The 115,343-nt window shown below is 42.8% G+C and carries 92 protein-coding genes and 1 riboswitch (1 of these 93 running past the window's edge); of the genes, 12 read left to right on the top strand and 80 right to left on the bottom strand.

Annotated features, from left to right (window positions below; genetic code table 11):
- From MHH60_RS21190 to MHH60_RS21170, 5 genes are all read right to left on the bottom strand, one after another.
- On the bottom strand, window positions 1–1,586 hold the 5' portion of the coding sequence (locus tag MHH60_RS21190; RefSeq protein WP_179088932.1) for a glucosyltransferase domain-containing protein. 412 nt of this gene lie to the left of the window's left edge; 1,586 of the gene's 1,998 nt are visible here — the first part of the coding sequence; its start codon is at window positions 1,584–1,586; the stop codon falls past the left edge of the window.
- Between the two features lie 131 nt (window positions 1,587–1,717).
- Entirely contained in the window at window positions 1,718–3,988 is a 2,271-nt protein-coding gene (locus MHH60_RS21185; RefSeq protein WP_143766751.1) for a glycosyltransferase family 2 protein, read from the bottom strand.
- 32 nt (window positions 3,989–4,020) lie between these two features.
- Complete coding sequence (locus MHH60_RS21180; protein ID WP_076137325.1) at window positions 4,021–5,598, bottom strand: methyltransferase domain-containing protein; 1,578 nt, start codon at window positions 5,596–5,598, stop codon at window positions 4,021–4,023.
- Window positions 5,595–6,818: an ABC transporter ATP-binding protein gene (locus tag MHH60_RS21175; RefSeq protein ID WP_076137323.1), complete on the bottom strand. Its 1,224-nt coding sequence runs from the start codon at window positions 6,816–6,818 to the stop codon at window positions 5,595–5,597. The genes MHH60_RS21180 and MHH60_RS21175 overlap by 4 nt, the downstream gene beginning before the upstream one ends.
- A gap of 23 nt (window positions 6,819–6,841) precedes the next feature.
- Window positions 6,842–8,206 carry an ABC transporter permease gene (locus tag MHH60_RS21170; protein ID WP_076137321.1) on the bottom strand — a complete coding sequence of 455 codons (1,365 nt, stop codon included), beginning with the start codon at window positions 8,204–8,206 and terminating at the stop codon, window positions 6,842–6,844.
- Window positions 8,207–8,443: 237 nt separating this feature from the next.
- On the opposite strand from MHH60_RS21170, the gene MHH60_RS21165 reads away from it, so the two are divergent.
- Window positions 8,444–11,197: an O-antigen ligase family protein gene (locus tag MHH60_RS21165; protein WP_076137319.1), complete on the top strand. Its 2,754-nt coding sequence runs from the start codon at window positions 8,444–8,446 to the stop codon at window positions 11,195–11,197.
- A 75-nt stretch (window positions 11,198–11,272) separates the two neighbouring features.
- Here the strand turns inward: MHH60_RS21165 and galU are convergent, their stop codons facing one another.
- The 8 genes from galU to uvrB all read right to left on the bottom strand — a co-directional run bounded on the left by galU (window position 11,273) and on the right by uvrB (window position 25,867).
- Window positions 11,273–12,160 carry a UTP--glucose-1-phosphate uridylyltransferase GalU gene (gene galU / locus MHH60_RS21160; protein WP_076099650.1) on the bottom strand — a complete coding sequence of 296 codons (888 nt, stop codon included), beginning with the start codon at window positions 12,158–12,160 and terminating at the stop codon, window positions 11,273–11,275.
- Between the two features lie 329 nt (window positions 12,161–12,489).
- The gene (locus tag MHH60_RS21155; RefSeq protein WP_076137317.1) at window positions 12,490–15,012 is read right to left on the bottom strand and encodes a U32 family peptidase; all 2,523 of its coding nucleotides are present in this window, start codon (window positions 15,010–15,012) and stop codon (window positions 12,490–12,492) included.
- Window positions 15,013–15,411: 399 nt separating this feature from the next.
- Window positions 15,412–16,086 (bottom strand): hypothetical protein, encoded by a 675-nt coding sequence (locus tag MHH60_RS21150; RefSeq protein WP_076137315.1) that lies wholly within the window; start codon window positions 16,084–16,086, stop codon window positions 15,412–15,414.
- A 122-nt stretch (window positions 16,087–16,208) separates the two neighbouring features.
- On the bottom strand, window positions 16,209–18,122 hold the full coding sequence (locus MHH60_RS21145) for a stalk domain-containing protein (RefSeq protein WP_076137313.1): 1,914 nt from the start codon (window positions 18,120–18,122) through the stop codon (window positions 16,209–16,211).
- 27 nt (window positions 18,123–18,149) lie between these two features.
- Window positions 18,150–19,247 carry a S1C family serine protease gene (locus MHH60_RS21140; protein ID WP_081389098.1) on the bottom strand — a complete coding sequence of 366 codons (1,098 nt, stop codon included), beginning with the start codon at window positions 19,245–19,247 and terminating at the stop codon, window positions 18,150–18,152.
- A 128-nt stretch (window positions 19,248–19,375) separates the two neighbouring features.
- On the bottom strand, window positions 19,376–19,585 hold the full coding sequence (locus tag MHH60_RS21135) for a DUF2759 family protein (protein ID WP_036678627.1): 210 nt from the start codon (window positions 19,583–19,585) through the stop codon (window positions 19,376–19,378).
- Between the two features lie 970 nt (window positions 19,586–20,555).
- Entirely contained in the window at window positions 20,556–23,429 is a 2,874-nt protein-coding gene (gene uvrA / locus MHH60_RS21130; protein WP_076137311.1) for an excinuclease ABC subunit UvrA, read from the bottom strand.
- 446 nt (window positions 23,430–23,875) lie between these two features.
- Window positions 23,876–25,867: an excinuclease ABC subunit UvrB gene (gene uvrB, locus MHH60_RS21125; RefSeq protein WP_036678623.1), complete on the bottom strand. Its 1,992-nt coding sequence runs from the start codon at window positions 25,865–25,867 to the stop codon at window positions 23,876–23,878.
- A 179-nt stretch (window positions 25,868–26,046) separates the two neighbouring features.
- Here uvrB and MHH60_RS21120 point away from each other — a divergent pair, with 179 nt between their 5' ends.
- Together MHH60_RS21120 and MHH60_RS21115 are read left to right on the top strand one after the other, a co-directional pair.
- On the top strand, window positions 26,047–26,829 hold the full coding sequence (locus MHH60_RS21120; protein ID WP_036678620.1) for a flagellar motor protein: 783 nt from the start codon (window positions 26,047–26,049) through the stop codon (window positions 26,827–26,829).
- A complete protein-coding gene (locus MHH60_RS21115) occupies window positions 26,826–27,656 on the top strand; it encodes a flagellar motor protein MotB (RefSeq protein WP_076137309.1) in 831 nt (276 codons plus the stop codon). Before MHH60_RS21120 ends, MHH60_RS21115 begins: the two co-directional genes overlap by 4 nt.
- 426 nt (window positions 27,657–28,082) lie before the next feature.
- On the opposite strand, the gene gcvH is transcribed toward MHH60_RS21115, so the two are convergent.
- Window positions 28,083–28,475, bottom strand: coding sequence for a glycine cleavage system protein GcvH (gene gcvH, locus MHH60_RS21110; protein WP_036678614.1), 393 nt, complete (start codon window positions 28,473–28,475; stop codon window positions 28,083–28,085).
- 278 nt (window positions 28,476–28,753) lie between these two features.
- Window positions 28,754–28,852, top strand: a riboswitch (glycine riboswitch).
- Between the two features lie 186 nt (window positions 28,853–29,038).
- On the opposite strand from gcvH, the gene gcvT reads away from it, so the two are divergent.
- From gcvT to gcvPB, 3 genes are all read left to right on the top strand, one after another.
- On the top strand, window positions 29,039–30,151 hold the full coding sequence (gcvT, locus tag MHH60_RS21105; RefSeq protein WP_076137307.1) for a glycine cleavage system aminomethyltransferase GcvT: 1,113 nt from the start codon (window positions 29,039–29,041) through the stop codon (window positions 30,149–30,151).
- A 106-nt stretch (window positions 30,152–30,257) separates the two neighbouring features.
- Window positions 30,258–31,610, top strand: a complete 1,353-nt coding sequence (gcvPA, locus tag MHH60_RS21100; protein ID WP_076137305.1) for an aminomethyl-transferring glycine dehydrogenase subunit GcvPA — start codon at window positions 30,258–30,260, stop codon at window positions 31,608–31,610.
- Window positions 31,607–33,067 (top strand): aminomethyl-transferring glycine dehydrogenase subunit GcvPB, encoded by a 1,461-nt coding sequence (gcvPB, locus tag MHH60_RS21095; RefSeq protein WP_076137303.1) that lies wholly within the window; start codon window positions 31,607–31,609, stop codon window positions 33,065–33,067. The genes gcvPA and gcvPB overlap by 4 nt, the downstream gene beginning before the upstream one ends.
- Before the next feature lie 116 nt (window positions 33,068–33,183).
- Here the strand turns inward: gcvPB and MHH60_RS33335 are convergent, their stop codons facing one another.
- The 8 genes from MHH60_RS33335 to MHH60_RS21060 all read right to left on the bottom strand — a co-directional run bounded on the left by MHH60_RS33335 (window position 33,184) and on the right by MHH60_RS21060 (window position 43,098).
- Window positions 33,184–33,360 carry a helix-turn-helix transcriptional regulator gene (locus MHH60_RS33335; protein ID WP_081389097.1) on the bottom strand — a complete coding sequence of 59 codons (177 nt, stop codon included), beginning with the start codon at window positions 33,358–33,360 and terminating at the stop codon, window positions 33,184–33,186.
- Window positions 33,281–33,973, bottom strand: a complete 693-nt coding sequence (locus MHH60_RS21090; protein ID WP_147614473.1) for a hypothetical protein — start codon at window positions 33,971–33,973, stop codon at window positions 33,281–33,283. The genes MHH60_RS33335 and MHH60_RS21090 overlap by 80 nt, the downstream gene beginning before the upstream one ends.
- A 736-nt stretch (window positions 33,974–34,709) precedes the next feature.
- Complete coding sequence (locus MHH60_RS21085) at window positions 34,710–37,718, bottom strand: efflux RND transporter permease subunit (protein WP_076137301.1); 3,009 nt, start codon at window positions 37,716–37,718, stop codon at window positions 34,710–34,712.
- 278 nt (window positions 37,719–37,996) lie between these two features.
- Window positions 37,997–39,151, bottom strand: a complete 1,155-nt coding sequence (locus tag MHH60_RS21080; protein ID WP_076137364.1) for a cation:proton antiporter — start codon at window positions 39,149–39,151, stop codon at window positions 37,997–37,999.
- 222 nt (window positions 39,152–39,373) lie between these two features.
- Window positions 39,374–39,697 carry an L-rhamnose mutarotase gene (locus MHH60_RS21075; RefSeq protein ID WP_038573529.1) on the bottom strand — a complete coding sequence of 108 codons (324 nt, stop codon included), beginning with the start codon at window positions 39,695–39,697 and terminating at the stop codon, window positions 39,374–39,376.
- Window positions 39,698–39,819: 122 nt separating this feature from the next.
- Entirely contained in the window at window positions 39,820–40,980 is a 1,161-nt protein-coding gene (locus tag MHH60_RS21070; protein WP_076137299.1) for an ABC transporter permease, read from the bottom strand.
- Window positions 40,973–42,145, bottom strand: coding sequence for an ABC transporter permease (locus MHH60_RS21065; protein ID WP_081389096.1), 1,173 nt, complete (start codon window positions 42,143–42,145; stop codon window positions 40,973–40,975). Before MHH60_RS21065 ends, MHH60_RS21070 begins: the two co-directional genes overlap by 8 nt.
- 17 nt (window positions 42,146–42,162) lie before the next feature.
- Window positions 42,163–43,098, bottom strand: coding sequence for an ABC transporter ATP-binding protein (locus MHH60_RS21060; RefSeq protein WP_076137297.1), 936 nt, complete (start codon window positions 43,096–43,098; stop codon window positions 42,163–42,165).
- Window positions 43,099–43,261: 163 nt separating this feature from the next.
- Between MHH60_RS21060 and MHH60_RS21055 the strand changes: the two genes are divergently transcribed.
- Together MHH60_RS21055 and MHH60_RS21050 are read left to right on the top strand one after the other, a co-directional pair.
- Window positions 43,262–44,419: a sensor histidine kinase gene (locus MHH60_RS21055; protein WP_076137295.1), complete on the top strand. Its 1,158-nt coding sequence runs from the start codon at window positions 43,262–43,264 to the stop codon at window positions 44,417–44,419.
- Window positions 44,420–44,436: 17 nt separating this feature from the next.
- Window positions 44,437–45,090 (top strand): response regulator transcription factor, encoded by a 654-nt coding sequence (locus MHH60_RS21050; protein WP_076137293.1) that lies wholly within the window; start codon window positions 44,437–44,439, stop codon window positions 45,088–45,090.
- Window positions 45,091–45,581: 491 nt separating this feature from the next.
- Here the strand turns inward: MHH60_RS21050 and MHH60_RS21045 are convergent, their stop codons facing one another.
- The 5 genes from MHH60_RS21045 to ftsE form a co-directional block, all read right to left on the bottom strand.
- Window positions 45,582–46,892 (bottom strand): PDZ domain-containing protein, encoded by a 1,311-nt coding sequence (locus tag MHH60_RS21045; RefSeq protein WP_076137291.1) that lies wholly within the window; start codon window positions 46,890–46,892, stop codon window positions 45,582–45,584.
- Between the two features lie 114 nt (window positions 46,893–47,006).
- On the bottom strand, window positions 47,007–48,473 hold the full coding sequence (locus MHH60_RS21040) for a S41 family peptidase (RefSeq protein WP_076137289.1): 1,467 nt from the start codon (window positions 48,471–48,473) through the stop codon (window positions 47,007–47,009).
- A gap of 124 nt (window positions 48,474–48,597) precedes the next feature.
- Window positions 48,598–49,896, bottom strand: coding sequence for a murein hydrolase activator EnvC family protein (locus tag MHH60_RS21035; RefSeq protein WP_076123826.1), 1,299 nt, complete (start codon window positions 49,894–49,896; stop codon window positions 48,598–48,600).
- 28 nt (window positions 49,897–49,924) lie between these two features.
- Window positions 49,925–50,839, bottom strand: a complete 915-nt coding sequence (gene ftsX / locus MHH60_RS21030) for a permease-like cell division protein FtsX (protein WP_036678558.1) — start codon at window positions 50,837–50,839, stop codon at window positions 49,925–49,927.
- A complete protein-coding gene (gene ftsE / locus MHH60_RS21025) occupies window positions 50,829–51,515 on the bottom strand; it encodes a cell division ATP-binding protein FtsE (protein WP_036678556.1) in 687 nt (228 codons plus the stop codon). The genes ftsX and ftsE overlap by 11 nt, the downstream gene beginning before the upstream one ends.
- A 342-nt stretch (window positions 51,516–51,857) precedes the next feature.
- Between ftsE and MHH60_RS21020 the strand changes: the two genes are divergently transcribed.
- Together MHH60_RS21020 and MHH60_RS21015 are read left to right on the top strand one after the other, a co-directional pair.
- A complete protein-coding gene (locus tag MHH60_RS21020; RefSeq protein ID WP_076137288.1) occupies window positions 51,858–53,285 on the top strand; it encodes a VanW family protein in 1,428 nt (475 codons plus the stop codon).
- A gap of 153 nt (window positions 53,286–53,438) precedes the next feature.
- Entirely contained in the window at window positions 53,439–53,846 is a 408-nt protein-coding gene (locus MHH60_RS21015) for a CBS domain-containing protein (RefSeq protein WP_076137287.1), read from the top strand.
- A gap of 37 nt (window positions 53,847–53,883) precedes the next feature.
- Here the strand turns inward: MHH60_RS21015 and MHH60_RS21010 are convergent, their stop codons facing one another.
- The 8 genes from MHH60_RS21010 to MHH60_RS20975 all read right to left on the bottom strand — a co-directional run bounded on the left by MHH60_RS21010 (window position 53,884) and on the right by MHH60_RS20975 (window position 62,377).
- Window positions 53,884–54,486, bottom strand: a complete 603-nt coding sequence (locus MHH60_RS21010) for a DL-endopeptidase inhibitor IseA family protein (protein ID WP_051491029.1) — start codon at window positions 54,484–54,486, stop codon at window positions 53,884–53,886.
- A 196-nt stretch (window positions 54,487–54,682) separates the two neighbouring features.
- Window positions 54,683–55,288: a type 4a pilus biogenesis protein PilO gene (gene pilO / locus MHH60_RS21005; RefSeq protein ID WP_076137285.1), complete on the bottom strand. Its 606-nt coding sequence runs from the start codon at window positions 55,286–55,288 to the stop codon at window positions 54,683–54,685.
- Window positions 55,272–56,873: a pilus assembly protein PilM gene (pilM, locus tag MHH60_RS21000; protein ID WP_076137284.1), complete on the bottom strand. Its 1,602-nt coding sequence runs from the start codon at window positions 56,871–56,873 to the stop codon at window positions 55,272–55,274. The genes pilO and pilM overlap by 17 nt, the downstream gene beginning before the upstream one ends.
- Before the next feature lie 15 nt (window positions 56,874–56,888).
- On the bottom strand, window positions 56,889–57,638 hold the full coding sequence (locus tag MHH60_RS20995) for a prepilin peptidase (RefSeq protein WP_076137282.1): 750 nt from the start codon (window positions 57,636–57,638) through the stop codon (window positions 56,889–56,891).
- A 118-nt stretch (window positions 57,639–57,756) separates the two neighbouring features.
- Window positions 57,757–58,275 (bottom strand): type II secretion system protein, encoded by a 519-nt coding sequence (locus MHH60_RS20990; RefSeq protein ID WP_269473520.1) that lies wholly within the window; start codon window positions 58,273–58,275, stop codon window positions 57,757–57,759.
- Window positions 58,276–58,414: 139 nt separating this feature from the next.
- Window positions 58,415–59,620: a type II secretion system F family protein gene (locus MHH60_RS20985; protein WP_076137279.1), complete on the bottom strand. Its 1,206-nt coding sequence runs from the start codon at window positions 59,618–59,620 to the stop codon at window positions 58,415–58,417.
- A complete protein-coding gene (locus MHH60_RS20980) occupies window positions 59,620–60,669 on the bottom strand; it encodes a type IV pilus twitching motility protein PilT (protein ID WP_076137278.1) in 1,050 nt (349 codons plus the stop codon). Before MHH60_RS20980 ends, MHH60_RS20985 begins: the two co-directional genes overlap by 1 nt.
- A 43-nt stretch (window positions 60,670–60,712) precedes the next feature.
- Window positions 60,713–62,377 carry a GspE/PulE family protein gene (locus MHH60_RS20975; protein ID WP_076137276.1) on the bottom strand — a complete coding sequence of 555 codons (1,665 nt, stop codon included), beginning with the start codon at window positions 62,375–62,377 and terminating at the stop codon, window positions 60,713–60,715.
- Between the two features lie 364 nt (window positions 62,378–62,741).
- Between MHH60_RS20975 and MHH60_RS20970 the strand changes: the two genes are divergently transcribed.
- A complete protein-coding gene (locus tag MHH60_RS20970) occupies window positions 62,742–67,346 on the top strand; it encodes a DUF5057 domain-containing protein (RefSeq protein ID WP_076137274.1) in 4,605 nt (1,534 codons plus the stop codon).
- A gap of 84 nt (window positions 67,347–67,430) precedes the next feature.
- Here the strand turns inward: MHH60_RS20970 and MHH60_RS20965 are convergent, their stop codons facing one another.
- The 3 genes from MHH60_RS20965 to MHH60_RS20955 are packed head-to-tail and all read right to left on the bottom strand — an operon-like array spanning window position 67,431 to window position 70,322.
- Window positions 67,431–69,230, bottom strand: coding sequence for a hypothetical protein (locus MHH60_RS20965; RefSeq protein ID WP_076137272.1), 1,800 nt, complete (start codon window positions 69,228–69,230; stop codon window positions 67,431–67,433).
- A gap of 14 nt (window positions 69,231–69,244) precedes the next feature.
- On the bottom strand, window positions 69,245–69,787 hold the full coding sequence (locus MHH60_RS20960) for a type II secretion system protein (protein WP_076137271.1): 543 nt from the start codon (window positions 69,785–69,787) through the stop codon (window positions 69,245–69,247).
- Window positions 69,771–70,322 carry a type IV pilus modification PilV family protein gene (locus tag MHH60_RS20955; RefSeq protein ID WP_076137269.1) on the bottom strand — a complete coding sequence of 184 codons (552 nt, stop codon included), beginning with the start codon at window positions 70,320–70,322 and terminating at the stop codon, window positions 69,771–69,773. Before MHH60_RS20955 ends, MHH60_RS20960 begins: the two co-directional genes overlap by 17 nt.
- A gap of 188 nt (window positions 70,323–70,510) precedes the next feature.
- Between MHH60_RS20955 and MHH60_RS20950 the strand changes: the two genes are divergently transcribed.
- Entirely contained in the window at window positions 70,511–71,299 is a 789-nt protein-coding gene (locus tag MHH60_RS20950) for an alpha/beta hydrolase (RefSeq protein WP_076123851.1), read from the top strand.
- A gap of 114 nt (window positions 71,300–71,413) precedes the next feature.
- On the opposite strand, the gene MHH60_RS20945 is transcribed toward MHH60_RS20950, so the two are convergent.
- The 42 genes from MHH60_RS20945 to MHH60_RS20740 all read right to left on the bottom strand — a co-directional run.
- On the bottom strand, window positions 71,414–72,250 hold the full coding sequence (locus tag MHH60_RS20945; RefSeq protein ID WP_038573568.1) for a phosphoenolpyruvate hydrolase family protein: 837 nt from the start codon (window positions 72,248–72,250) through the stop codon (window positions 71,414–71,416).
- Window positions 72,251–72,293: 43 nt separating this feature from the next.
- Window positions 72,294–73,502: a Tm-1-like ATP-binding domain-containing protein gene (locus MHH60_RS20940; RefSeq protein ID WP_076137268.1), complete on the bottom strand. Its 1,209-nt coding sequence runs from the start codon at window positions 73,500–73,502 to the stop codon at window positions 72,294–72,296.
- Between the two features lie 152 nt (window positions 73,503–73,654).
- Window positions 73,655–74,854, bottom strand: coding sequence for a phosphoenolpyruvate hydrolase family protein (locus MHH60_RS20935; RefSeq protein ID WP_076137266.1), 1,200 nt, complete (start codon window positions 74,852–74,854; stop codon window positions 73,655–73,657).
- 136 nt (window positions 74,855–74,990) lie between these two features.
- Window positions 74,991–76,406, bottom strand: coding sequence for an argininosuccinate lyase (gene argH / locus MHH60_RS20930; protein WP_036678523.1), 1,416 nt, complete (start codon window positions 76,404–76,406; stop codon window positions 74,991–74,993).
- A 94-nt stretch (window positions 76,407–76,500) separates the two neighbouring features.
- Window positions 76,501–77,736: an argininosuccinate synthase gene (locus MHH60_RS20925; RefSeq protein ID WP_076137265.1), complete on the bottom strand. Its 1,236-nt coding sequence runs from the start codon at window positions 77,734–77,736 to the stop codon at window positions 76,501–76,503.
- Window positions 77,737–78,047: 311 nt separating this feature from the next.
- On the bottom strand, window positions 78,048–79,016 hold the full coding sequence (gene argF, locus MHH60_RS20920) for an ornithine carbamoyltransferase (RefSeq protein WP_036678521.1): 969 nt from the start codon (window positions 79,014–79,016) through the stop codon (window positions 78,048–78,050).
- Complete coding sequence (locus tag MHH60_RS20915) at window positions 79,013–80,299, bottom strand: acetylornithine transaminase (RefSeq protein ID WP_076137263.1); 1,287 nt, start codon at window positions 80,297–80,299, stop codon at window positions 79,013–79,015. The genes argF and MHH60_RS20915 overlap by 4 nt, the downstream gene beginning before the upstream one ends.
- Window positions 80,300–80,368: 69 nt before the next feature.
- A complete protein-coding gene (gene argB / locus MHH60_RS20910; RefSeq protein ID WP_076137261.1) occupies window positions 80,369–81,199 on the bottom strand; it encodes an acetylglutamate kinase in 831 nt (276 codons plus the stop codon).
- A 41-nt stretch (window positions 81,200–81,240) separates the two neighbouring features.
- On the bottom strand, window positions 81,241–82,473 hold the full coding sequence (argJ, locus tag MHH60_RS20905) for a bifunctional ornithine acetyltransferase/N-acetylglutamate synthase (protein WP_076137260.1): 1,233 nt from the start codon (window positions 82,471–82,473) through the stop codon (window positions 81,241–81,243).
- Window positions 82,474–82,493: 20 nt separating this feature from the next.
- The gene (gene argC / locus MHH60_RS20900; protein WP_076137258.1) at window positions 82,494–83,549 is read right to left on the bottom strand and encodes an N-acetyl-gamma-glutamyl-phosphate reductase; all 1,056 of its coding nucleotides are present in this window, start codon (window positions 83,547–83,549) and stop codon (window positions 82,494–82,496) included.
- A 177-nt stretch (window positions 83,550–83,726) separates the two neighbouring features.
- Window positions 83,727–84,611 (bottom strand): YitT family protein, encoded by an 885-nt coding sequence (locus tag MHH60_RS20895; protein WP_076137257.1) that lies wholly within the window; start codon window positions 84,609–84,611, stop codon window positions 83,727–83,729.
- Window positions 84,612–84,710: 99 nt separating this feature from the next.
- Window positions 84,711–85,824 (bottom strand): peptide chain release factor 2 gene (gene prfB, locus MHH60_RS20890; RefSeq protein WP_111505793.1). Its coding sequence is split into 2 segments (ribosomal slippage): window positions 84,711–85,751 and window positions 85,753–85,824, totalling 1,113 coding nucleotides; the frame shifts between segments, so codons are not numbered across the junction.
- 365 nt (window positions 85,825–86,189) lie between these two features.
- Window positions 86,190–88,697 carry a preprotein translocase subunit SecA gene (gene secA / locus MHH60_RS20885; protein WP_036678509.1) on the bottom strand — a complete coding sequence of 836 codons (2,508 nt, stop codon included), beginning with the start codon at window positions 88,695–88,697 and terminating at the stop codon, window positions 86,190–86,192.
- Between the two features lie 269 nt (window positions 88,698–88,966).
- On the bottom strand, window positions 88,967–89,515 hold the full coding sequence (hpf, locus tag MHH60_RS20880; RefSeq protein WP_036678506.1) for a ribosome hibernation-promoting factor, HPF/YfiA family: 549 nt from the start codon (window positions 89,513–89,515) through the stop codon (window positions 88,967–88,969).
- A gap of 229 nt (window positions 89,516–89,744) precedes the next feature.
- On the bottom strand, window positions 89,745–91,178 hold the full coding sequence (locus tag MHH60_RS20875) for an S-layer homology domain-containing protein (protein ID WP_076137254.1): 1,434 nt from the start codon (window positions 91,176–91,178) through the stop codon (window positions 89,745–89,747).
- A gap of 317 nt (window positions 91,179–91,495) precedes the next feature.
- Window positions 91,496–91,693 carry a cold shock domain-containing protein gene (locus tag MHH60_RS20870; protein WP_019915069.1) on the bottom strand — a complete coding sequence of 66 codons (198 nt, stop codon included), beginning with the start codon at window positions 91,691–91,693 and terminating at the stop codon, window positions 91,496–91,498.
- Between the two features lie 234 nt (window positions 91,694–91,927).
- On the bottom strand, window positions 91,928–92,263 hold the full coding sequence (locus tag MHH60_RS20865) for a hypothetical protein (RefSeq protein ID WP_076137252.1): 336 nt from the start codon (window positions 92,261–92,263) through the stop codon (window positions 91,928–91,930).
- Window positions 92,256–92,645, bottom strand: coding sequence for a flagellar export chaperone FliS (gene fliS, locus MHH60_RS20860; RefSeq protein ID WP_076107027.1), 390 nt, complete (start codon window positions 92,643–92,645; stop codon window positions 92,256–92,258). The genes MHH60_RS20865 and fliS overlap by 8 nt, the downstream gene beginning before the upstream one ends.
- 22 nt (window positions 92,646–92,667) lie before the next feature.
- Window positions 92,668–94,161 carry a flagellar filament capping protein FliD gene (fliD, locus tag MHH60_RS20855; protein ID WP_076137250.1) on the bottom strand — a complete coding sequence of 498 codons (1,494 nt, stop codon included), beginning with the start codon at window positions 94,159–94,161 and terminating at the stop codon, window positions 92,668–92,670.
- A 21-nt stretch (window positions 94,162–94,182) separates the two neighbouring features.
- On the bottom strand, window positions 94,183–94,566 hold the full coding sequence (locus tag MHH60_RS20850) for a flagellar protein FlaG (RefSeq protein WP_076137249.1): 384 nt from the start codon (window positions 94,564–94,566) through the stop codon (window positions 94,183–94,185).
- Window positions 94,567–94,701: 135 nt separating this feature from the next.
- Entirely contained in the window at window positions 94,702–95,136 is a 435-nt protein-coding gene (locus MHH60_RS20845) for a serine O-acetyltransferase (protein WP_139330095.1), read from the bottom strand.
- Window positions 95,137–95,417: 281 nt separating this feature from the next.
- Complete coding sequence (locus tag MHH60_RS20840) at window positions 95,418–96,602, bottom strand: class I SAM-dependent methyltransferase (RefSeq protein WP_076137246.1); 1,185 nt, start codon at window positions 96,600–96,602, stop codon at window positions 95,418–95,420.
- Complete coding sequence (locus MHH60_RS20835) at window positions 96,586–97,521, bottom strand: NAD-dependent epimerase/dehydratase family protein (RefSeq protein ID WP_076137244.1); 936 nt, start codon at window positions 97,519–97,521, stop codon at window positions 96,586–96,588. Before MHH60_RS20835 ends, MHH60_RS20840 begins: the two co-directional genes overlap by 17 nt.
- Entirely contained in the window at window positions 97,518–98,054 is a 537-nt protein-coding gene (gene rfbC, locus MHH60_RS20830) for a dTDP-4-dehydrorhamnose 3,5-epimerase (protein ID WP_076107021.1), read from the bottom strand. Before rfbC ends, MHH60_RS20835 begins: the two co-directional genes overlap by 4 nt.
- Before the next feature lie 123 nt (window positions 98,055–98,177).
- Window positions 98,178–99,407, bottom strand: coding sequence for a class I SAM-dependent methyltransferase (locus tag MHH60_RS20825; RefSeq protein ID WP_076137242.1), 1,230 nt, complete (start codon window positions 99,405–99,407; stop codon window positions 98,178–98,180).
- A gap of 19 nt (window positions 99,408–99,426) precedes the next feature.
- A complete protein-coding gene (gene rfbG / locus MHH60_RS20820) occupies window positions 99,427–100,503 on the bottom strand; it encodes a CDP-glucose 4,6-dehydratase (RefSeq protein ID WP_370511507.1) in 1,077 nt (358 codons plus the stop codon).
- A complete protein-coding gene (gene rfbF / locus MHH60_RS20815) occupies window positions 100,504–101,271 on the bottom strand; it encodes a glucose-1-phosphate cytidylyltransferase (RefSeq protein ID WP_076107018.1) in 768 nt (255 codons plus the stop codon).
- Window positions 101,272–101,274: 3 nt separating this feature from the next.
- Complete coding sequence (locus MHH60_RS20810) at window positions 101,275–102,891, bottom strand: glycosyltransferase (RefSeq protein WP_076137240.1); 1,617 nt, start codon at window positions 102,889–102,891, stop codon at window positions 101,275–101,277.
- 31 nt (window positions 102,892–102,922) lie between these two features.
- On the bottom strand, window positions 102,923–104,809 hold the full coding sequence (locus tag MHH60_RS20805; protein ID WP_076137238.1) for a glycosyltransferase family 2 protein: 1,887 nt from the start codon (window positions 104,807–104,809) through the stop codon (window positions 102,923–102,925).
- Between the two features lie 91 nt (window positions 104,810–104,900).
- Window positions 104,901–105,962: a tetratricopeptide repeat-containing glycosyltransferase family 2 protein gene (locus tag MHH60_RS20800; protein ID WP_256715190.1), complete on the bottom strand. Its 1,062-nt coding sequence runs from the start codon at window positions 105,960–105,962 to the stop codon at window positions 104,901–104,903.
- Window positions 105,963–106,050: 88 nt separating this feature from the next.
- Window positions 106,051–106,863 (bottom strand): flagellin N-terminal helical domain-containing protein, encoded by an 813-nt coding sequence (locus MHH60_RS20795; protein ID WP_076137237.1) that lies wholly within the window; start codon window positions 106,861–106,863, stop codon window positions 106,051–106,053.
- 86 nt (window positions 106,864–106,949) lie between these two features.
- Entirely contained in the window at window positions 106,950–107,762 is an 813-nt protein-coding gene (locus tag MHH60_RS20790) for a flagellin N-terminal helical domain-containing protein (RefSeq protein ID WP_076279137.1), read from the bottom strand.
- 219 nt (window positions 107,763–107,981) lie between these two features.
- Complete coding sequence (csrA, locus tag MHH60_RS20785) at window positions 107,982–108,224, bottom strand: carbon storage regulator CsrA (RefSeq protein WP_076137854.1); 243 nt, start codon at window positions 108,222–108,224, stop codon at window positions 107,982–107,984.
- Between the two features lies 1 nt (window position 108,225).
- The gene (gene fliW, locus MHH60_RS20780) at window positions 108,226–108,681 is read right to left on the bottom strand and encodes a flagellar assembly protein FliW (protein WP_341161158.1); all 456 of its coding nucleotides are present in this window, start codon (window positions 108,679–108,681) and stop codon (window positions 108,226–108,228) included.
- Between the two features lie 104 nt (window positions 108,682–108,785).
- A complete protein-coding gene (locus MHH60_RS20775; protein WP_081389128.1) occupies window positions 108,786–109,352 on the bottom strand; it encodes a DUF6470 family protein in 567 nt (188 codons plus the stop codon).
- Window positions 109,353–109,366: 14 nt separating this feature from the next.
- On the bottom strand, window positions 109,367–110,284 hold the full coding sequence (gene flgL / locus MHH60_RS20770; RefSeq protein WP_076137859.1) for a flagellar hook-associated protein FlgL: 918 nt from the start codon (window positions 110,282–110,284) through the stop codon (window positions 109,367–109,369).
- A 15-nt stretch (window positions 110,285–110,299) separates the two neighbouring features.
- The gene (gene flgK, locus MHH60_RS20765; RefSeq protein WP_076106998.1) at window positions 110,300–111,883 is read right to left on the bottom strand and encodes a flagellar hook-associated protein FlgK; all 1,584 of its coding nucleotides are present in this window, start codon (window positions 111,881–111,883) and stop codon (window positions 110,300–110,302) included.
- 54 nt (window positions 111,884–111,937) lie between these two features.
- Complete coding sequence (locus MHH60_RS20760; RefSeq protein ID WP_036678457.1) at window positions 111,938–112,438, bottom strand: flagellar protein FlgN; 501 nt, start codon at window positions 112,436–112,438, stop codon at window positions 111,938–111,940.
- 12 nt (window positions 112,439–112,450) lie between these two features.
- Window positions 112,451–112,738, bottom strand: coding sequence for a flagellar biosynthesis anti-sigma factor FlgM (flgM, locus tag MHH60_RS20755; protein ID WP_036678454.1), 288 nt, complete (start codon window positions 112,736–112,738; stop codon window positions 112,451–112,453).
- Window positions 112,739–112,841: 103 nt separating this feature from the next.
- Complete coding sequence (locus tag MHH60_RS20750) at window positions 112,842–113,252, bottom strand: TIGR03826 family flagellar region protein (protein ID WP_038574933.1); 411 nt, start codon at window positions 113,250–113,252, stop codon at window positions 112,842–112,844.
- Between the two features lie 169 nt (window positions 113,253–113,421).
- Window positions 113,422–114,276 (bottom strand): ComF family protein, encoded by an 855-nt coding sequence (locus MHH60_RS20745; RefSeq protein WP_232061472.1) that lies wholly within the window; start codon window positions 114,274–114,276, stop codon window positions 113,422–113,424.
- A partial coding sequence (locus tag MHH60_RS20740; RefSeq protein WP_341161157.1) for a helicase-related protein occupies window positions 114,273–115,343 on the bottom strand: 1,071 nt, incomplete at its 5' end. The genes MHH60_RS20740 and MHH60_RS20745, both read right to left, overlap by 4 nt.

Raw genomic sequence — 115,343 nt, 5'->3', positions numbered from 1 at the left:
TCATCATTTATTAAATTTAATCCGTATTTTTCAGGATTATCTGATAGATTAACGATTATTAAGTCATCGACTAATGCCACAGAACCTTTATATGGCCACGCAGGCATTAATTCAGCTAACTTAATCGCCTTCTCTCTTTCAATATCAGTTGGAATCTTATATTTGTACCCTAAAGAACTCATAAAATTACCTATTCTATCTTTATCCCCTCCATACCACTCAAAAAAGGAAAACCCTAAAATCTCTTGTTTGATAATATTTTCTCTTGGTAACTGTGCATGACTTCCCAAAAAAACAACAGGTTTAGAAGGCGTCTCTCCTAAATCAAGTTCTAGTATTCTAGTTCCGATTTGGTTAGCAATTTTTATATCATCTTGATATCTATTATAATCACTATAATATAGTTGGCTCATTGATTGAGACTGATAGATAGTTGTAGTAACAAAAACCAAAATAATCAGGTTACGTATAAGCCTCTTCTTAGTAAGCATGTAAAGTAAATACCAAATCGATGATACAAACAGAGCCAAAACAAAGCTAGTTCTTATTGGCATGGGTGATCCTAAGATTATAGACATTAAGAAAGGTGACGTTATGAATGCCACCAATAGAGCGGCTATTATCCATGCAGTAGTTGTTGTATTGTTATTCTTAAGAGCCCTGAATATAAAGAAAAGCAGAATCAAGACACTCAGAATGATGCTAGGCAGTATAATATTACTGCCAAAAATAACGTCACCAAGAATGAGTTTTTTAAAATTCTCTATTAGAGTTTCAACTACAATCACAGAGTTTGCTTTTCCCCAGAGGAAAAACCCATCCACATAATCTGACTTTGGTATAAACAAAGAAATGATAATATCTATTATTTTGTAGATAACCAAACTTAGAAATGCTACTAATATATATTTCAAAACCACTACTACAGTATCTTTTAGATTTACATTAATACTCGAGTTCTGTAAGTTAATCAAATGCATAATTGTAATTAAGATCACTGCACAAATAAACACTGGCATAAAAGCTTGATATATCGAAATCGCAAAGATAAGTAATAAAAGAGCAATTAACATATAGCTAATATTTTTCTTCATAATTGCCCATTTAGCAACTATTAATGAGGCCGCAGAAACCATTATCCATCCTATACCAAGCTCAAAACTCATTATAGAAAATCCTACGTTTTCGGAATGTGCAGGGAAGGTAAGAAACACCAACGCCAGCCCTAATCCTGGCCAATCCAATTTAGTAGATTTGTCCTTAGTGATGATGCAACTACTTAAAGCATAAGCCCATATTATACTGGTAAAGACTAGTCCAGTAACAGCCAATAAACTAGCTGTAATGGAATTACTTTGCCAATTATGAAATACAAGCTTTAATATTGATATTCCAAAACGCCCCTGAGAGCTCCAAATAGATACAGAAGCACCAAAATCTCTAAATAATGCGTTTTCCTCATCTAATGAAAGCGTAAATTGAGTTAAGGGAAAACCGTAAGCCCAAATCGCTACAAAAAATAAAAAAACATATAGAACTTTATTTACTTTTATATATGAATAAAACAAAGATAATTCTTCTTTCATTGTATTTACTGTATCCTTATAAAGCCTCATCCCTCTAACCCCTTTAAATTACCAAATAAAAAGAGCAATTCTCTTCTTTACCCATCCCGATCATCTTATAGCTTATAGAGCTACTTAGACCTATATTCTAACTAGATCTTCAACGAATAAGCCTTATCACTCTCTAATGAGAGATTTATATTATAGTAGGGATCAGCTTTAATATATCCAGGCCATTTTTCTAACATATACTCGATTTCTTGCATAAATCTTGCCTTTTTCTCAGCTGTATCTTCAGCGCCTCTAGTTTTTGATTCATGATGATATAAACTCACATTATTTAGGCAAACATTATAATACCCTTTATCAATTAATTTGAGGCAAAAGTCCACATCGTTAAATGCTACAGAAAGATCCTCTTCAAGCCCACCAACTTCATTAAACACTTCTTTTCTTACCATTAAACACGCCGCTGTTACCACTGAACTATTACGATTTGTTAATAACATACCAAAATACCCAGGGTCGAATTCATTACAAGTTCTAAAAGCGTGCCCAGCGACTCCACCTAACCCCATAATTACACCTGAATGCTGTATAGTTCGATCTGGGTAATATAGCTTGGCTCCAACTGCTCCAGTATTAGGTCGAAGGGTGTACCCCACCATTTCTTCTAACCAATTTGGACTTATAATTTCAATATCATTATTAAGCAGCAATATTAAAGAACCATTTGATGCTTGAACAGCGACATTATTAATCTTTGAGTAATTAAATGGAATGTCTAAAGGAATTATTTTAAGATTATCGTTTAAACGTTGTTCCCACTTTTCGAATACAGAAAATGTCTCTTCATCTTTACTCCCATTATCTACAATTATTATTTCGTAGTTGCTATAATTCGTTTTATTAACAATAGACTCTAAACAAAGATCTAGTATTCCACTTCCATCCTTTGTAGGGATAATTATCGAAACAAGAGGTTCTTCGCTTAAATTGTAATGAATTCGGTACATATTAGGATAACCATCAATTTCTTGTACTTTACCATCTATACCTCTTCTTTTAATTGTATCTTCTAAAGCCCTTACTCCTGCGTAGTGTGTATAATTCTTGGCACCTGATCCAGAAGCTGTAGATTCAGGAATCGATCTCCAATGATAGAGGATTTTCGGCAAGTGATGTATACGCTCAGTTAATTCAGTAAACCTTAATACAAGGTCGTAATCTTGACTGCCCTCATAACCTTTTCTAAATCCACCTATTTGATCTACGATTTCTTTCCGATATATACCTAAATGACATGTATACATATGAGAAAGAATCAGGTCAGGCGACCAGTCTGGTTTAAAATATGGGGAATGTCTCTCCCCATTAACTCCTATTTTATCTTCATCTGTATAAATCATATCAGCGTCAGGATATGTATTTAATAATTTCACTACCTCAAATAATGCCGTTGAAGCTAATTCATCATCATGATCTAATAATGCGATAAATTCTCCTGATGCTATTTGAAGAGCTGAGTTCGAGTTTTCCGAGATATGACCATTCGTCTTCCTAAACACCACTTTTATCCTTGCATCTTGCTCTTCATATTCTTTTAACACATTTTTAATATGCATTTTAGGTGAGGCATCATCTGAAATACACAATTCCCAATTTGTATAAATTTGACCTACTACTGAGTCAATACATTTTCTTAGCCATACTTCATCCACATTATAGACTGGAAGAATAACTGATATTAAAGGATTATAATTAAAATTCTTCATGCTTTCATTAGCTTCTTGATAAGCACTTGGTGTAACAGCATTTCGAGTAAGCCACACTTGATAACTATTATTAGTATCTAATTTATTTTCTTGTACAATCTTAATTTTTTGTTTTAAACCCGCTAACCCTTGGGCTTTATAAACAGTTAAAGCTTTGTGCAATAATATTTTGATTGTTTTTATATTAAGTCCACGTTGTTTTAAAATATTCAGAATTGATTTTAAAATCAGATAGTGTTTAATTGTTTTTTTAATCAATACCTTTTCCATTTTAAACTCAAATTCCCTATCACCTGGATCTAGTCTCAATTTTTTAACGCCAATGGGGATGTGAAAAATACTCTTATACTTACTTTCACCTGCAGAAATGGAGGCCAAATTCATACTTTTTTCTTCCGAAAACCCCGCACCATCATCCCAATATAGTTTAACTGGAATACTATCGCTGCACACTGAATTCCAAGATATGATGTTCCAGCCGCAATAAAACTTTCCTTCCAAAATAAATGCTGGATCTGTACCCAATGAAATCCATGTTCCATTTACTTTTTTTAAATCAGATACGGGAAGGGGGTGCAAGGTTGATCTAAAACCAAACACACCCGCTATTACTGTCAAAATTCGAATAACTATGTCTGTAATCTTCAATACAATCCTCCTAAGTGCGCTTCTTTTGTTAGTTATTTCCCCAATATTCTTCTCGTTTTAACCACTAACTTCCATGCTTTAGAGTTATAAATACTACTTAACTCTTGCTCCTTTTCTACTAATTGTTGGATCAACTCTTGTTTCTCGGTTTCTTTTACAATACTCCCTGCTCTTAAGTGCTCAATTTCAGCATTCAAATTTTCAATTACCCTGCCATTATCTGATAAATTACTTATAAAAATTTCCTTCGTCTTTAAATGATTTTCATTTTCTTCTTCCAAGATATATTTGTCATTAGTTAAATTATTTATATGCGCTTCTTTCATCTCTATTTGCTGCTTATATTCATTATTTATAGACATAATTTCATTTTCTTTACTAACTGACATACTCACATATTGATTGACAATCTCTGTTGTAGATAATTTCGATATATAGAATTCAATGCGCGCTATGTCCACTTCAGATTCAAAATTTAATATTATATTTGGATCATCTTTTTCAAACAAATAAACATTAGAAGTTTTAAAATCAAAACTACCTGACATTTGATATTTTATCTCAGTATCATTATTAGCCCCAATAAGTCTGAGATTATCGATTTTGTAAAAACCACAGTAGTCTGAAGGATCAATTCTAATACCTTTGATAACATCAAAATCACGAAGATCAACTTTAACAAACTTCATTAATTCTACATCATTTAATTGAAAACACTCACTATTTGACTCTGTAAACCCATCACCACAATCTATAAAGATCTGAACTTTATCCACAAAGGAATTTTCTTCCTCATTTTCACCTGTCATTGAGCATAGGTTATAAAATGTGCGTTCCATCATTTCTAATGTTTTCAATGTTTCTGCAGGAATTTCTGAAGATGTCTCAAATGATAAGTTTAGATTTCTTGCTTTTTCTAAAATAACAATTTTCCTATAGGAATCTTCCGTATAATCATGGTCAAATATATAAGAATTATAAAATCTATCAATTTCTTGGCGATAGACAGCCAATTCCGGATTCTTTGCGGCAAAAAAGTGAATCCCCATTAACTTTTCCCAAATACTTATTCTTCCATGTCCAATCATCATATATCTTATATTTTTTAATTCGAGATACTCTTTAAGAGAATCCTTATTAGGGAGTCCATTGTCCATATGTTCTTCTAACCATATGAAATTTTTTTTAAATAAACTCTTATAGACCGAGTTCACTCTAGATTCTGCATCTATCGATTGTTGTGAATGAAATGGTGCAGTTATAATACACACTTGCGAACTAACGCGGTATAACTCATCAATAAATTTATTTCTCTTTTCCACTGGAATATGTTCAAATACATCCAATGCAACAATTACATCATACTCATCATCTGGGAAATCCATATTTGTAGCATCGCCGAGAATATAACTCGGATCATGTTGTAGTTCTTCCGGTAGTTGAATATCTAAATAGGTTATCTTGTCTAAAGGCAAGAAATTTTCTAAATTACGATGTTCATTAGCCCCAACTTCAAGAATACGGAAACTTTCATCACCACATCGCATTTCATTAATAATTTTCCGAATATTATTATATCTTTGATATTGATCAAAGAGTGTGTTTTTCATTTTGACACTTCCCATCTATGGTTCATATATATTAGCCCTTCAGAAATATATTTATTTGTTATAATAAAGTCCACAATATTCTCTTTATAGTGTAGACATACTATTCCTTCATTATTGAATATTCCTACATCTATACAGAAAGTCCCACCAAGTAACGGCAAACTAGATATAATATATTTCACTCTATGTCTTCCTAATTTATTCGGAATATCAATTTTCTCTAAGTGTGTATTCGGTCCAAATATATACTCTCGATCTGGAGTATATATCGCTACACCCAATAATAAATCTTCTATGACATCTTCATAAACTTCATATTCAACTTCCACTACTAGCTCATCAAAAGTTTTAAAGTTATTCTTGTTTAGTTCCACTTTTGTAATTGAAGCTAATACATCGGGATTCGTCGGTCTAATAAAATCATCTTGTTGCACGACTGGAATTGGCTCATTATCATTGGTAATTGCAGTTTCCATAATATGCTCAGTATTGTATTTCATGAAATCTTCATATAGATCAGCAATTTCAGATGATTCTCCTGATGCTTGCACTATACCATCCTTAAGCCAAACTGCTTTATTGCAGAACCTCTTCACTTGCTCAGTTGCATGGGATACAAATAATATTGTTGTCCCCTTACTCTTCAACTCTTTCATTTTATCAATACACTTCGTTTGAAAACGTACATCCCCAACAGCAAGAGCCTCATCAACAATAAGTATATCTGGCTCTACATTAATAGAAACAGCAAAAGCCAACCTCGCAAACATACCGCTAGAGTAAATTTTTACAGGTTGCTCAATAAATTCTCCAATATCTGCAAATTCAATTATATCATTCATTTTGATGTCAATTTCTTCACGGCTAAAGCCCATCATCAGACCATTTAAGTACACATTCTCTTTGCCACTGTACTCTGGATTAAATCCAGCTCCTAACTCCAAAATTGCAGATATCTTACCCTTTACTTGTATAGACCCACTTGAAGGTGATAAGACTCCTGTTATCAACTTCAACAGCGTTGATTTACCCGATCCATTTTTACCTAGAATCCCGAGAGCATCTCCCTTCTCAACTTTAAATGAGATACCATTAAGAGCTTTGAATTCTTTGTGATACGTTCTATGAGATATGGAAAGAGCCTCTTTCAGGCGGTCTATGGGTTTATCGTATAATTTATAAGATTTTACAACATCTTGAATTTCGATTATCTCATTCAAAACTTTACTCCACCTTTACAACTTTATATTACATCTGCAAAATGAGGCTTCAACTTTTTCAAGCTCTTTATTCCAACTACTAGTGCTGTTAAACAGAACATCCAGAAATAAAGAGTATAGTAGGGATGTTGGATAAATGAAACACTATAAATGAAAGTATCTCTATAGCCTTCTACAATATAGAACATTGGATTTAATTTAAAAACATTACTCCAAAAATCCGGTAACATAGTGTATGACCATCCAATAGGAGTGAACCAAAATCCTATTTGCAAAATTATTATTATGATTTGATTTAAATCTTTAAAAAACAACACAATTGCAGATGTGACTAGAGACACCGAAAAAACAAGCATAATTGTACAAATTAAATAATATAACATCTGAAAACTGTATAAATCAGGGTAATATCCATATCCAGTATACATCACGAATATAAATAAAATGAAAAACAAATGTACGAATAAAGCCGAAATAATCTTTACTATAGGAAGAAGTTCAATCTTAAATACAACCTTCTTGACAAGATAACTATACTCTGAGTACACATTTGTAGCACTAGACAAAGCTTCTGAGAAGAAAAACCATGGAATTATGGCAACTATAAACCACAAAATAAATGGAACATCCGATACACTACCACTTCGTAACCCTACCTGAAATACAAACCAGTAGGTCACAATGGTTAGTAGTGGTTGAATGAACCCCCAGACTATTCCCAAGTAGGAAGACGCATATTTAGTTTTAAAATCATTTTTAGCTAGGCTTAAAATCAGCCTTCTACCCTTAAATATCTCTCTCAAGAATCTATAAACTTCTTTAATGGAGTTTATAATGTAAAGACTAATTAACGTTGCAACGACACTACTTAATGAGATTATCGAAATATTCAGAAGACTAGTTCCTTCTATTGCCGTATCACGATGGGCTTTAATATCTAAAATTACATACGGATCAGAATCTAATACTTGAAGTTCTATTTGTTTATCTTTCTGACTTGTTATTTTCACTTCATGCTCTTGAGTTATTATTTCATTAAGTGGAATGGTTACACTTGAGTTGCCGTTCAACTTAACCTCTTTAATCTTAACTATAGCCTTTTGATTCCCCACATCTAATCTAAGGGAGTATACATTCTTAGGTAAATCATACTTTAGATTTACCCAGTCTCCCTTTTGCTCATAGTTTTGATGAAGTGATTGTTCTTCTGTCCATTCCTGATCCTTATTCATAATATAAAATAGTTGGTAATCATCGGACTGGTTAGAATTTAATTGAACCTCAAGAGTTAATTTGGTTCCATTTTTTTGATATGTAGCAAACATATTAAAGAATAAGACCACTAAGATAAGTCCCATTACAGCAAGTATCAATTTTTTAAATTTCATTCGTATACCCCTTCAATTATGACGAAAATTTAGAAATAATCTCTGATTCGAAAAAAATATATTTAAAATCACGCCATTCTGTCTAACTAAATCATGATCGCTAGTAGAACGGTCCAGAGATGATACAATAAGTGGTACTAGTTTACTTGGTCTTTATTGTGCAATTCATAGTAGTAGTAATAGAAGTTAGCAATATGCTAAAATATTGTCGTACCTACAGGAAAAGGAGATTATAACGTGTCGAAACCAGTATACGGTAAAAACGCCGCTCAGTCGAGAAATGTTGAAAAGATAGCAAGTCCGATATGGGCATTAGTTGTTGGTTTTATTCTATTTTTGTGTTGGACCCCATTTCAAGTGGGATTGTTTAATGGATCGCTAGTTGATTACGAGAAGCCAATATATGTATCAGCACTATTAAGCGCACTGATGCTGCTGGCCTGTGTTGGCTTGTATTACAAAAAGTTCAAGCTTGAAGGGCAGAGTGATTTAGTAGCTTGGGCAGCATTATTGCTCCCTGTGACCTATGCTCTGTCACTGTTTGTCGCAGTTTCGCATTACACGGCGATGAATATGCTATTTATTCAGTGTACATATGCCGCAGTTTTCATTATAGCCTTTTATCTCATGAAGCAAAAGCAAGTAAATGTTGTCATTCAAAATGCTATATTAGCGATTTCATATTTCATAGTGGGTTTTGGACTTTTAAATTGGTTAGGCAGCAGTAAATTAGCAGGAGCTCTTGTGGGCTGGTTCTCAAACACCGTCCGAAATGATGTCTACTTAGATGCAGTTATGACTGACTCTAACGGACTTCGTCTGACTTCGATCTTTCAGTACGCAAATACGTACGCAGCCTTCTTGATGGCCTTTCTATTTGTAGCAATATTTGCGCTTATTCGCTCTAAAAAATGGTATGGAACGTTGACTCATGGCTTTATGTTAGTTCCCATCATTGTGTCGATCTTGTTAACCTTATCTCGTGGCGGCTTAGTCCTGCTACCTGTAGTATTCATACTCCTACTTCTATTCCTAAAACCTGCACAGCAAATCCTTTGGATTGTGCATCTAGGAATTGCTGGTATTGTAGCTTTGCTGATTACGACACCCGTTACTAACCTAGGAATAGAGTTAAATGCTAATTTCACTTCTTCTTCAGCTTTAAAAGGTTGGACGTATCTATTAGGAGCCTCAATAGTTGTGGCTGGCCTTTCTTGGGTCATTCAGCGTTTTGTCGCACCATGGTTGTATGCAAAACTAGAGAATTGGTCGTCACGTAAACGGACAGGTCTTTGGATTCCGCTCGGATCTGTCGCTCTAGTTGCTATTGTAGCTTTCTTGCTTATCGGTACGAGTGCAAAAAGCATCTTACCTGACAATATGGAGACTCGCCTCGAGAACATCAATTTCCAGCAACATAGCGTACTCGAGCGGATTACTTTTTATAAGGATGCCGTGAAGGTGGTTAAGGATTATCCGATCCTCGGTGCTGGTGGAGGGGGCTGGGCCTCACTGTATGAGCATTATCAGAACAACCCTTATACAAGCCGGCAGGTGCATAACTTCTTCTTACAATTTCTCATTGAAGTAGGTATTGTTGGATTTATCATATTTATGAGTTTCATTCTGTATATCTTCTATAAATATATTCGTGGATATGTAAAACGGGATAAAAATGAATTAGAGAATGGTTTCTTCTATTTAATTATTGCGCTATCTATTCTTGTGCACAGTCTACTTGATTTCAACATGAGTTATGCCTTTATGGGAATACTAGTTTTTATTGGCCTTGCCGGAATGGCCTCCGTTATGGATAGCAAGCCACTGCGGAAAAATTGGAATAAAGCGGGCATCCGTTTTGGATACCTCGCTGTGCTTTCTTTAGGAACCTTGTTCCTAGTGTTCTTGTCAATCAGCTATATTGGCTCCAGTAACTCTGCTTTGAAAGCTAAACAATTGAGAAGTTATAGCACTTCCTACGAAGAGCTTAGAGCTCCTTTGATTGAGACCTTGAACAAACGTCCAAGCCATCCAGAATCGACAATTTATCTTTCAGCCTTGGATCAGCAGGTATTTAGTCAAACACAACAGGAACAGTTCCTTGACGAGGCATACAGTGTATTAACTCGCGCACTCAAAGATGAGCCATACAACAAAAATCTTCTGCTCCAATTAGTGAGCTACTACGATCTGAAAGGTCAAAGTGACGTCGCCTTGGGTATTTACCGTGACAACGCAGATAAGTTCAACTGGGATATCGATTGGTATGATGCAATAATCAGCCGTTCCTTTGCCTTAGGTCAGCAGGCACTTAATCAAAAGGATGAGACAAAGAAACAAGAGTATTTTAATGAAGCGCAAGAAGCATATAACCACGTTCTAGCTGGGATTGAACATCTGAAGACTCTTCCACCAGAACAACTGCAAGGGCGTCCTTTCTCAGTAACGCCAACTATCGCTTTAAACGTTGGCAAAATGCATCTTTTATCCGGACAAGAGGATGCGGCGAAGACCACTCTCAAGCTTAATTCAGATGCTAATTACACGGATATTATGAACAGTGAAACTCCATGGGATATAAATTGGTACAGTTCACTCATCAGCCGTTCATTTGATTTGGGGCAGGCAGCTTATGCACAACAAGATAATCCAGATAGAATAGACAACATGAAAGCTGGCTTTGTTATTGGGCTTTTGGCCTACGATCATGTACTTGCGGATAATGATCCTTCGAAGACATTTACTCCGGATGTGACACTGAAGGTAGGGAAAATGCAATATATGTCTGGAAAGATACAAATTGCAGCCTCCATCTTAAAAACAGCCTTAAGCCAAGATTTCGCTGATGCAACCAATCGTGAGATTGCTCGTTGGTACCTTGCTGCACTGGCGAAAACTGGTGGCGAGGATCAGGCACTATACGATTCGCTGATCGCAGCTGATCCTGCGGAAGCAGCACAAGTTGAGGCAATTACAAATTCACAATTTTAATAAAAGAAAGAAACCATAAAGGCGCGCCACTGTAATAACAGCGGCGCGCCTTTTTTTAGATTATATGAGATTTACTTATAGCCCGACCTTAGCTGCTTCGCTCTCGACAAGCTCTTTCATATAACGAAGCAAGTCATCTTTAAGCTCCTCGTGTTGAAGTGCATAATGAATGGTAGTCTGGATAAAGCCCATTTTCTCACCCACATCATGACGTTTACCTTCAAAGTCATAGGCAATAATTCGTTCAACCTCGCTTAGACGTGCTATCGCATCTGTAAGTTGGATCTCTCCACCTACACCCACCTGCTGTTCTCCAAGCATATCGAAGATACGTGGGGTTAAGATGTATCGTCCTAAAATCGCTAAATTAGAAGGAGCTTCTTCTCTCTTCGGCTTCTCTACTAGACGATTCGCCTTGTAGACACGTTCCGCCAAAGGAGAACCATCTACAACACCATACCGTGATACTTCCTCCCACGGAACAGGCTGAACACCCACGATAGAAGATTTATACTCGTCATATATGTCAATCATCTGTTTGAGGCACGGTTTGTCCGCTTCAACAATATCATCGCCGAGTAGTACAGCAAACGGTTCGTTTCCTATGAATTTACGTGCACACCAAATCGCATGTCCGAGACCTCTTGGTTCTTTTTGGCGAATGTAATGAATATCGGCCATTTCGGAAGATTTACGAACGGATTCAAGCAGCTCCCACTTCTGCTTCTCAGCCAAGTTAAATTCCAGTTCAAATGAGTTATCAAAGTGGTCTTCAATCGCACGTTTGCCTTTCCCCGTTACAATAATAATATCCTCGATCCCGGAAGCGACTGCTTCTTCAACAATATATTGGATCGTTGGTTTATCTACAATCGGTAGCATTTCTTTAGGCATTGCTTTAGTTGCAGGTAAAAAACGAGTGCCGAGACCTGCGGCGGGAATAATCGCTTTACGGATCTTCATCACATTAACTCCTTCTATCGTATACTCTTTTCAATTACATATCTGTAAGTACCCTAAAATGGCATATTTCTTTCAATTATAGCAGTTACAGCACATTTATGTCAGAGTGTTTGTTATATTTGTATATCTATTCCAATGAAATAAGAGGGCAGGAATTATAATCATTTATTGCTATTTTAAATACTTTGCTGACCCCATAATATACTACTATTTAGTATATGCAAATTAGGATGAGGACGAGATCAATTCTAAAAAAAGGGCTAAGCAATACCAGCATCTACCTGGTAGTTACTTAGCCCTTATCTTTAACTCTTAACTCTTAACTCTTATTACTTCGCGTTCACCAATTGCCCACGCGTTACGCCAAGTTGGTTAGTGGCCTTTAGGCTCTTCCATACCTGCGTACCAGAGATTTCACCGCGCAGAGCGCGGCTGTAGAGGCTGATTACCTCTACCACTTGCTCTGGCGTCTCTTCCAAGAACTCCACACGGTATGAAGATACTCCTAGGTCACGGAAATTATTCAGATACTCCGCACCAGACTGCTCAACAGCGTTATAGACGGTATTACGGCAGCCTTCATCCACACGAACTGGATGTGACATTCCAATACGGTCTTGCAAAGAAGCACGGTGTTCTTCACAAGGACGACCACAGTTCGTAAAGTCCGTGCCTTCACTCATAAAGGTACAGTACACACAGTGTTCAGTATGGAACATCGGCAAATGCTGATGGATAACGACCTCCATCCGGGACGTATCACTGTGTTCAAGCAGATCGACCATCTGTTGAATGTTCAAGTCATAGGATGGCGTTACTATGTCACAGCCAGCCTCAAGGAACAAATCCACTGCTTTATGATTGGCGATATTCAGTGAGAAATCACCGATCAGGCGTGGATGCACAGCATCCGGCTGCTCCTGGCGGCGGCGCAGATAATAATATAACGCGCCTGTATTACGCACGAGCACAGCATCCGGCTGCAAGCGAAGAATATTCGCGTGGTAGCCGTTTTCGCCCGGCATATGAATGCGCGGCGTGGCCAGCGCTATACTGGCCCCTGCAGCCCGTACCGCATCTACCGCTGCCGGGAACTGCTTGATAAACTCGAAGTCGGCGTAGATGTTTCTCACGCCGGCCTCGAGCGCAGCCTGCACCTGCGGCAGGCTGCGGCACAGCGCGGTGAGCTCCGCTTCACCAGCGCGCTGCGGAGCGACCCCCCTGCGGGTGGCGTCGCCGTAAACCTCGATCGCCCGTTTCACGTAGACGGGCGGTTTCGGGCGCTCGCCCGCAAGCAGCTCCACCGCTTGGCGGCGGATGCTGTTCAGCTCGCGCATAGGGACGATGACGTCGCCTTGCAGATGCGACTCCAACGCGTCAAGCTGGAACACGGTCCCGCCCAGGCGGCCGAATTGTTCTTCCAGCAGCGCGGTATCCATCGGACGCTTTTGCGCGGCTTCCAGCGCGAGCTCCGAATCCACACGGACGGTAACGTTCTTTTGAACGTCCGTCCACCAAGTCGTCAGCTTCTCGCCGACGCAGCCTTGCACTCTAACATGTACCGGAAATACCCGGTACGGCTTTTCAGTTTCATAAGTCTGACGCAGCGCCTTATCTAACGCAGGGTCATTTGTCTTCCAAATGCGGTCACCGACATTTAGACGACGAAGATCCACATCATTACGACCGGCTACGATGTCGATGATCCATCCTTCTCCGGCTTCGCCTTCCAGCTTCACACCTTTACGACGAAGGTCGTAGACACGACCGCCTTCTTCTTTTTTCGTCGGATCCCCAGCGTCAAAAACAATTCCGTCCCCACGCTTAAGCGGTGCATGAATACGGCAGACCACTCCGTCACGCAGAATTTGCTCAACAGTCCCCAAATATACACCACGGCTTTTTGGAAAAGTCCCGTCTACCAGTTTCTTATTGTTCGTTCCATCCAGGAAACCATGTGTAAACCCGCGGGAGAAGCTTTGTTGCAGCTCGCGCACCTCCTCCTTCGAAGGTTTGGACAGATCACCTTCAAAATACCGATCAATCGCTTTACGATACTTACTAACTACATTCGCTACATACTCCGGGCTTTTGAGGCGACCTTCGATTTTAAAAGAAGTCACACCCGCCTCGATCAGCTCAGGCATTAGATCAATTGCTGCCAGGTCCTTAGGAGAGAGCAAATAAGTTACGTCTCCCATAGGTTTTACCTCACCATCCACCATCAGATCATAAGGCAGGCGGCAAGCCTGCGCACATTCACCGCGGTTGGCAGAACGTCCGCCCCACATTTCAGAAGTCAGACATTGACCTGAGTAGGAAACACACAAAGCACCGTGTACGAATACTTCCATCGGTAAGCGGGCTTGCTCTCCGATCGTACGAATTTGTTTCAGATTGTTCTCACGACCTAATACCACACGTTCCAAACTGAAAGGTTTAGTAAACTCGACCGCTTCCGGCGAAGTAATGGTCATTTGTGTCGATCCGTGAATCGGGAAATCCGGTGAGATTTCGCGGATCATTTTGACCAAACCTAAATCTTGTACAATTACTGCGTCCACGCCAGCATCCACGCACGCATCAATCAGTTCTTTTGCATCAGACAATTCATTTTCAAAAACCAGTATATTAAAGGTCAAAAAGCCCTTCACACCATAGCTATGCAAAAACGCCATAATTTCCGACAGCTCGTCCATGCGAAAGTTGTTCGCTCTGGCCCGTGCATTAAACTTCTCTACGCCAAAAAAGATAGCATCCGCTCCGTTTGCTACCGCTGCACGCATGCAGTCCCAATCACCTGCGGGTGCCAATAGCTCCACGTCTTCTCTGCGTATTTGTTGCTCTTTCATTTATATCCTCCCAAACCGCCATTTGACGGGTCATTTCTAGTTGATTAACTTGATAATTGTATCAAATATCACACTTGAGCGCTATGCGTTTACCAACATTTATATAGAATAAAAGTCATAATGCTGTCAGGAAGCTGACTTCTTGCTTATTGCTCTTTACCCCATGAATGTTGTAGAACATGCAACTTTATTGCCTAATCCAGCGCTTCGACAACTAAATGTTGTACATAAAGCATCATTCTCACACTCTAGTATCGACAACCGGCACAAAAAGTTGCAACATTTACAACAATTCACTAGGAATTCCGTGACATACAATAAAATGTTGTATCAAATACACTAATCCACCCTTTATCTATTCACATTATGCCCAACTTGGATAACATTGGATCGAACCCCCTAAAACAACCCTTCCGACAACCCTTCTATCGGTTCATAGTAACAAATATATGTATTTTTAATAATAGGCCGCAGGTATCCCTTATCCACTAAACTCTGCAACCATTTACGAGCAGTACGAAAATTAACATCATAATGGTTCATAACATCCTTGGGTCGAATCCCTTTTCCTAAATTCCACGCTAAACGTATAATCTCTCTTTCTAAGGGAGAGGTATAATTTGCCGGACTTTTCTGGATTAAGGAAGGTCCAATAACAGTTTGAAGTAGCATTCGGCAAATCTCAGGGCGGTTCTGAACATCATCAAAAGAAAAATGGATGATTTTCCACCCTATACCTGTTAAAAAAGTTTCTCTGTTTAAAGAGTAGCTGAACCTCTCCCGATCCATATCTTTAACATGGCTCTGAAATCCGTCGCATTCCAATCCAAACCGGCCAAAAGGTGGGAGGAAAGCTACATCAAGAAATTGTGACTTGCGATTCCAATCGTACACCTCATATTCCGGATGCAAATGCTTCAAGTTGCCGAATAGTGGCCACCAGACATTTTTAAGTAATAGTTTCTCAGCGTATTGATGCCCCCTAAGTAATCTTCCTTTCCGTTCGCCCGTTCTGAGACTCAAATGTCGCTCTAGTAACAACCGATGTTCATTTTCAAAATCCGAATTAATCATTACTTTTCCCCCTTTATACAAAAAAGAACGCCCCAAGCCAAATCGGCAACTGGGACGTTCTTCGTCTGATTAAATTATACGCCTCTATTCGTGTGTCAGCTACGATATTCGTACTCTTTTAACTACTTGCTGCCTGTAAACCGAAACGATTGTAACGTCTTGTCTAATAGAGCCTGCTGTTCTGCAGTGGCATTGGCATCATTCAGCGTAACGGTAATCGTGTAGACCACATCATTTTTACCAAACACAACCTGCTTACTGCGATGAGGGATGCCATTTTTGATTTGATGTGCAGTTATGATCGTAGCAGGGACATCCGCAAAGGTAGACTCCACTACACTTTCTATACGAGAGCCTTTGGGATCATTATTTTTATTTTGATAAGAATCCTTGAGTGCATTCACCGTATAATCCACTGAACCCTCGGATTTTGAGTTGATCTGTAGACGTCCTCCGCTGAACCGATATTCAATCGACTGCGTCTCAAAAATATCCTGATAAGGTGTCCATAAACTTGGAATATCAATGGCATAACCGTAGGTTTTGGATACTTTGGTTAATGTCTTATTTTTGAGCGTCTTATAATCATCACTAGCGAGTCGCCCGAAGTTCTCCTTCAGCAGAGCAAAATCAATATCAATAGAGGATATGATGGCTTTGAATTTTGCCTTATCGTCATCTTGCCCAGCAGCTGTTACATATTCAAAATAATAACGATACCCATTTTTGAGTATGAGAGCTTGATACTCTGTAGTAACACCGTTGCCGTAATTTAGCTGTAGCTCATTAATTTGTGCGGATACGCCCGAGATCTCCGACTTGTTGCTGTCTTTCAAAACATAAGCATCCGCTACAAAGTTTTCTTTAGTTTTCGTTTTCAGATCTTCAGCCCAGCTCTCTAGTGTAGAACCAGCAGGTGCCGAGGTAACCGCCACACTCAGATGACTTCCCTGCTTACTCTCGTAATAGAGATGCTGGTCGTCCTTACTCCAATCTGCGGGAACCTGTAGTGAAATTCCATAGTCCTCATTGTACGCGTCACGCAATCCACTTTTCACCGTAGAAAGATCACGGATTTTTTTACTTTTAGTATCAAAAGAAGGCTGGAAAGAGTTAAGTAATCCTGTATATTTAGCAAAATCCTTATAATTAACTGCTTTGTTATCCGTCAAATAAATCTCGTAGAGTCGACCTTCAGCATATAACAGTCTGCTTTCCCAGAGCGCTCCACTGGAATCTTTACTGATCAATCTAGCATAAGGTACCGCGGCTTTTGGGAACGACTCCCGATCCAATATCAACTCCCCACCTGCCTCGACCTCCCGAACCAGCTGTTCCAGCAGCCCATCCGCATCTACCGCAACCGCCTGGTCACTTACATGAATCTCCACATAATATAGATTGTCCGCACTTGAAAAGGTAGCCACACTTTCATCTCCACCGCTATTTCCAGCAATCAGCCCAGAGGGATAATTCAGTGTCCATTGAAAATAGCTGTTTCCAATTTGAGTCTTACCAACATCGCTGTCAATCCCTGTCTCCTCTGGCGTATCTTCTTCGTTGTCTATAGGAACTAGGGTAACCAATAGCTCCCCCCCACTCCCTTGAGAGAGAGTCGCACCTAACACATCAGCTACAAAACGTAGCGGTACCATCAGCACGTCTGAAACCATCCGGGGCGCTGAACCCAGTTTAACTTTGATTCCATCCTTCCAAGCGATATCGCTCCCAATCGTCATCGCCCCTGAATGAGCACCATAGGTTACTTTTACCACATTGTTCTGCTCTAAGGAAACAGTGCTGCCAAACGTCTTTTTAAAAACCCCAAGCGGGACCATAACCGTTCCGTTCTCCGTATAAGGCCTCTCGATAACCACCTTCTTACCATTCACCGTAGCTGAAGTACTGCCAACTTTTAGACTCAGCTGTAGCTTATCTCCTTGTGAAGCTAATGCTGTTTGTATGGGTAATATAGAAAATAGCAGTAATAAGGCCAGCATCGCACAAAATCCTTGTTTTAAAATTTTCAAGACCATTTACCGTCCCCCTCTCCAGTTTGCTAATCACTCTTCCGCGTGCTCGTCCCCATCCGTTACATAATCATCTCCGGTTAACAACGGATCACCTTGAGTGAGCACGAGTTTACGGACGACGATATCCCCATCGCTTTGCATAACCAGCCGCACAGTTGCTCCCGGCAGGTAGCTTTTGAACAATTCATTAATATCAACTAGTGAGACCACACGATACCCATCGATGCTATACAAGACGTCACCTTCAGCAACCCCTGACTTGAGCGCTTCTGAAGACACCACCTTAGTGACGGACAGCGGGTCCAGCGTTGGCAATCCCACAATCGTAGACCAGCTTGCCTCCAGCTCTAGCCCCAGACTCGGATGCTGCACCTCACCATATTTTAAAAGCTGGTTCATAATATACTGCACAGTATTCGCAGGAATCGAAAACCCCATATTTTCCACGCCCACTGCTGAGTATTTCAGGCTGTTGATTCCCAGCACCTCACCTTTCATATTTACAAGCGGCCCTCCGCTATTTCCGGGATTAATCGCAGTGTCACTCTGGATAAGACGATAAGCCGCATCTACCTCACGGTTAAGACCACTTATAACGCCTACTGTCGCTGAGTTTCGTAGAGAAAAGCTAATCGGTGTTCCGATAGCAATAACCTTCTCCCCAACCACTGTTTTGCCACTTGCTGGAATAAACTTGGCGGGCTTTAAATGGGTGGCATTGATTTTGATCAGCGCAAGATCACTAACTTCATCCAGATATGTTTCTTTAACACTGTAGGTTTTGGAGTCCGAGGTGACTACTATGGCATTTTGCAGATCCTTGATTACATGAGCATTGGTTACAATCCATCCGTTCGATTTCACAATGATGCCGGAGCCATGCGTCAGATTATACCGATCATCCGGGCCACTATTCCCGCCACTCTCGTCTTTGCCGATAATGCCCACAACAGAGGGAGTGATACTTTTAATAATTCCAGGTATCGGATCTTCTGCCGCCGCTTTACTGACCACCTTACTAGTACTATCAAAAGCAAACACCGACTGACTCCATACTCCTGACAGCATTACGCCGCATAGTAATAGACCTAGTCCTTTCCTCGCCAGCTTCTCCCCAATACTCCTCATTCCTCACCAGACCCTCTCTTTGCTCATGGATAAATTTTACATTATATTATTTGAAAAAAGACGCCTTCAATGCGCCCATGGCGTTAAAGGAGTCTTTTGGTGCAAAGCTGTTCAATTTAGTTCTTTCATTAACTTAACCAATGCATCACCATGGCATAGTCAGAGATCACAAAAACCAGCAAGCTAACGGCTCCAAAACCAATGGCAAATTTGTTCTTCTGGGGAGCTTTCAATAGTCGAACAACCCCGACCAAAATCAAGATGGTAAATAAAATCATAAACACATCAAAGGTATGAAATTTAGACGGTCCTTGCGCGGCAACTTCTGCAAGCAGCATAACCTTACCTCCTCAAAAATGTTGTCAAGCAAAATCCAGTAATCCCCATATCACCTTCTATGTTATCGCTACCATTTGGGCGATGCAATAGGTTTTGTAGAAAAATTATGTATTTGTCGTAAAAAATATATTTTATCCCTGCAAAATCCGTAATAACGATGAGATTAATCACTGACAATTAGGCGCAGCTTAGTGAAAAGTGCTGTGAGCCCAATCAACTCTATCGTCATGAAGGTTACAATAGAAACTCCGTTAACTGCTTTAGAGATGAAATAAATTGAGCAGTGAATTGGAATTAAAATTGAAATACAGAACTTAGAACTTAGAATTCTGGGCTCGAATTTAGGTTTTTAATGAATTAGGGAAATTCTCCCTAAAATTGTCCGATTAACAGTTCATTTTGTGGTTATCAGGGAATTCCTCCCTAAAAATCATTAGAAAACCGGCTATATGAATGAATCCACCTAATAATTAGAGACATTTTCCCGGATTTCACCTTTTATGATCTAAAAACTCGGATTTTCAGGGAGGTTTTCCTTAATCTAATAAAAAGTTATTTGATAGAGTGATATGAATGATTAATTATTCGGTTTTCAAGGAACTTTTGACCCTAACGTTAATCAATTTACCCGCTAACCCTATCAACAGAATACTCCTCATTGAATCTTACTACGAACATGTCCTACATATGCCTACCTTGCCTATTATTAAATCCATTTTTTCTATAGAATTCGTATAACTTTTGCTAGAAATATCACATCATATATCTATGATCCATCTTTCGTATAATTACCGGATAATCCTATAATGCCTTAAATGGCCTTGACTCCATTCTAGAGGACGAGGTTAGCTGTTCGTTGTTATTTGTTTTATATTTCCCCTGTGAAAATTATTGCTTACAACCTACAATAAAAGCCCCGGCAAGATACCGAGGCCTTATTATACATAGGTTATATTACTTACTGTTTATTTAGAGGGTTTCCGCCGTCTCAAGCATAAGCGCTTCGGTCCGCTCTGTATCACGAATCAGAACCGGCTTCAGATACTTACCTGTGTAAGACTCTGTGACTGTAATGATCTTCTCCGGTGTCCCTGTTGCCAGGACGGTACCACCACCGCTACCACCTTCTGGTCCCATATCGATGATATAATCCGCTGTCTTGATTACATCCAGATTATGTTCAATAACAAGAACCGATTCTCCGGAATCCACCAAGCGATGCAATACCTCAAGCAGACGACCAATATCATCTACATGCAGGCCTGTCGTAGGCTCATCCAAAATATAAAGTGTTTTACCCGTGCTGCGACGATAGAGCTCAGAAGCCAATTTTACCCGCTGTGCTTCACCACCGGATAAAGTGGTTCCTGGTTGACCAATCTTAATATAACCAAGGCCTACATCCATCAGTGTTTGCATTTTACGATGGATACGCGGGATATTTACAAAAAACTCTGTTGCGTCCTCTACCGTCATCTCTAACACATCTGAAATGTTTTTGCCTTTATATTTCACTTCTAGTGTTTCCCGGTTATACCGTTTGCCTTTACATACTTCGCAAGGGACGTATACGTCCGGCAAGAAGTGCATCTCAATCTTAATGATCCCGTCTCCACGGCAAGCTTCACAACGTCCGCCTTTTACGTTAAAGCTGAAGCGTCCCTTTTGGAAACCACGTACCTTAGCCTCATTTGTCTTGGAGAACAGATCACGGATGTCATCGAATACACCTGTATAGGTTGCTGGGTTGGAGCGCGGCGTCCGCCCGATTGGCGACTGATCGATTTCAATAACTTTATCGAGATTTTCTAGTCCTCGAATTTCTTTATGCTGACCAGGACGCACCTTCACAGCCTTATTCAGCTGCCGTGCTAAACTCTTGTAAAGAATCTCGTTGATAAGCGAGGATTTACCGGAACCCGATACACCTGTCACCGCTGTAAATACACCTAATGGAATCTTCACATTCACATTTTTCAGGTTATTCTCTTTAGCACCACGTATTTCTACCCAGCGATCATCGGTAGGACGGCGTTTAGCAGTAACCGGAATAAATTTACGTCCGCTTAAATATTCACCCGTTAATGAATTCGGATCTTTCATAATCTCTTCTGGCGTCCCTTGAGCCATAACTTGTCCACCATGAATACCTGCGCCCGGACCAATATCAATAATATAATCTGCTGCCATCATCGTATCTTCATCATGCTCTACAACAATTAGCGTGTTGCCTAGATCGCGCATATGCGCAAGCGTAGAGATCAGGCGATCATTGTCCCGTTGATGCAAGCCAATACTTGGCTCATCCAGAATGTACAATACACCCATGAGACTTGAACCAATCTGAGTAGCCAACCGAATACGCTGCGCCTCACCACCGGAAAGAGAACCCGCCGCACGGCTAAGCGTCAAATAATCCAAGCCCACATTCACAAGGAATCCAAGCCGATTGCAGATCTCTTTTAGAATGAGATTGGCGATGGCTGTTTCTTTTTCGCTCAATTTTATCTCTTCAAACCAATGCTGGCAGTCTCCTATTGAAAGGTCCGTAACATCAGAAATATTATGATCATTGATAGTCACAGCTAATATTTCTTTTTTCAGACGTTTACCTTTACATACATGACATGGCTTAGCACTCATAAATCCTTCGATAAATTCACGAATACCATCCGAAGCAGTTTCACGGTAACGCCGCTCGAGGTTAGGGATAATCCCTTCAAAAGCAACCATCGCATCTTTCTTTTGACCGAAATCATTTTCATAACGGAAGCGGACTTTCTCACTGCCTGTACCGTTCAGTAACTTATTCATATGATCAGGTGTCAGACTGCTTACCGGAACGTTCTGAGGAATTTTAAAGTGTTCACAAACCGACTTCAGAAATTGCGGATAGTAATTAGAAGTACTTCCAGTCCAAGCTAAAAAAGCACCTTCTTCAATGGATTTCTCAGCATCAGGAATAAGCAGATCTGGATCGACCACCATCTTCATGCCAAGTCCATCGCACTCTGTACAAGCTCCAAACGGACTGTTGAAAGAGAACATCCGTGGTGCCAACTCTTCAATACTAAAACCACAAATTGGACAAGCAAAGTTAGAACTGAAAAGCAGCTCTTCCTGGCCGATGATATCCACAAGGATTTTACCGCCCGAAAGCTTAAGCGCCGTCTCCAGTGAATCCGTCAGCCGGGTCTCCACATCGTCTTTAACAACGATCCGGTCTACCACAACTTCTATTGTATGTTTTTTATTCTTTTCTAGTTCAATATCCTCAGACAGATCTCTTAGCTCCCCGTCCACACGCACACGTACGAAGCCTTGCTTGGAGATATCTGTGAAGAGCCCTTTATGCTCACCTTTACGTCCTGAAATGATTGGCGCCAGGATCTGCAACCGGGTTTTCTCCGGATACTGCATAATCCGGTCTACCATCTGTTCAACGGTCTGGGAGGTAATCTCAATACCATGCTCTGGGCAATGGGGATGACCAATACGTGCAAAGAGCAACCGCAAATAGTCATAAATCTCCGTCACTGTACCTACCGTGGAGCGTGGGTTCCGGCTTGTTGTCTTCTGATCTATAGATATCGCCGGGGACAAACCATCAATTGAATCCACATCTGGTTTCTCCATTTGTCCCAAAAACTGACGTGCATAAGCCGACAAAGATTCAACATAACGCCGTTGTCCTTCAGCATAAATCGTATCAAATGCAAGCGATGATTTACCTGAGCCGCTAAGTCCCGTCAGCACGACGAAACGGTCACGTGGAATCGTCACATCGATGTTTTTGAGATTGTGCGCCCTCGCGCCTTTAATTACAATATTTTCGTTCGCCAACGGAACCTCTCCTTTAAAAAACTATTTCAACTTTATTTCAAAATATTCTCAAAGCCTTTTCAAAGCCTTTCGATCCCTCCCAAACCCTCCCTTCCAAGGGAGGGCCCCAAGGGTTGCACCCTCTGGACACCCGCATTTTCTGGAGAAGGAGTATGGTGGGACGTAACTTAGTGACTATAATGCTCAGAGCGCTTATCCCTACGGGACCACTTGGACGTTACCGCACTAACTAAAGCTAGGTACATGCAACTGTCATAGACGTTGCATGGTGCTGTCCCTGCGGGATACGCATAAGTGCCAAGTGCATTTCGGGCGCTGTCCCTGCGGATACGCTTAAGTGCGATAAACATCGCGGGATACGCGACCCTCTATTGATTCAAAAAGAACGGTCTAGGACAGCACCGTTCAATACCTATTTTAAATATCGGTGATGCATTGATGGTTTATTACTCAGCCCGAAGCTCCAGCAATGCGTCGCGTAGCTCTGCCGCGCGTTCAAATTGCAGGTTCTTGGCAGCGTCCTTCATTTCAGCTTCCAGACGCTGGATCAGACTTTGTTTTTCTTTCTTATTCATCTTGCCACCAACACCTGTGAGATAATCAGCTTTAGACTCAGCAACCTTCGTTGCCTCGATGATGTCACGCACTTTTTTATTAATAGTGGTTGGGGTGATGCCATGTTTCTCATTATGGGCAATCTGAATGGCGCGACGGCGCGATGTTTCGCTCATTGCTTTCTCCATCGAATCAGTGATCCGATCACCATACATGATTACACGACCCTCAGAGTTACGAGCCGCACGGCCAATCGTCTGAATTAGTGAACGTTCGGAACGAAGGAACCCTTCTTTATCGGCATCGAGAATTGCAACTAAAGATACCTCCGGTAGGTCGAGACCTTCTCTCAGAAGGTTAATCCCTACCAGTACATGGAACGTACCGAGACGAAGATCCCGCAAGATCGCCATCCGTTCCAGTGTTTTGATGTCAGAGTGCATATAACGAACCTTAATACCGATTTCCTTAAAGTAGTCTGTCAGATCCTCCGACATCTTCTTCGTCAAAGTGGTAACGAGTACACGTTCATCGCGTTCAACCCGGTCACGGATTTCGCTAATCAGATCATCGATCTGGCCTTCTGTAGGACGGACCTCGATGATTGGATCCAATAGACCAGTCGGACGGATAATCTGCTGCACCATAGTCTCGCAGTGTTCCATTTCATAAGGTCCAGGTGTCGCGGAGACATATATGATTTGATTCACTTTATCTTCGAACTCTTCGAACTGAAGCGGACGGTTATCCAGTGCAGACGGCAAACGGAAACCATGCTCTACCAACACTGTCTTACGCGCCCGGTCACCGTTATACATCGCCCGAATTTGCGGAAGGGTAACATGGGATTCATCTACGACGATTAACATATCATCAGGAAAATAATCCATTAACGTATATGGAGTTGCTCCTGGCTCCCTGAAGGTTAGCGGCCCGGAATAGTTCTCGATCCCCGAACAGAAACCCACTTCCTTCATCATCTCAATGTCGTAACGTGTCCGTTGTTCCAGACGTTGCGCTTCCAGAAGCTTGCCTGCGTCACGAAGCACGGTCAGCCGCTCTTCCAGCTCCCGTTCAATATTGACTATTGCTACACGCATCGTTTCTTCCTTGGTAACAAAGTGAGAAGCCGGAAAAATGGCAACATGGTCGCGTTCACCGATCAATTCACCCGTTAAAACATCAATTTCAGTGATCCGCTCAATTTCATCGCCAAACAATTCAACGCGAATCGCATGTTCACCCTGAGAGGCCGGGAAAATCTCAACCACATCACCACGTACACGGAATGTTCCGCGTACAAAATTGATATCATTGCGCTGGTATTGAATATCCACCAGTCTGCTCAGAATCTCATTGCGCGGCTTCTCCATCCCAACCCGCAAGGACAATAGCAAGCTTCCGTATTCCATTGGTGAACCGAGACCGTAAATACAAGACACACTCGCTACAATAATAACGTCACGCCGTTCGAACAAGGAGCTTGTCGCGGAGTGGCGAAGTTTATCAATCTCTTCGTTAATGCTGGAATCTTTCTCAATATAAGTATCGGAGGAGGGAATGTACGCCTCTGGTTGGTAATAGTCGTAGTAGCTGACGAAATAGTCTACCGAATTATTCGGGAAAAACTCCTTAAACTCACTTGCCAGCTGGGCAGCCAGTGTCTTGTTATGCGCAATAACCAGCGTGGGGCGATTTAATTTGGAAATAACTTGCGCGACAGTAAAGGTCTTCCCTGTACCTGTCGCTCCCAGCAGCGTCTGGTGCTTCTTACCCTGCCGGATGCCTTGTAGTAATTCATCTATGGCATGAGGCTGATCGCCCTGGGGTGTATACTCGGACTCCAATTCAAAAGTCTTCGTACTGACGACAATATCACTCATTTGCCCGACTCCCCTCTATCGTCTAAACTAGATTAATATATTATAATTGTTGTCTGAATCTTCTCTCTCCATACGACAGTAAAAAATATGGAAGATAAGAATATGTGTTCCCGTTCATTATACAGTGTTGCTTAGATCGATGCAAACCATAATACACAGAAATGTTAGGAGCTTGAAGCATGGATATTACCGCAATAATCGGCCTAGTGGCCGGACTGGCTGCGCTAATCGGCGGCTACCTCTGGGAAGGCGGAAGCCTTTCCGGACTGCTGCAGCTTAACGCAGCTTTGATTGTATTTGGAGGTACGATTGCCGCCGTAATGATCAGCTTCCCGGCAGCTAAGCTACGCTCCATCCCCACCGCTCTGCGCATGGCTTTTGGCCGCAATCCTGAACGTGATGAAGAGAAAGCCGAAGAGCTTATCGCAATGGCCACAGTGGCCCGCCGCGGCGGCGTTTTAATGCTCGAAAAACAAGCGGAAGCACATCCCGATTCTTTTACGCGCGAAGGACTGTTGCTTATCGTCGATGGCACTGACCCTGAGCAGGTAAGACAGATTTTGGAATTGGAAATGGATGCGAAAGAATTGAAGCATGAAAGCTACGCCAAGATTTTTGAAGCCGCTGGCGGATATGCTCCAACGATGGGGATCATCGGTACAGTTATGGGACTCATTAGGGTACTGGGCAACCTTACAGACCCCTCAAATCTAGGTACCTCTATCGCAGTAGCGTTCACTGCAACACTATACGGAGTAGCCATCGCTAATCTAATATTTTTACCCATTGCTTCCAAAATCAAATCCCGCAGCCAAAGTGAGCTGCATAGCATGGAGATGCTGCTAGTAGGCATTCTTTCTCTACAGAACGGGGATCATCCGCTGCTGGTGCGTAAAAAACTGAACTCCTTCATTTCAGACACCACCACAGATGACCGTGCAGAAGCAAGAGGTTTTATATGAGACAAAGAGACCGGCGCAAACGGCGGGTAGAGAATCGAGAAAGCCGTGATCGTTGGATGATTACTTACGCAGATCTAATTACGCTTTTACTTATATTTTTCGTTATATTGTATGCGATGAGCAGCCTGGACACTGACAAATACAATATCGTAACCGGCTCTTTATCCCAGACTTTCAAGTCGAGCAGCACTGTTCTTGAAGGCGGAGATGGTATTTTAGATGCTGGACAGACCCCTGACAACAAACCAGAGAGTACAGATGGGAATGCGAACGCAACTGCAAAACCAAATGACGGTTCTGATGAACAAACGGAGAATGAAACACCTTCAGCACGGGAGTTGGCTTTTCGAGAACAAGAGGCGAAGCTTGCTGAGTTAATGGGTGTGATCACCCACTATGTGGAGGAGAATAATCTCGGTGAACAAATATTTGTAGCCGACAAACCGCAGGGCATAGAAATCACGCTCAGCGACCGTTTTCTTTTTGATGTGGGTAAAGCAGATGTGAAGTCACCAGCCCTTCCTGCTCTTCAGCAATTGTCTGGCTTATTCAAAGATATCGGGGCAACGATCAGCATTGAAGGACATACGGATAATACACCAGTGTCATCAGCTTCCCGTTATAACGACAATTGGGAGCTATCGGGTGCTCGTGCGCTTTCTGTGCTGCGCTTTTTCTTAGATAATGAAGGACTGAACCCGGACACTTTTCAATATGCAGGTTATGCCGATACCCGACCAACAGCAGATAATACTACAGTAGCAGGCAAACAGAAAAATCGACGTGTAGAGATCATTGTCCTTCGACAGCTTCAAGAGGTGGAATAAAATATAGTTGTTTGTGCTCAGAGCTAAGTTCGGCGGCTAAGGCCATTTCAATTGCCACATTGACCAATAATGGGGTTTCACCTAATAATTTGGGAAAACCTCCCTGATTATTCACCTATTATCGTATCCAATCGCGGAATGAGGGAATTTCTCCCTGATTATTACTCTTTTTAGTCTGAAATAGTGGTTTTACCGAGATGATTAGGGAGGAATTCCCTAAAACCCTAACTCTCACGCTATAATCGTCTAAAATGAGGGAGGTTTTCCCTAATTTCATACTCCACTAGACCCTCAAACCATTCGATTGAGTTTACGAATACTCGCACAATCTACATAAGAAACACAAACAGCAAGTCCCCAAATCACAGAAACTTGCTGCTAAAAACATCACACTTGATCAGACTATTTCCCGTCCCCAATTTCCAATTATTCAGCAACTAACGCGCTATAACCGGCTGCATCTAACAGACCTTTTACAGCATCAGCATATTCTCCATCAACTTCAATCTCAAAAATCCAACCCCCGCCATATGGCTGATCATTGATAAGCTCCGGACTAGCTTCTAATCCATCATTCACCTTGGTAACCGTCCCAGAGACGGGCGAATACAATTCCGATACCGTCTTAACGGATTCGATACTGCCTACGCTGTCACCGGCCGAAATGGTCGATCCCACCTCAGGAAACTCAACAAATACGATGTCGCCTAATAAATGCTGAGCATGGTCCGTAATCCCAACACGTACTACTCGCCCTTCTACTTGCTGTGCCCATTCATGCTCTTCGCTGTAAAGAAGGTTGTCTAATACTTCACTCATTTCAAGCCGCCTCATTTCCAATTTGGAGTTCTAAATTTAGTTATAGCCTAAGTTATCCCGGCTCACAATGTCAATATTACTAACAGGAAATTTAAATTTGTCATTTTTTCGACGTTTTCTTGTTGACAGCGCCCGACTATACCCGTTTAATGGAGACATACAAGAAGAAACGACGTTGTCGTCTTTTTATAGACAATCACCGTTTCTCGGAGAAATATAAGGATAATGTATAATGTGAACCATATACTTTCTTATATTTGAAATAAATATAGTTGCGGATGATGGCATAGGGAGAGACTGTCTCACTTGAAGACGGCGCCGAAGGAGTAAGCCCTAACAGGGGTGAATCTCTCAGGCAAAAGGACCTTTGTCGGACGTATCTCTGGAGAGCATCAGACGCAAGGCTAGATGCGTCAGATCACCAACGGGGAAACCTGCAAGCTAGTTACAGCAGGGTAACTCTCAGGTACAAAGGACAGAGCAGAAAGCAATTTGTGCATTTATGCATGATTGCTTCTGCCTGTCCTTTTTTCGTATGTAATCAGATCAAAGGGAGTGACGACATGGATGCTTTGAGAAGAACACCTTTTTATGATCTCTATTCCGCTTATGCGGAGTCCAGATGCATTGAATTCGGTGGCTGGGAGCTGCCAGTACAGTTTACAGGTATCGTAAAAGAGCATGAAGCCGTTCGCCAGCAGGCTGGGCTGTTCGATGTCTCGCATATGGGTGAATTCATGGTGATTGGGAGCGGTGCAGAAGCCTTTTTGCAAAAAATGACAACCAATGATGTCAGCCGCCTCACAGATGGTGCTGCGCAATATACGCTGCTGTGTTATCCAAATGGCGGAGTTGTCGACGATCTACTCGTGTATCGCCTAAGCGAAGAGCATTATATGCTCGTCGTTAATGCCTCCAACATCGACAAAGACTTCCAGTGGCTGCAAGAGCATTTGACCTCTGAATTCGGCGAAGTCACGCTTACTAATGTCTCTGACGAGACGCTTTTGCTCGCCTTGCAGGGTCCTCTGGCAGAAACCATTCTCGCGGAAGTTACTGATGCTCCTATTTCAACACTCAAGCCTTTCCATTTCATCGAACGCGCCACCGTTTGCGGTGTAGAGGTACTTATCTCCCGTACGGGTTATACCGGTGAAGATGGCTTCGAGATTTACGCTCCGCTGGAAGGTGCAGAAACGTTATGGAACGGACTGCTTGCAGCAGGCGCGCCCCACGGATTAACACCTGCTGGACTGGGTGCACGGGATACCCTGCGTTTTGAGGCAAAATTACCACTGTACGGTCAGGAGCTATCCGCTGACATCACCCCGCTTGAAGCAGGAGTACAGTTCTTCGTGAAGCTGGACAAAATAGACTTTATCGGACGCGATGCACTAATACAGCAAAAAGAAGCTGGCATTCCCCGACGCCTTGTCGGCCTAGAAATGATTGATCGAGGCATTCCACGCTCCCATTATCCTGTCTGGGCAGATGGCGTTAAGATTGGTGAGGTCACAACCGGAACACAGTCCCCTACGCTGAAACGTAACCTGGGGTTGGCTTTGCTTGATGCTAATTACAGTGAAATAGGCACAGAGGTTTACGTGGAGATACGCGGTAAGCAGCTTAAGGCTGTAGTGATTAAGGCCCCTTTTTACAAGTATAAACGCCTTTAGCGTCCATATAAGGACGGTGAGCTTTTAAGCGAGAAATAGAAGAATAAAGTATAGCGTGAAAATTGTACTTTCTTATATTTTAAAAAAGCCAAGGAGTGAAACCTTAATGAAGCACCGTTATCTGCCCATGACAGAACAGGACCGCGTAGAGATGATGGAGGCCGTCGGGATTCAGTCTATAGATGAGCTGTTCTCCGATATTCCTGAAGCGGTACGTTACCAAGGCACTATGCCGATGTCTGAACCACTCGATGAATACGCCCTGCTGCGCCATATGAAAGGTTTGGCTGACCAAAATGCCGACTTTGATTCTCACGCCAGCTTCCTCGGCGCCGGATTATACGATCATCACATCCCTGTGGTCATCAACCATGTCATTTCCCGTTCTGAATTCTACACTGCCTACACTCCTTATCAACCGGAGATCAGCCAAGGTGAGCTGCAAGCGATCTTCGAATTCCAATCCTACATTTGCGAACTAACCGGTATGAAAGTTGCCAATGCCAGTATGTATGATGGCGCTACAGCTTTATCCGAAGCAGCGGTTCTCGCGGCTGGCGCTACCAAACGCAAAAAATTAATCGTCTCCCGTACCGTTCATCCTGAGGCTCGCCAAGTGCTACGTACTTCGGCTAATGCTTGGGGTCTGGAGGTGGTGGAGATTGACTATAAAGACGGTGTTACCGATCAAGCTAAGCTTGCTGAAGCTATCGATGGTGATACTGCCGCAGTACTGATGCAATCGCCTAACTTCTTCGGTAGCATTGAGGATCTTCGCTCGGTTGAGCCGCTGATCCACGCGGTTAAAGGTCTTCTTGTAGTCAGCGCGAACCCAATAGCTCTTGGTGTACTTGAAGCTCCCGGCAAACTTGGAGCCGACATCGTAGTCGGTGATGCTCAACCACTCGGTATTCCAGCTTCTCTCGGGGGTCCAACTTGCGGATTCTTTGCCGTAGCTGATCACCTGATGCGCCGCATGCCAGGCCGGATCGTTGGCCAAACGGTAGACCGTAACGGTAAACGCGGCTTCGTTCTTACACTTCAAGCGCGTGAACAGCATATTCGTCGTGAAAAAGCGACATCCAATATCTGCTCTAATCAGGCGCTGCTGGCTCTCTGCGCATCCGTCTACTTGTCCGTTATGGGCAAAGAAGGCATGCGTGAAGTAGGCGAGCTAAACATTCGCAAAAGCCATTACGCTGCTAATAAACTTAGCGGACTAACAGGTGCTGAACTTGCCTTCTCCTCCCCGTTCTTTAACGAATTTATCGTGAAGCTTCCTGAAGGCAGCAGCGTGAGCGCTATTAATTCGAAGCTGCTGAAGGAAGGTTATCTCGGCGGTTATGATCTGGGCCGTGATTATCCTGAACTTGCTGGACATATGCTGGTTGCCGTAACGGAAAAAAGAAGCAAAACCGAAATCGACCAATTCGCTAGCGCACTGGAGGGCTGTTTATGAAACCGGAGCAAAGTCTAATTTTTGAATTAAGCCGTCCCGGCCGTTCGGCCTATTCTTTGCCACTATGCGATGTACCACAGGAAGAAACCTTGGAGTCTCTGATTCCATCAGGTTTACTCCGTAGCGAACCCGTCGTACTTCCAGAAGTATCGGAAGTGGATGTCATTCGCCACTACACTTCTCTTTCACGTCGCAACTTTGGTGTAGACAATGGCTTCTATCCACTCGGTTCATGCACGATGAAATACAATCCGAAGATTAACGAAGATGTTGCCCGCTTCTCCGGCTTCGCCAAAATTCATCCCTACCAACCAGAAGAAAGTATTCAAGGCGCACTGGAATTAATGTATACCCTGCAAAATGATCTGTCCGCGCTGACGGGCATGGATGCAGTATCCTTACAGCCTGCCGCAGGTGCTCATGGTGAATGGACCGGCCTCATGATGATCCGCGCCTACCATGAAAGTCGCCGTGAGACCCGCACTAAGGTTATCGTGCCGGATTCCTCGCACGGAACCAATCCTGCTAGTGCCTCAGCAGCAGGACTTGAAACGATCACGATCCCTTCCACAGATAAAGGAATGGTCGATCTTGAAGCACTGAAAGCAGCCGTCGGTAGCGACACAGCCGCACTAATGCTAACTAATCCAAGCACACTCGGCTTGTTCGAAACCCAAATCGTCGAGATTGCTGAGATCGTGCATGAAGCAGGGGGCTTACTCTATTACGATGGAGCCAACTCCAATGCCATTATGGGCATTACCCGCCCTGGCGACATGGGCTTTGACGTTGTACATCTGAACTTGCATAAGACAATGAGTACCCCACATGGCGGTGGCGGCCCTGGAGCCGGACCAGTCGGCGTAAAATCTATCCTCATTCCATTCTTGCCACAACCTACTGTGGTGAAGAATGAAGATAGCAGCTTCTCACTTCACTTCGGTGGTCCTGAATCCATTGGACGCGTGAAAGCTTTTTATGGAAACTTTGGTATTCTGGTACGTGCCTATGCCTATATCCGCACCTATGGTCCAGACGGACTGCGTGAGGTATCTGAAAATGCTGTGCTGAATGCCAACTATATGATGCACCGTCTGGCGCCGTATTTTGAAATCCCATATCCGGGTGTATGTAAGCATGAATTCGTGATGTCCGGCAAAAACCTCAAGCAATATGGCGTGCGCACCTTAGACGTTGCTAAACGATTGCTCGACTTCGGCTACCACCCGCCAACTGTGTACTTCCCTCTGACTGTTGAGGAATGTATGATGATCGAGCCGACGGAAACCGAAAGTAAAGAAACACTGGACGGCTTCATCGATACGATGATTCAGATTGTGAAAGAAGCGCAGGAGACACCGGAAATCGTAATCAACGCACCGCATACCACAGAGATTAGCCGTTTGGATGAGACACAGGCTGCGCGTAAGCCGGTTTTGAATTGTTCTTGCGGTTAAACATTCTTCAAAAAATGTTCTAGACAGATAAAAGCCATCCTCCGTTGTTGATTAATTTCGGAAGATGGCTTTTACATCTTATGTACAAATGATTATTTGATGTTTATTATCTAAATTTATAACTTAAGTATCTCTATCAATTCCCATCTCTCGCTGATATTCATCTTACTGTAAATACTCTTAACGATATTCCGCACAGTTCCCTCTTTCACATTAAGATCGTTGGAAATTTGCAGTGCCCCTCTTCTTAGCGACCAGTGATACGCTACCTCTCTCTCTAGGAGATAATCCATATGTGTCACACTTCTCCTGAAATCTGTACTCAATTAACTTCGGGCTTTGTTCCTTCAACTTCAACACAATCTTTTCGGATAATTGTTTAATAAAGAGAATCGAAAAACCAAGTTGCCTCTCGGCTTCGAATGAGATGTCTATATATCCACATATACATTCATTTACCATTATAGGAGCGCATACACAATTCCACTCTTTAAACATTGGCATACTATGCTCTTCTCCACGCACTACTGCAATTGACTCAACCTCCATCGCTAAAGAAACTGCATTCACTCCAGAGACTTGCATCGAAAGATTAGTTCCACTCCTAATTCCATAATGATCTACTTTCTCCTGAAACGTTTCGAATGGACTGACAATATTAATAATATTACCGGCTCGATCTGTTAAGAAAAAGACAAAGGGCAATAAGAGAAATTCCGTTACTTTCGCCAATTCTGAATGTAATACTTCAACCAAAATCTCGTAGGGAACCAGCTCTTCTATAGAAAAGGATTTTTCTGTTTTGAGGTTATTCCAGGGTTGGTAAAATTCACACAAGGAATTATTAAAATTTTTATCTACATCATCTACTGTAAACCAAGCTCGTTCGCATTCAAGAATATTCAAACAATCCATTCTCCCAACTTATGGTATTAATGAAACAGGGCATATCATATCACTCCCTTCAAAGGAAAACAATGACATAAGTCGTTAGGTTTGTGGGAGATTAGTAAGAATTGAAATAACATTGTTTGGGTTATTTTTCTATGGCCGATTATTTGATAAGAACTTTTCACCTGTCCTGTATTCTTTAAATTTCGTCAAAAAAGAATAGAGCATAACAATTACCACTTGTCTATATCCTACCTAGAATATATACGAAATCCATTTTTTCTATGAAAATAGGGATATTCGTTGAATAGAAAAAAATTTTACATTGGGGTCTGAGACTAGCGAGAAATCATGCTCAACATATTTATATCTGTTACTCTGAAAGGAATGAGTTTCATCAAGAGTTTAGTAGGGATTTTCAGTAGAAAGTATACAAAGTCTATTCCATTTTTACTTTTGTTTTCATTATTTATATTGGCATTTTCTGCGATAAATAGAATATTCCCAATAATATCTTTTTTAATAATTATGTTAAATGCTCTGTACATTGTTGTAAAAATAGCAATATTTAAAATTAAAAAATAAATATTTATTTCAGAGGGGATATTGCAATCTAGCGAAGCGCCTTTCAGCCTTTCCTAAACAAAGTTTTGGCTATGTGTAGACAAGCTGATTCCATAATTATAAGGATTTGTAACAAAACAAAAAAAACGGCAAGCCCCATTAACCCGGAGGCTTGCCGTTTGCTTGTTTAAATCGCCGGAGCATTAGTTTTTTCTGCTCTTTTACGCTCTTTTGCCGATTTACGGAAGTAGAACAACTCGTAAATCGCCGGTACTACAATCAGCGTAAGCAGTGTTGCTGCGGTTAAACCGCCAATGACCACAATCGCCAAGCTTTGCGAGACGATGCTGCCCATCTCGGCATGGCCGAACAGCAGCGGTGTCATGGCGCAGATGGTGGCAATTGCCGTCATGAGAATCGGACGCATCCGTGTTCCGGCAGCTTCTAGAATAGCCTCGTGGATACTCATATTGGCTTCATTTTGCTTAATCCGGTCAATGAGCACAATGGCATTCGTAACAACAATACCTATTAACATCAACGCTCCGAACAGAGCTGTGAAGTCAGGCGTTACACCGGACACGATAAGTCCAACAATTGCACCAATCGCCGCGAGCGGCAAGGAGAACATAATCGCCAGTGGAGCCCGAAGGGTTTTAAAGGTGAGTACCATGATTAGATACACCAACCCGATGGAGATTAATGCCGTCATACCCAGGTCGTTGAAATCCTCTGACTGATCAACTGACGCTCCACCTGCAAATAAGGTCACGCCTTTCGGAAGTGTAAGACTATCGGTTTCTTTTTTAATATTCGCACCGATCTCAGATACCTTCTTCGGATCAACCTCTGCTGTAATTCGTACATAAGGCTTCCCATCTTTATGGAACAACATTGCAGGCTCATTCCGAACCTCATAAGTTGCGAGCTGAGACAGTGGCTTCAGCCCCTCAGCCGTCATGAGCGTCAGCGCTTTTAAATCCTGCTCCGTTTGCGGCTGGACCATAGGATCTAACACTACACCTGCTGCGTCACCATCGAGCTCAATTTGCCCCATTGGAATCGGATTAAGCATCGCTGACAGCTGCATTGAAATCTCTTGCGCATTGCTTTGCGCCGGATCTACCTTAAAGGAAAATACAGGTTTCGTATCCTCCATATTGCTGCTGACTTTTTGAATCCCCTCTACGGTCTTCAGCTTAGCGGTAACTTCTGTTGCTACAGTAGTAATATCCGCAAGATTATCTCCGACAATATCAATATATTCGCTGGTAGAGCTGGATCCCATCATACTCATTTGGTTGGCAACAAGCGTTGCTCCAGTATATGAATCTTTTACCTCACGAACATGATCGATAAAAGCCTGAGCATCTGCACCTTTTTTCATAACAACGGTATAGTCCACTAAGGTTTCAGAGGTAACATTCCCCCACTTAGCGGCGTCCGCACTATTCCCTGATTGCATGATTACCGTTTCTGCTTGTGGCTGCTTCATCAAATCTTGTTCTAACTGCTTTCCCTTTTCCAAAATATCTTCGACAGGAACATCCTTCGGATAGTTCATCTGAACAGAAACATAGCTGGCATCTGAAGCATCGAGCGCCCCTTTGGGCATAGTAACATAAGCAGCAATGGAGCCAATCAGAAGCAGGAGACCCAATGATAAGCTAACCCATTTACGGCGAAGATTCCAATCCAGAAAGCGGACAAACCATTTAGAAGGTTCATGTTCTTTCATTGATGTTTTTCTCAGCAGCCATGAGCTTAAAAGAGGAACAACTGTCAAAGCTACTACGAGTGAAGTAAGCAATGAATAGGTCACTGTTAAAGCAAACGGCAGTAAGAAAGCTTGCAAACTACCACGCAAGAGACCCATCGGCAGAAATACTGCTACAGTAGCAATGGTTGATGAGGTAATCGCTCTAGCCACTTCCCCAGTTGCGCTAATAATCATTTCACGGGAAAAAGGTTCTTTTTGCAGCCTACGGTAAATGTTCTCAATCACCACGATACTATCATCGACTAAGCGGCCTACCGCAACCGCGACTCCCCCGAGTGTAATGATATTCAAGCTTATGCCGGAAATGTTCAGCAGATACAAGGTGACCGCTAACGAAAGCGGAATGGATACTGCCGTAATCAGAGTAGCCCGCAGGTTACGCAGGAACAACAGAATCACAATCGTCGCAAATAATGCACCTAGCAATACCTCACGCATCATACTGTTCACCGAGGTAACTACCATATCCGATGTACTGAATACCACTGCTGCTTCTGCATTAGGAATGGTTTTATTAATATGATCTACGGCAGCCTGAATGTTATCTCCGACACTGACTGCATTCGCATTAGCCTCTTTGGTCACTATGGCGAATAGAACGTCTTTCCCGTTCGAACGGCTGACACTTTCCTGATCCTGCTTCAATTCGACAGCAGCGATATCCTGCAGCTTAACGCCCGCAGATACAGGAAGCTTTTTTAAAGTATCCATACTATCTATCGTAGAAACTACGTTAACATTGCCGGTTTGCCCACCAATCGTTTGCTCCCCAAGGGATGCCGATACATTACGTCCTTGAAGTAAACCTAATACTTGTGGAGTCGTGACTCCCTTCTCCGCCATTAACTTTGGGTCCAGCTTAACACTGACCTGCGGAGTTACCTTACCATATAAAGCAACGTTTGCTACCCCTTCAGCTTTTTGCATCTCTGGAATGATAGTTTCTTCCGCAAGCTTAAGATTCTCTTTAGTCAGGCCTTCGTCAAAAGCAAGGGTAACCTGGGATACAGGAATCATGGAGGTATTCAACTGAAGTACAAAAGGAGCCATTACCCCTTCCGGGAACTTTAATGAATCGACGACCTTCTGGACCTCCTGCGCAGCATCCTTCATATTCGTTTTCGAATCATAAAAAATATTCACCTGCGCATATCCGTCTCCGGAAGTGGACAATATTTCCTTCTTCCCTTTCACAAAAGCTGCTCCAGCTTCTATCGGCTTCGTTACATTAGTCTCCATAGCATGTGTATCCTGACCAGGACCCAGCACAGTTACAGTCACTTGAGGATTATCCGCCTCTGGCATAAATTCCATCGGTAGCGAAGTGTAGCTCATCCCTCCCACCACAAGAGCCATGACTACTAAAAGCCCCACCGCAGCCTTGTTACCGAACGACCATTTTGTTAACCATTTCATTTTCTTTTTCCCCTTCCACTCCACATGATTTCTGGCACTCCCCTTATGTCTGTTTGATTATGTATTAATTTCCATCCCGAGATTTAGTTTAGTCATTTTTGGCTGAAGTCAAAACAGCCCTACGGCTGGTTTCGTACTCAGTCTTAAGACGGGGAACTTTCCCCTTCTGTAGACAGATCCCCGTCCTTTTTCTTGATGATGGCAACTTGAACGTGAGCATAAAAAAAAGAGCCCCGTTAGCCATATAAATGGCCAACAGGACTCCCTTTTGTTATGATTTATTTCCCTTCCGCACGTACTGGATCACGGAACATAAATTTCAATAGTGGCGGCGTTACAAGTGTAGTTACAATGACAACAATTATGACCGAAGTAAAATACTGTTGCTGTAACAAGCCACTTTGCAGCCCTGTGGCGGCAATGATCAACGCAACTTCCCCCCGTGAAATCATCCCTGACCCAATAATGGCAGACGAGTGGTTATCAAAGCCTGTAAGACGCGCACCCAGACCGCCACCAAACAGCTTGGTCAGAATGGCAACCACCGTAAGCAAGAGCACGAAGCCGATTTGACTGCCTACCCCTTCAAAGGAAACACTAAGTCCGATACTTACAAAAAAGACCGGCACAAAAATCGAATAAGCAATCGGCTCGAGCTTGGATTCTACCGTATGCTTAAAGGAAGTTTGCGAGATAGCAATCCCAGCCGCAAAGGCACCAATGATTCCTGCCATCCCCATGATTTCAGCGAAATAGGCGAATGCGAAACAAATCATTAAAGCTGCTGAAATGACCGCCTCTGTCACCTTCAGCGGAGCCATCCATTTCATGACCCGAGGAACAATGAACCAGCCGGCAACAATCGCTACGGCAAAGAACAACACCTTTTTCCCAATTAGAAGACCAATAGAAACATCTGCCCCTGTACCGAAAAAGCTCATCAGAACAGCGAGCAAAATAACAACTAGAATATCATCTACTACGGCAGCCCCCAGAATTGTAGAGCCTTCACGTGTGTTCAGCTTATTCATATCTTTTAACACCTGCACCGATATGCTAACTGATGTTGCACTAAGAATAACGCCCATAAACAAGGCATTATGATAAGCAAAACCAAACATTTCTCCTAAGGCGAACCCACCCAAAAAGGGTAATATAATTCCACCGACGGCTACTGCAAAAGCTGATTTCCAGTTCTTGCGCAATTGATCCAGATCCGTCTCAAGCCCCGCTATGAACATTAACAGTAGAACACCGATCTCAGAGATATAATGAATAAACTCTCCATCCTGAACCCAGCCCAGTACCGCAGGCCCCAGTATGATTCCCACAATAAGCTTGCCTAGCACAGCTGGTTGCCCAAGCCGCACAGATAGATCACCAGCTACTTTGGTGAACAATATGATCAGCATAAGATATAAAACAAACTCCATCTTTCTATCCACTCCCTTGTTGTATATAAGAACTGCCAACCAGGAGCTTCTCCAAGCCAAAAAAAGACAAAGAGGAGCCCTTGTTGACAGGCTCCTCCAAAAAACAAATAATTATTCAATTTAACTTTATAAATTATATTATACCTATATTTAAAATAACTGTAAACCAGATGCGCCGATAATATAATTATGCACATTTGATTTGTTCTAGAATGCAATTACTTATTTCAGATAGAACACTTCACGTAAGGGCTGCATAGGCACCTCATCATTGAAATCAAATGACCCTTCAACCATTTTAGAGGTAATCGCATTCCAGCGGTTGCAAGCATCACTTTTGGCAATGTAATCAAAAGCCGCCTTACTATCCTCACACTCATAACAGTAAAAAAATTGATTGCCATTCTGAAAGATGGAATAGTTAGAAATACCAGCCTTACTGTGCTCCTCCAAAATTTCTGGCCAAGGATTTAAATGCATAGCTACATACTCCTCTAAACATTCTTCCTTCACCCGCCATGTCCAAGCCAATTTATTGCTGCTCATCTGCTCATCCTCCTAGAAATCCCCTCTTTTGTACATATTAAGAACTAGGGACATTTGATACCTATTATTGTACCTGAATAGAGTAGTCCAAGCTATGCATATCTATATACTCTGCAAATTTCTTAAGCGTTAATTCCAGCTTCACTCGGACGTAGAATAGCAGAACCAATCGCCAGCAGCACCGCGGCCATAAGACCCAAGATGGCAAAGGGCAGCCATAATTCATTCCAGCCTCCACCTGTAGCAGCGATATCGATCGCTTGGATCGCCCATTTTTGCGGTACAAAATTAGCTGCCTTCTGCATATAGTCCGGCATAATGGATAACGGCCAGAAGCAGCCTCCAAGCATACAGGTCGGGGTCAGGATCAGCGAATTAAGCATGCCAGTATTATTAGGATTGCGAATCAGACCTGCTACCGTACTAGCTAAACCCATGGAAACTAGCATAAATGCTGCAAGAACCAAGAAATACAAGTAGAGCGGTAATCCAAAGTCAAACTGCAGTACATAACGGCCCAAGGCAAGTACTACAACGATTTGAATTAACCCAACGATGAAGCTTCCCAGAAAATTACCGAGGGCAATCTCATACGAACGAACCGGGGCACTGAACATACGTTTCATCGTTCGTTCTCTTCGATCATCCATAATAAGTGACACTGAACTTGTAACCAGCCCCATTAAGAACATCAAAGTAAATCCTGTGACGATGCTTAAGCCCTCTTTTGGATATAAATCATAATCTGTTCTTATACTGCCTACACTATGTTGCTCTGCTCTCTGCATTACGGCAGCAAACTGTGAGTCCGAGCCAGTAGCCTCAGCCCGAGCTGCTCCAATTAGTCCAGCAGTGTTTCGCATTTCATCAGCAATTACACTAATTTTCATTTTTACCATAATTGATGTTTCCGTAGCCTTAAGCTCATACACACTAATTTGCGGCTCTTCTCCAGCAAGCAGTGCGGAGGTGAAGTTTTGCGGTATCAAAACACCGGCTTCTCCGTTCTGATCGATAATACTCTCCCTCAAATTAGCCTCATCTGTCTTCTCTACAAGCTTATAATCACCGGTATTCTCCAGCTCGGTAAGCAAATGTTTGCCCGCTGCACCATCGTCCATATTCGAATATAAAATAGTAGCCGGTCTCTCACCCATACTTCCACTAATTGCTACTACCCCGGCCACGACAAGACATGGCAGAAGAATATACGAAAGCAGCCCATTCCGAGAACCGATCGTTCTTTTCACCATATTCCAAGCAATCGTTAAGATCTTATCCATGGTAACCTACCTTCCGGTACGAGATAACCGCTGCACTGAATAGAACCAGACAGATGATCGACAAAACCAACAGATTCGGCAAAATCTCTGAGACCTCTGCATGCAGCATCATTTTTAGAACAGCTTGTAGCACCCAGTGATTCAGGGTAAATGCCCCGACCGAGTTCACCCATGATTCCGGAAGTGGAGCCATCCCTCCACTAATGAAGGTCATGACCACAGTGATGACATTAACAATACTCCCTGCACTTGCTTTAGTTTTGCTAAACATTGAAATAACAATCGATAACGTCATGGAAGCTATGATCATTAAGAGACAGAAGAGCAGCAGCAAGCCCGGACGATTGCCCCAATTTACGCCGAACAACAAGTGAGTCAGGATAATAATCGCTGCGCACTGCACTACACTTACAACCCCTACGCCTAGCATTTTACCAATAAACAGCTCAGAACCTTTTACCGGCATTGAGGTTATTCGGAAGAGGGTGTGATTTTCTTTTTCATTAAAAAGAGAGCTACTGACGGTCAAACCGCTATATAGCAGAAACATCAGCATCATGGATACCGCATAGAATTGGGAGGCTGTATAGGATAGGCTACCTTCACTGAGCGCCCCAACCTTAACAGAAGGCCGCTCTCCCAAACTTGGTGCAGTAGCGGTCAAAGCTTCTGGACCCAACGTCATAGCTACGGATTGCTTATAGTTAATATTGTTTAAAAAGTTATCGAATACCGTCCCCGCAACCATATTATCTGTCCGATCTTTGCCCAGAACAAACTCTAACTGTGCAGTTTCACCGCTTTGTACTTTCTTGTCGAAGCCTAGGGGAACAATAACCGCATAACCATATTTCCCGGCGCGCAGGCCGCTTTCCGCTGTCTCTCGGCTCCCTACTTTGACCGGAATAATGATATCCTTAAGCTCCGGCGTCTTCAAAAAGCTGTCTATCATCGCCGAGCTTTCATACCCTTCTCCAGAAAGATTAACTACACCAACACGTACAGGGTCAATCTTAGACGCTGCCTTATCACCGATTACACTGGAGAGGGAAGCACCCAGCAGAAAGATCAAAAGCAGCGGTAGCAGAAACATATTGATGATGATTGAGCGTGAAATAAACAGCCTGCGAAGCTCATAAATCATAATTGTCCAAATATTTCTCAAAGCGTTCTCTCCCTCCTTTAATCGCGCAATGTCCGTCCTGTCAAACTAAGGAATAATGTCTCCAGATCCGGCTCCTCAATATTTAAAGAACCAATAACGCCTTCATGTTTAGCAAAAATAAATAAGATATCCTGCAGCTCATCCTGTGAGGAGGGGAGATACATTTCTACCGTTCCCTCTTTACTTTCCACTCTCGTGATCCGCGGGTGTAGACTAAGCTCATTGATTAGCTCCGGAGTGATGTTCGTTGCTTTGACCACTATTTTTTCTTCCTGAGAAACCCGTTCCCGCAGCTCCTTTTCCGTGCCACAAGCAATGATATGTCCCTTATCCATAATCGCTACCCGATCACAAATGGCTGCAACCTCTTCCATATAATGACTAGTGTAGATGACGGTTGAGCCAAGCCGATTCAGCTCTTTGACCGACTCAAGGATATGATTACGAGACTGCGGATCAATCCCTACGGTCGGCTCATCCATAATAATCAGCTTTGGATGATGCATGATGGCACAAGCGATATTCAAACGTCTTTTCATCCCTCCGGAGAAGGTGGCTGGTTTTTCTTTGGCCCGGTCACTAAGTCCTGTGAAAGCAAGAGCTTCCGCCACCCGCTCTTTCAGCAATTTTCCCCGCAAACCATACAATCTTCCGAAAAAAGTTACATTTTCTGCTGCTGTCATTGTATTGTACAAAGCCAAATCCTGCGGAACTAAGCCGATCTTTTTCTTAACCTCCAGTGCATACGAAGAGACTGATAACCCATCAATAACAATGTCTCCACTATCAATCTTTAGCAGGCCGCATATCATACTTATAGTTGTACTTTTACCTGCCCCGTTCGGGCCTAGCAGGCCAAAGATCTCTCCTGCTTGAATCGTAACATTCACATGATCTACCGATAATTTGTTCTCATACCGTTTCACCACATCGGTCAACACCGCGATTGCCATCTTTATCTCCCCTGTCGTGTGTGCTTCTATATTTTCAATTTTATTCTAGGTTGAATTTTTACGGATGTACGAAAGGTCATTTTTTGAAGGTGACTAAAGTCATCTCCTGAAGTAGTGGGATAATATGCTAAGATTATTAAAAAACATAAAGGATGACTAAGGCGTGCCCAGAGAGCTAAACTTATTGCGTTACGGACTCATCTTAATCCCTGCGTTTATTACCATTTATGTCTATCAATATAACGATTATGGAATCTTCACGCTGCATATCCTGATGCTTCTATTCCTTGTGGTCATGGTGCCTAAGCTCCCTCGATCCATTCATGCTTTGATTAGTATCATTGAAATCTTGTTCACAGCCTGGTTATGTTATCAATATGGCAGCATGATGCTTTTCCCCGCTATATCAGCACTGCTTTATTATTCCAGACTCCAGCCTAAAGCAGTGCCTTACGTGTTCACAGGTGTACATCTGATAGCTTTGAACGTTGCACTCCAGAATTCTCCATCGCTCGTAGTGACTTACATTAACTTTTCATTTCTGCTCACTGCCTACCTAAATAAGCTATTATTAAAAGCTGGCCAGCGGCGCGAAGACACTCTTCTTCTATATGATGAGTTGCGCAAAAAGCATTTCGAGCTTGATGAAGCTCGCAACCGCCTGCTGGAGTTCAGCGCGCAAGTAGAAGAGTCTGCCCAGTCCAAAGAGCGCGTCCGAATCTCACGCCAGCTCCATGACGATATCGGCCACCGGTTAATCCGGATTAAAATGATGATGGAGGCCGCCCTCCAGACCTTACCTACCTCTCCCGAGAGCGGAATGCAAATGATGGAACTGATTCGTGACCAGCTGTCGGCCAGCATGGACGATATGCGGTCCGCAGTTAAACGTATCAACTACACTCCGAAGCTTGAGGGAGCTTATGCGTTAGACCGGCTGCTCGAAGAGATTGGGCGTGAGACGGGGATCGAGACCTCATACCAAGTTCAGGGCATACCTTATCCGCTCTATCCTAGTATCCAAGTGATCCTGTACAAAAACGCCCGTGAGGCTATAACCAACGCCTTGCGGCATGGAAAGGCAACTTCCATCCGGATCAAAATTGACTACGCGCAAGCAGGAATCACTATGGAGGTTAGCAACAATGGATCACTTCCAGAAGAAGAGAAGCTCCGCAAATTATTGGGGAGTGGTGGGGACGGGATGAAAGGCATGTACGAGCGCACTCATCTGATCGGCGGAACACTCGAACTAAGGCAGGAGCCACATTTTACAGTCGTCACGCGGCTGCCCATATATAAGCAAGATGAGATTGTATAACGAAAGGAGCCATGCTAATGATTAAAGTGTTGATTGTTGATGACGACCCCTTTATTCGCCAAAGTCTGCAAGTATTGCTAGGTATGGACCCAGATATTGAAGTTGTCGGAGCAGCTTGTGAAGGTAACGAGGCCTTGGAATTACTTCAAAAAGGATTAAAGACCGATGTAGCTCTGATGGATATCCGCATGCCCGGCTGCGGTGGCGTTGAAGGAACTGAGAAGATTAAGCAGGCTTTTCCGCAAATTGCGATATTGATGCTGACCACCTTCGACGACGATGAATATATCATTGAGGCACTGCGTAACGGAGCTAGTGGATATTTGCTTAAAAACATACCGCCAGACCGGATCATCCAGGGCATTAAAACGGTTTTTGAAGGGAACATGCTTATCCACCCTGATATCGCCCGCAAGCTGGCAACCTTTCTGCAGCCTACGGCACGGCAAGAATTGCCACAGTTACAGCCACTGGAATCATTCGGATTGACCAAAACAGAGCTGGCTGTAGTAGCTTCTATCGCTGAGGGGCATAGCAACAAAGAAATCGCCGGACAGCTTTTTTTAAGCGAGGGTACCGTCAAAAATTACATAACGGATATATTAAGCAAATTAGAGCTCCGCGATCGTACGCAAATTGCAATTTTTTATTTGAAGAACATGCGGGGCTGAACTAGTAACATAAAGCCTGTGAGTAGGCCATTGCCAAAGTTGGTTTTTCTTACGTATGACCCCTGATAATCAGCCGAGGGGGCTTACGGACTTCAATGACGCTGCTTCTTGGGCGCGGGCTCGGACTCCAGCGACACTACTCCTTGTGTGCGGGTTCGGACTCCAGTGACGTTACTCCTTGTGTGCGGGTTCGGACTTCAATGACGCTGCTTCTTGGGCGCGGGCTCGGACTCCAGTGACGCTATTTACAATTTTATCGGCGTTTGAGCAGAGTTTCGGACCCCAGCGACGTTATTCCTCAGAAAGAGGCTCATTTGGGATGTTTTTAATGCCAATAGCGGCTTTGGGGTCCGTTACCATTCTAAATAAGCGAAAATGCTGCGATTAGGGTCAGCTGGGTCCGATAGCAACTTCTCGCACGCGAAACTACCATCTAATCAAAAACAAAGATGCCCCATTCACCATTTCATGGCTTATGGGGCATCTTCTAGTTATCCTTCCGCTGATTCCTGCTTGGCTTCAGTGGTTTTTTTTCGTTTAAGTTGGCCGTCCGGAAGGTTCCGGCTGCGTATGCCTGTCTTCATCCCGATGATGCTGTAGATGCTGGAAGGCTTCGCCTCAGCGGTAATCATCCCATCTGTCTCCGGCACCAAAATAATACCGAGCTGATGGTGATCCCCATCATAGATCGGGCTTTGAAGGTATTTGCTCTCCCCTTCACGGTTCAGCACTTCCAGCTTGCAGAACGCTGGATTCATGCGCAGCGCCTCATGTAGCTGCGCCGCATCGGTCAACAGGACCCCGTTGACCTTCAGTAAGATCTCACCGGGCAGGATGCCCAGCTCCTGGCCGGGACTGCCCGGCAGCACGGCCAGCACTTTGCGGCCGCGCGGTGGATGCACGAAGATGGGGCTGATGCTGCGCTCTTCCAGAGCGCTGTACCAGCTTAACCCTTCGTGCAGCACAATGGCTGCGAGCGCCGCGACCAGAGTCAGCGGGCTCCACCAAGCGGCAAGCAGGCTTAAGCCGAGCAGGACGATGCTGTAGATCAGCAGCCGTCCTGCAGTGCGGGCCGCCTTGCGCCCGGGCAGCATGCCCTGCGTCATCTCGCTGAAGCCGATGATGACGGGCAAAGAGACGATGCCAAGGCTGCCGCCGAGCAGCGAGTGCCATGGCAAATCCGTTCCTGCTCCCGATGGGAGCAGCAGGAACAGCGGCAGCGGCCAGAAGGCCTGCAGCTGATAGCCGCCGACGACCATGCCGCGCTTTCCCTTCAGGAAGAGCGGCGTTGCAAGCTTGGCCCCTTGTCTGCGGGCCAGCAGTGCCTCCGCCATGTGCAGCAGCGCAGCTAACACTAGCAAAGCAGGAATATCCATCTCCCGTATGGCGGTGGTAATATTCCCTACCGTTCCACTATCTAAAGCATCTGGAAAGAAAGAAATTACAAACTGAATGATACCTAACAAGCCTATAGAATAGGCAAAGCACAAATACCGCACACGCAGTAGCGACAACACGAGACTAACTACCCAAATGCAGGCTACAGCGGTACCTGATAACGATATTCCTAGCAGAACGGCTGCTACAGAGACGACCAAGCCCATGACTAGACCACTCCATACCGTCCGCCACGTTTCCTGACCCCAGCTATGTAATTTTACATGTATCAGCTTTCGTTCTAATGCCACCTGCCTACGGTAATATAACGCAATAAATATAATAGCAATGTAGTAATACGGCTGGATCAATAAGTGTAAGAACGCAGTGCCCAAGCTTCCTAACAGTTCCTGAATCACATTCAAACTGTTCGTCACACTCCTTTTCGTCCGATGACTGATTTGTATATATTCTAATTCCTCTACGTCGGTTGGCATTTTCTTATCTAAAAGAAAAAAAGAAGGCTGAATTCAGCCTTCTTACTTTTTCGACGCTGCCGCCTTAATTTCCTTCTGAATCTCAGCAATCCCTTTATTCCGTTGGTTGTCGTGAGCAGGGTCTTGAATGACCTTGATCAGCGCCGCTTCCAGCGTCTCCGCTGTCTTGGCGTCAATTATGCCTGTGACTTGGAGCTTTGCTGCACTTTGGAACTTCTTCACTGCGTCTTTAGTGCCAGCATCGAAATAGCCATCTTTACGTCCAGGCTTGTAACCCAAACCGTCCAGCATCGTCTGTGCACTCTTCACATCAGCGTTGTTCATATTATATTGCAGCGCTACGCTCTTGTTAATCGGAGCCACCGAGAAGTAATCCGGCTGCGCTACCGCGATATCCGGTTTAATGCCCTTACCGTGGATCCATGTGCCGTCTGGTGTAAGCCATTTGGCAATGGTAACTTTCAGCAAGCTGCCGTCTCCAAGCTGTTTGTCAAAGCTCGTCTGCACGGTGCCTTTACCGAAAGAATTGTCACCGATTAGCTTAGCTCCTGCCGACTGCTGCAAGGCACCCGCCAATATTTCCGAAGCACTTGCGCTACCTTTATTCATCAGCACGACCACTGGATAAGCTTTACTCGATCCTTTAGAGGTGCTAATCTCGCGTTTTTTGTCTTTGTATTCTATTTGCACTATAGATTTGCCAGCTGGAACGAATTGCTCTGCCATTTCAATAACAATCGGAAGAACACCACCTGGATCATTGCGGACGTCAATAACAAGTCCCTTCATGCCTTGCTTCTCCAGCTTCTCCAGCTCTTCCTTGAATCGTTCTGCGGTATTCAGGGAGAACTGCGTAACCTCGATTACGCCCACATTGTCCTTTTCCATGGTAGCGTAGACTGTTTCGAGCTTCACATCATCCCGGGTAAGAACAAATTCAAGTGGCTCTACAGAGCCGGAACGTTGTATTTTCAAAGTGGCCTCACTGCCCTTAGGACCGCGAATCTTGGCAACAGCTGCATTCAGCTCCATGCCTTCCAGCGATTCACCGTTAACGGACAAGATAACATCTTTGGCTTGAATCCCAGCTTTCTCAGCAGGTGAGCCTTTGATCGGAGAGACCACGACTACCTTGCCATTATCCGAAGAGACCTCCGCACCGATACCTGAAAAGGAACCCTCAATGCTTTCTTCGAATTTCTCAGCTGTTTCTTTACCCATATAGTTGGAATAAGGATCGCCCAGCGCTTCCATCATACCGTTGACAGCACCGTCTATCAGCTTCTCCCGATCTACTGTCTCGTAGTAATTGCTCTCAATCAGACTGAGAGCAGTTCCAAGCTTCTGGGATTCCTTCTGCTGAAGGCCAGTAACCTGCAATGCCGAGGCCAGTCCTTCTCCTGCAGCTTGTCCAATAACATGGCTATAACCCGTCACGCCCAAGGTCACCAGACTACCGCATAGCAGGGCGGCGATAATCATAAACGCCGCTGTGCTTTTTTTTAACATGATGTTCCCACCGTCCCTTCTTGTCCATCTCGCAAACAACTCCATAAGTCCGTCCTGAAAGGTACGGTATCTCTTCCAGTATATGCCGTACGCTCAAATAATATGAGTTATAAGTTCTTAAAAATTAGAGATAAGGCATCGGATTTACTGTCTTGCCGTCGATCCGAACTTCAAAATGGAGATGGGGGCCCGTCGAATTACCTGTAGAACCGGATTCAGCAATCACATCCCCACGATTGACTCTATCCCCAGGACTAACCTTGATACCACCTTTACGGATATGTCCGTAGAGGGTCCAAACTCCGCCGCCATGATCAATAATTACACAATATCCATAGCCGCTATACCATTCAGCTACGATTACCGTTCCGGAATCAGCCGCATGAATATTGGTTCCTTGTGGAACTGCAAAGTCTACTCCAGTGTGTACTTTCCCCTTCTCCCCCGTAATAGGGTGTGTCCGTGGTCCGTAGGAGGAGGAGATTCTTGCCGAGCCTACAGGGAGCAGGAAGGGTCCATCTCCACCAGCATACGCGGTTGAGGAGCTGGAGCTTGAACTGCTGCTTGCCTTGCTGGCTGCGGCTTTCTTGGCAGCAGCTGCTGCCCGGCGTGCCGCTTCTGCTTTGGCGGCTGCTGCTTTGCGCGCTGCTTCCTCAGCTTTAATCTTATCCTTTTGGGTTTCCAAAGCAGAACGTTCGCTTGCCAGCTTAACCAGCTTCTCATTCTGCTCTTCACTTAGATCATCGCTTTCTTGAATCTGCTTATCATAAAATGCGATAAGCTCCTGCTTCTCCGCTTCCTTCTCTTTCAGCAGGCTTCTCTGATTTTCCAAGGAGGTGTATAACTGCTTGGCTTGAGCATATTGTCCCTCAAGCTCCTGCTTCTTCTCTACAACTGTCTGCTTGTCCAGCTTGTGTTGGACTAACAGCTCCTGATCCTGATCCACAATCATCTTAAGTGAATCGGTGCGGCCCAGAAAATCAGAGAAGCTTGTCGATGAGAGCAAAACATCTAGGTAAGATACCGCTCCATCCGTGTACATCAACCGGACACGGGATCCTAAGAGTTCTTCTCTTGAGGCCACTCGTGCCTCTGCTTCATCCAATTCCGTTGCTGTAACGTTAAGAGATTCTTCTGTATCGGAAATTTTGTTAGAGATTTCGGTCATTTTACCTTTAACTTGATCCACTTGCTGCAATACATATTGTAAATTGATATTTGTCTTATTCTTATAGTGCTGCGCTTCCTGCGTTTGGGACTCCGCTTTCTCTTGCTGCGCCTTAGCTTCCTGCACCTCTTGTTGCAGCTGCTTTAATTGCTTATCGATCTCGGCAACACTTGTTTTTTTGGCATATCCATCAGAGGGTTGGAATATAGTGACAGCTAGTAACATTACGGCTAGTCCGGCGGCAATCTTCTTCAACTCGCACTCCCCATCCTTCACTCTTAAATTAAACTTTCAAAAACTTACGAATAGAAACCGTACTTCCCCAGACGCCGATCAGCACGCCTAGTCCTACTAACAGACCTACGAGCAGCAGCCAAATATCACTGAAAGGGATCAACTGCAATCCGAGCATAGGATCTCCCTGTACCGAAGATTCCAAACCGTTGTAACCGGCATATAAAACACCCGAAGTAATCAATGATCCAATGAGTCCAATTAATGCCCCTTCTATAAAGAAAGGCCAACGAATAAAATAATTTGTCGCGCCTACCAGCTTCATAATCCCAATCTCTTTACGCCGGGCAAGAATCGTTACCCGAATAGTATTGGAGATGAGGAACATAGACATAAGTGCCAGCCCCGCTACAAAAATAAAGCCAATGTTGCGTACGGCACGCGTAATTTTAAACAATGTTTCTATCGAGCCTTTGCCATATTTCACTTTGTAGATAGGCTGCTCGGTATGTGTCTTGTTAAGGGCTTGAATCTTCTCAGCCACAAAAGCAACGGTAGTAGGTTCAATAACCTCTACCTGAAGGGTATCTGGAAGCGGGTTATTGTCTTCATCGAACCCTTCCAGAAGCTCTGCTGCCTCCTCGCCCATATCTGCGCGGAGATCTTTAAGTCCCTGTTCCTTGGAGATGAACGTAATCTTGCTGACCTCCGGCATATTGCCAATTTCAGTCTGCAGGGTCTCGCGCATCTTCTGATCTGTATTCAAAGCTAGATGCACTTTGATCTGTACCTGACTGTCTGCCTCATCAGCTACAGAATTTACGTTAAGAACAAGAAGAATAAATACACCTAGAACAAAAAGAGAAACAACAATCGAAGTGATTGAGGCGATCGACATCCAGCCATTACGGAATACGCTTTTGAAGCCTTCCCGCACATGTCGCAAGAAGGTTTTAAAACTCATAACCATATTCCCCTCTCGCTTGGTCTCTGACAATGTTTCCATTCTCAATCGCAAGCACCCGTTTGCGCATTTTGTTCACAATATCTCTGTTATGGGTAGCCATTACAATCGTTGTTCCACGAAAATTAATCTCGTCAAGCAGCTGCATAATGCCCCATGAAGTCTCGGGGTCTAAGTTACCTGTAGGCTCGTCCGCAATAATAACAGAAGGATTGTTGACGATAGCCCGTGCAATAGCGATCCGTTGCTGCTCACCACCAGAAAGCTGTGAGGGCTCACGATTCGCTTTACTTCTCAGCCCAACCAAATCAAGAACCTCATTCACACGTTTCTTGATGACTTTTTTCGGCGCTTCAATAACTTCCATAGCAAAAGCTACATTCTCGTATGCCGTCATTCTTGGCAAAAGCCGAAAATCTTGAAATACAACGCCGATATTACGGCGGACATAAGGGATTTTGCGTGGTTTTAGCTTTCCTATATTGAAACCTCCCACCGAAATCTGTCCTTTGGTAGGCACTTCTTCTCTATAAATCAATTTCATAAAAGTAGATTTACCCGCGCCGGAAGGGCCGACAACGTACACGAATTCATTGCGGTCGATTTTCACTGAAACTCCTTGCAGTGCGTGAGTTCCGTTAGGGTACGTTTTCCATACATCTTGCATTTCAATCATTTTCTCACTTCCCAATTATGACATTTTCCACTTGTGCGAATCGACATTGTCCACCTCAAGTTTCCATAAACTTCAATATTTCCGCAATGTATCTATTGTAACAAATCTGTAACTGATTGAGTACCCCGTAACTGCACGACTATTCGAAAGTTTTGTAGTGACTGGACATATACATATAAAAAAGCACCTAGCGGTGCCTGTTATCAGATGTTGTATCTCCCTTTATTAGAAACTACTTATTTCTTACTAATTTATTATCGGTATCCCACGAAGTGTTCTTTAAGTTCTGTTACAGGGCCGCGCCTGCTTAGCGCAATCCAAATCCCCAAAAGGAGATTAATCATGAAAAAAATCCATGCTGCCCTCATAGTGGTTATTGCACTCGTCCTTATCGGCTCCTGTATTTACGGAGGGCTTCATCTATATGCCAGCAAAACCACGCTTCCAAAGGGTACAACCCTTGCCGGCTGGCAGGTCGGAGGCATGACCCTCACCGAGGTCCGCTCCCAGCTGGATAAACGGCTGCATGCCCTAGAATCCGTCCCTCTAGTACTAAAAGTGGAAGGCAATGCAGATTTACCCCTAACTCTTAGTAAGACAGGATTGAGCTATGAAGCCTCTGCTTTTCAGCAGGGCTTAAAAGAGCTTGCCGAAGGAACACTTTGGGAGCGGGTAAAGGCACGCTATAACTTCCCTCAGCAGTGGAGGCTTGAAACCCATCTGGAAATCGCACAATTTCAAAAAATTCTAAGTCCTACTTGGGAGAAGGAGTCCTTTGGTGAACCAGTGGACGCTACGCGACGAATTACAGGCGATGATCGAATCGTATATACTTCTGAGAAAACTTCCCTGGAAGTTGATTGGACAGCTCTGGAGACTTCCTTAGGAGCAGCTGCCCCCACCAGCTTTAATCATCTGAATACCCTGCTGGAAAAGGGAATCACGATGGAAGTCCCTTTGTTAATCCTGCAGCCTGACATAACTTTAAAGAAATTAAAGGAACAAGGTATCGAGCGAAAAGTAATGCAGTTCAGCACCTCTCTAGGTGCAAGTGGACCTGGACGAAGCTACAACGTGGAAGCTGCTGCCAAAGCTGTGGATGGAACCATTCTCCCACCTGGAGCCGTCTTTGATTATGGAAAAGCTATAGAAAAAGCAAAGGTGAATTACGGCTTCCGTGAAGCGCCGGTGATTGTGAACGGCAAGCTGCAAGCAGGTGTTGGTGGAGGGATCTGCCAAGTGTCGAGCACTCTTTACAATGCCGCACTGCGTATAGGGCTGGAAATTGTGGAACGCCGTAATCATTCCTTGCCCGTCAACTACTTGCCCAAAGGTCAGGACGCAACATTCGCTGAAGGTTATATCAACTTTCGTTTTCGCAATACGACTGGCAAATATCTCATAATTAAAGCAGCTGTGCAGGGTAAATCACTGACCATAAAGCTGTTCGGCACGTTTCCGCAAAATGTCACTTACAAAGTTCATTCAAAAACAGTAGAGGTGCTCCCTCCAGTCGATAAGTACGTAAACGATTCTTCACTGCCTCGTGGCAGCTCACGCGTCATTCAAAATGGGAAAACCGGATATATTGTTGAAACCTACATTACAAAGTATGTTGACGGTAAATCCACTGAGGTGAATAAACTGTCCCGCGACGTATATTACGCACAAAAACGATTAATCGCCATTAATCGTGGAGGCGTGAGCAAATCCATAATCCCGGATGTCCCCCGAAAGCAGCTGGTGGAGGACGGCGTCCGTAGTGAATAGCTAACAACAAATAACCGGTCAGAGCCCCTAAGGTCTGATCGGTTATTTTTGCCAGCAATCTATTTTACCTGTAGCTTACGTTACCCGGCTTTGAAATTTACGATTCAGGGGTACATTAGAAGTAGACCCATAATCAGAAAGGATGAACATCCTATGACAACAGCTCTTGTAAATGATCTTACTGGTATTGTCCGCAGTGCTCCTGCTATTTTTGCCTCACGCACTTGCAGAGAAGCCCTTCGCGTCATGTTTCAGCATCCAGAATCCAAATGTATCGTCGTCTGCAATGCTATGAATGAACCCCTAGGAATGTTGATGAGCGAACGTTTCTTTTTGAAAGCTACAGGAAGATCCGGAGTAGATCTGTTCTACAGAGAACCTGCCATGAAGCTTATGAACAAAACCCCGCTCATTCTTGACATTTCCACTCCACTCGATATGGTATTGAGCCTCGCTATGAACCGCCCGGACCCTATGAAAAATGATTGTGTCATTATCACTCGCAAAGGTAAATTCGTTGGTGTTGCATATACCTCTGACCTTATCCGCGCCCAAGCGTAGAGCCTATTTGCTCTTCCTCTTCTACCCTAAACCTTCCTCAAAAAAGAATATCCGGTGACGTATCAATTCTCCAGTATCCATTCACCTTTTTCAGCTTCACATACACCGACTCACTGCCTTCCTGCCCGCTCGAATAAGGAACTGTTAAGTCAAATTCAGCGGTTGTTGCAGTTTTGGAGAGCATTCGGGCGGTGGCTTTTTCAAACATTAATGAGTTTCCAAGATCCGCATTCACCTGTGACATTCTACCTTCATGCTCCAAAAATTGAGTCTGCACATAATAAGCTGCTGCATTATGCGTGTAGGCTTTTTTTATGTAATTCATCAGCTTCGCCTTTGTCCCAATATCATTGGAAAGGTAACGGTACTCTTGCGCTTTATACATGAAGGTTTCCATCGGGAAAAAGTTGCCCCCGCGGCTAGTATAGAAATAGATTGCTCTGGCATGTACAACAAGCGGTACCACACTTTTTACCGTCAAATTGTTTATAGTAGCTGGACCTTCTTTTCCTGTGCCAATCACAGCCACATTTTTTATTGCCGAGCTTCCCACTGATGATGAAGCTGCCATAACTCCGCTACCTGCTGATAAAAGGCCTAAGGATAGGGCCAACGAACCAAGCATCCATTTTTTGTTCATCTGAAGTTCCTCCTCTTTCATCTAAAAAATACAGGCGATCGCCACTGTTTCAGCTTATGCACCCCGCAAGCTAAAATACCCAATAAACAGAGGAATGAAAACGTATTACAACTCTTTTGAAAATATAAAAAAACTCCACCCTCCTGATTCACAGGAAAAGCGGAGTAATATAGTTAAATAAAGTAGTACAAGAAATCTAATTGGATGCTGCTGCGGTGGCCTCAAAATACGCTGTAAAAGCTACGTTAGCAGTCAAAATGCTCTCCGTATTGTTCTTAGTACGATCCTCGTAGGATTGCTGAAAATTGAAAGAGTCCACATTCACAATACGAGGTAAGGCTTGTAGTTCATCCATCCATTGCCGTATCCCCGAATATGTCCCCTCCACCACTGCAGTCATTTTGATCTGTTTGACCGTCGGGAATGACACCTCAGCTGAACCTGTCATTTGCTGAATCGGGTTAGCCTCATCCAAAACAAAACTAAGATCCTTTAGCCGCGCTTGTGAGGACGTGCTAACCTCCCGCAAATCAACAATCAGACCTTCGCTGTCATCGCCCTTTGGGAGTTCCCCCAGTAATTCCTTCTGTTCTAGATCTCCCTCAGTGCCGCTGCCCTTCAGCTCATTGATTTTGGTTTGGAGCATTTCTGCTTCCTTTTCCAACTGACTGATCTCGCTGCTCTGTGCGGAAATTTCCTTATTGGCCGGCTGAACACCCAGCATATAGAACGCAAACAATATCAGGAATAGAATTAACACACCTAGTACAATGGGAGAGCGATATTTATTGATCTGTTCCATCGCTGCTCACCTCCCCTTGGCTGGCATCCGTTTCACTGTTTTGCTGCTTAGCCGCTGCTAAGTTCACTTTATAAATAGCCGTATACATATTGTATGAAATGGCATCTGCGGCTCCTTCAGTAAGCTTTTGAATAGAGGCATCAGCCGTAAAAGACATTTGGCGAAGTTGTCTTAAATAGTTGGAAGCATCCTCCATAGTGGATACATTTACAGTCAGATCTATAGATGTCCGGTAGGTATAGTTAATATCACGGATTAGTGCCTCCTTAGGCAATCCTTCCACTAATTCGTCCAAGATAGGGACTGCAATCACCTTATTGTCCTGAAGCACTGTGATGGCTGCTTTCCGATCTAGCTGTCCTGGTCCGCTGTTCTTAAGCTTCGCGAGCTCTACTTGAAGCATAAAACTGCGATCCTGCAGGCCTTGCAGCTGTTCTTTACCGTTAGAGATTTGACCCTTATTGGCAGAAAAATAAATCCCCGTTCCGATCATCCCCAGCAGCCAAATCGCTACAAGCCCCATCGTGACATAAGGAAATAGCAACGTCTCCCGATCTTCTCTCGGCAATAGATCAATCGTATCCGTGTTGATGCTATTTTTTAGAGCGGTTCCGGCAGCTACGCGGTAATCATTTAGTTCAGGGTCAGAAACAGCAGCACTAGCCATCTGTTCCAGACTTATTGGTGTTATTTCAAGTTCAGCTAGGGACTGCTGGAGTTCTAGGTCCAATTGTTTACGAATCGAGGGAGTGCCCGTAATCACTAAATTGTTGATACGAGTGGAACCGTCATGCAAGCTGTATTGATAAAAGCTGAGCATACGGGAGATTTCCGCAGTGATTTCCACCATTTGCTCGGGCGATAAATGTTCTTCTACAGCGACAGCTGTTTCTGCCAAGGTTTCACTGTCTGTCAAAAGATCCATTCCCGCTAAATTTCTTCCTTTATGTAGATCAAGTAAGTTTATCGTACGAATAAAGACCGGATTCCCGTTTCTGAACATATAAATGTCCATTACCGATGGCTCCATATTAATCAGCATCGTCTCCGCAAAGCTCTCCCCGTGCCCAGTGGTTATAGCACGCGCCAAGGCGGTTGCCGAAATTTCGACACTGCTTATCCGGAGACCCGCCCGCTCCAGAATTTCTACGTAATCCTGAATCGATTTTCGCGGAGCAGCAAATACGAGCAGATGGCTTTGCTCCTCATCCACTTCGAGCGTTACATAGTCGTAGACAGGATTTTCAAAAGGTAAATGCAGTCCCGTCTCCACTTCCAGCTTCACGAGTTGTTCTACCTGTTTGTCATTGGTACTAGGAATACTCATTTTACGGATAATGATCTGCGAGGGTGGAATGGACAAAGAAACCTTACTTCCCCTTAACCCTTCCTTCTTCACCCACTGCCTTACCCGATCATAAAGCGCCTCGCTATCCGCCACCTGATTCTCAATGATCATGCCTGGAAGGAGCGGGAGAAACCGTTTTTTACGGACTTCCCATGACTGTTTATTCTTAAAACTAATATAACGGATTCCGGCAGCTTCAATTGAAAGTCCGGCCACTTTGGAGCCTAATCCAAGCATGTGATCAATGTCCTCCTATCCGATAAGCGAGAGATACGCGCCGATGATGTGTGAACCATATCCAAAACTAATTAAAGCTCCTATAGCTAACCATGGACCGAAGGGTACCGGCTGTTTACGTTTGATTACACCGAGCAGCATCAGCAGTCCGCCCACCACGCTCCCAAGCAGACAAGCCACAAAAAAGGCCAAAATTACATTCGGAAAACCAATCACCAAACCCAGCAGCGCAAATAACTTCACATCTCCAGCCCCCATGCCACCTAATAGAACAAAAGGGATAAGAACCCCTCCCCCAAGCACAGCTCCTAGCAGATGATGCCATATCGGTCCATCCGGAAATAACAGTACAAGAATCAGCAGCAGCGGTAAAAAAAACAACAATACCTTATTGGGAATCAGCATGTACTTCAAATCCGCAACCGTCACGATAACCGCTAAACTCACAAGAATGAACCCGATGATTCCCTTACCCGTCAGGCCAAATTGCAAATACACCCATAAAAAAAGCAAACCCGTTGCCGCTTCTCCAAGCGGGTATAATGGCGATACCCTTGTGCCGCAGTATCGGCATTTGCCTCCTGACAGCAGGTAGCTTAGCACCGGAAACAAATCCCGCGCTTTCAGCCGCGTATGGCAGTTCGGACAATGTGACGGCGGATTAAGCAAGGATTCCTTGGCCGGCACCCGCAGCGCCACTACGTTATAGAAGGAGCCTAGAATCAGGCCCAGTAATGTGATGTAACTTGCGATAAATATCGTCATGGCTGTCCTCTATTAGCTTCTGGATTTTAAAAAAAGGAATCGGGAAGTCCGATTCCTTAGGATAGATTGTAAGTTTGAATTTATAGAGATTAATTAGATACTCCTATTAGCCACCAGATCAATTTGTTGGTGTTGGTGACGCTGCTGGCTCTGCACTAAGCACCTTATCAGCGGAATATTCACCACTTTCACCCGTAGGAACTGGATCTAATGTTACTTTCTGAAGTACACCGTCCGAAGTATATACTATTGTTGTTTTTGTACCATTTAATGATTTTTTTGTACTAGGCAAAACAAGAGTCTGATCAATATATTTTTTATCCTTAAGTGCTTCAAGAGTTACTGTCTTACCTTTAAAATCTCCATCTAATTCGCCCATAATATACATACGAGATGCATCATAAAGCTGTCGAGCAGTTGCTAAATCTGCATCCGTTTTTGATTTATTAATAATTCCACCAATCATCGGTATTGCAATAACCGCAATAATCCCCAAAATAACGATAACCGCCAGCAACTCAATCAGCGTAAACCCCTTTTGATTTTCCTCTTTGCTTAATCTTCTCTTAATCGCTTGTGCTAACATTTGATTTCCCCCTCTAAGTGGTGTGTGAGTGATAAAACCTATATTCTTCATTTCAGTGAATCCAGCATCATCTTCCTTGTGCTTACGGAAACAGCTCGTCCATCGTCGTCTAATCGCCAGCTTAAGTTCGTGGATCTTGCCCCGCCTCCCCGGCGTCACCCCTCTCAATATATACAAGGAACCAAGAGGTTCACATATTACCGTACAGACTGAACATTGGCAGCATAATGGCGGCCACAATAATACCTACAACAGCGGCTAGAAAAGCAATCAATAATGGTTCAAGCAGCGACTTCAAACGGTCGACGGTATTCTCCACGTCCATCTCATAAAAATCAGCTACCTTGGACAACATCGTGTCGAGCGCCCCTGTCTCTTCGCCAATCGCTATCATCTGCGTAACTAGTGGCGGGAAGACCCAGGCTTTTTTTAGCGGCTCAGATAGTGGATTTCCTTGTCTCAACGAATCCCCTGCACTACGGATGAATTTCCCGATGACCTTATTTCCTGCTACCTCCTCAACAATCACCAAGGACTGTAGGATCGGTACAGAGCTGGCATAAAGAGAAGAAAAAGTACGCGTAAATTGAGCAATCGAGCCTTTTTGATTCAGCTTACCGAACACAGGTATCTTAAGCTTGGCATAATCCAAGGCGTAAGCACCCTTTTCCGTACGTTTTGTAATCTGAAAAGCTATCACTAGGAGAAGTACTCCGAGTATCCAGAAATACCATTGACCTTGAATGCTTTTGCTAAGTGCCAAGACCATCTGTGTAATTGCCGGAAGCTCGGCATCCATCGATTCAAACATCGTTACAAACTGCGGCACAATCGCCCAAAGTAGATAGATAACCGCGGCAATCGCCATAACCCCTACGGTAATCGGGTACGTAAGCGCTGATTTTATCTTCTCTGTCGTGGTGTGCTGTTTCTCAAAAAACATAGCCAGCCTGTCCAACGTCCCCTCAATATCACCGGATTCCTCACCAGCACGGATCATGCTGACAAATAGCTGCGGGAAGATTTTTTTATGATCCTGAACGGCTTGTGAGAACGATATCCCGCGCATCAGGCTGGAATTAACATCTACTAACGCTTTACGCAGTGGTTTACTCTCAGTCTGCTCTGCCAAAATACGCGTTGCATCCACAATTGATACTCCCGCCCGCATAAGCGTGGCAAACTGCCTGCAATAAATGATGAAATGAAGCGGCTTAACGGGATTACCAATATAGATGTCCATCGATAAAATTGTGGTTTTGCGTTCAATCAGTGAAAATACCGTAAGTCCCCGCTTGCGTAGCTCCTCCATCGCCGTAGGTTTATCGGTTGCTGTTAGTTTCCCTTTGATAGATTTGCCCGCGGATGTCTTCACCTGATATTCAAAAAGAGGCATCAGCTGCTCACCTCCGCCATAAACGCCTTAGCTGCTGCTGGATCAATAAGCCCCTGTGATAAATAGTCACGGATGCTCACGTCCAAGGTGTGCATGCCTTGTGAGCGTCCGGTTTGCATTACATTTTTGATCTGATGTGTTTTTTCGGTACGAATAAGATTGGCTACGGCTGGTGTATTGACCAAAATTTCCGTTGCGCATAAACGCCCCCGACCTCCAGCCCTTGGGAACAACCGCTGACTGACTACTGCCAGCAGTACTGATGCTAGTTGTGAACGAATCTGTCCCTGCTGATGGCCCGGAAAAGCGTCGATAATTCGGTCAATCGTCTGTGGTGCGTCTGTTGTGTGTAAGGTTGCCATCACAAGATGACCTGTCTCTGCGGCCGTAACCGCTGCTGAAATGGTCTCCAAATCCCGCATCTCACCAACGAGAATAACATCCGGGTCCTGACGTAAGGCAGCACGTAATCCATTAGCAAAACTAGCCGTATCACTTCCCACTTCACGTTGATCTACTAGACAGGTTCCATGGTTATGTAGAAATTCTATCGGATCTTCCAACGTCACTACATGCTTGCTCTCCGTCTGGTTAATATAATTCAGCATAGCTGCAAGCGTGGAAGATTTGCCGCTGCCTGTGGGACCTGTAACCAAAATTAGACCTTGTGGCTTAAGCGACAAAGTAGTTAAAATCGAAGGCATCGACAGCTGTTCCAGACTCGGAATCTCTGCAGGAATGGCCCGGGCAGCGATACTAACCTCGCCCCGCTGACGATAAACGTTCACCCGGAATCTTACCCCACCATCAAGCGGATATGAAAAATCCAACTCGCCCGCATTCCGAAATGCTTCCATTCGTTCATTACCAAGTAGCGTTTTGGCCATATCTGCCGCTTCTTCAGCAACCACGGACTCACCCTCAAGCGAGTGCAGCTTTCCATCCATCCGAATAACCGGCGGTGATCCTACGGAAATATGTAAGTCAGAAGCTTTGGAGGAGTAAGCCGTTTGTAATAGTTGTCTAATATCCCGCGTATACGTTGGCATTAGCCGCTCCCCCTAAGTTAGAATGCTAAATCCCTGTTAACCTCTAATGTGAGACCGTCTCGCGCATGACTTCTTGAAGCGTTGTAATTCCTTGACTGACCTTGAGCAGTCCGTCATCCATCAGTTGAACAAGCCCACGCGCTTTACCTGCTGCACGCAGTTCTTCTACTGAGGCAGTGTTTGTTATGAGCTGCCGGAAGTGATCATCAATACTGAGTACTTCATGAATCGCTATTCGTCCACGATAACCAGAATTGTTACAGCTACCACAGCCGCGTCCACGCTGTAATTCTTCCGCAGGTAGTCCTAAGCTACGTAGCATAATTGCTTCCTGTTCAGATGGTTTGTAGATTTCTTTGCAGTCAGTGCAGATTTTGCGCACCAGCCGCTGTGCTACCACACCAATCAGCGAAGAAGCGATCAAATATGGTTCTACCCCCATATCCCGCAATCGGGAGACAGAGCTAATCGCATCGTTTGTATGTAAAGTAGACAACACTAGATGACCCGTTAATGAGGCGCGAACCGCAATTTCAGCAGTTTCCGCATCCCGTATTTCACCAACCATTACGATATTCGGATCTTGTCGAAGAATCGAACGTAGCCCAGCTGCAAAGGTTAGTCCAATAGCCGAGTTTACGTGCACCTGATTTACTCCTTCAAGCTGGTATTCCACTGGATCTTCTACTGTGATAATATTTGCGCTTTCTACATTAAGTTGATTCAATGCTGAATATAAAGTTGTTGTTTTTCCGCTACCTGTAGGGCCCGTGATTAGCAAAATCCCATAAGGACGAGCTATCATCTCCTTAAAAGCTTCTGCATTCCCCTCACTGAATCCCAAAGCATCTACGGATTTGACCCCTGTGCTTAAATCTAGCAGCCGCAGCACAATCTTCTCTCCGTGCATCGTTGGTAATGAAGACACACGAATATCTACCATTTTGTAATCGAACTGCATTTTGATCCGCCCGTCCTGCGGCAAACGCCGTTCTGCGATATTCAGGCGGGCCATTATTTTCAGACGGGCGGTGATAAAGCCCTGCATCTGCTTAGGAATAATCCGCTCTGTCCGTAAGGTTCCGTCAATGCGGTAGCGGATGGTTAAATTATTTTCACCTGGGTCCATATGTATATCAGACGCCCGCAGAGCAACTGCCTGCTGAATCATCTGGTTGACCAAACGTACGATTGGGGAGTCCTCATCTGTAATCTCGGTCTCTTCTATTTCTTCCTGTGTCGGGAGTTCTACCAGCATCTGATTCATAGAATCGCGCATGCCATAGTGACGCGCAATCGCCCGCTGCAGCTCATCTCTCGTAGAAATAGCGGGTTCGATCCGGAAGCCAGTACTCATACGTAAATCTTCTATCGCAAAATAATCCAGCGGGTCCGCCATTGCAACCATTAGCTTGCCGCCCTCTTTTAAGAATGGAAGCACCTGATATCGCTTAGCCATACTTTCAGGGATAATTTGCGTGATTGCGGGATCTATCTGGTATTTAAATAAACTGACATGCGGGATGCCGAGTTGAAATTCAAGCACTTCAATCAGCTGCTGCTCCGTGATATAGCCTTGAGAGATTAGCAGATCGCCGAGCTTCCGTTTGCTCTTACGCTGTTCTGCGAGAGCCTCAAGCAACTGGTCCTGCGAAATAATATTATTTTCTACCAGCAAGTCTCCCAGTCTCTTTTTCGCGATAGCCAAGTCTATTCATCTCCGTATGCCGCTATTTATGCCGGCTGAAATAATGGATATTTTTTATAGAAATAGAAATCAAACTTCCAGCAAAATTCGTTCAAAAACGAAAGATATAATTACCATTAATACACCTTCCATAAATTTGTCAATTTTGAGTATTTTTCATTCTAACTAGGACTTTAGTTATAATTTAATAGGTATATTTCAATAGATTTATGTTGTCTATCAATGCTGAATGTCCTAGAATGTATATAACATAGATTGGATAATTTTACAACGACACGGAATGAAAAAGGCTGTCGGAATCTAGCATATACGAGACGGAATACGACCATATCTGCCAATAGTTAACAATCAGGGAGAGATGACAATGAAACTTGCCAGCAACAAAAAAGTTTTTATTTTTACAGTAACTACCCTGCTTCTCCTTCTGCTTGTTCTGCCTATCAAAAATCACTTTATGAATGTCGATGCCAGTTCAAATGAATACCAAATTCGTATGCTGGAGATTACTGAGAGTGGGGTTAGTGAGCTTGCGTCTCTAAAAGCGGGAATATCTAACCTTACCATTGACACGATGAGTATGAAGCGCTTTGTGGCGCTGCGGGATGATCTGGACGGAAGATATGATGCGGTATATATCGGGAAGGGGACTTACAACCCTGCACAGGTAAGTAATCAACAACCCGCCTCGGAGGAAAATAGAGCCAGGGCCCTTAATACCATAAGTATGAAGAATGACATTACTCATCTGAAGGCTGATCAAATTACGAAGGAATTTATCAACAAGGGATTATATGTTTTTTTTCATAGCCAGCCCTTTAAAGACAAAGATGCAAAACCTCAAACTGAGCAAGGTATACTGTACAGCTCTTTTAACAGTTATCGTCTTTCCACCTCCAACCCAAATGTTAAGTTTGTGGATGACAGTGAACTCGCGGATATTTTTGCCGATTTAAAAAAACAAGACTCCAAATACATAAGCAACTTGAAGAAACGCCCTCGTCTACAAATTACGAATAGAATTCCCAACTATGACCCTAATGCAACTAACAGCAAAATCTATGTTCCTGGGGAGAAGCTTTCTTTTAATTTCAATGTCACCATACCCTCAACACAAAATAGTGCTCCACTCTCAGTCAAACTGTACGTTGGTCTTGATAAATCCATCAAAATGGGAGAAAAACAAGTCGTTTCTGAAACTGAGATTAGTACATCCAACGGAACTATTGAATACATTTTGCCAAAAACATACTCTGGGTTACTCTACTGGAAGCTAGAAGTTAATGATTACCACAGTACACAATTAAAAGACTTCGACAGCGGTGTAATTCGTTACCGTGGCGAGAAAACCATAGTAAATATTCTTCAGGTTATGCCTGACACTCTAACGGAAAGTAGCCTCCTGGACAATAGTAATATGAATCCAAATTTTCTCGATACATCTGACTATAAGCTCGATATAAAAATCAAAACGATGACTGAATTTAAAAAATATGTCGATGACAGCTATGCTGCAACACATAGTTACGGACTAAATGGCACCTATGACATGCTCATCTTTGGATTTGTAGACGAATACTACAAAAAATCTAATTTAAACACTAATGCGATCAACGCTATTACACAATTTACTGGTACCTTCAAGCAAAGCGCCTTGTTCACTCACGATACCATCATTAATTTAGATGCAAATAAAAAGAACTGGATCAATAATTTCATGGGGATTACTGGTCAGGTGAATCCTGAGACCAACTTAGGCCATAATGCCATCAATCTTTCCACCAAGGTTAAGCCGGTAAATGACGGGCTTTTGATGCAATATCCTTTTTATCTAAGCAAGAGGGACGACAGCAACCAGCAAATCAATATTTCCACACCACAAATTGCACCAACACATAACCAGTACTTCACACTTAATCTGGAAGATCCTGAAGTAGTATCTTGGTATAACATTCAAAGTGAAGCATCAGGTACGAGGATAAAACCAAATGGAGAATATAATCAATACCAACGTGATGCAGAGGATAGCTGGAATCAATATTACACATATTCCAAAGGAAATATTACCTACTCAGGTACAGGTCACTTTTTTGGAGTAAGTGATATTCCAGCCAATCTAAAGAAATTCCCTGTCTGGGAACAACAATTGTTCGTTAATACTATGTATCGTGCTTTTATTGGTGCCAATCATGCTCCAGAGATTACCGTGCATACGCCGGCTAATGATTCATCGATTCCGTCTTATCAAGAAACACTTCTTGTCGACTATACAGTAACTGATCTGGACTTTAACGATCGTGATCTAACAACTGAAGTCCGTTTCAAATCAGGGAACACATACTTTCCTATGATTGAAATAAGCAAGATGGACATCAAGTCCGGTCAAAATATATATAGAACAGTTGACAATCCGCTTCCTAACGGAGGTCTACTCGACATCGAAATTAAAGCTTGGGATCAAAATGGGGCGCTCTCAAGTAAAACGCTCAGAGTAAATGTCCTGCCGTCGAACACCAATTTGAGTGTAACACGATCTCTCTCTCAGAATGTTGTGAATGGCAAAATAGAAAAGGGAGAACCGGTCACTCTTAGTTATTCCATCACCCCAAAATCTGTACCGTTTGATAAAGTCGGCACGGTCAACCAGACCTCTAACACACAATTAATATCGGATATTGTATTTACCGAGAATCTCCCACCTAACCTGGAGATTTTAGGAGAATTACCAGCCGGTACGATAGTCACTGGAAATGCAACCAGTGGGTTTAGATTGACACGCAATCTAAATAACATAACCTATTCATTGAAAACGGTGAACGGCGCCCAAATCTATAAACCAGACTCTGAACAGCCTATAACGTTCCAAATCACAGTTAAACCGACCGAGACCCAAACCTATATTTTAAATGATTCCAAACTTAGTTATGTCGATATTCATGCCACATTGCCACCTCTAGGAATCTTAGGTAAATACAACGCATTTATCCTTCATACCACTTCACTTCGTGGAGGAACTATCAAGGGACCACTGGCTTCCGGGGGAACAGTCAACTTCAACAATGCGGGTATTACAGTAAATGAACAATTTAAAGACCAAGTGCCATATGGTATTGTCACGGGCGGAGATGTTTCCCTTCCCGAAGGAACAGTTTACGGAAACCTAATGGTTAAAGGCACCGTTAAAGACCAACGTCCTGGTTCTATCCAAAATGGTACCATCAATTACGGAGAACTTCTCGATTTCAGCAAGCAAGAGAGTTATCTCCTTGGACTCTCTGATGCTATTGCCAAGCTGCCTTCCAATGCCACGGCGACTCATGAATACGGAAAACTTACGGTCACAGGTAACTCAGATATCAATATTGTTAATATTTCTAGTTCAGCGTTAAATACGCTTAACAGTTCCGAGCTTAAGGTTCCGCAAGGATCAACTGTAATTGTTAATGTACAACAAGACAGTAACAGTGAACCATTCTTACATTTCCCACTGGGGAGCGACGGTAGCCGTGTGCTATTCAACTTCCCTAGCGCCAAGCCTTTGCTAATTTCCCAAGCCAACGTATACGGAACCATTCTGGCACCACGATCTACTATAAACTTTGATGGAGGACAGGTGTATGGAACAATCATTGGAGCTTCAATGAATATGAGTAGTGCCACTTTATACCATTTCCCTTTTGCCGGTAGCCTACCAGCGGAAATCTATCCGCTACCTGTTCCAATCCCAACAGATCCTTCATCGACTAATTTAGCGCGGACTACAATTTCGTTTGAGACTTTAACTTTTACAGCCGAATATAAGATTAACGCTCTGCAATTGGATGACAAAACTATTTATATAGGAGATGAGATTCGACTAATCCCAATAGTTACGCCTTCAGATTTAAGTAATTCTGCATTCCTCTGGACAACTAGTAATGCTTCAGTTGTGCAAATAGACTCCAACAGTGGCGATATTATCGGTTTGGCCAAAGGATCAGCACAAGTCACTGTTAAGGCTCTTGATGGTAGCGAAGTTACTGGTACTGCATTCATAACTGTAGAAAAACGTAATTCTCGTTCTCTATCAATTAAAGGATATGAAACAGGGCAAATCAATGAATCCATTTCGTTAACTGCCTCGTACGTTCAAGACAGTAAAGAACCTGAGACCAACATAACCTATATCTGGTCCGTTAAAAACATTACCTCTGGGGCAAGCACTGCTGTAATTAATACCAATCCAGAGTATCCCGGTGATGATACCGAAAAGATTTTCAGTGCGACGCAGTCAGGAACTTACCTAGTAAGTCTTACTGTAAATTCAAGTAACCCGGTTCCAATTACCCAAGAGAAAACCATAACAGTTACTAACCCACTAACCTCATTGTCGATTACAGGTCCAACAACGGTATTGATTGGAGGGCAAATCGATCTAAGCGCAAGTAGAAATCCTACGGATGCTGATCCAGCAACGCTAAGATGGAGATTCGTGAAATCAACGGATAAAAATATTACGGATGACACTATTACGAATGATCATATTGCTACTCTTACGCCTTCTAGTGATGGCTCAACCGCTAAATTGACGGCTGGTAATACCGCTAAAGAAGGACTGCTGATTGAGGTTTCATTCAAAGATATGACTTCAACACACGAGGTTAACATCGTTGATGCTTTGAAAGGGTTAAGATTTAAAGAACAGTCCATTACTATTGAAGTGGGCCATACTTTCCCGTTAACCAATATTTTATGGGCATTCCCTACCTCCATCTCGATCGAGCAAATCAAAGGTAACTTGAGTTGGGTAAGCGACAATTCTGGAATCGCCAGTGTCGATAATGGAACCAATATTGATAGCAGAGGAATTGTTACAGGTGTCAAAAAGGGATCAACCACCATTACAGTGACTTATACCGGAAGCACAGGCACAACAGCAGAAGCAGATATTACGGTTAAGGTTGTAGAACCCCAGAATGACGATCGTTACTAATCTTTACATTTAAAAATAAGAAACTTCCAACGAAAAAAAGGTATCCCTAAGAACTCGCTTAAGGATACCCTTTTTCAATTGGTCTCAATGACTCACAAGCTCCAGAGGGCCTACAGTTACATTCACCTGCTGCACACGCGGGAGGCTAGACTGCTGATGAGTAAAAACATCCTGATTATATTGAATCTGAAAACGGTGACCCAAATTATATCGATCCGCATCCTGATTTACAAAATTAAAGCCGAGAGCCGGATCTAAGGGCTCAGTTACTCCTCCTAGTACTGCGTTTACTGTAAGATTCCCTTTGGCAAAGAAGCCACCATTTAACCAAAAGATTGACCCCACTCCGTACAAATCAGCGTCACTATCCGTGTAAAAAAAAGCTTTCATATAAAATGAATCCTGCTCAACTTTTTTCTTAGGTGGATTAGTAAAAGTATCAATCCGGTTAATGAGCACATCTCCTTGAGATATGAGGACTAACTCCTTACTACTTAAACCTTGGATCACGGCGTCCTCGACTTTCGTTTCTCCTAAAACAAACATAGTAGAGTTGAATTTCACCTGACCTTTAATAGTAACATTACCTGTAACTAGAATATTAGCTTGAATCTCTAAAATTTTAGTTATATCTGGACTATAGTTATTTACCTCCAGATCACCATTAACAATAAGCCATTTGGGCTTATTAGAAGGATTACCTGTTTTGGCTTCATCACTAAACTTTAACTGTTTGTAATCAATTCCATCGATAAGCATATTACCGTTATAAATCGTAGAATTATTTAAATCTTTATCCAACAAGGAGTTCTGATATATTCTCAATTGTTCTTCGTATTGGCTGCACTCTAGTTCATACTTATCCTTTTCTTCTTTTGTCGGATTATCTTCAAGTACTGGCTCAGTGTAGGGTGGATTCTCATCGGGTAGTCTATCCAATGCTGTTGCACTTAAGTAATCACCCAATCTCCCTTCCACAATAGCTTGCTCAAGTTCAGACCTTTTCCCGGTCAACCCTGTCGCTTCCTCCACTTTATCAAGAAACGATTCCAGCACATTAATCTGCACGAACTTTTTTTGCGGTTTGATAAACACCTGCTCTTTATTAACTCCCAGTATGTTAGGAAGAATAATTGAGGCGTTGTTTTTATTTACTGCTGCATTAATAATTCCATTTCCGGAATATTTAATACTTTCAAGTGATTGCACATGCACCTCGGGAAGAGGTTCCGTAGATGCTAGACTGGCAGGGTCTTTTAGTAATTCTACTTTAGGATATTGAGTCTTTTCTTTAAGATCTTTCACTTTCTTATACGTATAAACAGCCGTATCGCTGATGTTTAGTTCTTCACCCGCATATATATTGCCATGGAGACCAGGTGCTCCGTTTAATGTTAATACTTTTTCCGATCCAAAAGCATATTTAAGAAAATCAGGATAGGTATCAATGACTATCTTTTGTCTCAGCTGTCTGATGACGCCATTAACTGTGGCTTGTGCTTCAATATCGACATAATATTTTTGCTTATCCTGCTTCTCATAGGTGATGCTTTTGATCGTACCGCCAGCTCCAGATAACCCCGTACTTACGCCATTGTTAACGTCGACAACTTTGGTGGTCACCTCATTAACAATGCTTTTAATCTCATCTTCCATATGATCAGGATCAATATCCGTACGCCCATCCAACTTCGTCTGTATGTATGCCGCTGCTTCATCGAGCCCCTTTTGAGCCAGATGCAGGCTCTGCACGTCGTTTTCCCTTGTCTCCGTTCGTTGTGCGCCACCCATCGTTGCCCCGAGTACAGCTACTCCGAGTATAGTAAGTAGAAGAGCAACAAACATAACTAATACTAGGGCTGAGCCTCTTTCATTATTCTTCATCCCTCCTGCTCCTCCTAGAATCCGAATTTACTTTTCAACTCCAATGGGTAATCCCTTCCGTCGTAGCTCTGAACTAGCGATAAATCTATAGATATCAAGCCGCTATCACAAGGGATGCTATTCTGACACTCTAAAGTTATAGCAGAACCCTGTTCTAATTTAGATATCGTCTCAGTTCTTGCATCTACTGGTGGATCGACTACATTAGGATTTGCTATTGTAAGAGCACCATTAACAATACGAATCTGAGACTTAGTTCCATCCTGACGTTCTAACGTAATGTAGCTATCAATAATAGTCCCTGCATCATTTTTGAGAATAGTTGGAGTGACCTTCTCAGGAGCAAATGTATACAACTCCGTTATAATTGCGGACATTAACAAATCACCTTCGTCTCTTAATGAGTTTTCAATCGATATTTTATGATAGCTTCGTAAGCCCAGCATTGTTATCCCCGAAATAATTCCCGCTGCAACTGTAAACAACGATAGTGCCACAATTAGCTCCACTAATGTAAAGCCGCCTTCTCTGCGAAGAAGATTAACGAATTTTCTCATCGGTGATATATCCCTCCACAACAGGTTCACTTTGGGGTCCGCCAGAAGAATCCGCTCTGCTGACTTTGACCAACACAGGCAACAAATATACTGCCATCTTCTGTTTCTCCGGATCACTAGATTCCAAGCTTTGGTTATGTAGATCACGCTGATATTTAATATCTATCTGATAGTTCACACCATTTATTACAGGATTCAAAACCTGGTTTAAGATTTCTGTATCCTGAACAAGCCCCTTGTAATCCTCACATTTCAGAGAATCATCCGTATCCTTTTGGCATTTCACCGCCTCTATCGAATCATGATTCTGCTTTATAAAAAATTCCTTCATCGCCTCAAAATCCTGCTTCTCCACATAAAACAGCGCGTTTCGCGCCAGATTGACCATAATCGTTTTGTTCTGGTTCGATTTAGAGTAACTCATGGCGTTAGTAAAGTAAGACGTAAGCACCAGAGAAACTATCGATAAAATAACTATAGCTGCCAGCACTTCGATTAATGTAAATCCTTTTTCCTGCTTTAGGCCCGGTTTCATCCTACTTTCCGCCTCTCGCCTATGAAAATACTTTTCGTATTTGCACGTTTTTCCTAAATTTTCTACTTCCATTATATTCTCTCATATCCAGCTACAGCAATCCTCAAAACCCTTATAATTCAGATATTTCTACAATATCTCTCACTTTTGGTCTATGCTATGATTTGGAAAGAGAGGAGATGAATGAAATGGCTTTAATAGAGTGCAAATTTTATTCTGAAGTACTAGGTTTGAATACCTCAATGACTGTAATTTTGCCGCAAAAAACAACTACACAAATCGGGATGAGTAATGTAACAAGAGGTGATCTTCACCCTACTTTGTATTTACTGCATGGCTTGTCTGACGATGATTCGATCTGGCTGCGCCGGACTTCCATAGAACGGTATGTAGCGGAGATGGGGATAGCTGTGGTAATGCCGAATGTGCACCGCAGTTTCTACACAGATATGGCCATGGGGGGCCGTTACTGGACCTTCATTAGTGAGGAGTTACCGATGCTGGCGCGCTCATTTTTCCCGCTTTCCGATAAACGCGAGGAGAACTTTGTAGCCGGGTTGTCGATGGGTGGTTATGGAGCGATTAAGCTGGGACTGCGTAAACCGGAATCTTTTGCAGCAGCAGCGAGTTTGTCTGGAGCACTTGATATGGCGCATAATTTCTTGAACGGGGAAGGTGCTACCACTAAAAGCAAAGAATACGAAATGATCTTCGGAAAAGAAGATACCGCTGGAACGCCGGAAGACCTTCTTTGGCTGCTTGAGGAAGTGAACCGCTCCACGGGACCAAAACCAGCGTTGTATCAATGCTGTGGCACAGAAGATTTCCTATATACCGATAACTTGAGATTCCGCGATGCCTGCCAGGCAACCTCACTTTCTTTAACCTATGAAGAAGGACCGGGGACACATGAATGGGGATACTGGGATGCCAAAATCCGCGATGTGCTGGCATGGCTGCCTTTAAAAAGTAACTAGCTTTACTTAATAGACAACAAAAAAGATGCAGCCATAAGCTGCACCTTAATATCTGTTCTACTCAGATCGCCCTCTTCGGAGGGTTCTTTTAAAATATAAGGACGCCGAAGGCAATTATGCTTGTTTGGTGATATTTTTAAATAATCCAGTCTGTTCTGTGATTCCTTTTTCAGCAGCAAATCTTTCAATACTCGATGCACCAAAGAATCCATCTATGCCTTCTGTCCGTTCAATTACGTACGCCGCATCTTCCGGCTCTGCAATCGGTCCACCGTGACAAATCACCATAATATCTGGATTTACTGCTTTCCCTGCTTTAATAATCGCTTCGATTCTTTCTACACAATCATCCAATGTCAGTGCGGTCTTAGCTCCAATTGTACCTTTGGTAGTCAAGCCCATATGTGCCACTAAAATATCTGCGCCCGCTTCTGCCATAGCTTTTGCTTGCTCAGGATCAAACACATAAGGAGTGGTGAGCATATCCAATTCATGCGCAGCTCTAATCATATCTACTTCTAAACCATATCCCATGCCGGTCTCTTCTAGATTCTGTCTGAATACGCCATCGATCAAACCTACGGTTGGGAAGTTTTGCACGCCGCTAAAACCTTGTTCCTTAAGTTGTTTTAAATAAACCTCCATTACTCTAAATGGATCTGTTCCGCATACACCTGCCAATACAGGGGTGTTTTTTACAACAGGCAATACCTCAGAGCCCATTTCGACTACGATTTGGTTGGCATCCCCATAAGATAATAACCCTGCCAGTGATCCACGGCCTGCCATTCTGTATCTTCCTGAATTATAAACAATCAGCATATCTGCTCCGCCAGCTTCACTGCTTTTCGCAGTAATTCCTGTGCCGGCTCCCACGCCTAAAAGAATCTTTCCATTTGCCACTTCTTCTCTAAACTTCGCCATGATTTCAGTTCTTGTATTTTTGTTCATGTGTAACGCCTCCATTTAAATATTTATTTATCTTATAAAAGCCTTATTTGCTCATGAGATCTATTAGCTTCTGCGCTGCTGCTTCTGCAAACTCCACATCATTAATGGCACACTCCATTTCGATAACCTCGACAACGTTTCTGTTTACACCATTTCTTAAGGTATCAAATAACATTTGATCTTCCTCTACGCCATAAAAAGCTTCCCCTGCAACATCAATGCCAGATATCCCTTTAAGCGGCAGCATTAACACCGTTTTCTCTTTGGCCATATTTAATTTCTCGACAAGCTTTTTGCCGATGGCTTCATTTTCTTCTACTGTTGTTCTCATCAGAGTAACTGTTGGATTGTGTTTATAAAACTTATGTCCAGCAAATTTCGCTGGTACCGTATCATAAGGGCCAAAGTTGCACATATCAAGCGCGCCTACCGAGACAACCTGTGGAATATGATGTTTACCAGCAGCTTCTAACCGATGAGGTCCTGCATTCAGCACGCCGCCAATAATTTCGTCCGCCCACTCTGTTGTTGTCAGATCCAATACGCCTTCAATAAAACCAGCCTCGATTAATGCTTCCATGGACTGGCCACCTACACCTGTTGCATGGAATACAAGCACTTCATAGCCTCTAGTCTCAAGATAGTTACGGGCTGCCGTCACACAAGGGGTTGTTACCCCAAACATTGTTGTAGCTACTAATGGTTTTTTCTCTATCACTTGTTTATTCTCAAATTTAAGCATACCGGCGATGGCGAAAGCTGCATTAGTAAAAATCTTTGTTGAAATAGAGTTCAGCCCGGCAACATCCACTACGGATGGCATCATGACAATATCACTAGTGCCTACATATGGAGCAGTATTCCCTGAAGCTACGGTCGAAACCATCACTTTAGGTACACCAATAGGTAATGCCCGCATACCCGGTGTTACAAGTGAAGTGCCTCCAGTGCCCCCAAAGGAGATAATTCCATCAAATTTGCCTTGCTTATATAATTCAGGTACTAATTTTTCCATACCTTTGGCTAATAATTCTGTTGCTAGTGCTCTATCTTTTTTGGCAACGAGCTCATCTATACTTACACCCGCGGCTGCTGCTACTTCTCTATTAGAGATATCCGGTGTAAACGTGGGCTCAAACACACCTGTATGAATTGTAAACGTACCCAGCTCCAAGCTTTCCAGTAAATTTTTAATGTAGAGATATTCTTCACCCTTGGTGTCAAAAGTTCCGGCAATAGCAATCGTCTTCATTTCTTCAACCTCCTCCTCAAATATCTGCAACAAGAAATATAAGGATAATGTATAATGTGAAACTTATGCTTTCTTATATTTCAAAAAAAAGCATGATCAACTTATGAGTTAATCATACTTCTTTGATTTATGGATGAAAACGCTTTTATGTCTTATGTTTTTGTGTTTATGTTAGATTTATATTGTTTTGGAGAGAACCCTTTATACTTCTTGAACATTTTGCTAAACTGCGCATAATCCTGGTATCCAACTAATGGCGCTAACTCAGATAACTGGATATGGTCTCTATGTAATATTTCCGCCGCCTTATCCATCCGAAATTGCACGAGATACGTTTGGAAGCTGCAGCCTACTTTTTTGGTGAACAAACTGCTCAAGTAACTTCGGGATACATGTGCCACCTTAGCTAAATCTGCAAACAAGATCTCATTCCTATAATTTTGAGCTACGTATTCTTTTACAAATTCAACATAATCATAGTGCTTTGTGATGCCATCTAACATTTTGACCATAAAATCATCTTCATCCAGCGTCCCCGACACTTTAAAAGCTTTAGTTATATTAGTAATGGACTTCTCCGATGGAATTCTTTCAAAAGCAGAGCCCCCGATATATCCCATCAGATTTTGATTATTGCTGTACATATATTGCACATCAATTGGCGTTTTCACCGGACCACCGTAAACCAGCTTAATTAAATCTGGCTTTAGCTCATTGCATGTATTAAATATCTTGTCCGCTTTAACCTTGGCAGCTTCCAGAGAGAATACTTTCTTAGCGCCTAATAACCCGCCTTCTGTTAGACCTAGATGCGCACAAATAATATCCGCTCCAGCCTCAATCATCTGTGCTGCCTGGATTTCGTCAAATACAAAAGCAATGGTAAACAAATCCTTCTCATGGGCTATTCTTATGGCTTCTACTTCAAGTAGATAACCATTCCCCTCTTCTTCGAGCGCTTCTCCAAATTGACCATCTATTAAACCAACCGTGGGGTAATTATTAATGCCGGCAAAGCCTCTATTCTTTATTTCACTTATATAGGATTCCATATCTTTTGTCGGATCAGTTGCATTGAGGCCAAAAATAATAGGGATATCTCTGACCAAAGGGATGATTTCCCTAGATGCAAAGTCCATCACCATATCATTGCTATTACAAAATGGTAAAATACCAGCGAGAGAGCTCCTCCCCATCTGACGGAATTTACCCGAGTTTAACATCAGAAGGAAGTCAGCTCCACCCTGCTTCGCATACTTTGCAGTAATTCCAGCACCTGTGGCTACACCAATAATATGATTCCCCAGCTCTAATTGGGATCTAAGCTCGTCTAGGATTTGCTTTCTGTTCATATCTACGAACCCTCCTATCCTAACCTAAGGATAACCGTAAAGAACACTGCTAATCCAGTCATAGTTCATTTAGATAATAAAAAAATCCCGCCTGCCACCTATAAAGGTCTGAGGCGAGATTTGATATGGATACGGTTTACAATATAGCGTCTCCGTGTTGTACAACCCATTCATTAGCTTCGTGCAATGCCAGCTCCGCCCGTTCAATTGCAGCCTTCACCTGAACGGTGGCTGTGCCGCCATAAACGTTACGAGCGTTAACTACAGCTTCCGGTTGAAGAACAGCATAGATATTCTCGTCGAAGAGCGGTGAGAATTGCTTGAACTCCTCCAGGGTCAAATCCAACAAGAATTTGCCTTCGTTGATGCAGTAGAGTACCGTTTTCCCGATTACCTCATGCGCTTGGCGGAAAGGAAGCCCCTTGCCTACCAAGAAGTCAGCGATATCCGTTGCATTCGAGAAATCCGTGTTCACCGCTTCACGCATACGACCTTTGTTCACCTTCATAGTGGAGATCATCGGCGCGAACAATTGTAGTGCACCAGTCAGCGTAGTAACCGTATCAAACATGCCTTCTTTGTCTTCCTGCATATCCTTGTTGTACGCCAGTGGCAATGATTTCAGCACCGTCAGTAAGCCAATCAGGTTGCCGTAAACGCGGCCTGTTTTGCCCCGTACCAGTTCTGGTACGTCAGGGTTCTTCTTCTGCGGCATAATGCTGCTGCCTGTGCAGAAAGCATCATCCAGTTCTACAAAGCTGAACTCTGTGCTGCTCCACAGCACCAGTTCCTCACTGAGTCTGGATAGATGTGTCATGATAAGGGAAGCATTCGCCAAGAACTCCACGATGAAATCGCGGTCGCTGACAGCATCCAGACTGTTCTCATACACACTGTCAAAACCCAGTTGTTCTGCTACAAAATGACGGTCAATCGGGAAGGTCGTTCCCGCAAGCGCTCCTGCTCCGAGTGGCAGCACGTTGATCCGTTTGTAGCTGTCCGTCAGACGTTCTGCATCGCGGCGGAACATCGATACGTAAGCCAGCAAGTGATGAGCAAACAGGATCGGTTGTGCCCGTTGCAAATGCGTATAACCAGGGATGATGGTCTCTACATTATCTTTGGCTTGTTCGATCAAAGCTTCCTGCAGCTCATGCAGCAAACTAACTAGCTCAACTACACGGCCACGTAAGTAAAGGTGCATGTCCGTCGCCACTTGATCATTACGGCTACGTCCTGTGTGCAGCTTACCACCAACTGGACCGATTTCCTCGATCAGATGTTTTTCAATATTCATATGGATGTCTTCATCCGATACTGAGAAAACAACCTCTCCAGCATTAACCTTGTCCAGCACTTTGTTCAGACCTTGTTTGATTGTTTCCACGTCTTCTTGTGGAAGGATTCCGCATTTGCCCAGCATCGTGACATGTGCCAGACTGCCTTGCACATCCTCTTTGGCCAAAGCCTTATCAAAGCCAATGGAAGCTGTATATTCCTCCACCAGCTTGTTTGTTCCTTTAGTAAACCGTCCGCCCCAAAGCTTGCTCACCTGTAGTTTCCTCCTCTTGGACGCCAGAGGGCCGCTCCTATCCTGACGGGAGGAACGGCCTTCGGGGTTGCCCGTTTAAGTTTATGTTATCGTACTATTTAGAAGCTCCATTTACACCTGTAGAAACTTTAAGGCGCAAAGCGTTCAAGTGGATAAAACCAGTGGCATCCCCTTGATCATAAGCTTGTGTAGGATCAGCTTCCATTGTTGCAATCTCAGGATTGTATAGGCTGACAGGGCTCTTCACTCCAGCGCCAATGATATTGCCTTTGTACAGTTTAATTCGAACAGTACCCGTTACATTTTGTTGGCTCTGCGTCACAAGAGCCTGCAGTGCAATACGCTCTGGAGCGAACCAGAAACCGTTATACACCAAAGTGCTGTAACGGGTGATCAGGCTATCACGCAGGTTCATAACTTCACGGTCCATCGTGATGGATTCCATTTTGCGATGAGCGACAAAGAGGATCGTTCCACCTGGAGTCTCATACACCCCACGGCTCTTCATGCCGACAAAACGGTTCTCAACCATATCCACACGCCCGATACCGTGTTTACCACCTAGATCATTCAGTTTCTCCATAACTTGAAGTGGGGATAAGGATTCACCATTCAGGGCTACGCAGTCTCCCTTAACGAATTCGAGCTCCAAATATTCCGCTTCATCTGGAGCATCCTCAGGAGCGTTGCTCAGCAGGAACATTCCTTTGTTCTCTGGTGCACTTGGATCGAACCAAGGATCTTCCAATACGCCGCTCTCATAGCTGATATGCAGCAGGTTACGGTCCATCGAATACGGCTTCGCCGCAGAGGCTTGTACCGGAATATCATTAGCTTCCGCATAAGCGATCATTTCCGCACGACCTGGGAATTGATTGCGGAACTCTTCCAGACGCCAAGGTGCAATCACCTTGATGTTCGGAGCCAATGCAGCTACGCCAAGCTCGAAACGGACTTGGTCGTTCCCTTTGCCTGTCGCGCCGTGCGCAATAGCCGTTGCTCCTTCAGCGATGGCGATATCTACCATGCGCTTAGCGATCAATGGACGAGCAATACTAGTTCCGAGCAAGTATTGGCCTTCATAAAGGGCGCCAGATTGGAACATCGGGTAGATGAAATCGCTAGCGAACTCATCGCGCAGGTCGTCAATGTATACTTTCGAAGCGCCGGTTGCTAGTGCTTTTTCCTCCAGGCCGTCGAGCTCTTCTTTTTGGCCGATATCGGCTGTGAAGGCGATGATCTCCGCGTCATAAGTTTCTTTAAGCCATTTCAAAATAACGGATGTATCCAATCCGCCGGAATAGGCGAGTACAATTTTTTCTTTAGCCATGGTGTGGCAACTTCCTTTCGTGTGGGGGTATAAGATTCGCTTAAATGCGTTAATAGAACTCCGGTGATAAAGCGCAACTACGTGAAATGTTTGGACTTCCGGTCGCTGTTATAATCAGATTTCTATGATTGTAGTCTGCCTTCGCAGATGAAATCTGATTATAAAGGCGAACGCTAACGCTCCTACAGTTCCAAACTTTCACTTCATTGCTCCCCACCGGAATTCCAACGCTACTTTATTAAGTTCATCTTATATAGTATTTTATATAATCTTAGACCAATATAAGTTCAATCCTAATTATCTATGATTCCTTAACTCATCAACGCAGCCATTAAAGCTTTTTGCGCATGCAGGCGGTTCTCAGCCTGATCAAAGATCACCGAGTTAGGGCCGTCAATCACGCCTGTGCTGACTTCTTCCTCACGGTGGGCTGGCAGGCAGTGCAGGAAGAGGTAATCGCTCTTAGCGCCTTTTACAAGCTCCTCATTGACCTGATAGTCTTTGAATGCCGCTTCACGTGCCTTTTGCTCCTCTTCGAAGCCCATACTCGCCCATACATCTGTATAGATGACGTCAGCGTCTTGTACAGCTTCTTGCGGGCTACGAGTGACCACAATCTTCGCTCCGGTTTCTTTAGCGATCTCACGAGCTTCTGCGACAACCGCTGCATCCGGCTCATAACCTTCCGGTCCGGCGATAGATACGTCCACGCCCAGCTTAGCTCCGCCAATCATTAAGGAATGCGCCATATTGTTGCCATCGCCGATGTAAGCCAGCTTCAGGCCTTTGAGCTTTCCTTTGTGCTCATAAATCGTTTGATAATCCGCCAGCACTTGGCAAGGATGTGCCAGGTCACTAAGACCATTGATTACGGGAATAGAAGCATAACGAGCGAGATCTTCGACCTTGTCATGACCGAAGGTACGGATCATAATTCCATCGAGATAACGCGACATTACTTGCGCTGTATCACCAACAGTTTCTCCGCGTCCAAGCTGGATATCATTTTTGCTCAAGAAAAGGGCATGCCCTCCCAGCTGATACATTCCAACTTCAAACGACACACGCGTACGTGTAGAGGATTTTTCAAAAATAAGACCAATCGTCTTTCCCTTCAGCGGCTGAAATTCTTCGCCATTTTTCTGTTTCTTCTTCAGCTCAATCGCCGAATCAATCAGATACGTAATTTCCTCCGGGCTGTAGTCGTTCAGCTCCAGTAAATCACGGCCTTTCAGTTGCTGCGCAATGGTGTGTTTATTACTCTGTACGCCCTGACTCATGAGCTTACCTCCCCGTTTGCTTGTTTAGCATAAGTATGAATGAGTTCGCATAGGATGTCCACCGCTTGGTCGATCTCCTCTTTGCTTACATATAGATTAGGCAGCAGACGAAGAACATTAGGACCGGCTGTCACGAACAACAGGCCTTTCTTTTGTCCAGCCAGTACAATATCGCCTACTGGGGATTGACATTCAATCCCGATCAACAGCCCTTTACCACGGATATCCTTCACAAAAGAACAGTCCGCCAGCTTCTCTTTCAAAAGACCTGTCAGGTATTTACCCATTTCTTCGGCGCGCTGTGGAAGCTCATCTTCCAGCATCGTCTCAATCGTCGCTGCCATAACAGCTGTTGCTAGCGGTGTTCCCCCGAAGGTGGACGCATGGCTGCCCGCTGAGAAGGCTTCACGCAAATAACCTTTGCCAAGCATTAAACCTGCCGGGAACCCGCTAGCAATCCCCTTAGCCAAGGTGAAAATATCCGGTTCAATTCCATAATGCTGATGAGCGAACAGCTTACCTGTACGTCCCATACCTGTCTGTACTTCATCTACAATCAGAAGCAATCCGTGGTTCTTACACAAGGCCACTACAGCGTTCAAGAACTCAGGTTCTACCTCAAGCACGCCACCCTCTGCAAGTACCATCTCCAGCATGATAGCAGCTGTATGATCTCCGATAGCAGCTTCTAACGCTGGGAGATCATGCAAGGGTACGGTCTTGAAACCTGCTGGAAGCGGCAGGAAGCCTTCTTTTACCTTTTGCTGGCCTGTGGCTGTTAGTGTTGCCAGTGTACGTCCATGGAAGGATTGTTCGAATGTGATAACCTCATAACGGTCGGCACCTTTAATCTTCTGATGATAACGGCGGGCCAGCTTAATAGCAGCCTCATTCGCTTCTGCCCCGCTATTGCAGAAAAACACTTGATCAGCGCAGCTATTCTCTGTCAGAAGGTTGGCAACTTTATCTTGTCCCGGAATATGGAACAGATTCGAGACATGCCAGAGCGTATCAATCTGATCCTTCAGCTTAGCGCCGACTTTTTCAGGAGCATGACCTAGACTGGTCACAGCTAATCCACTGGTGAAATCGAGATACTTATTGCCTTTATCATCCCATACCCAGGTGCCCTTGCCTTTAACTAAGCTGATATCATATCTGGCGTAAGAAGGGAACACTGCACTCAGCTTGCCTGCTGCAACATCCGGTGTACCTGATCCTACTGTATCGGTCTGCTGTGCCCCTGCTTGCGAATTCAACTCCGCTTGTGTAAGCTTGCTCATTCTAAGTCACTCTCCCATCGGCTGCTCCTGTGAACAGGCTGCGCCTCTAATTTGTATTCATCTATGATTCTACGAACGAATAATACGTGTACCTATCGCTTCACCTTGCAGTACTCGACTAAGCACCCGTGGTTCTTTTCCATCCACAATGATAACCTCTGATACGCTGCCCTGAATGCAATCGATAGCTGCCCGCACTTTAGGGATCATGCCACCGTAGATTTCCCCACTTTCGATCAAGGCTTCGATTTCCTGTACAGTAACGGAGGGAAGCACAACCTTTTCACCTTCCACTGTACTCATGATGCCTGGAACATCTGTGATGACGATCATTTTGGGAGACTCCACATAGGAAGCAACTGCCCCTGCTGCCGTATCTGCGTTAATATTGTAGCGCTGACCTGCTGCATCTACTCCGATAGGAGCAATGACAGGAATATAACCCATCCCAACAATACCAGTTATGATCTCAGCCTTAACTTCCGTTACTTCTCCTACCAAACCTACTTCGGCGCTGTTCGCCACAGGTTTAGCAATAATCATATTGCCATCGATGCCCGAAAGCCCCAGAGCTAGACCGCCACTCCCTTGAATTCGCCGGACAATCGCCTTGTTTATACTCCCTGCCAGCGTCATCTCTACAACATCTAGTACTTCCTCGGTGGTTACTCGCAGGCCATTCACAAAGCTGCTTTCAATGCCCAGTTTCGCTAGATTCTCGGAAATGGCTGGCCCTCCACCATGAACAATTACTGGCTGAATGCCCTCCTCCTGCAAATCTCGCAAATCCTCAAAAAAAGAATCTGGTAGAGCCGCAAGCGTACTGCCGCCGCATTTCATTACAAACAATCCACTACCATCTAAAGCATCTATAAGTTCAAGCTCGCTATTTTGCGTCATATAATCGATATCCTTCCCTTATGGGCTTAACACGCCATAAATTAAGTGCGATATGCGGCGTTAATACGCACATAATCGTAAGTTAGGTCACAGCCCCAAGCCGTTGCTTTTCCGCTTCCATCATGCAGATCTACAGTGATCAGCACAGTTTCACTTTTTTGCAAATAGGCCAAAGCCTTTTCCTCGTCAAAAGCAACTGGCTTCGAGTGCAAAAGCACCTCAATATCCCCTAACGAAATGTTCACACGCTCCGGAGATACCGGAACACCCGCGCGTCCAACCGCAGCAATAATCCGCCCCCAGTTCGCATCCGCTCCAAAAATAGCAGATTTCACTAGACTAGAACCAACCACTGTCTTAGCAATCGCTGCCGCCGCCTCATCATGAACAGCACCATTCACTTGAACCTCAATCAGGTGAGTTGCACCTTCGCCATCTCGAGCAATCGCTTTGGCAAGCGTCTGACACACATAAGTGAATCCAGCAGCAAAAGCGTCCCAATCCGGATGCAGCCGTGTCAGCTTCTCATTACCGGCAAGCCCACTCGCCATCGACACTAACATATCATTGGTGCTAGTATCTCCATCGACTGTAATCATATTAAAAGTAACATTCGTAGCTGAACGTAAAAGACTAAGTAAATCCTCCGCTGCAATATCAGCATCCGTGGTCATAAAGCCAAGCATGGTAGCCATGTTAGGATGGATCATCCCTGAGCCCTTTGCAGCTCCGGCAATTGTAACTTCTACACCGCCAATGAGCACCTTCACGGCGATCTCTTTTTTAACTAAATCAGTGGTAAGTATAGCTTGGCAGAATTCCTCCGCGCCAATAGCTCCTCCGTCCAGCTTCTCTGGTATTGCAGTAATTCCGCTACGTACGCAGTCCATCTTCAACAGTTCACCAATAACTCCTGTCGAAGCAACTGCCACATCATTAACGGCCACACCTAAATGCTGAGCCGCAGCAGCGCGCATCTCATAAGCATCTGCTTCGCCTTGTTCGCCTGTGCAGGCATTGGCATTCCCGCTGTTCACGATAACCGCCTGCAATACTCCGTTCGAAAGGCTTTCCCGAGTCACTTTAAGCGGAGCTGCCTGAAAAACATTCGTCGTATATACGGCCGCAGCTGTTGCCGGAACTTCACACAGAATCACTCCGAGATCGTTGCGATCTGTTTTTTTTAATCCACAATGCAATCCTCCGGACTTAAAACCCTTAGGTGAAGTGATGCTTCCACCCTCCAAGGTGGTAAATAACTCAATCTCGCTCATATTATTTGTACCGCTGATCCTTATGGATACACAGGTGTGTAGCCGAGGCCAAGGGTTTCCTCCCATCCCATCATCAAATTAAGGTTCTGTATTGCCTGCCCTGCCGCACCTTTTACAACATTATCAATGACGGAGACTATGGTCACCCGCCCTGTACGAGCATCTGCTGCAAATCCGATATCACAATAATTAGAGCCGCTAACTTCTTTTGTCGCCGGAATCACACCTACATCACGCACCCGCACATATGGCCGGCCCGCATAATATTCACGGTATAAATTCACAAAATCCTGCTCCGTATAATTGTCCGTCATCCCTGCATACATCGTACTCATAATTCCCCGGCTCATCGGCACGAGATGTGTGGTGAATGTTACCGTTACCTTTTCTCCAGCAACCTCTGTGAGTGTCTGCTCAATTTCTGGTATATGTTGATGCTTATTGATTTTATAAGCTTTAAAGTTCTCATTAATCTCTGCGTAGTGCACCATCAGGCTTGTTCCGCGTCCTGCTCCAGTAACTCCTGATTTCGCATCAATAATAATACTGTCGTGCTTAATCCAACCTGCCTGAATTGCAGGAATTAGTCCAAGAAGTGTAGCTGTAGGATAACAGCCTGGATTAGTTATAAAATCAACCCCAGCCGCACGCTCTCCAAACACCTCGCAAAGTCCGTATACAGCCTGCTCTAGATATTCATCAGCCGGAGCGGGATGTTTATACCAGTGCTCATACTCTGCACCATCCTTCAATCGGAAATCACCGGACAGATCCACGACCTTAAGTCCAGCTTCCAGCAGCTGCGGCACCAGCTTTGCGCTCACACCCGACGGCGTTGCCGTAAATACCACATCTGCCCGCTCAGCCATCTGAGCCGGGTCAACGCCATCCAGCCTTCGATCAATGATACCCGTCAAATGCGGAAAACCTTCCTCTATAGCATCCCCTGCACTTGATGAGGAAATTACCGAAGTAATCTCTACCTTAGGATGACTTTGTAGCAGCCGAATCAGCTCTACGCCCCCATAACCCGTTGATCCAACAATCGCCGCTCTCAGCTTGCCTTCCACTGTCATCCCCACTTCCTGCTTATCATGAATTATAATAAATAATATAATGCATACCGTCTTAGAAATATGTATTATTATACGACTCAATTAATATAAATACAACACATAGTGTTAACTTTCTTTATTCCTAAATATAATTCTATTTACAGAAAAAGAGAAGCGTAGCTTCTCCTTTCGGAGAAATTACACTTCTCTTTTAAAGCCTTCACCCAGCACCTCATGCGCCTCAGTTATAATCACAAAAGCACTAGTATCTACCGATTGAACAATCGCTTTTAATCTGGAAACCTCATTCTGGCCTACTACAACCATTAGCACCGTACGCTCATCACCAGTATAACCGCCATGTGCATCCAGCTTCGTCAGACCCCGATCCAGATCATTCAAAATCGCCTCAGATATTTCTTCCGTCTTGTCCGAGATTATGTAAGCCACCTTTGTATAACGGAAGCCTACCTCTATCGCATTAATCGCCTTACCTGTAACAAACAGACCGATCAGTGCATACAGTGCTTGTTCCATACCGAGTATAAAAGCAGCCAGCACAATGACCGTCCCGTCCAGCAGCACTACGGAAATCGAGAAGCTGAGACCGGATATCTTTTGAATAATCTGCGCCAAAATAGTAAGTCCACCTGTCGAGCCCCGTCCGCGGAACACAAGACCTAACCCCACCCCCACACAGATACCGCCATAAATGGAAGCTAAGAGTGGATTGGTGGTAGGTGCAGGCAAATCTTTTGTCAACAAGATAAAGAGTGGTAACACAAAGCTCCCAAGCAGCGAGCGAACTCCGTATTGTTTACCCAAGAAAATTACCCCGAGTACAAACAACGGAATATTAAGCGCCCATTGCGTAAATGCCGGTTCAGCCCCAAACCAAGCTTCAGCCAATACCGACAGACCGGATACACCACCAGAAGCAATATGATTAGGCAGAAAAAAAAGATTAAACCCCAGCGCTGTAACTAGCGATCCGAGCAAAATTAACATCGTATCCACCCCATGTCGGAGTGGCCCATTCAGAGGAATCAGTGGGGGTTTATTACGTGAATTGACTTTTTGCATTTCAAAGGCTCTCCTTAAAGTGTCATCTTGCTCTACGAAAGAAGAAACGGCCATCCCATCCTAATCCTTGAATGGTATCCGTTTCTCCGAAACTCTCTTTTATTCTGCCTCAATCTTGATCTGGCTACGCAAGTAACCATCAATGAATGCATCAATATCTCCGTCCATCACAGCGCCCACATTCCCCGTTTCCACGGAAGTACGGTGATCCTTAACCATGTTATACGGATGGAATACATAGGAACGGATCTGACTGCCCCAAGCAATATCGGATTGCTCGCCGCGAATCTCATCCAAATGCTGCTGCTGCTCTTGCAGTTTGCGCTCATATAGCTTGGAACGCAGCATTTTCATCGCTTGTTCGCGGTTTTTGATCTGTGAACGTTCGTTCTGACAGGTTACCACCACACCCGTAGGTAAGTGAGTAATCCGCACCGCGGAGTCTGTGGTATTAATATGCTGTCCACCGGCGCCACTTGCACGATACGTATCGATCTTAAGATCCTCCGTACGAATCTCAACCTCTACATCATCTGTAATTTCCGGAACTACATCACAGGAGACAAAAGAGGTATGCCGTCTGCCTGAAGAGTCAAACGGGGATATCCGCACCAGCCGATGTACACCCTTTTCAGCTTTCAGATATCCATATACATTGAAGCCTTTGATGAGCAGTGTAACACTCTTGATTCCCGCTTCATCACCCGGCAGATAATCCAGCACCTCAACCTTAAATCCTCGTTTCTCAGCCCAACGGGTATACATCCGCAGCAGCATCTGGCCCCAGTCTTGGGATTCCGTACCGCCCGCACCCGGATGGAGTTCAAGAATAGCATTCAGCTTGTCATACGGCTGGTTAAGTAGCAATTGCAGCTCGAATTCATCCACTTTGCTACCTAAACTGCTGATCGTCTCCCCAATCTCTGCCGCAAGATCTTCATCGCCCTCTTCATCCGCAAGCTCCGCCATCATCGCAGCATCGTCGTATTCTTGTTGCAGCTTCTCGTATTGATCCACGGACGATTTCACGGCATTCATCTCGCCGATCACGCTCTGTGCCTGCTCTGGATTATCCCAGAAGCCTGGAGCAGCCATTTTTTCTTCAAAGTTCGAGATCATCTCTTGCTTAAGATCTAAGTCAAAGAGACCCCCTAAGGTCAGTTAGTTTCTTGCCTATTTCACGCAGATCCTGCTTTACATTTGGTTCTATCATAGGTCACTTCACCTTTCAAAATTGGTTGTTACGGTCTTCGCTATTGGAAAGTTAGTAATGAGTGAATGTTCAGCCATTCCGAGAAGGATTGGACTTCCGATCGCTGTTGTTTCCAGATTCCTTGAATTGATAACCGCATAGTGGTTGGAATCCCGAAACTAAGGTGAACACTCCGTTTCTCCAGTTCCAAACCTTCTCTCCATTCCACATTCACTCAAGTGCTAAATACCCAAAAAAAGCGACTGGGCCGTAAACGGGGGATCCCCCCGGGCCCAGCCGCTCTTTATGGTTAGTATACCCATAGAGATCAGGGTTAAAGACTTACATCTTCAACACCTGAATATGAGCGCTACTAAACGTTTGTCTTATGCGTTTTGACCGTGGCAGTTCTTGTACTTCTTGCCGCTTCCGCAAGGGCAAAGATCATTACGACCAGCTGCCGCCTCAACATGTACCGGACGTTTCTCAGCAGGTTCGCTGTTAGTGGAAATTTTATTTTCCTCTACAACGGATTGACGCTCCTGATTTGTCTCGATGTGAGCCTTCATAATATAAGTAGCTACTTCTTCTTGAATCGTAGCCGTCATAGTATTAAACATTTCGAAACCTTCGAATTGATACTCGCGAAGTGGATCAGTACCACCGTAAGCACGTAGGTGAATCCCTTGACGCAATTGATCCATCGCATCGATATGATCCATCCACTTGCTATCTACGGAGCGCAGCACGATTACCTTCTCGAATTCACGTACCAATTCTGAACCCAGGCGTTCTTCACGAGCAGCATATTTCTCAAGTACACGTTCAAAGATGTACTCAATGATCTCTTCTGCTTCCTTGCCCCACAGAATATCGCGAGTCAAAGCACCTTCTTCAAGCAGCTTGCTGTTTACGTAATCAGCAACTTCTTGCAGCTCCCAGTTCTCAGGAATATCGTCACTGCAGTGTGCGTGAACAATACGTTCAATAACTGGCTTGATCATTTCAAGTACGATATCTTTAATATTTTCAGACTCCAGAATCTCACGGCGTTGTTTATAAATAATTTCACGCTGTTGATTCATCACGTCATCATATTGCAATACGACTTTACGAATATCAAAGTTATTACCTTCAACACGTTTCTGAGCAGATTCCACAGCACGCGTAATCATGCGGCTCTCAATCGGCTGATCTTCCTCAAACCCAAGGCGATCCATCATACTCAAAACGTTGTCAGCGCCAAAACGCTTCATCAACTCATCACCAAGAGATAAGTAGAATTGTGTAGAACCTGGGTCCCCTTGACGACCCGCACGACCACGCAGCTGGTTATCAATCCGGCGCGATTCATGACGCTCTGTACCAATGATATGCAGACCTCCAAGATCTGTCACACCTTCGCCCAGAACGATGTCCGTACCACGACCTGCCATGTTGGTAGCAATCGTAACTGTACCTGGCTGACCTGCATGTGTAATGATTTCAGCTTCAGCAGCGTGATGCTTCGCGTTAAGCACTTGGTGTCTAACGCCTTTGCGCTTCAGCATTTCAGATACGAGCTCTGAATTCTCAATCGATACTGTACCAACAAGTACAGGTTGGTTCTTTTTGTGACGCTCTACAATTTCTGCCACAACAGCGTTGAACTTACCGTTCTCACTCTTGTAGACGACATCTGGCATATCTATGCGCTGATTTGGTTTATTCGTAGGAACTTGAAGAACTTCAAGACCATAAATCTTCTTGAACTCTTCTTCCTCAGTTTTAGCTGTACCTGTCATACCGCCCAATTTGCGATACATACGGAAATAGTTCTGGAAAGTAATCGTAGCAAGCGTCATGCTCTCATTCTGTACTTCGATTTCTTCCTTCGCTTCAATTGCTTGGTGCAAACCGTCACTATAACGACGGCCTGACATTAAACGTCCCGTAAATTCATCAACAATAACGACCTCACCCTCGTTAACAACGTAGTCTACGTCACGACGCATAATTACGTTTGCTTTCAGGGCTTGGACGATATGGTGATTCAAGGTTACATGACTGTGATCATACAAGTTCTCAATACCAAAAGCGCGTTCAGCAGTAGCTACACCTTTTTCAGTCAAGGCTACGGACTTCACTTTGATATCAACTGTGTAGTCTTCTTCAGCTTTAAGCTTTTTCACAAAACGGTCTGCTGCAAAGTACAATTCAGTAGACTTCTCAGCTTGTCCGGAAATGATAAGAGGTGTACGGGCTTCATCAATAAGAATGGAGTCCACTTCATCAATAATACAGAAATAAAGAGGGCGCTGAACCATTTGTTCTTTATAAAGCACCATGTTGTCACGCAAATAATCGAAACCAAATTCGTTGTTCGTGCCATACGTAATATCGCAGGCGTAAGCATCTTGTTTATCAGCATGGTCCATACCGCTTAGGTTAACCCCAACCGTCATGCCCAGGAAGTTATAGATTTGTGCCATTTGTGCGCTGTCGCGCTGAGCCAAATAGTCATTGACTGTTACTACATGTACGCCTTTACCAAGCAAAGCATTCAGGTAAACCGGCAATGTTCCTACTAGAGTCTTACCTTCACCAGTCTTCATCTCGGAGATTCGGCCTTCATGCAGAGCCATACCACCAATTAATTGTACATCAAAATGCCGCATGCCAAGCGTCCGTTTGGAAGCTTCACGTACGGTTGCAAACGCCTCAGGAAGAATTTCTTCCAAGGTTTCGCCTTTCTCAATACGGGCGCGGAACTCTTCCGTCTTAGCTTTTAAAGCTTCATCGGATAGTGCTACAAATTCCGGCTCCAATCCATTAATTACATCGACTGTCTTCATGAGACGTTTAACGTCACGATCGTTTGTGTCTCCGAATATTTTCTTTACAAGTCCTAGCATGGTTAACCCCTTTCATGCAACACAGATGGTGGAACCGAGCCCATCCTCACAAAATTGAAAGGGCCATTTATAAATTCGATTCCGCTGCTTCATAAATTGTAACAGTTTGTAAGAGATGCCGCAATACAAGGTGTAACAGCCACATTTTTCATATATACGCACAAGAGCCCTATTCGCTATAAGCGAATAGGGGCTCGGTTTAAATTTCCTAGGTTCTGACTAACTCTCGAGGCCCTTTATACTTAGAGCATAACTGGCGTCATTGTATCTTAGCCCTGTTCAATCAGTCCATATTTACCATCATCACGTTTGTAAACTACGCTAACTTCCGAGGTGTCGATATTGGAAAACACAAAGAAATTATGTCCTACCATGTTCATTTGAAGAATCGCTTCTTCCACATCCATCGGCTTCATCGTAAAGCGTTTGTTCCTAACCACTTCTAAATCATCATAATCTTGTTCTTCTACAGCAACAGCGGCACTAGCTCCATCCACAAACAGCGTCTTGAGTCCCTCTTGACGGAACTTCCGGTTCAGCTTCGTTTTGTGTTTGCGAATTTGGCGTTCCAGCTTGTCCACAACGGCGTCTATGGAAGCATACATGTCATCACTGCGATCTTCCGCACGAAGCGTCACGCCAGCAAGCGGAATGGTTACTTCCACCGTATGAAGGCCGCGAACTACGCCAAGCGTCACAGACCCTTCAGAGGTAGGGGGTGCTTCGAAATACTTCTCAAGTTTGCTGAGCTTCTTATCAACATACTCTCTCAAAGCGTCGGTCACGTCAATTTGTTGACCTCGAATGGTGAATTGCATGGCCACTCCTCCTTTAGTTACACCTTCATTATACCAAATTGTAAGCGCTAAGTAAAAAGCAATTCCTTACAGCCCTTACATTTAGATAACAAATGTTGTCATAGCGTTCACAAATAAAACAAGTCCGGTAAGAGCAACCAATCGCCCTACCGGACCAAAAGTAAACCTGTCGTTATTATAGTACGGATTCCACTCTTATATTCTCCGAATGAAATCACATAAGGTCAGGCTATTTGGTATGAATTTGAATGATTTCTACAGGGGACCATTGAGAACCCGATCCTGCAATAACATATACCTTATAGGCAGTATTTGCTGCTAAACCAGTTAGGGTCTGTGTACGTTTTACACCAGGAGCAAACGTAAGTGTGTCAGTCCATGGAGCAGCCAATGCAGTACCGCTACCATTTTGACCTAAAGCAATCTGCGCTGCAGTAGGTGCCTTATCATTTGCTGGTAATACTACATATCTAACTGGGGTTGTAGTGCCACCTGTCACACCATATTTAACATATACATCTGCTGTAACTGTACTAACTTGTCCCGGCTCAAAAAGCGAAATCGAGCTAGCAGTAGCTTGAGCAGTAGTCAACCGAACTGTCGTTACAGTAGACAAGTTACCAGCTGCATCCGCCAGCGTGATATATGTTGCATATTCTGTACCAGGATTCAATCCGTAAACAGAAAATGTAACCGTTGTGTTAGCTACAGTCGCAACACTACCATGGATACCACTTGCAGTCCCGTTACTAATTTGTCCTTTTTCCACCTGCAATGCAGTTGGAGCAGTTACATCAGCATTATAAGGAGCTACAACATAGTATACTGCACCAGTTACGGAAGGTGTCAGGTATACATCCGCTGTGACCGAACCAACATTACCGTAGGTTGCCCCACTTACTGTTGGCGCTGTGCTACTTCCGCCGCTACCGTTACCACCAGAACCTCCGCCCGTACTACCACCTGGAGCAGCAGTTGGGGTTGGTGTAGCTGTTGGTGTCGGAGTCGCCGTTGGAGTTGGTGTAGGTGTTACACCACCACCTGTGCCACTACCAGGATAATAGATAGCTGAAGTATTGATAATACCTACAGCCTCGGCACGTGTTAACGATCTCTTAGGACCAAAGGTTCCATCTGGATAACCGTTAACAATCTTCTTTTCCACTGCGGCTGCTACAGCACCTTTTGCCCATGCTGCAATTTGTGCATTGTCTTTAAATTTGTTCGAAGTTGTATTAGTGCTCAATTTAAGTAATTTTGCAGTAATTACAGCTGCCTCTTCTCTTGTAAGCGGATTATTAGGGCGGAACGTATTATCCTCGTATCCTCCGATATATCCAGCTTCCACGGCTTTAGCCACTTCACTGTAATTCCAGTTTGTGCTCTTCATGTCTTTGAAAGTTACTGTTGCTTTAGTTGTAAACCCTAACAAGCGATTTACCATAGTCACATACTCACCACGCGTAATTGCTTTGTTTGGTTTCACCGTTCCATCTGGGTAGCCTCCAAGGTAACCTCTATCTAGCCATTCCTGCAGCTGACCTTGCGCCCAGTGGCCTTGAATATCCTTAGGTACAGTTGCAGCAGATACGCTGCCGAGAGACCCCAATAACATACTAGTACCTAATATTCCGGTCATAAGACCGCGCCACATCTTCTTCATCCTGCTAATCACCCTCCTAATTGTTTTGATAGCTTAGGCTATATTGAATTTCTTCGTGAATGTAGTAACCTAGGCTAACATAGTGTGTGTCGAGGTAAGATAAACAGCTCAACGTATATCTATTACCCACCTTTTGCAGAGTTCTAACATTTTCCATAAAATGAATTTACAAAATAGGCTATTTTCTTTACTAGGATTGGCTATACTAGACACATATGAACGCACAAAAAAAGGATCTTGGAAGATTCCAAGATCCCTGCTAGCGCTGTCTAAATTGCTAACCATCTACTTATATGTAGTTCGGCTTCGCCGGATGATTATAATTTGATTACGTTAGCTGCTTGTGGTCCACGTGCACCTTCAACGATATCGAATTCTACGGATTGACCTTCATCCAATGTCTTGAAACCATCAGTTTGAATCGCGGAAAAGTGTACGAATACGTCGCCACCGTCTGCAGTCTCGATAAAACCATAACCTTTTTCTGCGTTAAACCATTTTACTTTACCTTCCATTGATTAAACATTCCCTTCGTCATCAGATGAACGTGAGTCTTGCTCACAATTCGACTATACCACCGTAACTTCTTTATTGTCAATTGGAAAAGAAAATGTTTACATTCAATAATTTACCACGTAAAATAAACTATTAAATTTTCCATAAACAAGAAATAGATTCGGTACAAAGATCAAAAAAAGGAGCAGACGGTATTTAATACCCGTCTACTCCTATAGTGAAACACTGATAAATTATTTTTTGCGATCCATAAGAAAACTGTCTGGGGTGTAGGCGGCCTCGTAGGCGTTGCGTTGGGTTTTGGCTATTTCTCGCTGTTGAAGCCACTTAGCTGCCTCACTTTTAAGTTGTTGCATCCTTGCAATTATCTTAGGATCGGCTTCCAACAACTCTCGTAACTGATGCTGCTCGATTACACCGATCGACTGTTTTTTTACCTGCTGTTCGAGCTGATCTATCAAAATCTGACGTTGTTCGACGAAATCATTTAATTCTTCATATGAACAATTATCTAGTCTAATGATAATATCTTGAGTAATCTTATTTAACTCTAAGATACAATTATCCATGGGCCTTCTCGTGTGCTGGTACCAGCTTTGACGCCTCCAACCAAGTTAAGCGGAACTCAGTCAAATACTGTAACGCCTCTTCTGCAGGAACCTTGTCTTTCTTCACATTCGCCTGAATCAACAAATGATTTATATATTCGTATAGATCATACAAACTTTTAGATATGTCATAGGTAGGATCCAGTGTTGACATCAATTCACTAACAATTGTCTGCGCTTTACCCAGGTTAATGTTTGTCTTTTGATAGTCAACTGAATCGATTCCTTCCATACCCGCCCTTACAAATCTAATCGCTCCATCAAATAACATAATCAGTAACTGTGAGGGGGTCGATGTTTTTACCGATGACTGACGGTATTTTTCATAAGGAGAATTTATCATTTGTGTCACCCTTTACTTCATATTAACTCGATAAGAGACTAGTCAAACTTGAGGACTGAGAGTTGTATTTATTCATTGCTGTTTCCATCGCAGTAAATTGTTTGTAATATCTGGTCTCCAAATCATTTAAGCGATCTTGCAAATTACTGATTCGCGAGTCATAATCCTTCAACATTCTACCCATAACACTTTCTGTTTTATATACACTTTTAATATCTGTAGAATATTTTGATGTACCTGCCTTCAAAACAATTTTATCCAAGGCTTTATCGGCTGCATTAGATACCGCCCCAAATATTCCTCCTGTTTTATCTATTGCTGTACCGCGGAATAAATCATTTACCTTTTGAGGATTGGTTAATATAGCTTGTTTAAGTTTATCCTCATCTAGATACAGTTTTCCATTCTCAAAATATTGCCCTGTAGTAATCCCAATTGAACTAAGATCGCCTAGTTTTGATGTTATTGCTGATCGTAGATCCGAAATTGCAGTTGAAAGAATAGAGTCATTTTTAAGCAAGCCGCTTTTAGCCTTCTCCTCCCACAACTCAATATCTTTGTCTGTCATTGCTGCTTTCTGTTCATCTGTCAGAGGGGTATAAGCTCTGTACTTCTCTTCACCTATTTTGTTTGCCATTAGACTTATAAGGTCATTATATGTTTCGACAAATGCTTTGATGGTTTCCATAGACTTATCGGGGCTTGTCTGAGTCGATATCGTTGAGACACCACCAGTGGTATCGCTTTTAGCTAGAAGTGTAAGTTCCACCCCATTTATTGTTAACGTATTAGAGTTTGAAGTATATTCTTCTTCCACTCCGGATGTTTTCACTTTAATTAATGCATCAGCTGCACCGTGGAATGAACTAGGGTCATTACGATCCATATTCATTAAGTCTAAAAAAGAACCACTTAACTTATCATTTTCAATAACATTGTCTGTTCCATATTTGTTAGCCTTAATCGACAACTTCCCACTAACTTCATCGAAGACCGCAGTTACGTTTGCCGAACTGTTATTAATTCTAGCCATGGCTGTTGAAATGGTATCCTCAGATGTAAAGGTAATTGTCTCCCCCCCGTCAATCACAAGCTCAAAAGGAGAGGTTGTACTACTTACTAAGTCACTAAGTAGCGTATTTAGTGTAGCTTTACCTGTGCCAGAAGACGTTGTTAATTTAGTTGTTGAATCTAATGAGGATTTAGATGCAAGCTTTTCCACAGTAACCGACATTTCAACTCCATTAGCAGCTGCAGTAGCCTCGGCCCGAATCGCAGATGTATTTCCCGACACAATAGCTTTTTGTGAATTCATTTGGGAGGCAGTATTCCATTTAATCAGTTTATTCATTTTAAGGTCAACTAACTTAGCGTTAAACTCACGATAGCTGTCTCTTTGCCACCCCAAAATTGTTTTTTGTTGATTAAGTTTATTTAGCGGTTCCCGTTTTGCTGTCATCATTTCTTTTACAATACTATCAACATCTATTCCAGAAGAAAGTCCACTTACTCTCATCGCGTCTCATACAGCTCCTCTCTATACACGTTCATCAATAAGAATTCCAGCGATTTCCATCATATTAGCTACCAAATCAAGTGTTTTTTCAGGTGGAACCTCACGTATCAGTTCACCTGTTTCTTTATTCATAACTTTTACCATTAAGGCGTGGGTTTTCTCATGAATACTTACTTCCAAGGAGGTCGTTGGCCCTTCTAATGCTTTAACAGCACGAGCAATGTTTCGGAGCAGTTGTTCTTCCCCAATTGGAACCTTAATTCCTTGTCTTTCCATTGTAATTAAGTCCGAGGCACTATTTGCTTTCGTTCTCTCGTTGTTATCTTTCTTATTAGTGGTCTCGTAATTCGGATTACTGTTAGTCCGATCTATCGATTTGGCTGATAGAGAAAACTGGAAATCCATTAGCAAAACCTCCACGAAAATTAGTATTAGTTTATATATCGGTATAAGATCAAAGTTATTGCAGTGGAGTTATGAATTTATTTTTAATAGGTTAACTCTAGATCAATAATCGTGCCTCTTCTATAAACTAGTATGTTATATATCTATTAAAAAATGCTGCTGTGCCCAACATCTTTGTTTAAATTTACATCTAATAGATCCGTCCATTTCTCTATAAACAACCATTCCACTTTCAATGTTCTTTTCATAGACTGATGCACCAATCCCTACTGAAACTCTATCGCCAATTATACAATTACCAACGATTGAGGAATAAGGCAGTAACGATACACCTTTCCCCAGCTTCGGATAGATTCCATTTTGAGCCCCAACCGTACTACCTTGCCCAACGACTAAGAAATCGGAATATTCAGCCTTGCCCAGCACCGTTCCCACAGTGTGAAAGAGCAAAAAAATATTTGGTAAATTCGTATCGTACATACAACTAAATCCATGAAGTGCTTTATTAATATAAAAAATTTTATTAGCTAATGCCGTATTTCCACTTTCTTTCCATACGGTATTCGACAAGAACCAAAGAAAAATAGCGTATTGATCAGAATGCAGATGATTGAGAAATGTAGTACCATTTTTCCTGTAAGACTCCAAAGCTATCTTAGAAAAACAATACTCTGTACGATCTAAGGCAAGATCAAATAGAGAGTTCCCAACTTCTTGAAAATGGACTATTTGTTTGTCTGGAAAAAAATGATTAAGTTGAGATGATGTATACTCTTTAAAGTTATATAAAGGGAGGGATAGTTCTATTAGAATCTCTCCTTTCCATTAACATGTTTTGAAAGGTGAACTTTTCAATCATTCCAAGAGTCAATATTTATTAGCTCTATATTTAAATGCTGCTGTACAATTATCTGTTTAATTTCTTCCAAATAATTAGGATTCATTACAATTACCGTTGATAACTCTTTGTCTTGTAATACGTTAATACCAACTATTTGATGACCTGTTCCAGGTAAATATTTACCTACTTTATTTGGATTCACATCTATTACACAATTAATATACTTCAAATCTGGATCAATTAAATTCAAAAAGGTTACACCTTTGGCACCTGCACCCCAAATCGCAATTTCACCCTTTTCAGAATGCTGAGCGAGACGATCCTGTACTTTCTGCTTCCATTCCCTTTCATGCTGAGAAAACTGCATACTATTTGTTACAATATCCATTATAGATGTGAAATCATCGAATTTCTCACTAGTCTCCACAAGCCTAGCCTCTAACCACATATATTGACCATTAAATAGATGTTCAATATTCACTACTTCAAATCCAGCTAATTCAAATGCTTTAGCTAGAGAACTCTTATTGAAATAAGAACAATGTTCATAGAAAAAATCAAACATTACTTTATTATTAAAAATCCATTCTACACATGGTGTTTCAAAAAAGACTCTAGCATTAGGAGAATGAATTAGTGCCTTTCTAATTGTCTTTAGTAAAACTAGTGGCTCTGAAATATGTTCTATAACATGCCGGCAAATAACAACATCCGCCTTTATATGAACACACTCTTCATCGTACAACCTCTTCTCGAATCTCAAGTTTCCATCTAGCTCCACTTCAGGTCCAATATAACTCGGATCAAATCCATATCCATAATTATTGCCAGCTTCAACTATTTTTCTTAGAAAAATTCCTTTTCCACAACCTACTTCTACAACATTTAAATTTCTTACGCCGTTTTTATTAACAAGGTTAGAAGTAAGTTCATTTAAATACTTTTCAAAATACAACGAATAGGACTGAGTATTCTCATAATCACTACCATAAACAACCTTATCCGAATCAAAAGAGCTATTATAAACAAAACCACAGTCTATACATTGGAGAATGTTTAGATCACCTTTTTCAATCTGCTTTGCGCTCTCTAAGCTATTAATCAATAGATTTTGAAACACTGGTATATTCTCACGAGTTATGATGCTCTTTAGATTTGTTGATTCACATACTGGACAGTTATTTCTCGTCACCATTCTTGCCTCCAAAAAGATAGGATTGCCACCACTCTACGGTTTCATATATTCCTTGTAGTAAAGTGACAGAAGGACTCCAGTCAATATTTTCTCTCAACCGTTCTACGTTAGCCAATACAATTTCCGGTTCATCTACTGAAGCTGGGATTGCATTAAGCTGAATAAGTTCCTTCTTATTTAGAATATCCGCTATATTACTTACAATTTCATGCAATCTAATTGGCTTACCTGAACCAATGTTAATAGGACCACTAATCTCACTATCTAATACATTAACTAACGCTTTTGCAGCGTCCTTAACATACAGATAATCACGAATTTGCTGCCCATGTGTACATTTTGCTTGTTCACCTTTTAATAAGGATAAAATAACAGAAGGAACCAGACGAAGTTCATGTTCCCGAGGGCCATACAAATAAAACACCCGTGCCCATGCACTAGAAACTCCATAATGTTTTTGGTACGACATTAACATATGAAATAATGAATTTTTACTAGATCCGTATATACTATTGTAATTAAGAGGAGTCTCAAGCTCACTGCAAATTCCCTGACTCAAATCATATTCGGCACAGGATCCCACACCTACAATCCTCTTTCCTCCTAAAGAACAAAACATATCAAATAGTGATAAGCTCGCTTTTAGCCATTTAAAATTCGCAGACGAATTCCAGTACTGACCTGGTGTAGTGTCCCATGCAAGATGCAAAAGATGCGTAGGAGAATTTATTAGTGTAAACATCTCCCTCATCTGATCGTCATTGAGTAAATCGACCTTCAGCCAAGTAATTTTATCGGTGTTTTTTTTGTTTACAAGACTTGACGTAATTGCATAGATTTGATCCTCTTTTACTGCCAACTCATTTAGTACATGACTTCCTATAAATCCATTTGCACCAGTTACGATAATTTTTTTCATTGCTTATACCTATCATAATTCAAATCTTTTTCAGAAATTATTCTATCATTTTCTTCTTTCGGCCATACTATATTAAAGTCCGGGTCATTCCATTTTATTCCGCGCGCGTACTCATCTTTATAAACTTGGCCCATCTGATAAAATACTTCAGTATCATCAGATAAAGTTTGAAATCCGTGTGCGAAACCCTTGGGTATATAAAGCATTTTATAATTAGTCTCTGATAATTCTATACCAAACCATTGTTTATAGGTCGGTGAGTTAGGCCTAATATCAACGATAACATCATAAATGGAACCTTTAGTACAGCGAACTAATTTTGTTTCTTCATAAGGAAATGCCTGATAGTGTAAGCCCCTTAAGGTTCCCTTTTTTTTATTATATGAAATATTGCACTGTACAAAAGAGTTTTCCAATCCTCGACTCGCGAATTCTTCATGACACCAAGATCTTGCAAAATGCCCCCGCGAATCAGTTAATAACTGCAATTCTATTAGATAGGATCCAGCTAATGTAGTTTCTGTAAAGTGCATTTAATCTGCCTCCATTTACCCTGTTGCTATACATTTCAATCCCCATCTGGATCTATAGTTATTGAAAGTTTTTCTTCTTCATCATAATATTTCGTATGAATATAACTCCCTGTGATTCCCTGATTATTCAATAATAGACACCTCCGGTACTGGTATGATCCATTTACCGCCCCATTCACGGATAAAAGAGGTCTGTTCCATGATCTCCTCTTTCAAATTCCAAGGTAGAATAAATACATAATCTGGTTTAGTCAACTTCAACTGATCTGGCGAAGAAATAGGAATCCTCGATCCTGGAAGAAAAGCTCCCTGTTTGTATGGACTTCGATCCACTGTATAATCCAAATAGTCACGATCAATACCACAATAATTAATTAAGGTATTTCCTTTAGCTGGGGCACCGTACCCTACAATAGTGCTCCCCTGATTCTTAAGGTCAATAAGAAAACTCATAATCTGTCTCTTTAATTGAACTACCTTTGTATAGAACCCTGTATACGTCTCTACATTTCTCATACCATATACTAATTCTTTTTCCAGCATTTCATAAACAGCCGGACTGATCGCAAGTTCTTTATTTTCTGAATGACATGCATAAATTCTTATAGAACCACCATGAGTCTCCAACTGCTCAACGTCATAGATCGAAAGATTGTGCTTAGCAAAAAGTCGACTAACAGTCGTAAATGAAAAATAGGAATAATGTTCGTGATATATAGTATCAAACTGTTTATGTTCTAAGAGCTGAAGCAAATGAGGAAATTCCATCGTTATAGTCCCTTGGGGCTGTAATAGAATTTGCATTCCTTCGACAAAATCATTTAAGTCAGGAACATGGGCAAGTACATTATTACCGAGCAAGAGATCTGCCATCTTCCCTGCTTCCCTTAGGCTTTTTGCTAATTTAGTTCCGAAAAAATTTATCGAAGTATCGATCCCTTTTTCAATAGCGGATTTCGCAACATTTGCTGCAGGCTCGATCCCTAATACAGAGATCCCTTTTTCCTTAAAATACTGTAATAGATAACCATCGTTACTAGCAATTTCAATTACACGTGTCTCACTTGTATAACGATACCGTTCTATCATTTGTTCAACATAAATGCGGCAATGATTTAACCAACTATCCGAATAGCTGCTGAAATAAGCGTACTCACTAAATATATGTTCTGGAGACTCAAATTCCTCTACCTGAACCAAAAAGCAGTGATCACAAACATAAGTTCTTAATGGATACATGTATTCCATCTGATTTATAGATTTCACATAAGAATTTGCCAAAGGGGAAATCCCCAAATCTAGAAAAGTGGTCTTTAGTTCTGTACCACAAAAACGACATATTCCGGTTGACATTTATTCATATCCCCTTATGTTATGAAAGTCTAGCAGCTTTTATTTTTTCATAGTTACTTATTTGTCTTAACGTTAAATCATTAAGACTATTACTCATATAGTTTGTATACCAATCCATCGTCCATTCAATTGATTGTTTAACAGGCAACTTTATACCCCAATTTAACAGTTTTTCAGCCTTCTCACTATTGAGGACCAGCGTTTTAGCTTCATATGGCTGAGTATCGGATTCATATAACACCTCTAATTTATTCCCAAGATATTTGTTACATTCTTCAATGAGCTGAGCAACAGATATAATTGAGGATTCACCAGGGCCAAAATTCCACGATCCTATATACTTTTCTCCTGATTCCCACATTTTTTGGGCTAACAACAAATACCCATTCAAACAATCCAATACATGCTGCCAAGGTCGGATAGCTTGGGGATATCTGATATTTAATGGTTGTTTATTAGTAATAGAACGAATCATATCTGGAATAATACGATCAGCAGCCCAATCGCCACCACCTATAACATTTCCCGCTCTAGCAGATGACAATAATTTACTAATATTCCTATAGAATGATCTTTCATAGGCGGTTGTAACAATCTCAGAACATGCCTTACTCGCACTATAAGGATCAGAACCACCAACAGGATTATTCTCTATAAACCCCAGTAAAGAGTTACTACTGTTTTCGTAGCATTTATCTGTGGTTACATTAATAACTATTCGGACTGATTCAGTATGCCTAGCTGCTTCTAACAAATGAACCGTACCCATAACATTAGTAGAGAATGTAGCAATTGGCTTAATATATGACTCTCTTACTAAAGGTTGCGCAGCAAGATGGAAGATGATCTCAGGTTGAATCTTTTGAATAAATGATTGTAGCCGTTCGTAATCCAATATATCACCATACATAGAGTCCATATTTTTTGAAACTTGAGCAATTTCATATAAATGTGGCTCACTCACTGGTAAAGAACTACTGTATCCGTAAACGTCAGCTCCTAAATGCTGAAGCCATAACGATAACCAACTACCCTTGAAGCCTGTATGTCCTGTAATAAGTACTCTCTTGGAGTCCCAAAAATTAGTTTGCATCAATTACCACACTTTCCAAGGAGCAGTCCCTGTGTTCCACATTTCTTCTAGCTTGTTCTTATCTCTTAGAGTGTCCATTGGCTGCCAGAATCCCTCATGCATAAAGGCTGATAGTTCTCCAGATTTCGCCAACATCTCCATAGGTTCTTCTTCCCACGTTGTATTATCACCACTTATTAATTCAAAAACCTCTGGTTCAAGGACAAAAAATCCCCCGTTAATCCAGTTTCCATCTCCCATTGGTTTTTCCTGAAATCCTATAATTTCATTTTTCTTAAACTCAAACGCCCCAAACCTTCCCGGTGGCCGAACCGCTGTTACTGTTGAGAGATTTTTTTTATTTTTATGAAATTCTACAAGTTCTAATATATTAACGTCACAAAGACCATCTCCATATGTAAAGCAGAAAGTTTCATCACCAACATACTGTTGGACTTTCTTTAGCCTTCCTCCCGTTAGGGTTTGTTCACCTGTGTCAACTAATGTCACTTTCCAAGATTCCGAGTTATTTTTATGAACTTGCATTTCATTAGTTGTGAAATCGAATGTAACATCCGATGTATGCATATAATAATTCGCAAAAAACTCCTTTATTAAATATCCTTTATAACCCAGGCATATAATAAATTCATTAATTCCATAGCTCGAATATACTTTCATAATATGCCAAAGCATTGGAGCCCCACCAATCTCCACCATTGGCTTGGGCTTAACTACTGTTTCTTCGCTCAATCTTGTGCCTAGCCCACCTGCTAATATAACTGCTTTCACCCGCTAAACATCCCTTCTAAGGATAATCTCCAATTCCACCCCAGAGGAATTGTTTGTAGCTGCCACATTGCAGTAATAGTACGTCATACCAGATATTTGAATACGTTCAATATCCTTACTAATGTTATTTTTGTCGAATTGAGGATGTTTTAAGATTAATGCTAATTGACCTCCGTGATTTAGCTTGGAGCTCAATTGCGCAATGATCAGAGGATGATTATTTAAATTATTTGAATCGTATTCGAAAATGATATAATCAAATTTCTGATTTTTCAGCTCAATATCAATATTTTCAATATCTCCTTGGATGTAGTCATCTGAAACCGTTATGATATCTTGCAGGTATTTATGATCCAAACAATAATTCGTTATACACGTATCAAGTATTCCTTTTTCTCTCAACATATTTTTCAACTGCAATGGGTTACTACCACATCTAGTATTGACTCCTAAAATTGATGCATTAGTACATGACAATTTAACTGAAAATTCTTTAAGCAATCCAATATTCATTACAGCATCTGTCCACGAGTCCAAATTATACTTATCTATAAAAATGTCCCTACTTACATTTAGTGAATTATTATTGACCTGATCATCTCGCACCGTAACAGAGCCAAAGTGATAAGTAAATGTGTCTTTACAATATATCAGCTTATAACCTGCTCTTCGAATACGAAAACTAATATCATCATCAGCAAACTCACCATAATAAAATCTAGGATCATAATAATCAATTTGTTTAAGTAACTCTGTTCTAACCATTAATACACATGGAAGCAGTCTTACTCGTTCTTCCCATTTGCGAGGATCCGAATGGTTGTAACGTTCTGCGAACTGAAGCATTTCTTCAAGGTTATTATATTCACCGTTAATCTGCTGTAGATTACTAATCATACTAGCCCCAGGTGATACATACCCTATCCTCTCGTCAGACTCAATACATATTAATAAATTCTCTAACCAACGAGGAGTGAAAATAAAATCATTACATACACAAGCCGTATATTTACCCTCAGCGACTCTCATACCTTCATTAAAACCGTTAGTAACACCTACATTTTTCATCAAATGAAGCGGCTTGACAGATGGCAATGAATCAAAATATTCCCTAGTCCCATCTGTTGAACCATTGTTAACAAGAATTAACTCATAACTAATGTCTAGTGTATATTTCAATATACTTTCTATACATAATTTAGTGTAATCCAATTTGTTATATGCCAATACAATAATACTTACCAGTGGTTTCTCAGTTAACGAATTGAGATATCTGTTATCTTCGATAAATTGTTCGATTGCATTAATAAGTGCATTATCCCTTGTTACATCTAACGCTTTTTCAAAAAAGTAATTTGATTGGATAAGATTGTTACGCAACTTATAGACATATCCAAGGTTAAAAAGCACATCTATATATTCTGAATCAATAAGTAATCCCTTCAATAACAATTCCTCTGCCTCATGTAGTTTATTCTCAGCTACGGCTATAGCTGCTTTCATCGTGTAGATTTCGACCTCTTTAACCAAATAGCTATTATCTTCAAGCTCTGACATCAACTCTTTAGCTTTATAGAGATCACCACTATGAATATATTCTTGAATTCTCTGAGCTATCATTATTTAATCCCCATTCATTTTTTTGATTAATTTAAGACGCATCCACCCAAGAAACTAAAGGGAATTTTCGTTTAATTTCATTCTTTAAGATATTCATAGCTTTAATATCGCCCTGTTTTTTATAACAGTCATAACAGCGTTCATAAGTATTATAATCAGGTTTCAGATCCATAAGCTTGCTATAGAATAGATGAGCATCATCAATATACCCACTATGTAAACAAAGATCTCCTAGTAACGTGATAGTCTTTATATTGTATGGTTGTTCATCATATAATTTGATTAACATATCAATAGCTACCTCAACAAAACTATATTCTGCAAGGAAAAAGCACAAGTTATATTTAGTTTCAACACTACCTCTATAAAGAAACTCTAATACAACTTGAAAAACATCAAACTCTTGCAAGATTACAAGGTGACGAGAAACTTCAAAAAGCAATTTTTCCACATGAGAGGTTAAGCGGATAGTAGAATTGTCTTCTCTATTAATCAAATTGACTATTGTTTCACTTTCCTTTTTGCTCACATTTAGAAGTGGCCGTACTCTATGAAAAAGAGACAGATCCTGAAGGATTATTGCAAGCAACAGCAAATCTCCTCCTACTTCATCAGGTAGATGTGAAATATTGGACCACTGTATCCGAGCTAACTCATATTTTTTGTTATACTGCGATGCAACAGCACAAATATATGGCTGAGTTTGTAACTTATACTTCGCAATATATTCATTTAAAAGTGGATGTCTTAGTTCATATAGTGTATCAATCAGATTTCGTAAGTCATTAATGTTCTCAACGTTATAGATGAGCTCTAAATTTCGATATACATCATCCGCAGGTATGTTAGCTTTAGAAACTATCTCGAAATATTTTGTGAGTGCAGGTATATGTGTTTTCTTCTCTTCAAGAACTTTGATTACTAACTCATAGCTCTCAGCCAACTTCCTTTGCCGCTCATATACTTCAGCCAGCATAAATCTCGCTTTATAGCCACCTGACCCTTCGTAAACCATAGCCCCTTGTCCCTGATCCCCCATCAAAAGACACTTTCTAAACGATAACTCTGCATCTTTAAGATATCCAGCCTCCATAAATAATTGCCCCTGAGTATAACTCATTTCAGAATCCTCACTATACAAACGTACAGCTTCATTAATAACACTCAAACCATCTTCATACCTATTTAGTTTACCTAGAGTAGATGCAAACAAAGTTAATAGATCGGGGAAATACAAGGTACTTTTACTTAAGGGATAGGCTTTCTTAAAGTAATTCACTGCTTTATGGTATTGACCAAGGCTTAAATATAATTTCCCCATATTAAACAAATTAAAGCCGTTAGGATTTTCTTCAACTTCCCTAATCATGATAGGAAGATTCCGTTGCAGCTTGTCCTTTTCTTCTATGGTTTCATTACTATAACCAGTATGATGAAGAAGTAAATCCACATCATCACCCACAAATTTAAATCTTTCATCAAATATATTTAAATGCTCATGAAGTTGATTTTCAAAGTAGAGGTTTTCATTATTTACGAATAACCTTACGTTATAATGAATAAATGTTTGATCGAATGATAGATAATTTTTAATTTTCAATACATAATAATCGAACCCCGTAACACATACCTTATGAATATCTGAATCTTCGTCAAGGTATTCATCTGCATCCATTACCAGAATATAGTCGCATGAAGATTGCCGAATACTGAAGTTTCTTGCTTCAGCAAAACTTCCTGTCCATTGAAAACTATATATGTTAGAGGTATATCGCTTTGCAATTTCTATTGTATTGTCCTCTGAACCAGTATCTACAATAATAATTTCCTCAACCTTACCAACGACACTATCCAGACATCGGGCAAGTGTTTTCTCCTCGTTCTTCACAATCATGCATAAGGACACTGTTTTCTTCATGACTACCTCTCAGTTCTAGGGATAAAAATTCATACTATTATTATCGGTCGTAACCAAATACATGATAAGTAAAGAAAATGAAATCAGCATATTAACCACTTAGAATTTCAAAACGTTTACGAGCCAACTTATAATTATATTGGGCAGATAACTCGTAATATTTCCTGGCCTTATTCAAATCACCAGTAGTTTCATAAAATACCGCTAAATTATAGGTTGCTAAAAATGTACCTGTTCCTTTTACACTCTCATATTTATCTGTGTCTCCTATAGATAAACATTTTAAATAAGATTTCTCTATTAATGGAAAATATCTCATATATTTATTGATATCACTAAAAACTAGTTCCATGTAAAACAAACCACTGACGAAATAGAAGTCTGGAAAATCGCTTAACAGCCTAGCCTCCCTTTCTATCAGCGCAAGTCCCTCTTCGAAATTACCCACCCCTAACATTGTATACAAACACTCGATTATCAATTGTGGCTTGTACCCGTCTATATCAGTAATTCCACTATAACATCTTGATAGATAGGCCTCAGCATTAATAAAATCCTTTATTATTCTGTACTCTTTACCTAGTTGATAAAGAAGATAATTATCATCAGGATATTGATCTAGCTCAAGTTCAAGCATTTTTATATTTCGTTTGTACTTATCTGACTTGTAATATCCATCATGATAAACATAAATCGGCACATTTTTCCTTGGAAGATCGGAAACAATCTGCTCATGGATTTTTCCTGTGTAGAATAGCCCCTTTGGAAATAACCTAGTAACATTCGCTTCTGACTCTCTTAACTCCCCATCGTAATCAAAACTATTAGTAATTCTGATTCGTCCCAATGAATTATTATTAGTGATAAAATCATCAATTTCTTTCCGTGAAGCTTTAATGATACGATCATCAGCATCCAATACTAAAATCCAATCTCCTTCACACTGTTCCAACGCAAAATTCCTTGCAGCTGAGAAATCATTCACCCATTGAAAATCAAACACTCTCGCTCCATAAGCACTTGCTATTTTCTTGGTATCATCTACAGATCCAGTATCAACTACAACTATCTCATCTACGATTGACCCCACACTCTCAAGGCATCTCCCGAGCTTCTCTGATTCGTTTTTTACAATCATTGCTAAAGTTAGCATAAGAAAAATCCTCCAATCATAAAAAAATTAATAAATAAAATAAAAAAAGACCCTAGTTAAACTAAGGTCCCTCCTAAAACAGTAAAAATTAACGAAGCAATTGAAGAACGCCTTGTGGCTGTTGATTCGCTTGTGCAAGCATAGCTTGTGCGGCTTGGGAAAGAATACTATTCTTCGTTTGAGCCATCATTTCTTTAGCCATATCTACATCGCGAACACGAGATTCAGCTGCAGTGAGGTTTTCAGAAGATGTATTCAAGTTATTAATTGTGTGTTCCAAACGGTTTTGAACAGCACCAAGTTTCGAACGTTCTGTAGAAACTTTAGCGATCGCTGCATCCACAGCTACTAGCTCTGTTTGTGAATTAGCTTTAGTCGTTAGATCACCAACAGTAGTCATTAACGCTGCTGCATCCATGTCACCAAAAGTATAAGATATCTTTTGATTGGCATTAGCACCAACTTGGAAATCAACAGCTGTTGTAGATCCATCCCAAAGTTTTTGAGTATTAAATTCTGTGTCATTTGATATCCGTGTGATTTCGAGTGCCAATGCTTGGTACTCTTCGTTAATCGCTGCACGGTCAGCTGTTACGTTAGTATCATTTGAGGATTGAACAGAAAGTTCACGCATACGTTGAAGAATGGAGTGAGTTTCATTCAATGCACCTTCAGCAGTTTGAATCATGGAGATACCATCTTGAGCATTACGAGATGCTTGATCAAGACCACGGATTTGACCGCGCATTTTCTCCGAGATCGCCAAACCAGCGGCATCGTCACCAGCACGGTTAATACGTAAACCGGAAGAGAGTTTCTCAATGTTCTTGCTAGTGTTACCAGTGTTAATTGATAGTTGGCGGTGAGTATTCAGCGCCGCGATATTGTGGTTGATAATCATTTGAATTTCCTCCTTGGATTTTAACCCTCACATCCATGTGATAGGTGTATATATTATTGGTTAAATCATCTTAACTCAGCTTTAGATTAACGAAGCAATTGAAGAACGCCTTGTGGCTGTTGATTTGCTTGTGCAAGCATAGCTTGTGCAGCTTGGGAAAGAATACTATTCTTTGTTTGCGCCATCATTTCTTTAGCCATATCTACGTCACGAACACGGGATTCAGCTGCAGTGAGGTTCTCAGAAGAGGTATTCAAGTTATTGATAGTATGCTCCAAACGGTTTTGAACAGCACCTAACTTAGAACGTTCTGTAGATACTTTACCAATCGCTATATCAAGATTACCAAGCGCTGTTTGTGATTTAGCTTTATCTGTCAAATCACCTACAGCAACCATCAATGTAGTAGCATCAGCTTTAGAGAAAGTATAGGAGATAGTTTGTGCTTTATTAGCGCCTATTTGGAATTCAACAGCTGTTGTAGATCCATCCCAAAGTTTTTGAGTATTAAATTCTGTGTCATTTGAAATCCGCGTGATTTCGAGTGCCAATGCTTGGTACTCTTCATTAATCGCTGCACGGTCAGCTGTTACGTTAGTATCATTTGAGGATTGAACAGAAAGTTCACGCATACGTTGAAGAATGGAGTGAGTTTCATTCAATGCACCTTCAGCAGTTTGAATCATGGAGATACCGTCTTGAGCATTACGAGATGCTTGATCAAGACCACGGATTTGACCGCGCATTTTCTCCGAGATCGCCAAACCAGCGGCATCGTCACCAGCACGGTTAATACGTAAACCGGAAGAGAGTTTCTCAATGTTCTTGCTAGTGTTACCAGTGTTAATTGATAGTTGGCGGTGAGTATTCAGCGCCGCGATATTGTGGTTGATAATCATTTGAATTTCCTCCTTGAAATATATTAGTTCCACATCCATGTGGTACGCCAAACCGTTAAGGTCGGCCGCCCTGCGGGTTCAGCGTCTAAACTATATATCGACAACATACCATGATCTGTTTAGAGTAATTTAGTAATAATCAATAATTTTTCAGAACTTTTATCCTATACTAAAAAAACGGGTCTGCACATCATGCAGTTTCCCGCTTTTTCGTGAGATTTAAATACTATCTTGGATTCCTCTTAGTCGATCCATGATCACGTTAAGATCAGATGGTGCAGTCGCGACTGATTCACGATTTGCTTCCTGAATAGACAAGTATATCTCTTTGCGGAATACATCAACATGTTTTGGAGCCGAGATACCAACCTTAACAGTATCCCCTTCCACACTTAGAACCGTCAACTCTATCTGATCCTGTATAACGATAGACTCCCCTTTCTTACGGGAAAGCACGAGCATATTATCCACCATCCTTTCCGTCTACAATCAACTTCTCCTGTAACAAGGGATGCTTTGTATGGTATGAAGCACTATGCAAAACAATCTGCTTTCCGGTTTTAGCATCAGGATTTAATACGATAGGTCCCAGCAGATTTATTGTGGATAGTTGAATCTGATCCTTCAGTGTAATAATACAGCGAATCAGTAAACTCGATTGAATCTCCAATTCCTCAGCATCAGCATCAGGAAGTTCAAATTCATAAGATGGGTAAAACAAAAAAGGATCGCCTAGTAGAAACGATAATCCCTTCTCCCTAACCGATTGTAAATACCAAAAGGAAGTATCCTCCATAGTTATCAGTACGAAATCAGTCTCTTCATCGAACCCGGGTATTCCCTTTGAGAAATGAAATAACTGATCTTCATTTACTTCCAATGTACCCCAAGATAATGTCTCTATAATCAAAATGATCACTCCTTAAAAGTATTACTACGTAAAAATTATTCTTTTATTAATAACATTTCAAAAAAAGCAGAAAAGCTATAGAGGCGCTCTCAAGCACATCTATAGCTCAAGAGCTACAATTGAAAATTCACTTCCGGCGGAATAAAATGTATGGAAGCGTATTGCTGCATGTATATATTTAACTTGCCACGAGTGTATTCAATTTCCGGACGATGCCCTTCCACTTGAATGTGAACCTCTGCAGGGTGAAATTCAATTTCCGGATCCCTTGTCTCAAAATGAATATCCACATTATCGTATGATGCTGGTCCTCGAGTCTCAGGAAACGAATTTGGTTCTGTGTCTGTGCCATATACTTCAGCAATCGTATTGCCTGGTTTAAAAAAATGGGCCATTCGATTTCCCTGTTCTACCCTCCTAGCAATTCCCTGAAGATACAACTGCTGTATGCCTGAATAAATCCGCTTGTTCATGTCGGGCAAACTGCCCCCGGTAAAAGCCGCCCAAGCTCTAGATTGGTCTATTAAAAGCTCTGGACGAAAAGATTCAACCGTAAGCTCCGCCGAAGTGGTTGTAATATTCACCTCTGCTTTGGGCTGGGTGATGGATAAGATCCCTAAATCAGCATCCATGCCAATCAAAGCAGGTGTCTGGCGTATTTGTAGTAGCGGTTGTAGCACGATAACCACCTCTGTTATCTAATAAAGTCCACAAGAGTTGTAGATATAATCTTAGCACCGACTGACAAGGACGCGTTATAAATATTCTCCTGAATCTTCGATTGCATGATCAACCCCTCATAATCAGCATCTTCAGTCTTAGCCTGAAGATCTGTTAGGTTGATATTTAAATCACTTAAGCGTTCCTGCATCAATTCTACACGATTAGTTTTTGCTCCAACCTCAGATCGAGCGGATAGAATAGTATTCATCCTTGAATCAATAGTGTTAAGTTGATTGGATATTGCTGAAGTATTACCCGATTTTAAAGCATCTGATATACTATTAATAATAGTAAACAGATTATCCGATTCCCCAGTATTACCAAATATGTCATTACCAGTCATACTAATTGGCATTCGTACATCCTCACCTACAACAAACTGAATCTGACCTGTATCCGTAGTAATCGGCTTAGATACATCATATGTACCATCTGTGCCTTTAGCAAAATCATAAGGTTTAGTGGTATATTGCTCACCATTAAAGATATATTTACCGTTCAATGTGCTGTTACCGATATCGACAAGTTGCTCTTTTAGCTGCATTACTTCTTCATTAATACTATCAAGTGCGGACTGTGGATTACTACCTGTCGCAGCTTGTACAGTCAATTCACGAATCTTTTGAACAACATCTCCAGCTTGACCTAGAACTGTATCATTATAATCTAGCCACGAAAGAGCGCTATCTACATTCTTAGTATATTGTTCGTTAGAGGAAAGCTCCGCACGGTAGCGCAGGGAATACGTGATCCCTACCGGATCATCAGAAGGTTTGTTGATCTTGCGTCCGCTGGAAAGCTGTAGCTGTGTATCGTTCATCGTACGTGCATTACGGTTTAAGTTAAGCAGAAGCTGTGAATTCATCATGTTAGAGGTTACTCTCAACATACGCTATATCTCCTTTTATCTGCCGACTGTGCCGGTGGAATTGATCAATTTGTCGAGCAGTTCATCAAAAGTAGTCATAAAACGCGCTGCGGCACTATAAGCATGCTGGAATACTAGCATATTCGACATTTCTTCATCTAGGGATACACCGCTGACTGATTGACGACGGGAGTTAACTTGCTCTACGAGATAATCTGAGTTATCCGTCTGACGTGCAGCCTCTTGGGATTGAATACCCAACTGACCAACCATAGAGCTAAAAAGCCCACCAACAGTGTTGCTCACACTACCGTCTGGCTTAGTAAATTTACTATCCTTCAGGTTCGTCAATAGAAGTGCCAAGGTGTTATTTCCTTTAACGACTTGCGTATTTCCATTCGCATCAACAGTTGTACGTAATGAAGTTGCAAATAGGTTTACGTCAGCTGCAATTTCGGGATTAAGTTTGATCGTTCCAGCCTCACCTGATGTTACAAAGAAATCGCGTCCGACGCTTCCATCCATCGCGTAACCTAACTTGTGAAGTCCGTTTAACCCTTTGACAATGGTCTTGGCGTCCTCATACATTGTTGCGCCCTTAGGCATGGCCTGACCAGCGGTCAAAGTAACTACGGTACCGTCAGCTTGTGTAATCTTGGCATCGCTAGTCAACACTGTGCCCTCAGGAAGATTGGAGCCAGCTGGCACTGTAATTTCAACGTCACCTGTAGCAATAGTGCTCGCCAAATCATTGAGCTGTTTCTTGTAATCGGCAACATAGGTATTATTGGAAAAAATCATCCCGTAAGCCTCGCCGCCCTTTAAAGTTCCGGAGGCATAAGCATTATTGAGAAACGCGCCATCTACGGTTGCAGTAACTTCTCCACCCTCTACGAGAGGTTGTCCACCCAGAGAAATGTTATAACCTGCCTCCGTCTCTACAACAGTAATATTAGCAATTTTGGAGAGCTTGTCCGCCATCAGGTCGCGTTGATCACGTAGATCGTTCGCATGATCTCCCATACCCTCAATCTTATAAATGGATTTATTTAGATCTGCAATTGCGGTCAGGTAACCCTGAGCTTCTTTTGCCTTAACATCTATATTAGTGGTTAGATCCCGCTCCAGATTATTCAATTGAGTACTCATATAGTTCATAGCATCCGTCAAAGATTGTGCAGTTTGCACTACAATTTTACGGGCTGTTGGATCTTCAGGGTTCTTACTTAGATCCGACCAAGATTTCCAGAAGTTGTCCAGAACTGTACGAATTCCTGTATCCGATGGCTCATTAACGATAGCTTCCAGCTTAGAGAGCGTATCTGCTTGAAGACTCCAGTTGCCGAAAGCAGCGTTCTCGCCACGGTACTGATCATCCAGAAACATTTCTCGAATCCGATCGATAGATGAGAATTCCACCCCTGTACCCATTTGACCTGGAACGGTAGATTTTAACAATCCGTACGCTTCAATAGGTAAAGAGGCTTGCATATTAACACGTTGACGAGTATAACCTTCGGTATTCGCATTAGCGATATTGTGTCCAGTTGTATTAAGAGCTGCGGTCTGAGTAAAAAGGCTGCGTCTCGCCGTCTCTATCGAGTGAAATGTGGATGTCATGCTTCTTACTCCTCCTTATGTTCTGCTCTGGCAGAACACTTCATCAGTACAATTCTAACCTCGTGCATCAAAAATCCCCGACCGATTTACGTTGTTGCCTTTGTCGGACGGACGATGATAAGTGATATCCTGATTTGGTCTTCCGACCAACAGATCCAAAGAATAATCTATAAATGTAAGCGACTGCTCTATCAGCTTCTGATTTAGGTCATTGGCTTCTTTCAGGCGATGCAAAGTACCCGAAAGCTTCTGCTGAATATGCAGCAGTCGTGCCTTGTCTTCAGGGTCAAATATAAGCCTGGACAGCTCCGTTAGATTCAGGTTTAGGTTGGAACGAATACCCACGCCTTGTAAAACGGTATATGCGGCTAATATTCGCTCTTCCTCGAGCTGCCCAATTACCTTCATTAGCTTGGACTCACGGTTAAGGATGTCGATTAACGCATCCACCTTGTTATCCATAATCGTCTGTTTCTTCTCAGCGGCCAGATCCAGCATTTGAACATGCACTCCATCTAGCCGCTCCAATAGTTCTATTAATGTCGTCAATGCCATGGATGTTTTCACCTAATTCTCGGAGGATTGCTTAAAGTAAGGGGCGAGTTTCTCTGCTAGCTTAGATGCATCAACTTGATAGGTACCTGCGGAGACCTGCTGCTTTAGATTGTCGATCTTAAGTGCGCGTTCTGGATCATTCTTGCCAGTGTTTTGTGCTTGCAAGAGTTGAATCGCTTCATCAGAGATCGAAACCTCATCCTTGCGTGTGCTTTTCTTCATTTGTTCCTGCCTTTGCGCTTCCGCGCTGCGTTGATACGGATTAATCGCGTTAATTCGTCCGGTCTCGTTAATTTTCATAACTTCCACCTTCCTTCTAATATAAAAAAGCCGATAATCTTTACTAAGTTTATCGGCGTAGACTGAAACATTCTTTATAGCTGCAAACGTTTTTTTGCAGATTTTATAGGTCACGCAGCTTATCTATGGCACGATATGCACCATCAGATGTCTTTTTAGTAGTATCCTCAGCAGAATTTTCCTTGACAGCATTCGTGAGATCTTTCCTGAGCCGACTACGACAGCTGTCACACATATGGCCATCCCGAATCAGTGTACCACACACTTCGCAAGGGTACATCATATTGGGTGCATTAGCTATAGAAATCCGGCCTTCTCGAATAAAGCGGGTAATCTCTTTAATAGAAATCCCCGTAGCATCGGAGAGCTCCTGAATGTTGGTTCCCTTGTTTTCCCGTAAATAATTCACGCAGATCTCATATTCATGCTCCAGCTCTTTGATACAGGCCTGGCACAACCCCATAAGATTCTTGACAAACAACCGGCCGCACCTTGGACAATTGTCTAGATTCATAACAAGCAGCCGCTCCTCTCCGTACATTCTGTGCAATGCATAATATTCTTATGCTCCTAGATTACATGATTGCAAGGAATTCGTCTATGGGACAGAAGAAACGCTACCAACCGCAACTAATCCTTAATGGAATGGATATAGCTGTTCACAATCATGCATTTTTCGCGTTTTAGGAACGCGCCCAGGTCAGGCTATAGATTTCTGCAGCATAATCATAGTTTGAGACCATTTGTTTTAGAATTTCGGCGCAAGCACGAATCGTGCTTCCCGTTGTATAGATATCATCAACAATAATAATTCGAATAGGACGGCTTATAGGTGAGTTATCTTTCAGCCAATCCTTAAAAGGTGTGGAGACTGCCGGATTCGCTCCAAAAGCATTCTTCATATCTGCCAGTCTCTCCGCACGTCCTTTAAAGCTCTGCTTACCCGTATGATGCGTACGAATTAGTAGCGGTAGCTGTGGAATCTTCCTATGACGAGATAGGACATCGGCCAATCTTTCCGCTTGATTGAAGCCCCGTTCTAGAAGCCTGGAATCACTGACAGGTACCGGAACTAATAAATCAGCTGACCAAAGGTTGTTTTTTATGTACCTCTTATGTTGAATAAGATGAAAAAACGATGCCTTCTGGGATGAAAGAGCCTCCTGCTGCTTTTCCTCCTTTAAGGTTAAATAAGCTCTATCCAGCATGAGTCCAAGCAAAGGGGCATATTGTTCATTCCCGCGATATTTATATTGACCGAGCCATTCTCTCATCTCGTTTGTGTAGGCTACCGCACTCCGGTTACATACAATGGGTGAGGGCTCAGCGCTGCGAGTGCAGTCTGGACAGCCTACATGGCGCCCACATATCAAGCAACGTGGAGCGCGTATCCAAGGAATGGATTCCGCACAATTCTTACAGATACCAGGCAGCTGTGAGGACTGTGGGCTGTGCTTCCCGCAGGTTAGACATTGAGGCACGGAGGGGGTAAGAAGGAAAGACAGAGATTTTCGTAACCCTGTAAGCTTGGTATTCATATAGCCCCACCTTTACGAATATATCCTTGGCGGCGAGCGATGATATTCATAGTACGAATCTGAGCAATCGCTCCACGCTGGGATCGGCTCCACTGAGGGGAGGCAAATACAACATGCCCATCAGGATCGTCTTTAGAACGACCGGCACGGCCTGCCATCTGAACCAAAGAGGCTTCGTCAAAAAGACCACTGTCTGCATCCAAAATAAACACGTCACTGCGTGGTACGGTAACTCCCCGTTCCAGAATCGTAGTAGTTACTAACAAAGAGATGATACGGTTGCGAAAAGCAGTTACCTTTTCTGCCCGAAATGAATCCTTGGACGAGGTGCCTTCAATAACCACGCCAGGAAAGCTCCGACGAAGCAGTACCAACAAGCCTTCGATATGAGCTATGCGAGACACAAACAGAAAAATTTGTGCTTTTCTGTCCAGTGACTTTTGAAGATTTTGTATAAGCGATCTTGGCATACTTCTACGCTTCAGACAGGTTAGAACAGAAGGCATACTCAAATGCTGCGGGATAGGCAAGGGATGACCATGGAAGCGGACAGGCACTCTGGCATGTGGAAGTTTGCCTAACCGGACCAAACGTTGCATTTCTTGTGGTGGCGTAGCTGATAAATAAATGAAAGAGCCGTCCACTTTACAGGCTTGTTCAGCGGCATAGGCCAACATAGGATCATTGTGGTAAGGAAACGCATCCAACTCGTCAATAATTACGAGATCAAAACCTTGATGGAAGCGCAGGAGCTGATGGGTGGTTGCGAGCGTTAAGCGACCGCTCACCCAGCGATCTGCGCTGCCGCCATAAAGTACGGCGATAACCTCCGCCGGAAAAGCCCGGGCGAGCCGCGGCGCGAGCTCAAGTACGACGTCGCGGCGCGGCGTCGCTACCAGCGCCCGCCCTCCGGCGGCGAGCACAGCCTCTAGGAGCGGGAAGATCATCTCCGTCTTCCCCGCTCCCGTCACCGCCCAGAGCAGAAACCGCTCTGGGCATGAAGTTGCGGAGCGCTTGCGCGGCTCCGCCAGAAAACCCAGCGCAGCGCCAGCGGCTCCCGCCTGCGC

The organism is Paenibacillus sp. FSL H7-0716, from assembly GCF_038002705.1.
GTDB lineage: Bacteria > Bacillota > Bacilli > Paenibacillales > Paenibacillaceae > Paenibacillus_AQ > Paenibacillus_AQ odorifer.
The sequence above is the reverse complement of the archived record's forward strand: the minus strand, read 5'-3'. Positions and strand labels throughout refer to the sequence as shown.

What these genes read in the sequence shown, in the direction of transcription:
- MHH60_RS21180 (WP_076137325.1), bottom strand. Translation starts at nt 5,598, where the DNA reads ATGAAAAACACACTCTTTGATCAATATCAAAGATATAATAATATTCGG.
- MHH60_RS21170 (WP_076137321.1), bottom strand. Translation starts at nt 8,206, where the DNA reads ATGAAATTTAAAAAATTGATACTTGCTGTAATGGGACTTATCTTAGTG.
- galU (WP_076099650.1), bottom strand. Translation starts at nt 12,160, where the DNA reads ATGAAGATCCGTAAAGCGATTATTCCCGCCGCAGGTCTCGGCACTCGT.
- MHH60_RS21155 (WP_076137317.1), bottom strand. Translation starts at nt 15,012, where the DNA reads ATGAAAGAGCAACAAATACGCAGAGAAGACGTGGAGCTATTGGCACCC.
- MHH60_RS21150 (WP_076137315.1), bottom strand. Translation starts at nt 16,086, where the DNA reads ATGATTAATTCGGATTTTGAAAATGAACATCGGTTGTTACTAGAGCGA.
- MHH60_RS21145 (WP_076137313.1), bottom strand. Translation starts at nt 18,122, where the DNA reads ATGGTCTTGAAAATTTTAAAACAAGGATTTTGTGCGATGCTGGCCTTA.
- MHH60_RS21140 (WP_081389098.1), bottom strand. Translation starts at nt 19,247, where the DNA reads ATGAGGAGTATTGGGGAGAAGCTGGCGAGGAAAGGACTAGGTCTATTA.
- MHH60_RS21135 (WP_036678627.1), bottom strand. Translation starts at nt 19,585, where the DNA reads ATGCTGCTTGCAGAAGTTGCCGCGCAAGGACCGTCTAAATTTCATACC.
- uvrB (WP_036678623.1), bottom strand. Translation starts at nt 25,867, where the DNA reads ATGAGTGATATTGTCGTCAGTACGAAGACTTTTGAATTGGAGTCCGAG.
- MHH60_RS21120 (WP_036678620.1), top strand. Translation starts at nt 26,047, where the DNA reads ATGGATATTACCGCAATAATCGGCCTAGTGGCCGGACTGGCTGCGCTA.
- MHH60_RS21115 (WP_076137309.1), top strand. Translation starts at nt 26,826, where the DNA reads ATGAGACAAAGAGACCGGCGCAAACGGCGGGTAGAGAATCGAGAAAGC.
- gcvH (WP_036678614.1), bottom strand. Translation starts at nt 28,475, where the DNA reads ATGAGTGAAGTATTAGACAACCTTCTTTACAGCGAAGAGCATGAATGG.
- gcvT (WP_076137307.1), top strand. Translation starts at nt 29,039, where the DNA reads ATGGATGCTTTGAGAAGAACACCTTTTTATGATCTCTATTCCGCTTAT.
- gcvPA (WP_076137305.1), top strand. Translation starts at nt 30,258, where the DNA reads ATGAAGCACCGTTATCTGCCCATGACAGAACAGGACCGCGTAGAGATG.
- gcvPB (WP_076137303.1), top strand. Translation starts at nt 31,607, where the DNA reads ATGAAACCGGAGCAAAGTCTAATTTTTGAATTAAGCCGTCCCGGCCGT.
- MHH60_RS33335 (WP_081389097.1), bottom strand. Translation starts at nt 33,360, where the DNA reads ATGGATTATCTCCTAGAGAGAGAGGTAGCGTATCACTGGTCGCTAAGA.
- MHH60_RS21085 (WP_076137301.1), bottom strand. Translation starts at nt 37,718, where the DNA reads ATGAAATGGTTAACAAAATGGTCGTTCGGTAACAAGGCTGCGGTGGGG.
- MHH60_RS21080 (WP_076137364.1), bottom strand. Translation starts at nt 39,151, where the DNA reads ATGGAGTTTGTTTTATATCTTATGCTGATCATATTGTTCACCAAAGTA.
- MHH60_RS21075 (WP_038573529.1), bottom strand. Translation starts at nt 39,697, where the DNA reads ATGAGCAGCAATAAATTGGCTTGGACATGGCGGGTGAAGGAAGAATGT.
- MHH60_RS21070 (WP_076137299.1), bottom strand. Translation starts at nt 40,980, where the DNA reads ATGGATAAGATCTTAACGATTGCTTGGAATATGGTGAAAAGAACGATC.
- MHH60_RS21060 (WP_076137297.1), bottom strand. Translation starts at nt 43,098, where the DNA reads ATGGCAATCGCGGTGTTGACCGATGTGGTGAAACGGTATGAGAACAAA.
- MHH60_RS21050 (WP_076137293.1), top strand. Translation starts at nt 44,437, where the DNA reads ATGATTAAAGTGTTGATTGTTGATGACGACCCCTTTATTCGCCAAAGT.
- MHH60_RS21040 (WP_076137289.1), bottom strand. Translation starts at nt 48,473, where the DNA reads ATGTTAAAAAAAAGCACAGCGGCGTTTATGATTATCGCCGCCCTGCTA.
- ftsX (WP_036678558.1), bottom strand. Translation starts at nt 50,839, where the DNA reads ATGAGTTTTAAAACCTTCTTGCGACATGTGCGGGAAGGCTTCAAAAGC.
- ftsE (WP_036678556.1), bottom strand. Translation starts at nt 51,515, where the DNA reads ATGATTGAAATGCAAGATGTATGGAAAACGTACCCTAACGGAACTCAC.
- MHH60_RS21020 (WP_076137288.1), top strand. Translation starts at nt 51,858, where the DNA reads ATGAAAAAAATCCATGCTGCCCTCATAGTGGTTATTGCACTCGTCCTT.
- MHH60_RS21015 (WP_076137287.1), top strand. Translation starts at nt 53,439, where the DNA reads ATGACAACAGCTCTTGTAAATGATCTTACTGGTATTGTCCGCAGTGCT.
- MHH60_RS21010 (WP_051491029.1), bottom strand. Translation starts at nt 54,486, where the DNA reads ATGAACAAAAAATGGATGCTTGGTTCGTTGGCCCTATCCTTAGGCCTT.
- pilO (WP_076137285.1), bottom strand. Translation starts at nt 55,288, where the DNA reads ATGGAACAGATCAATAAATATCGCTCTCCCATTGTACTAGGTGTGTTA.
- pilM (WP_076137284.1), bottom strand. Translation starts at nt 56,873, where the DNA reads ATGCTTGGATTAGGCTCCAAAGTGGCCGGACTTTCAATTGAAGCTGCC.
- MHH60_RS20995 (WP_076137282.1), bottom strand. Translation starts at nt 57,638, where the DNA reads ATGACGATATTTATCGCAAGTTACATCACATTACTGGGCCTGATTCTA.
- MHH60_RS20990 (WP_269473520.1), bottom strand. Translation starts at nt 58,275, where the DNA reads ATGAAGAATATAGGTTTTATCACTCACACACCACTTAGAGGGGGAAAT.
- MHH60_RS20985 (WP_076137279.1), bottom strand. Translation starts at nt 59,620, where the DNA reads ATGCCTCTTTTTGAATATCAGGTGAAGACATCCGCGGGCAAATCTATC.
- MHH60_RS20980 (WP_076137278.1), bottom strand. Translation starts at nt 60,669, where the DNA reads ATGCCAACGTATACGCGGGATATTAGACAACTATTACAAACGGCTTAC.
- MHH60_RS20970 (WP_076137274.1), top strand. Translation starts at nt 62,742, where the DNA reads ATGAAACTTGCCAGCAACAAAAAAGTTTTTATTTTTACAGTAACTACC.
- MHH60_RS20965 (WP_076137272.1), bottom strand. Translation starts at nt 69,230, where the DNA reads ATGAAGAATAATGAAAGAGGCTCAGCCCTAGTATTAGTTATGTTTGTT.
- MHH60_RS20960 (WP_076137271.1), bottom strand. Translation starts at nt 69,787, where the DNA reads ATGAGAAAATTCGTTAATCTTCTTCGCAGAGAAGGCGGCTTTACATTA.
- MHH60_RS20955 (WP_076137269.1), bottom strand. Translation starts at nt 70,322, where the DNA reads ATGAAACCGGGCCTAAAGCAGGAAAAAGGATTTACATTAATCGAAGTG.
- MHH60_RS20950 (WP_076123851.1), top strand. Translation starts at nt 70,511, where the DNA reads ATGGCTTTAATAGAGTGCAAATTTTATTCTGAAGTACTAGGTTTGAAT.
- MHH60_RS20945 (WP_038573568.1), bottom strand. Translation starts at nt 72,250, where the DNA reads ATGAACAAAAATACAAGAACTGAAATCATGGCGAAGTTTAGAGAAGAA.
- MHH60_RS20940 (WP_076137268.1), bottom strand. Translation starts at nt 73,502, where the DNA reads ATGAAGACGATTGCTATTGCCGGAACTTTTGACACCAAGGGTGAAGAA.
- MHH60_RS20935 (WP_076137266.1), bottom strand. Translation starts at nt 74,854, where the DNA reads ATGAACAGAAAGCAAATCCTAGACGAGCTTAGATCCCAATTAGAGCTG.
- MHH60_RS20925 (WP_076137265.1), bottom strand. Translation starts at nt 77,736, where the DNA reads ATGGCTAAAGAAAAAATTGTACTCGCCTATTCCGGCGGATTGGATACA.
- argF (WP_036678521.1), bottom strand. Translation starts at nt 79,016, where the DNA reads ATGAGTCAGGGCGTACAGAGTAATAAACACACCATTGCGCAGCAACTG.
- MHH60_RS20915 (WP_076137263.1), bottom strand. Translation starts at nt 80,299, where the DNA reads ATGAGCAAGCTTACACAAGCGGAGTTGAATTCGCAAGCAGGGGCACAG.
- argB (WP_076137261.1), bottom strand. Translation starts at nt 81,199, where the DNA reads ATGACGCAAAATAGCGAGCTTGAACTTATAGATGCTTTAGATGGTAGT.
- argJ (WP_076137260.1), bottom strand. Translation starts at nt 82,473, where the DNA reads ATGAGCGAGATTGAGTTATTTACCACCTTGGAGGGTGGAAGCATCACT.
- argC (WP_076137258.1), bottom strand. Translation starts at nt 83,549, where the DNA reads ATGACAGTGGAAGGCAAGCTGAGAGCGGCGATTGTTGGATCAACGGGT.
- MHH60_RS20895 (WP_076137257.1), bottom strand. Translation starts at nt 84,611, where the DNA reads ATGCAAAAAGTCAATTCACGTAATAAACCCCCACTGATTCCTCTGAAT.
- secA (WP_036678509.1), bottom strand. Translation starts at nt 88,697, where the DNA reads ATGCTAGGACTTGTAAAGAAAATATTCGGAGACACAAACGATCGTGAC.
- hpf (WP_036678506.1), bottom strand. Translation starts at nt 89,515, where the DNA reads ATGCAATTCACCATTCGAGGTCAACAAATTGACGTGACCGACGCTTTG.
- MHH60_RS20875 (WP_076137254.1), bottom strand. Translation starts at nt 91,178, where the DNA reads ATGAAGAAGATGTGGCGCGGTCTTATGACCGGAATATTAGGTACTAGT.
- MHH60_RS20870 (WP_019915069.1), bottom strand. Translation starts at nt 91,693, where the DNA reads ATGGAAGGTAAAGTAAAATGGTTTAACGCAGAAAAAGGTTATGGTTTT.
- MHH60_RS20865 (WP_076137252.1), bottom strand. Translation starts at nt 92,263, where the DNA reads ATGGATAATTGTATCTTAGAGTTAAATAAGATTACTCAAGATATTATC.
- fliS (WP_076107027.1), bottom strand. Translation starts at nt 92,645, where the DNA reads ATGATAAATTCTCCTTATGAAAAATACCGTCAGTCATCGGTAAAAACA.
- fliD (WP_076137250.1), bottom strand. Translation starts at nt 94,161, where the DNA reads ATGAGAGTAAGTGGACTTTCTTCTGGAATAGATGTTGATAGTATTGTA.
- MHH60_RS20850 (WP_076137249.1), bottom strand. Translation starts at nt 94,566, where the DNA reads ATGGATTTCCAGTTTTCTCTATCAGCCAAATCGATAGATCGGACTAAC.
- MHH60_RS20840 (WP_076137246.1), bottom strand. Translation starts at nt 96,602, where the DNA reads ATGGTGACGAGAAATAACTGTCCAGTATGTGAATCAACAAATCTAAAG.
- MHH60_RS20835 (WP_076137244.1), bottom strand. Translation starts at nt 97,521, where the DNA reads ATGAAAAAAATTATCGTAACTGGTGCAAATGGATTTATAGGAAGTCAT.
- rfbC (WP_076107021.1), bottom strand. Translation starts at nt 98,054, where the DNA reads ATGCACTTTACAGAAACTACATTAGCTGGATCCTATCTAATAGAATTG.
- MHH60_RS20825 (WP_076137242.1), bottom strand. Translation starts at nt 99,407, where the DNA reads ATGTCAACCGGAATATGTCGTTTTTGTGGTACAGAACTAAAGACCACT.
- MHH60_RS20810 (WP_076137240.1), bottom strand. Translation starts at nt 102,891, where the DNA reads ATGATAGCTCAGAGAATTCAAGAATATATTCATAGTGGTGATCTCTAT.
- MHH60_RS20805 (WP_076137238.1), bottom strand. Translation starts at nt 104,809, where the DNA reads ATGAAGAAAACAGTGTCCTTATGCATGATTGTGAAGAACGAGGAGAAA.
- MHH60_RS20800 (WP_256715190.1), bottom strand. Translation starts at nt 105,962, where the DNA reads ATGCTAACTTTAGCAATGATTGTAAAAAACGAATCAGAGAAGCTCGGG.
- MHH60_RS20795 (WP_076137237.1), bottom strand. Translation starts at nt 106,863, where the DNA reads ATGATTATCAACCACAATATCGCGGCGCTGAATACTCACCGCCAACTA.
- MHH60_RS20790 (WP_076279137.1), bottom strand. Translation starts at nt 107,762, where the DNA reads ATGATTATCAACCACAATATCGCGGCGCTGAATACTCACCGCCAACTA.
- csrA (WP_076137854.1), bottom strand. Translation starts at nt 108,224, where the DNA reads ATGCTCGTGCTTTCCCGTAAGAAAGGGGAGTCTATCGTTATACAGGAT.
- flgL (WP_076137859.1), bottom strand. Translation starts at nt 110,284, where the DNA reads ATGTTGAGAGTAACCTCTAACATGATGAATTCACAGCTTCTGCTTAAC.
- flgK (WP_076106998.1), bottom strand. Translation starts at nt 111,883, where the DNA reads ATGACATCCACATTTCACTCGATAGAGACGGCGAGACGCAGCCTTTTT.
- MHH60_RS20760 (WP_036678457.1), bottom strand. Translation starts at nt 112,438, where the DNA reads ATGGCATTGACGACATTAATAGAACTATTGGAGCGGCTAGATGGAGTG.
- flgM (WP_036678454.1), bottom strand. Translation starts at nt 112,738, where the DNA reads ATGAAAATTAACGAGACCGGACGAATTAACGCGATTAATCCGTATCAA.
- MHH60_RS20750 (WP_038574933.1), bottom strand. Translation starts at nt 113,252, where the DNA reads ATGAATCTAGACAATTGTCCAAGGTGCGGCCGGTTGTTTGTCAAGAAT.
- MHH60_RS20745 (WP_232061472.1), bottom strand. Translation starts at nt 114,276, where the DNA reads ATGAATACCAAGCTTACAGGGTTACGAAAATCTCTGTCTTTCCTTCTT.